Source organism: Cellulosimicrobium sp. NPDC057127 (genome assembly GCF_042670945.1).
GTDB lineage: Bacteria > Actinomycetota > Actinomycetes > Actinomycetales > Cellulomonadaceae > Cellulosimicrobium.
Window position 1 is genome coordinate 1 of the sequence record NZ_JBHUUP010000007.1, and the last position, 114,225, is coordinate 114,225.

The following is a 114,225-nucleotide window of genomic DNA, read 5'->3' on the forward strand; positions in this document are numbered from 1 at the left end:
GCCCGGCACCCTCGCAGGTGCCGGGCCGTCGTGCGGCGGGAGGCGTCAGCCCGCGAAGGGCTTCGCGTCGGTGATCTTCACCGCGATCTCGTTGCCGTTGGGCGCGGTGTAGCTCGTCTCGTCGCCGACCGACTTGCCGTCGATGGCGGAGCCGAGCGGCGAGGTGGGGGAGTAGACGTCGAGGTCCGTGGTGTCCGCGATCTCGCGCGAGCCGAGGAGGAACGTCATCTCGTCGCCGGCGATCAGGGCGGTGACGACCATGCCGGGCTCGACCTTGCCGTCGTCCGGCGGCGTGCCGATCTGCACGTTGCGCAGCTTCTCGGTGAGCTCGCGGATGCGCGCCTCGTTCTTCGCCTGCTCCTCGCGCGCCGCGTGGTAGCCGCCGTTCTCCTTGAGGTCGCCCTCGTCGCGCGCCGCGGCGATGCGCTCGGCGATCTCGGTGCGGCCCTCGCCGGACAGGTGGGCGAGCTCGGTCTGCAGCCTGTCGTACGCCTCCTGGGTCAGCCAGGTGACAGAGGTGTCGGTCACGGTCCGCTCCTTCCTTGCGTGGTCGACGACCGCGTCGGGGCGGCCGTGCAGGTGCGGGCAGCCAGGGCGCGTGCGGTTCGCGGTGCGCCTGCCTGCCCGGGTCGGTGACGCTGCCCGGGTGGCAGCGCGTGGTGGCTGGTCCTGGACGCGGACGGCACCGGGGCGTCGGCCTCGTCGCCACGACGGTGTCGCCGCACGGTTCGGAGCGCGTCCGGGCGCAGTCCTGCGCAGGAATCCCTCAGGATAGCAAAGGGGACGGGACGGCCCATGACGCTGGCTCCGTCGTCCGGCGGGTCAGTCCACGACGGTGCAGGACTCCACGACCCCCGTGGTGGCGAGCTCCGACGTCGCGACGCGCACCGTCCAGCGCGACTCGAGCGTCTCGACCGGGCCCACCGTGACGTCTACCGTGCCCACCTGCGCGTAGCTGGCGGCGAGGGCGTCGACGGTGCAGCGGGCCGTGGTGCCCGGCGCCATCGACACCTCGAACGTCACGTCGATGCGCTCGGAGCTCACGATGTCGAAACCGACCACGTCCTGCCGCACGGGGACGCTCGCGGCGCGGAGCCCGACGAGCGCGACCACCGCCAGGCCGACGACGGCCACGGCGACGATCGCGACGACCGTCAGGCGTCGGCGCGCCGCCGAGGGCTCCGGGCCGTAGCGGCCCGCGGGCGGGCGCGCCGGGACGCCCGGAGCGGGCTGCGGTGCGGTGGTCTCGTTCGTCACGGTGCGCGTCCAGTGTCGGGGTCGCCGGGAGCCGCGCGACCGGTCGCTCGCTTCGGCGGTGGCTGTTGGTCAGCGGTGGGCGGGGTGGGGGATCATGGTCCACGACCATCTTCGCAGAGCCCGGCGGGTGCCGTGGCACGGCCGCGACCGGCCGTGCGCGGGCGCCGGCCCGCGACGAGACGCACGAGGCAACCAGGAGGACCAGTGGCCGAACCCACGGCCGGACCGACGCCCGTCCGCGAGCACGAGGGGCCCGAGCGTCTGCGGCTCCTCGCGGTCCACGCGCACCCCGACGACGAGTCGAGCAAGGGTGCGGCGACGACGGCGCGCTACGCCGCCGAGGGCGTCGACGTCCTCGTCGCGACGTGCACCGGCGGGGAGCGCGGCGACATCCTCAACCCCAGCTTCGGCGAAGGGCCGGGGGACGTCGAGGGCATGCGCGCGCTGCGCCGGGAGGAGATGGCCGCCGCGGCGCGGGCCCTCGGCGTCCGACAGCAGTGGATCGGCTTCGTGGACTCGGGTCTCCCGGAGGGCGACCCGCTGCCGCCGCTGCCCGAGGGCTCGTTCGGCCTCGTCCCGCTCGAGGAGGCGGCGGCGCCCTTCGTCGAGCTCGTGCGCGAGTTCCGGCCCCACGTCATCACGACGTACGACCCGTCCGGCGGGTACCCGCACCCCGACCACGTCATGTGCCACCGCGTGGCGTTCGAGGCGTTCCACGCCGCCGGGGACCCGGAGCGCTACCGGCGCGAGGGCGGCGCGGCACCGTGGTCGCCGCTCAAGCTGTACTACAACCACGACTTCTCGATGAACCGCATCCGCACGCTGCACGAGGCGATGCAGGGCGCGGGGCTCGAGTCGCCCTTCGGCGACTGGGTGGAGTCGCGCTCGGCGCGCGAGATCCCGGAGCGCGAGGTCACCACACGCGTCGAGGTTGCCCGGTACTACCCGCAGCGCGACGCGGCGCTCGTGGCGCACGCCTCGCAGATCGACCCGGACGGCTTCTTCTTCGCGATCCCGCGCGACCTCGAGGCACAGGTGTGGCCGTTCGAGGAGTACGAGCTCGCGGAGTCGCGCGTGCCCACGCAGCTGCCCGAGGACGACCTGTTCGCGGGCGTCCGCGAGCTCGTCAGCGACTCCCGCGGGAGCGCGGCATGAGCCCCGTGCCGACCGTCGCGGACCTCGGCGCGCCGCTCGTGGCGGGCGGTCCGGGCTGGGCCGCGGACGTGGTCACGGAGACGGCGACGCCGGCACCCTCCCCGACGGACGACCCCCTGCGGCCCGAGCTCGAGCCCACCGACGTCTCACCGGGCCTCGCGGGCTTCCTCGCGATCTTCGCCGTCGCGCTGGCCGCCGTCGCGCTGTTCTTCGGGCTGTCGCGCCAGCTGCGCCGCATGCGGCACAACGCCGAGGCGCAGGGCATCCCGGTGGACGACCGCCGCGACGCGCGGCACCCCGGCGCGACGGCGGAAGGTGCCACGTCGGGCGGCACGGCGCCTGGCCATGGCGTGCCGGGCGGCACCGCGTCGGACGGTGACGTGCCGGGGGACCGCCGGGACGACGACGCGCCGACGGGCCGCGAGGGCTGACGTGGCGGCCGGCGTCCGCGTCACGATCGGCCAGCTCGAGGTCTCCGCGGACCGCGCCGCGAACCGGGCCGGCATGGGTACGGCGTTCCAGGAGGCGGCGCGCGTGCGCGCCGACCTGCTCGTGCTGCCGGAGTACGCGTCGGCCTTCGACCCGCGCGGCACGGGGCCGGAGCACGCCGAGCCGCTCGACGGGCCGTTCGTCACGACGCTGCGCTCGCTCGCGCGCGAGCACGGCGTGGCGGCCGTGGCGGGCACGCTGCTGCCGGGCACGGACCCGCACCGTGCCGTCAACGCGGTCGTCGCGGCGGACGCGCGCGGCGAGCTCGTCGGTGTCTACCGCAAGGTCCACCTGTACGACGCGTTCGGCCACCGCGAGTCCGAGCGGCTGGAGCCGGGCGACCCGGCGGCAGTCCCGCTCCTCCTGCGCGTCGGCGACCTGACGTTCGGCGTCCTGACGTGCTACGACCTGCGCTTCCCGGAGAGCGCGCGACGCCTCGTCGACGCCGGTGCCGACGTCCTCGTCGTCCCGGCCGCGTGGGCCGCCGGCCCCCTCAAGGCCGACCACTGGCGCACGCTCGCCCGCGCCCGGGCGATCGAGAACACGTCGGCCGTGCTCGCCGTCGGCCAGGCGGGACGCGGCGTGACGGGCCGTTCGCTCCTCGTGGGCCCGGACGGCCAGGTCGGCCTCGAGCTGGACGAGTCCGCCGAGCTGCGCAGCGCCGACCTCGACCCGGCCGGGCTCGCCGCGGCGCGCGAGCAGAACCCGTCGCTCGCGAACCGCCGCTACGCCGTCGTCCCGCGCGACTGAGCCACGACCACGCCGCGGCGGCTCCCTCGCCGGCCGTGGGGCACGCCCTGCTGCGCCCCCGTCGCGCCGACCCCGGGGTTGTGTGCCGCTCCTCGTGCCGACCCCGGGGTTGTGTGCCGATCTGGCTCTCGGGTGGCGCGCAACCCCGGGCTCGGCGCGCCGGGCCAGGGCCGCCGCGCCTCGGGAGCCGCCGCCCCGGCCGGACCTGACCGCTGCGTCGCGGGACGTCCAGCAGGCGGCTCGGCAGGCCTCAGCGGGCGGCGACCGCCGCGAGGGTGATCGCGGCGAAGTGGCACGCGAAGCCCACGACGGTGAGCACGTGGAAGATCTCGTGGAAGCCGAACCAGCGGGGGCTCGGGTTGGGGCGCTTGATGCCGTAGACGACGGCGCCGAGCGTGTAGGCGAGGCCTCCGACGGCGACGAGCCAGACGATCGCCGGCCCGTTCGTCGTCGTCCAGAACTGCGGCATGTAGCCCACCGCGACCCAGCCGAGCGCGACGTAGACCGGCACGTAGACCCAGCGGGGCGCGTCGAGCCACAGGATGCGGGCGAGCAGCCCGAGCAGGGCGCCGCCCCAGACGATCAGCAGGAGGATCGTCGCCGTGCGCTGCGGCAGGAGGAGGACGGCGAGCGGCGTGTAGGTGCCGGCGATGATGAGGAAGATGTTCGCGTGGTCGGCGCGGCGCAGGACGCCTGCGACGCGGGGCGACCAGGTGCCGCGGTGGTAGACGGCGCTCGTGCCGAACAGCAGGCACGCCGTCAGGCCGAAGACGGCGCACGAGACCTTGCCCGCGACCTGGGGCGCGAGGACGACGAGGACGACGCTTGCGACGAGCACGAAGGGGAACGTCCCGGCGTGGATCCACCCCCGCAGGCGGGGCTTGACCGCCTGGGCGACGTGCGACACCGCGTCGCTCACCGTGTCCCGGACGGTGTCGAGGGGAGTGCTGCCGTCGTCCGGCGGCGCCGCGTCCGGACGGTGCGCGGTGTCGGTCTCGTGCGCGCGGTCGCGCTCGGGCGTCGCTCCTGCCACCGGTCCTCCAAGGTGCTCGCTCGGCTGTCGGTCGGGAGGGCAGGGTGAGCCCCCCGACGAACCTACGCCATCGTAGGTTACGTGCGCGTAGGTTCGTGCGCCACGGTCCGGCGCGCTGTGAAGATCCTGGGCAGAGCGCCGGTGGCGGCGCACGACGGCCCGGGTCCGGTTGCGGCGAGGAGTACGGTGTGGCAGTCCGGTCCGGCCGGGGCGCGTCGTTCGCCCGCGCCCGTCGCCGTCGAACCCGTCGCCGAGCCACCGTCGAGGAACCGTCGTGCGCCTGCCTCACCCCGTCTACCGGCTCTACGAGCGTCGCCTGGCGGCGTCGCTCTCGCGCGAGGGCATCCCTCGGCACGTGGGCGTCATCCTCGACGGGAACCGCCGCTGGGCGCGCTCGTTCGGCGAGACCGCCGCGACCGGGCACCGGCGGGGGGCCGACAAGATCGACGAGTTCCTCGGCTGGAGCGAGGACCTCGGCGTCGAGGTCGTGACGCTGTGGATGCTGTCCACGGACAACCTGTCCCGGTCGCACGAGGAGCTCGCGGCGCTGCTCGACATCATCGAGGACGCCGTGCGCGACCTGGCGGACACCGGTCGGTGGCGGCTGCGCGTCATGGGTCGCCTCGACCTCCTGCCCGAGCGTCTCGGCGGCGCCCTGCGCGACGCCCAGCAGCGCACCGCCGCCGTCGACGGGCTCCAGGTGAACGTCGCGATCGGGTACGGCGGACGGCACGAGATCGCCGACGCCGTGCGTTCGTACCTGCGCGAGCAGGCGGACGCGGGCGCGCAGCTGGACCACCTCGCCGAGAACCTCGACGTGGAGCACATCGAGGAGCACCTGTACACCAAGGGGCAGCCGGACCCGGAGCTCGTCATCCGCACGTCGGGCGAGCAGCGCCTCGGCGGCTTCCTGCTGTGGCAGAGCGCGCACTCGGAGTTCTACTTCTGCGAGGCGTACTGGCCCGACTTTCGGCGCGTCGACTACCTGCGCGCCCTGCGCTCGTACTCCCAGCGCGAGCGGCGCCTCGGGCGCTGACTACAGTCGACGTCGACGCACCGACGGGAGGGCGCATGGCGGACGACGCGGGGACGCACGACGGCGGGACGCCCGGGGCGGGCGCGCCAGGCCGCCACGCCGGCAGCCCGCGCCTCGCCGTCGAGACGTGGGAGTCGCTGTTCCGCACGCAGGTCGCGCTCATGCGCCGCTTCCAGGCGGACCCGATCTGGGACGAGCTGACGATGCGCGAGTACGACGTGCTCTTCTCGCTCACCAAGGGGCCGGCCGACGGCATGCGGCTGCGCGACCTCAACGCCCTGATCCTCCTCAGCCAGCCCTCGTTGAGCCGCATGGTGGACCGTCTCGCGCACCGCGGGCTCGTGGAGCGCACCGTCGCCGCCGACGACGGGCGCGGCGTGCTCGTGCGGCTCACCGACGACGGCGCCCGGATCCAGCGCGAGATCGGCCGTGCCCACGCCCGCACGATCGCCCGGTGCGTCGGGGGAGCGCTCGACGACGACGAGCTCGCGACGCTCGGCGAGCTGTTGGAGCGCCTGCGCGGCGCGCAGGAACGGGTGGCGTCGCGACGTCCGCCCGAGACCCCCGCCTAGAATCGCGCCGTGTCCTCATCGTCGAGCACCACCGCGCCCACGTCCGTCCCGACGGCTCGTCCGGGCGGCGGCCCCCCGCGGGTCGTCGTCGCGCCCGACTCGTTCAAGGGCAGCCTGAGCGCCGCCGAGGTCGCGAGCGCCGTCGCGGACGGCGTCCGCTCCGCCGCCCCAGGTGCCCACGTCAGCGAGCTGCCCATGGCCGACGGCGGGGAGGGCACGCTCGACGCGCTGCTCGCCGTCTGGGGCGTGCCGGCGCGCGAGGTCGCCACGGTCGACGCGATCGGGCGACCGCGCACCGCGCGCTACGGCGTCTCGCGCGACGGCTGGCTCGGCGTCGTCGAGCTCGCCGAGGCGAGCGGGCTGCCGCACGTGGGCGACGTGGTGCTGCAGCCGCTGCGCGCGCACACGCGCGGCACCGGGGAGGCTGCGGCCGCGGTGCTCGACGCCGGGGTCGGCGAGGTGATCGTGTGCCTCGGGGGCTCCGCCTCCACCGACGGCGGGGCGGGCATCCTTACGGGTCTGGGGGTGCGGCTCCTCGACGAGCACGGCCTGCCGGTGCCCGACGGCGGCGAGGGCCTGGCGCGCGTCGCGAGCCTCGACCTGTCGGGGCTGCACCCGCGGGCGCGCGAGGTCTCCTGGCGGCTCGCCGTCGACGTGACGAACCCGCTGCACGGGGAGCGCGGGGCGGCGCACGTGTTCGGGCCGCAGAAGGGTGCCGCCCCGGCCGACGTGGCGTTCCTCGACGACGCGCTGCGCCGGTGGGCGGGGGTGCTCGAGCGCGAGGCCGGCTTCCCCGTGGCGGACGTGCCCGGCACCGGCGCCGCGGGCGGGGTCCCCGCCGGGCTCCTCGCGGTGCTCGGGGCGCAGCTCGAGCCGGGTGCGCGGCTCGTCGCCGACGCGATCGGCCTGCGCGACGAGACCTACCGCGCCGACCTGGTCATCACGGGGGAGGGGTCGTTCGACTCGCAGTCCGTCGAGGGGAAGGTCGCGGACGCCGTCGCGGCGCTCGCGGCCGAGGCGCTGCACCGGCCGCCCGTCGTCGTGCTCGCCGGGCGCGTGCTGCTGCCCGCGGAGCGGGCGCGGGCCGCAGGCATCGCGGCGGCGTTCAGCATCGCGCCCGGCCCGGTCGAGCTGGAGGAGCTCATGGGGCGCACCCGCTCGCGGCTGACGGACCTCGCGGCGACCGTGACGCACCTCGTGCTCGCGGCGCGCGGTCAGGCCCTCCCGGCGGCGGGCGGCCCCTTCGACGACGCCGGCTCCCGCGCGTCGGGCTGAGCCGCCCGTGCGCTCGGGGCGAGGCGGCCGACGATCGCGGGCGCCTCGTGGACGAGGCCGTCGTCGGTGAGCGCCTCGACCATGAAGAGCGCGAAGTCGGTGCGTCGCGTGAGGTTGCTCGCGAGGACGGGGTCGCCGACGTGGCGGCGCCACACGGGCAGCCCCTGGCTCTCGCCCTCCTCCAGGTCGCTCGCGCGCACGACCGTCCACCGCCGGTCGCTCGCGAAGATCCGCCGGCACGCCTCGACCTGGTCGTCGATCTCGACCGCGCGCAGCGCGCGACCGAGCCAGGTGGAGACCCGGACCGCGGCCCGGAACCGCCAGGTGTAGCGGTCCTGGTCGTCGCGCGGGACGTGCCAGCCGCACGAGAACACGAGCCGCGCGCCGGGGTCGGCGTGGTCGAGCACCGCCTGCGCGGTGCCCGACGAGTACTGCTGCACGCCCCAGGGCACCAGGACCGTCAGCACGCCGTCGCACCCGGCGACCGCCCGCCGGATCACCGACGCGTCGTCCGTTGCCCCGGGGACGACCGTGATGCGGTCCGCGAGGGCGGCGAGCTTGGGCACGCTGCGCTCGCGGCACACGCCCACGACCTCGTAGCCGCGCTCCAGCGCGTGCCGCACCATGTGCTGCCCCAGCTTGCCGGAGGCTCCGACCACGCACACGCGCAGGGGGCGGCTCGTGCCGTCGTCCGGCGCGCCGCCAGGTGCTGGTCCCGTGGTCACGTCCATGTCCGGCTCCTGTCTCGAGGGCCGCCCCACGGCGGCAGGCTTACGGTGTAAGGGACGCTAGACTTACGCCGTAAGTCAGTCAAGGCCTCAGGAGGCGTTCGGTGGGTGCGAGCAGGGCAGAGCGTCGAACGAGGGTTCCGCTGAGTCCCGAGCGCGTGGTCGCGGTCGCCGTGGCGCTCGCGGACGAGCGCGGTGCGGACGGCGTCACGATGCGCGCGACCGCCGCCGCCCTGGGGGTCGAGGCGATGTCCCTCTACCACCACGTCGCGAGCCGCGACGCCATGCTCGACGGGATGGTCGACGCGGTGTTCGCGGAGATCGACCTCCCGACCCCGGGCGCGCCGTGGCGACGCGCCATGCACGAGCGCGCCGCGTCGTCGCGCGCGGCGCTCCGGCGTCATCCCTGGGCGGTCGGGCTCATGGACTCACGTCGGCGGCCGGGTGCTGCGACGCTGCGCCACCACGACGCCGTCCTCGGCGCGCTCCGAGCGGGCGGCTTCTCGCTCACGGCGGCGGCACACGGCGTCACCGTCATCGACAGCTACCTCTACGGCTTCGTCCTGCAGGAGCTGAGTCTGCCGTTCGCCTCCCCGGCCGAGCTCGGCGGCGTCGCCGACGGCATGCTGCGCGCGCTGCCGGCGGACGAGTACCCCCACCTGGCAGAGCTCGTCAGCCGGCACGCCCTCCGGCCCGAGCACGACCCCGACGAGGAGTTCGACCGCGGGCTCGCCCTGGTCCTCGGGGCGCTGGAGCCGGACGAGCGTCCCGGATGAGGCCCTGTCGTCCCGTGCCGGGTGCCGGCGGTTGCGGGACGGCGCCGGGCGGAGCAGCGTGGTCGTACGACTCGTGCCGGCGCGGCGTGGCGAGCGGTGCAGCACAAGCGCCGCGACCGGCAGGGCCGCGGAACGCTCGGACCGATCACGAGGAGGCTGACGTGGCGCAGAACGAGGAGACCGGCGAGGTCACCGGCACCAAGGACAAGGACTACGACATCATCTGGTTCGTCGAGCAGTGCCTGAGCAACGTGCTGCGCCTGGGGCAGTACGTCCAGGACGCGGAGCGCGACGGCGACTCCGAGCTCGCGGACTTCTTCCGGCGCGCGCAGCACGAGAGCCAGAAGGGCGCGGAGCAGGGCAAGCGGATCCTCGCGAGCCGGCTCACGGCCTGACGGCGGGTCGACGACCGGTCCGGCGGCCGCGCTCGCGACCGCCGGACCGGCGCCGGGCCAGCCGCCGGGTCAGCCGCGGCCCCGGCCGAGCATCGCCCGGAGCACGACGTCGTGGACGTCGGTGTTGCGCTGGGCGCCGGACAGGTGCTCGGCACCCGGCCCCTGCGCGGTGAGCGGGGTCGCCTCGCCCGTGTGGCCGCCCGTCGTCCAGTCGACCGTGAACTGCAGGTCGGTGCCCGCGAGGTCGAAGGGGCCGTCCTCGGTCGTCGCGCCCTCGCCGGACTCGTCCTCGGCGTCGACGTTCTCGATCGCGAGCCCGCCGGTCGCGTGGTCGCCCACGACGAGCACGAGCGTGCCGCGGTGGCTCGACGCGAAGTCGAGCGCGAGCGCGACGGTCTCGTCGAGCGCCCGGCCGGCCTGGATGGTGCGCGTCGCGTTGCTGCGGTGCGCGAACTCGTCGACCGCCTCCTCCTCGACCACGAGGAAGAACCCGTCGCGGTCGCGCGAGAGCACGTCGAGGGCCTTCGCGGTCATGTCGACGAGCGGCACCTCCGGCTCGTAGAGGTCGCCCTCGCCCTCGTTGCGCTGCTCGAACATCTCCTCGTTGGCGAACAGGCCGAGCAGACGGCGACCGTCGGCGCCCGCGAGAGACTCGGCGTCGGTCACGTACGTGTAGCCGAGCTCCTGGGCGCGCGCCACGAGGTCGCCCTCGGTGCCCCTGCTCTGCTCCGTCGGGTCCTTCGGCGGGTTGTCCGGCCACGCGCCGGGATCGCCCGCGGGCAGCCACCAGTCCTCGCCCCCGCCCAGGATCACGTCGGGCCGCGAGCTGTCGAGGAACTGCCGTGCGATCTCGCTCTGGTCGCCGCGGTCCGGCACGTGCGCGCCGAACGCCCCGGGTGTCGCGTCGGTGACCTGCGCCGTCGTGACGAGACCGGTCGCCTTGCCGGCGTCCCGTGCCCGCTCGAGCAGCGTCGGGACCGGGTCGCCCGCGGCGTCCACCCCGACCGCGCCGTTGTACGTGCGGACCCCGGACGCGAACGCGGTCGCCCCCGCGGCGGAGTCGGTGACCGCCTCCTCGGGGTCGGCGGAGTCGGTGGTCGTCCAGCCGGCGTGCTCGAGCGAGTCCATGGCGAGCTGCCCGTCCTTGCCGACGGTGGCGAGGCGGATCACCTCGCGGTGCGACATCCCGAGGCCGTCGCCCTGGATGAAGATGACGTTCCTGGCCCGCTCACCCCGCCACCGGTCGTCCGGGCGGCCGTGGCCGCCGCGGTCCCGGTCCCCGGGCCCGTCGTCGTCGGCGTACCCGCCGCCGAGCGGCAGCAGCGCGGCGAGCGCCGCGGCGGCGGCGGCACCGGCCACCCCGGACCTCCACATGGTGCGTCGTGCGTCCATGAGTCCTCCTTCGAGACCCGTCGGTGGCTCCGGTGCCGCCGACCTCACCACGCTAGGACGGGCCCTCGCGCACACCAGTCGTCGCGGCGTCGGCGGCGCCCCGGAAGGTGACACGGTGTCCGTTCGATGTCACGTCCGGACCGTCGCGTTCGCGGGTGGTGGGCGCCGGCGGTGGTGACATCATCGGAACCATGCCCCCGTTCTCCCCCCAGGACACCGCTGCCGACGTCGCCGCCACGGCCCCCGACGTCCGCCCGTACGACGCGCTCCTCCTCTACTCGTTCGGCGGCCCGAACAAGCCCGAGGACGTCGTGCCGTTCCTGCGCAACGTCACCGCTGGCAAGGGCATCCCCGACTCGCGCCTCGAGGAGGTCGGCGAGCACTACTACGGCTTCGGCGGCAAGAGCCCGATCAACGAGCAGAACCTCGCGCTCAAGGCCGCGATCGAGGCCGAGCTCGCGCGCCGCGGCGTCGAGCTGCCCGTCGTGTGGGGCAACCGCAACTGGGACCCGTACACCGACGACGCGATCAACGAGCTCGAGGCCCTCGGCGCGCAGCGCGCGGTCGCCCTCGTGACGTCCGCCTACTCGTCGTACTCCGGCTGCCGCCAGTACCGCGAGGACCTCGCGGTCGTGCTCGAGAAGCGCGGCCAGCTCGACGCCACCGGGTCCACGGGCGTCCAGTTCGACAAGATCCGCTCGTACTTCAACCACCCGGGCTTCGCCCAGGCGAACGTCGACGCGGTCCTCGACGGGTACGCGGCGCTCGCGGAGAAGGGCGGCGACGGCGCGGCCGCGCGGCTCGTGTTCGTCACGCACTCCATCCCGGACACGATGGAGGCGGCGTCGCGCATCGCGTTCGCGACGTACTCCGAGCAGCACCTCGACCTCGCACGCGTCATCTCCGCCCAGGTCTCGGAGCGGCTGGGGCACGACGTCGCGTGGGACCTCGCGTACTGCTCGCGCTCCGGCCCGCCGAGCCAGCCGTGGCTCGAGCCCGACGTCAACGACCACCTCGAGGAGCTCGCGAAGGACGGCGTGCGCGACGTCGTGCTGGCCCCGATCGGGTTCGTCTCCGACCACATGGAGGTCGCCTACGACCTCGACACGGAGGCGCTCGAGACGGCCGGGGGGCTCGGCATGACCGCTGTCCGCGCGGGCACGGTGAGCACGCGCGAGCCGTTCGTGCGGGGTCTCGTCGACCTGCTCGTCGAGCGCGCCGCGATGGCGCGCGGCGAGGACGTCGCGCAGGCGACCGTGGGCGAGCTGCCGGCGTTCCGCTCGGTGTGCGCGCCCGGGTGCTGCCTGCGCCGCGACGGCGAGCCCAGCGGGGTCCCCGCGCTGTGCAGCACCGACCTGTACTCCTGACCGCGCGCACGCCTGGGCGCACGGACAGACCCATCTCGGACGAGGAGCCCGGAACCCGATGAGCGACGAGCACCACGAGCACGGACGCGGCGCGGCCCGCGTCCCCGCCGACCACGACCAGATCAACGCGACGATCCGCTACGCGATGTGGTCGGTGTTCGCGACGGCGGCGCCGCTGCCGGCGAACCCCGACGAGCGTGCCGCGCTCGTCACGGAGGCGCTCGACGCCGTCGGCGGCGGTGACGACCCGGCCGCGACGGACGGCGAGCTCGTCGTGCGCGGCTGGTACGACGTCGCGGGCCTGCGCTCGGACGCGGACCTCATGGTGTGGTGGCACGGGCCGACGATCGAGTCCGTCCAGGGCGCGTACCAGCGGCTGCGGCGCAGCGGCCTCGGCGCGCATCTCGAGCCCGTGTGGTCCAACGCGGCGCTGCACCGTCCCGCGGAGTTCAACCGCGGCCACGTGCCCGCGTTCCTCGCGGGGGAGGACCCGCGCGGCTACCTGTGCGTCTACCCGTTCGTGCGGTCCTACGAGTGGTACCTGCTGCCGGACGCCGAGCGCCGCACGATGCTGCGCGACCACGGCCTCGCCGCGAAGGACTACCCCGACGTGCGCGCGAACACGGTCTCGTCGTTCGCCCTCGGCGACTACGAGTGGATCCTCGCGTTCGAGGCCGACGAGCTGCACCGCATCGTCGACCTCATGCGCGAGCTGCGGAACACCGAGGCGCGCCGCCACGTGCGTGAGGAGATCCCGTTCTTCACCGGGCCGCGCACGAGCCTGACCGCCTGGGCGGACCGCCAGCCCGTCGCCTGAGCCGGCGGCCGCCCGGGCTCATCGCGCGGGGACCGCGTCGGGGTCCTCGTCGCGCACGTACGGCGCCACGTGGGCGACGAGCACCTGGTCGCTGTCCTTGGTGAGCCGTTCGGCCGACCACGTCGCGTGGAGCGTCAGGGTCGTCCCGTCGTGCAGCGTGAGCTCGACGCGCGCCGGGCTGACCTTGTGGACCGCCACCGAGGCGATCTGCTCGTACGCGACGAAGCCGTGCGTCCGGGCGAGCTGGTCGATCGGAGCCGACTGCACGAGCCGCGCGAGCCGCGCCTTGCCGCCCTCGGTCTTCTTCGGGCAGGGCGCGAGGACGAGTCCGATGTCGAGCACGACCACGTCGTGGGGCACGCCGTCGACCTTGACGTTCGCGAGTCCGCCGACGACCTCCCCGCCGTGGGCGGACGCCTCCGCGGCGACCTGGGTGGCGGTTGCGACGTCGATGCCCAGGTGGGCGAGGTGTGCTCGGACCTCCGAGACGGTGGTGGGGTCGAGCGCGAGGCGTGCGAGCGGCTCGAGGTCGAGCTCCGTGCCGTCCCGCCCGACGAGCTCGGACGGTCCGGTCCACGACACGCGCCACGTGGCCGCTCCCGACGCCGTCGCGGCAGCGCGCAGCGCCGCCGCGGTGAACCCGACGAGCTCCTCGTGCGCCTCGCCGAGCGAGAGGTTCGGCACGAGATCACGCCGGACGGAGTCCAGACGACCCGACTCGACGAGCTGCAGGACGGTCGCGAGGTCGCCGCGTGCTGTCCCAGCAGCACGACCCGCGGCTCGGTAGAGCGTGTCGGCCACTCGCTGGTCGTGCTGCGGCATCGCCCTCGCGACGAGCGCGTCCCAGCCGAGCTGCGCACGCGTCCCGTAGTCGACCTGTTCCTCCGCCACGCGGGCGGCGTGCGCCGGGAAACCGGGGAGGAGGTCGGTGGCGGGGCGGTCGTCGGTGGAGGACGCGTCCTCGGACATGCCGTCCATCGCGGCGACGCGTGCCGCGATGGACGGGTGGCTGTCCCAGCGCGACTGCTCGGCGGGCGGTGACCCGGCACGGATCTCCGCCAGGTCCTGGGCGCGCCCACGGAGCAGGTGGCCGAAGCCGGCGAAGACGTCCGGGGGTGCGGGGGCGACGCCGTGGTCCCAGCCCAGAGCGACGTACTGGGACGTGTAGAAGCCCCAGGCGGCGTCGAGCGCGGGCAGCTCGCGCAGCGCGGACTGCGCGGTCGCACGCCCGGCGGCTCGGACGGACAGCTCGTCCGCCTCGAGCTCCTGGCGGCGGTTCACAGCCGCGGACACGAGCAGGTAGAGCTTCGCGTACTGCTTGAGCAGCCAGCCCACGACGTTGCCCTGAAGCTGTGCCACGGTGGCGACCATCGCCTCGCGTCCCCGGTAGGTGAGCGGCCCCAGACGGGTGTGCGCCCGCGAATAGTGGCCGAGCTCGTGCGCGAGCACCGACCGGAGCTGGGCGACGGACAGCCCTTGCACGAGCGGGACCCCGAGGAAGAGTCGGCGCGTGCCGCCGACCAGCCCGAGAAGCCGGGTGTCCTCGCTCACGGCCGCGTTCACGTCCGCGACGAGGCGGATCTCGTCGGGGACGCGGGTGTCGGCGACCTGTGCGAGCTCGTGGACCGTCTCCCAGAGCTCGGGGGCGTCCTGCTGGCCGATCAGCACGCCCGACGGCGCGTGATTCTCGGCGCGGGCGACGCGCCACAGGGCGACGACGATGCCGATCGCGACGACGACGGTGAAGAAACCGAACTGTACGGCGCGGCCGCCGCTCTGCTCGGAGAAGGCCCAGACGGTCGCGGCACCGAGACCGACGACGGCACCGAGGGCGAGGACGTAGAAGCCGCCGAGGAGGAGGACCGACAGCGCGGCGCGCAAGGTCGTGGTCACGGGTGTGCCTTTCACGGTGCGCCGCACCTGCGCGGCGGTTCGGCGCCGGAGCATATCGGCGCCGGGAGCGGTGCACCAGCACCGTCCGTGCACCGTCGTCCACGTTCACCCGAGCAGTCTCTCGCCGCAACCATGCTCTCCAGATGCTCAGCCTGCTGAGCGATGTCATCGTGGAGACATGACGACCGCTGCCGCCTCCTCGTCCCTGACCGTCCCGCCGACGTCGGCAGACCGCGTCCGGCAGGTCGTGGTCCTCGTCGGCTCGCTCGTCGCCGCGGGCGCCGCCGCGTACGGCGCGGGCGCGTTCGGCGGCACGTCCGTCGAGCAGACCGCCGGGGGAGCGCTGTCGGCGACGGCGACCCCGGTCGCCCCGGACAACCCGGCGTTCCGCATCTGGTCGGTCATCTACCTCGGGCTGTTCGCGTTCGCGGTGTACCAGGTGCTGCCGCGGCACACCGCGACCCCCCGGCTGCGCCTCACGGCGTGGTGGGTGCTCGCGTCGATGGTGCTCAACGCCGCGTGGATCGGCGTCGTGCAGGCCGGGTGGCTCGTGGCGAGCGTCGTCGTGATCGCGGCCCTGCTCGCCGTGCTCGCGGTCCTGGTCGTGCGCCTCCTGCGCTCGGCACCCGACAGCACGGCCCAGGCGGTCGTGCTCGACGGCACGATCGGGCTGTACACGGGCTGGGTGAGCGTCGCGACGCTCGCCAACGTCGCCGCGGTGCTCGCCGACGCGGGCGTCGGCGGGCTCGGTCTCGGCGCGACCGCCTGGGGCGTCGTCGTCGTGGTGCTGGCCGCCGCGCTGTCCGTCGCGTGGGCCGCGTTCGCGGGCCGGCGCCGCGCCGTCGCCCTCGGCATCGCGCTCGCCATGTCGTGGGGGCTCGCCTGGGTCGCGGTGGGACGCTTTGCCGGCCCGCTCGTGGACACGACGGTCGCGTGGACGGCCGCGGTGGCGTCCGCGGTGGCGCTCGGCGCCGGGCTCGTCGCCGTCCTGCGTCGCCGCGCCTGAGCGTGCGCGGTCGACCCCGAGCCGGGGCCGCCCGCGCGGCTCAGCTCTTCGCGAGCGGGTCGTGGCCCCAGTTCATGAGCGAGTACCGCCACGGGGTGTCGCGCACGTCGCCGTCGGGCCGCTGCGCGGAGTGCCGGGCGACGTAGCCGACGACCTTGCGCATGTGCTCCAGGTCGGCCTCGCCCAGGTCGTCCTTCTTGGTGCGCAGCAGCTCGACGATGCGCCGGCCCGACGCGTGGCCGGTGCTCTCCGACCCGTCCGACGACTTCTGCCCCACCGACCGCGACTCGTCGGTCTCGAGCCACGACTCGAGCTCCGAGGCCGTCATGGTGACGGCCTCGGAGAACTCGTGCCGGATGTCGTCCGCGTCGTCGTGCACGTCCTTCGTCATGCCCCCAGGGTGACCGCGAACGCGGACGCTCGCGCGGCCGGGAACGAGGTCAGGGGTGGAGGTCAGGGATACAGGCCCCGGATCTGGTGGGCCTCGGCGACGCGCTGCACCCCGATGACGAGCGCCGCGTCGCGCAGGCTGAGACCCTCGCGCCGCGCGAGGGTCGACACCTCGTCGTACGCGTGCTGCATGCGGTGCTCGAGCTTCTCGCCGATCTCCTGCGCCGTCCACCAGTACGCCTGGTTCGCCTGCACCCACTCGAAGTAGGACACGACGACGCCGCCGGCGTTGGCGAGCACGTCCGGCACCACGGTGACGCCGCGCTCCGCCAGGACGCGGTCGCCGTCGGCGGTCGTCGGGCCGTTCGCGCCCTCGACGACCCACCGAGCGCGCACCCTCGCGGCCGACTCGCCGTCAAGCACGCCGCCGACCGCCGCGGGGACGAGCACGTCGACGTCGAGCGCGAGGAGGTCGTCGTTCGCCAGCGGCTCGGCCCGTTCGAAGCCGACGACGCTCCCGGTGCGCTCCGCGTGCTCCAGCAGGCCGCGCACGTCGAGCCCGTCGGGGTCGTGAACCCCGCCGAACTGGTCGGAGACGGCGACCACGCGCGCCCCGCGAGCCGCGAAGATCGCCGCCGCGTGCGCGCCGACCTTGCCGAAGCCCTGGATCGCGACGGTGACCTCCGCGAGGTCCGCGCCCGTCTCGGCGAGCGCGGCGCCGGTGACGTGCACGACGCCGGCCGACGTCGCGGTCGTGCGCCCGAGCGAGCCGCCCACGGTGATCGGCTTGCCCGTGACCACCGCCGGGATCGTGTAGCCCTGGTTGACCGAGTAGGTGTCCATGACCCACGCCATGGTGCGCTCGTCGGTGCCCATGTCGGGGGCCATGATGTCCCGCTCCGGCCCGACGACCGGCATGATCTCCGAGGTGTAGCGGCGCGTGACGCGCTCGAGCTCGGAGTCGGTGTGCTCACGCGGGTCGATCGTGACGCCGCCCTTGGCGCCGCCGTACGGCAGGTCGACGACGGCGCACTTCCACGTCATCCACATCGCGAGCGCGCGGACCTCGTCGATGTCGACCGAGGGGGCGTAGCGCAGCCCGCCCTTGCCGGGACCGCGTGAGACGTTGTGCTGCACGCGGTAGCCGTGGAACAGGACGGTGCAGCCGTCGTCGCGGCGCAGCGGGACGGCGACGTGCACCTCGCGCCGCGGTGTCGCGAGCATCCGGTGCAGGCCGTCGTCGTAGCCGAGGAACTGGACCGCGCCCGCGAGCTGGCTGTGCGCGGTGGCGAGCGGCGAGCCGAGCGCGGGCTCGGGCCCGACGGTCATCGTCCCGTGCGCTGTCCGCGGGGTCGTCTGGGGGGTCGTCTGGGGTGCTGACGTCGTCGTCACTGGTCCTCCGGTCCGAGGTGGTCCCGGGCGCGGCGAGGGTGTGCCGCGCCCGGGACTCAACGTACCGCGGCGCGCGGGGCACGCCGTCGCGCCGCCCCGCGGGCCGTCGAGGACCTGTCCGGGTCTCAGCCCGCGAGGCCGTCGACCGCGGTGCGCTCGTCCTCGGTGAGGGAGAAGCCGGTGACGCGGAAGTTCTCCTCGATGCGGGCGGGCGTCACGGACTTCGGGATGACGACGAAGCCGTGGTCGAGGTGCCAGCGCAGCACCACCTGGGTCGGCGTCACGCCGTGCGCGGACGCGACATCGGCGAGCACGGGCGCGTCGAGGTCCGTGCGCTTGAACGGGCTGTACCCCTCGAGCAGCACCCCGCGCTTCGCCAGCTCGGACGCGACCTTCGCGTCGTAGTCCGCGGGGCTCCACGGGATCTGGTCCACCGCGGGCGTCTCGCCGACCTGCTCGGAGAGGATGTCGACCTGCTCGACGGAGTAGTTGCTCACCCCGATGGAGCGCACCTTGCCCTCGTCGCGCAGCTCGACGAACCGCTCCCACACCCACGGGGACGCCTCGCCGGACGGCGGCCAGTGGATGAGCCAGAGGTCGACGTGGTCGGTCCCGAGGTCGCGCAGCGACGCCTCGAGGGTCTCGCGCTCCTTGCCCGCCGCGTCCGGCGGCAGCTTCGTGGTGACGAACACGTCGTCGCGGTCGACGGACGAGTCGGCGAGGGCGCGCCCCACCTGCGTCTCGTTGCCGTAGCCGGTCGCGGTGTCGACGTGGCGGTAGCCGACGTCGAGCGCGTGGCGCACCGCGCGGTAGCAGTCGTCGCCCTCCGACTGCCACGTGCCGATGCCGAGCAGCGGGATCGCCCCGCCGGGGAGAGTGGCCGTGGGGATGGCGGAGGCGCCGGTTCCTGAGGTGTCGGGTCCTGTGGTCATGGGTACCAGTCTTCGTGCCCGACGCCGTCCCTCGCCACCGGTGACCCGTCGCCGCCGGTGGCCGAACCCCGGGTCGTGCGGCAGATTCCGGTCGGCGTGGCGCGCAACCCGGGGTTCGGCGGCGGGCGGCGGCGTGCAACCCGGGGTTCGTCCGACCGGCGGCGGCGGCGCACCGAGGTGGCCGACGGCGACCGGCTCAGCGCGCGGCGCGGCGGCGGTACTGGGCGGGGGTCTCGCCCGTCAGGCGCGCGAACGTGCGCGTGAGCGACGGCTGGTCGTAGAACCCGGACGCCGCCGCCACGTGCGCGAGCGTGCCCTCGCCCGCCGCGAGCAGCCGGGTCGCGCGGTCGACGCGCGTGCGCAGGACGAGCTGGCGTGGCGTGACGCCGTAGACGCGGCGCACGCGGCGGTCGACCGTCGCGGCCGCGCAGCCCGCGACCTGCGCGAGGCGCTCGGTCGTCCACCGCGCCGCGGGGTCCTCCTCGACCGCGGCCACGAGCGCCGCCACCGAGGCCATCGTCGCGTCGTCGGCCTCGCCCGCCCGCAGGTCGTGCGACACGGAGACCAGGCCGAGGAGGCGACCGTCGTCGTCGCGCACGGGCAGCTTCGCGGTGAGGAACCACCCGGCGGTGCCGCCGAGGCGGCGGATTCGCTCGAGCTCCCCGCGCAGCGGCCGGCCCGTGCGCAGCACCTCCGCGTCCTGCTGCTCGTAGCGCTCCGCGAGCTGGGGGACGAACAGGTCGCCCGCGCGCCGCCCGACCACGGCGCGGCGCGACCGCTCGGTGGTGCGGGCGACGAACACCGGGTTGACGGCCACGTACCGGCCGGTGACGTCCTTCGCGCAGAACATCGTGCCGGGCAGCTCGTCCATCAGCGCGACCATCGCGGGGCTCAGCGCCGCGAGCAGCGCCTCACCCTCGGGCCACGAGTTGTCGCGAACGGCTGCCATGTCGTCCCGGATCGTACAAGACACGGAGCGCGCGGCGAGGCACGCTGGAGGGATGAGCGACGACGCCACCGTGCGGCCTCTCCCCACCCCCGGAGCCGCCGCCCCCGAGACGCACCCCGTCCCCTCGGCCCCCCTCGACGCGGCCCCCCTCGACGCGGCCCTCGTCGACGAGGCCGTCGACCTCGCCCGCCGCTGGCTGACGGCGACCGAGGGCGTGGACGGCGCGCGCGCCCGGTCCCGCGAGCGCCGGACCGCCGAGCGTCTGGGCGCCCTCGTCTCCGACCCCGCCGGGCTCGAGCTCGCGGTCCGTTTCGTCGACGACGTCGCGCGCCCCCACGACGTGCACGTCGCCGCGGGCGCGCTCGCGCGGCTCGGCGACCTCGCGGGCAGCGCCGGCTCGTTCCTCGGGCCGGTCGACCGCACCCTCCTGCGCGTCGGCGCGGGCGTGGCGCCGGTGCTGCCGCGCGTCGTCGTCCCGGCCGCGCGGGTGCGGCTGCGCCAGCTCGTCGGCCACCTCGTCGCCGACGCCGGGCCCGGCCTCGGCGCGCACCTCGCGCGCACCCGGGCCGAGGGCTACGCGCTGAACGTCAACCTCCTCGGCGAGGCCGTGCTCGGCGAGGAGGAGGCCCACGCCCGCCTCGAGCGCACGATCGCGCTCGTCCGGCGACCCGACGTCGACTACGTGTCCGTCAAGGTGTCGTCGGTCGCGTCTCAGCTCGTCACGTGGGACCTCGAGGGTTCGCGCGACCGCGTCGTGGAGCGCCTCCTGCCGCTGTACCGGGCCGCGCGCGACCACGGGGTGTTCCTCAACCTCGACATGGAGGAGTACCGCGACCTCGCCCTGACGACCGAGGTGTTCCGGGCCGTCCTCGCGCACGACGAGCTCCGCGACCTCGAGGCCGGCATCGTGCTCCAGGCCTACCTCCCGGACGCGCTCGGCGCGCTCGACGACCTCACCGCGTTCGCGACCGAGCGCGTCGCCGCCGGCGGGGCGCCCGTCAAGGTCCGGCTCGTCAAGGGCGCCAACCTCGCCATGGAGGCCGTCGACGCGGAGCTGCACGGGTGGCAGCAGGCGCCGTACCCGAGCAAGCCCGACGTCGACGCCAACTACGTGCGTCTGCTCGACCACGCCCTGCGCGCCCCCCGCACCGACGCCGTGCGCATCGGCGTCGCGAGCCACAACCTGTTCCACGTGGCGCTCGCCGTGCTCCTCGGCCGCGCCCGCGGGGTGAGCCACGCGCTCGACGTCGAGATGCTCCAGGGCATGGCCCCGGGCGAGGCCCGTGCCGTGCGCGACGAGGTACGCCGCGACCTCGCGACCGACGGCCCGCACGCCGGGCGCGGCGGACGCGTCGTGCTCTACACGCCCGTCGTGCGCGACGAGGACTTCGACGTCGCGATCTCCTACCTCGTGCGCCGTCTCGAGGAGAACGCCGCCGAGCAGAACTTCCTGCACGCCATGTTCGCCGGCGACGGCCGCACCGCGATGCAGCGCCAGGAGGACGCCTTCCGTGACTCTGTGCGCCACGGGACCCGGTACGCCGAGGACGACGTGACGCCGCGGCGTCGGGCACGGGCCGACCTCGCGGCCGACGCCGCCGCACCGGCGGCTGCCGAACCCGGGGTCGCCGGGCAGGACCCGGCCCACGTGGCGCACAGGCCGGGGTTCGCCAACGCCGCCGACACCGACCCGGCGGTCGCCGCGCACCGCGCCTGGGCCCGGCGCGTGACCGGCGGCCCGGACAGCGGGTACGTGCCCGTCCGCACCCCCGAGCTCGCCTCGACCGCGGAGGTCGACGACGTCGTCGCCCGCGCCGGGCGCGCCACCGCCGCCTGGGCGCGGGTCGCGCCGTCCGCGCGCGGCCGGGTGCTGCGGGCCGTCGCCCGCCGGCTCGAGGAGGCCCGCACGGACCTCGTCGCGGCCATGGTGCACGAGCCCGGGAAGACCGTCGCCGAGGCCGACCCCGAGGTCAGCGAGGCGGTCGACTTCGCGCGCTACTACGCCGACCGCGCCGACGAACTCGAGCCCGGTGCCGTCCCGGGCGCCCGGTTCGAGCCCGACGGCGTCACGCTCGTCACGCCCCCGTGGAACTTCCCCGTCGCGATCCCCGTCGGCGGGGTGCTCGCGGCGCTCGCGGCGGGCTCGGCCGTGATCGCCAAGCCCGCGCCCCCGACGCCGCGGTGTCTCGAGGTCGCGGTCGACGCGGTCCACGCCGGGCTGCGCGACGCGGCCGCGGCGGACCCCGAGGGACTGCGGCCGCTCGCGGACGCCGGGGTGGAGGTCACCGACGTCGTGCAGTACGTGCGCGTCCCCGACGACGACCGCGGGCAGCACCTCGTCACGCACGAGGGTGTCGCGCGCGTGGTGCTCACCGGCTCGATCGAGACGGCGCAGCTGTTCGCGCGCTGGCGTCCGGAGCGCCCGGTGCTCGCCGAGACGTCGGGCAAGAACGCGCTCGTGGTGACGCCGTCGGCCGACCTCGACCTGGCGGTCGCGGACGCCGTGCGCTCGGCCTTCGGGCACGCCGGGCAGAAGTGCTCCGCGGCGTCGCTGCTGATCCTCGTCGGCTCGGCGGGCGACCCGCGCACGGAGACCGGGAGGCGCGTGCGGCGCCAGCTCGTCGACGCGGTGCGCTCGCTCGCCGTCGGCCCGGCCACCGACCTGTCGACCACGATGGGGCCGCTCACGGAGCCGGCGGCGGGCAAGCTCCTGCGCGCGCTCACCACGCTCGAGGAGGGCGAGTCGTGGCTCGTCGAGCCGCGCTGCCTCGACGCCGACGCCGAGGCGGGGCCGGGCGGCACCGGACGCCTGTGGACCCCAGGTCTCAAGGAGGGCGTGCGGCCCGGCTCCGCGTTCCACCTCACCGAGTACTTCGGCCCGGTCCTCGGGATCATGACCGCGGCGACGCTCGACGAGGCGATCGCGCTGCAGAACGCCGTGCCGTTCGGCCTCACGGGCGGCATCCACAGCCTCGACGACGACGAGGTCGCGCGCTGGCTCGACGCCGTCCAGGTCGGCAACGCGTACGTCAACCGCCACATCACCGGCGCGATCGTGCAGCGGCAGTCGTTCGGCGGCTGGAAGCAGTCCGTCGTCGGCCCGGGCGCCAAGGCCGGTGGCCCGAACTACGTCGCCCAGCTCGGGCGGTGGCACGACGACGTGGCGACCGGCGCGGACGAGGACGGCGCCGGTGACGGCCCCGGCCTCCCGCCCGCGCGCGACGCCGCGCCCGCCGAGTGGCTCGCCTGGGCGCGCGCCGACGACGCGCGCTGGTGGGAGCGGGAGCTCGTGCGTGAGCACGACCTGTCCGGCCTGCAGGCGGAGTCGAACGTGTTCCGCTACCGGCCGGTGGACCTGCTCACGGTTCGCGCGGGTGTCGACGCGCGGCCCGTCGAGGTGGAGCGCGTCCTGCACGCCGCCCGCACCGCCGGGGTGCCGGTCGTCGTCCTGCCCGCGCCGGGCGCGCCGACCGGGCTGCGCTCGGTCGCCGGTTCCGGCGACGGGGGCCCCGAGGTCGTGGACGACGCCGAGCTGGCCGCGCGCGTGCGCGACGGTCGCGTGCGCGGCAGGGTACGGGTGGTCGGCTCGGCCCCCGGGCTGCGCGAGGCCGCCGCCGAGCGGGTCGGGGACGTCACGGTGCTCGACCACGAGGTCGTCGCGAGCGGGCGCCGCGAGCTGCTCACCGTCCTGCACGAGCAGGCGGTCAGCCGCACGACGCACCGGTACGGCCACGTGCGCCGCTGAGGCGGCGGTTCAGACGGAGGCGCGCTCGACGAGCTCGGGCGCGAGCACGCGGGAGGAGACGTCGCCGCCGCCGTGCGCGACGAGGTCGAGCAGCATGTCGGTCGCGTCGCGCACCATCTCGACCATCGGGTTGCGGACGGTCGTGAGCGGGGGAGACGTGGTCGCGGCGGTCGCGAGGTCGTCGAACCCGACGACGGCCACGTCGCCCGGCACGGTGCGACCGTGCCGGGCGAGGACGCGCATCGCGCCCTCGGCCATGAGGTCGGACGCCGCGAACAACCCGTCCACGTCCGGGTGCTCGGCGAGGATCGTCTCCATGGCCGCGGCACCGCCCGCGACGGCGAAGTCGCCGACGGCGACCGCGTCGTCGGGCAGGCCCGCGTCGCGCAGCACCTCACGCCAGCCGGTGAGCCGGTCGACGCCCGCCGTCATGTCCTGCGGCCCGGCGACCGTCGCGACCCGCCGGCACCCCGCCTCGACGAGCCGGCGCGCGGCGAGGCGCCCGCCCTCGACGTTGTCCACGTCGACGTAGAGCAGGTCCGGCGTCGGGTGGAACGGGCGCCCGACGAACACGGCGGGCAGCCGCGTGGCGAGCAGCGCGTCCTCGAGCTCGTCGTCGCGGTGGTGGGAGGCGACGATGGCCCCGTCGACGTGCCCGCTGCGCAGGTAGCGCACGATGCGCCCGGGCTTTTCGTCCGGGCGCGCGAACAGCAGCACCAGCTGGAGGTCGGTGCCGACGAGCGCCGCGCTGACCCCGCGCATCGTCCCGGCGAGGAACGGGTCCGTGAGGATGCGCTCGTCCGGCTCCGGCACCACGAGGGCGATGGAGTCGGTGCGCCGCGTGACGAGCGAGCGCGCCGCGCGGTTGGGCGTGTAGCCGAGCTGTGCGACGGCCGCGTCCACCGCGGCCTGCGCCTCGGGCGAGACACGCAGGCCCCCGTTGATCGCGCGGGACGCGGTCGAGCGGGACACGCCCGCCGCCTGGGCCACCTCGTCCAGCGTCGGGGCTGTGCTCGCAGGGGTCATCCGACCAGTATCCCGCGCGCCCGCCCCGGCCCGCGTCCCGGCGACCGCGGGCGCGGCGGGGACGGGGGCCGGCGGCGTCGCGGTGCTCATCAGCGCGCGGTGTCGTCCGCCGCGCCGTCGCGGGCGGGCACCGCGTTGTCGCGGACCACCTGCGCGTACCAGCGCCCGCTCGACTTCACGGTGCGCTCCTGCGTCGCGTAGTCCACCCGGACGAGGCCGAACCGCTTCGTGTACCCGAGCGCCCACTCGAAGTTGTCCATGAGCGACCAGGCGAAGTAGCCGCGCACGTCCGCGCCCGCGTCGATCGCGTCGCGCGTCGCACGCAGGTGCGCGTCGAGGAACGCGAGCCGGTCCTGGTCGTCCACCGACCCGTCCGCGGACACCTCGTCGGGGTAGGCGGCTCCGTTCTCCGTGACGTACATCGCCACGCCGCGCGGCCCCGTGTACTCCTCCTGCAGGCGCGTGAGCAATCGCGTCAGCCCCTCGGGCTGGACCTCCCAGCCCATGTCCGTGGTGGGCAGGCCGCGGGAGCGGCCGTGGGCGTCGTCGGCCGCCGGGTACGGGGACGACGTCGCGCGCACGGGGGCCTGCCCGCCGTCGCCGTCGCGCACGCCCTCGGGGCGCGTGCCGCCGTCGGTGCCCTCGGCGCCCGGCTCGAGCGGGCGGCCCGCCACGGCGCCGCCGTTGTAGTAGTTCACGCCGAGCGTGTCGATCGGGGTCGAGACGATCTCGAGGTCGCCGTCGCGCACGTGGTCGAGCAGGCCGTACGGCGCGACGTCCTCGAGCACGTCCTGCGGGTACGCGCCGTGGAACAGCGGACCGAGGAAGATCCGGTTGAACTGGCCGTCGATGCGGCGGGCGGCGTCGACGTCGGCCGGGTCGGCGGGGTCGACCGGGTCGGAGACCGTGAAGTTCAGCGTGATGCCCAGGTTCGCCTCGGGCGCCCGCTCGCGCAGCGCCTGCACGGCGAGGCCGTGCCCGAGCAGCAGGTGGTGCGCGGCCGCGAGGCCGTCCTCGCGCGACTGCCGCCCCGGCGCGTGCACGCCCGCCGTGTAGCCGAGGAACGCCGAGCACCAGGGCTCGTTGAGCGTGGTCCACACGCCCACGCGGTCACCGAGCGCCTCGTGCATCGTCACCGCGTACTCGGCGAACCGGTACGCGGTGTCCCGGTCGGTCCAGCCGCCCCGCTCCTCGATCGCCTGGGGGAGGTCCCAGTGGTAGAGCGTGAGCCACGGGAGGATCTGCGCCTCGAGCAGCTCGTCGACGAGGCGGTCGTAGAACGCGACGCCCGCCGCGTTCACCGCGCCGCCGTCGGGACGCACGCGTGCCCACGAGGTCGAGAAGCGGTACGCGCCGAGACCGAGCTCGCGCATCAGCGCCACGTCCTCGCGGTACCGGTGGTAGTGGTCGCACGCGACCATGCCGTCGTCGCCGTTCACGACCGCGCCCGGGACGCGGCAGAACGTGTCCCAGATGGAGTCCGTACGGCCGTCGGTGTGTCCCGCGCCCTCGATCTGGAACGCCGCGGTGGCGGCGCCCCAGAGGAAGTCCCGCGGCATCTCCACGCGACCGGTGGCGGTCTCGGGGTTGGGCGCGAGCGGCGTGGACGGGACGAAGATGCTCATGGGTCGATTGTCCTTCGGAGGTGGTGCGGAGGCATGGTGGGGCCGGGGCGGCCGCTCGGCGGCGCAGGATCCGGTCGGGGCGCTCAGCCCTTGACGGCGCCCTGCATGATGCCCGCGACGAGCTGGCGGCCTGTGAACAGGAAGATCACGATGAGCGGCAGCGTCACGAGGAAGACCCCGGCCATGACGAGCGAGTAGTCGACGAAGTAGTTCGACTGCAGGGACCGCACGACGAGCGGCAGCGTCGGGTTCGACTGGTTGAGCACGATGGACGGCCAGAAGAAGTTCGTCCACTGCTGCACGAACGTGAACAGCCCCAGCATCGCCGCGGCCGGCCGGGCCGCCGGCAGGGCGATCGACCAGAACGTCCGGAACATCGACGCGCCGTCCACGCGGGCCGCCTCGATGAGCTCGTACGGGAGCGCCTCGCCGAGGTACTGGGTCATCCAGAAGACGCCGAACGCGGTGACGAGCGCGGGCACGATCACCGCCTGCAGCTTGCCGATCCAGCCGATGTCCGACATGAGGATGTACAGCGGGATGACGCCGAGCTGCGTCGGCACGGCCATCGTGGCGATGACGAAGACGAGCAGCGGCCCGCGACCACGGAACCGGAGCTTCGCGAACGAGAACCCGGCGAGCGTCGAGAAGAGCACCACCGACGCGGCGGTCACCACCGAGATGACGACCGAGTTGAACGCGGCCTTCCAGAAGTTGATCGCGTCCGAGCCCATCACATCGGCGAACCGGTCGAACAGGCTCGCGTCCGGCAGGAGCTGGGGGAGCGCGCTGCGGGAGATCTCGTCGGGCGTCGAGGACCCGAGGATCAGCGTGAAGTACAGCGGGAAGACCGAGACCAGCAGGGCGACGCCGAGGATCGTGTACGTGACCCAGCGCGGGCGGCGCTGCGTGCCGCCCACGTTCTTGCCGGCGCTGCGGCGGCGGGCGGCCGCGCGCGCCGCGCCCGGCCCGGCGGTCTGGGCGGTGACGGGGACGGAGCTCATCGCTTCCTCCGATCGGTGGAGCTGGGCATCGGCACGGCCGCGGTCTCGCCCGCGGCGGGCGGCCGGACCGCCATGGCTTTCTGGGCGGACGCGCGTCGCTCGGCGTGCACGCGTCGACTGGCGCGGCGCTGGGCGCCGGGCTGGGTCGACGACGTCGAGATCCGCCGGGTGATCATGAAGTTGACCATGCCGATCGCGAGGATGAGCAGGAACAGCAGCCAGGCGACGGCCGCCGCGCGACCGAAGTTCTTCTGGTTGCCCCACGCGACGTCGTAGAGGTAGAGGACGGTCGTCATCCACTGCCGGTCGGCGCCCCCGAGGCCCTGCGCGTCGAACATGCGCGGCTCGTCGAAGATCTGCAGGCCGCCGATCGTGGACGTGATGACGACGAAGATGATGGTCGCGCGGATCTGGGGGACCGTGACGGAGAAGAACTGCCGCACGCGGCCCGCGCCGTCGATGATCGCGGCCTCGTAGAGCTCGCGCGGCACCGCCTGCATCGCCGCGAGGAAGATGAGGGCGTTGTAGCCCGTCCAGCGGAAGTTCACCATGCTGGCGATCGCGACGTGGCTCGCGAACGTGTCCGCGTGCCAGCGCACCGGCTCGATGCCCACGAGGCCCAGCAGGTCGTTGATCAGGCCGTACTGGTCGGCGAAGAGGCGACCGAAGATCATCGACACCGCGACGGGTGCGACGACGTACGGCAGCAGCACGCCCATGCGCCAGAACGTGGCGGCGCGCAGGTTCTGGTCGAGCAGCGCGGCGATGGCGATCGCGACGACCACCTGCGGCACGGACGACAGCAGGAAGATCGACAGCGTGTTGCGCAGCGACTTCCAGAACGTCGGCTGGGCGAGCACGTCCGCGTAGTTCTGCAGGCCGACGAAGTCGCCCTGGCCCCCGAGCAGGTTCCAGTCGTACACCGACACCAGCGCGGTGTAGACGAGCGGGAACAGGCCGGTGATCGCGAACAGGACGAAGAACGGCGAGATGTACAGGTAGGGGGAGACCTTGACGTCCCAGCGCCCGAGGCGCTGGGTGAGGCCGACGCGGCGCGGCGTGCGCTCGGTCGGCCCGTCGAGCCGCGGCGAGGGCTCGGTGGGCGTGAGGACGGCCATGTGGGTTCCTGGGTCTGGGAGTGCGTCGACGCGTCGAGGTCCGACGGCCCGACGCGGGGCGGTGGACGAGGCCGTGCCGCCGGGGCGGCACGGCGAGGGCCGGGCCGGCGTCGGTGCGCCGGCCCGGCCCCGTCAGGTCACAGACCCAGGTCCTGGTAGGACTGGAGCGTCTTGTCCCAGGAGGACGCGGCGTCGTCGGTCTTCTCGACGTCGACGCGCTTGATGCCGTCCTGCACCGTCTGGTGCACGGCGAAGTAGTTCGCGCCCTTGAACGGGGCGCCGTCGATCGCGAGTGCACGGTTGACGAAGATCTCGCCGACCGGGGCGCCGTTGAAGAACTCGTTCGTGAACGTCTGCACCGCCTCGGACTCCTGCGCCTCGACCTGCGAGGGGAAGGTGCCGGCGTTCTCGAACGCCTCGGTCTGCTGCGCCGGGTCGGTCAGCCACGCGGCGAGCTCCTTGGCGGCCTCGGCGTTCGGGCCGGACGCCGGCACCGTGAGGAACGAGCCGCCCCAGTTCAGACCGCCGCCGGGGAACACGTCGGCCACGTTCCAGCCGGTGACGCCGCCGGAGCGCTCCTCGACCGGACCGGTCATCCAGGCGGGGCAGATCATCGTCGCGAAGCCGTCGTTCTGGAACGCGGCGTCCCAGTCGCCGGACCACTGCTCGAGACCGGCGGACAGGCCGTTGGTCGTCGACTGCTCGAGGACCGTGTCGTAGATGTCCTTGATCTCGGCGTTGGACGCGAGGTCCTTGACCGTGCCGTCGGACTCCTCGTACGCGTTGTCGATCTGGTTCACCATCGCCTGCGAGATGGACATCGCGGAGTCGTACCAGGCCGCGTCGCTCGCCCCGGTGAACGTGGCGCCCGCCGCGAAGTAGTCGTCCCAGGTCGCGTCCTCGCCGCCGAGGAGCTCGGCCACCTCGGCCGGGTCGGTCGGCAGGCCGGCCGCCTCGAAGAGGTCCTGGCGGTAGCAGATCGCGCTCGGGCCGATGTCGGTGCCGTAGCCGATGACCTTGCCGTCGGGCGTCGTCGCCTGCTGGACCTTCCAGTCGACCCAGCGGCCCTCGAGCTCGGCGTCGGTCAGGTCGGTGAAGAGGTCGGGGTACTGCATGAGCTCGGGCAGCCAGTCGACCTCGATCGCCTCGATGTCGGCGAGGCCCTCGCCGCCGGCGGCGAGCTTGGTCGTGAGGTTGGTGCGGGCGTCCTCCGACTTCGCGGCCTTCGTCTGCTTGACCTCGACGTTCGGGTGCTCCTCGGAGTAGCGCGCGAGGAGCTCGTCGGTGTAGCCGAAGTCGTTGAACGTCGCGACGGTGAGGGTGATCTTCTCGTCCCCCGTGGCCGTCTCGTCGTCGGACCCGGACCCGCTCGAGCACGCGGTCAGGGCGAGGGTGATGGCCGCGAGGCCCGCGGCGGCGGACATCGCCTGGCGGGACCGGCGGGTCGTACGGGTGCTGCTCAGCACGGTGACTCCCTTGTCGTGGTGGTGGCAGCGCTCCCACGTCGTAGTGGTAGCGCTCCCATGAAGTGATCAGATGGTGGGGCCCGGCGTCACGAGGTGTCAAGCGACGCGCGACCGTGCGCGGACGTGGTCACGCTCCCACTCGTGCGTCTGTGCAGGTCAGCGGCGTTTGGGAGGGCGGCCGGCGCTCGACGTGCCGAGAAATCGTTACCGGTTCGAGATCGCTGCCGGCCGCCTCAGCGGGCCAGCCACTCGCGGCCGGCGCGCTCCTCCGCGGCGAGCGCGCCGCGCACGGCGTCGGCCGCGGCCTCCTCGATGGCGCCGCCGAACAGGGGCACCGACGCGCGCACCTCGCCCTCGTAGGTCTGGACCGTGCCGGCGCCGTCGCCACCGGCGTCGGGGGCCAGCCGCACGGTGCCCGTCAGGCGCACGGGAGCACCTGCGATCTCGAGCGAGACGGTGCCGCGGCGCTCCTCCTCCTGCTGCGCCTCCCACGCCTCCGCCTGGCGGATCTCCAGGCCGCCTCCCACGAGCGTCCGCACGTGCGCCGGGATCTGGTCGGTCGGCAGGGTGCGCCGCACGGCGACCGTGAAGGCGCCCGCCGCGCCGCCGGTCACGTCGACCTGGACGACCTCGCCGCCGGGGCCGCCCGAGCGCTCGGCGCGCCAGCGGACGAACGACTCGTCCGCGAGCATCGCGCCGACGGCCTCGACGGGCGCGGGGAACCGCAGCTCGACGCTCAGGTGCACGGGACCTCCTCGGGGGCGCGCCCCGGTCGTGGAGCGCTCACGGGGACTCTAACGGGCACGCTCACGAGCAGCATCCCTCTACGCTGGGGGCGTGTCTGCCATGAGTGACCTCATCTCCCGCCACGCCGACCTCAGTGCTGCGGACAACGAGTGGCTCCACCTGCTCGTGGGGGACTGGCAGGTGATCTCCGATCTCGCGTTCGCCGACCTCGTGCTCTGGCTGCCCACCCAGGACGGCAACTTCGTGGCGCTCTCGCAGTGCCGCCCCTCGACCGGTGCCACCGTCCACTACGACGACATCGTGGGCTCGTACGCCCCGGACGGCCAGCGCCCGCAGCTCGAGCGGGCCCTGGCGGAGGTGCGCTCGCAGCGCTCGCGCGAACCGCGGTGGTTCGGCGCGTACGCGGTGCGCGAGGAGGCAATCCCCGTCGTGCACCAGGGGCGCGCGGTGGCGGTCGTCGCCCGGCAGACGAACCTGGGCTCCGGCCGCACGCCCAGCCGCCTGGAGCTCAACTACGTCGAGGCGGCCGACGACCTCGTCGCGATGATCTCCCGCGGGGAGTTCCCCTTCCCGAACGCCGCGACGGGGCCGCGACGGGGCGCACCGCGCGTGGGCGACGGCCTCATCCGCCTCAACTCCGAGGGCGAGGTGCTCTACGCGAGCCCCAACGCGCTGAGCTGCTTCCACCGCCTGGGCGTCATCGGGCCGCTCGTGGGGCGCTCGCTCATCGAGGTGACGGCGGACCTCGTCGAGCACCAGACGCCCGTCGACGAGTCCCTGCCGCTGGTGGTCATGGGCCGGGCGCCGTGGCGCACGGACATCGAGGCGCACCGGGTGGCGCTGTCGCTGCGGGCTCTGCCGCTCACCGAGTCGGGGCAGCGCATCGGTGCGGTGCTGCTGTGCCGAGACGTCTCCGAGCTGCGTCGTCGCGAGCGCGAGCTCATCACCAAGGACGCGACGATCCGCGAGATCCACCACCGCGTAAAGAACAACCTCCAGACGGTCGCCGCGCTCCTGCGGCTGCAGGCCCGGCGCATGGACGTCCCCGAGGCCCGGGCCGCGCTCGAGGAGGCGATGCGGCGCGTCGCGACCATCGCGCTCGTGCACGAGAGCCTGTCGCAGACCCTCGACGAGGAGGTCGAGTTCGACGACATGGTCGGGCGCGCGCTGCGGCTCGCGGCCGACGTCGCGTCGGCCGACACGAGCGTCCGCACGGTGCGCACCGGCACGTTCGGGCTCGTGCCCGCCGAGGACGCGACCCCGCTCGCGCTCGTGCTCACCGAGCTCGTCACGAACGCCGTCGAGCACGGCCTCGCCAAGCGCGAGGCCGGCACCGTCGAGGTCGCGGCCGAGCGCGACGGGTCGGCCGTGCGCATCGTCGTCGCGGACGACGGCGTGGGCATGCCCGACGGCGACGTGGCCAGCGCCGGTCGCGCGGCGAAGAGCGGGCTCGGCACGCAGATCGTGCAGACGCTCGTGACGAACGAGCTCGGCGGGACGATCACGTGGGAGCCGCGGCCCGGCGGCGGCACGCAGGTGGTCCTGCAGCTCGTCCTGCGCGACGGCGCGCGGCACGGCTGACCGACGGCGGCGCCTCGCCGACGCGGACGCCGACGCGGACGCCGACGCGGACGCCGGCGCGGACGGCGGAGGGCCCCCACCCGCGGGTGGAGGCCCTCCGTGATGTCTGGGTACGAGCGGCGGTGCCGCCCGGACGCGGGGATCAGCCGGCGCGGCGTGCGCGCGCGGTGCGGCGCTTGAGCGCCCGGCGCTCGTCCTCGGACAGGCCGCCCCAGACGCCGGCGTCCTGGCCGGACTCGATCGCCCACTTGAGGCACGTGTCGACGACGTCGCAGCGACGGCACACGGCCTTCGCCTCCTCGATCTGCAGGAGGGCCGGGCCCGTGTTCCCGATCGGGAAGAACAGCTCGGGGTCTTCGTCCAGGCAGGCTGCGCGGTGGCGCCAGTCCATGATGTTCTCCTTGGCACGAGGATGGAGCCTGGTGACGGGTCGTGGTGCTGCGCGACGGGCGCGCGGAACCAGGCTCGAACGGGGGAATTGATTGATGCTTGAACCAGCGTCACACCTCGTGAATGCCAGCACAAGTGGTTACGGGAAAGTTTCCCCGGGGTGAATCGTGAGGCCTTCGTCACACTGGTGTGAAGCCCCAGGTCGCGGCGTAGGCTGGTTGATCGTGCCCCCCGCCAGCGCCTCCGTGCCCCCACCCGAGCCCGTCCCGGACGGCCGCCCGGCGGCTTCCGGCACCGGACGCCCTCCCGCGCTGACCGCCCTCGTGGCCGGGGTCGGCCTCGAGGTCGTGGCGCTCCTCGTCGGGGCCGTCGTGCTGCTGGTCGAGCTCTTCTCCGGAGGGTCGGCGTCGCTCGGCGTGAGCCTGTTCCTCGTCGTCTTCGCCCTGGGGGTCGCGGCGCTGCTCACCGCGGCGGTGCGCGCGCTGCTCCACGGACGACGCTGGGGACGCTCGCCGGTCGCGACGTGGCAGATCCTCCAGGGCGTGGTCGCCGTCAGCTCGCTCCAGGCGGGCGTCACGCCGTGGGTCGTGGTCGCGCTCGTCCTGGCCGTCGCGGTGCTCGTGCTGCTCATGCTCGGGCCGGTCGTCGAGGCCACGACGCGCGACGCACGGCCCACGGCCTGACGCGTCCGCACGACGGCCGCCCCGTCACCGCCCCGTCACCGCCCTGGCCCGCCGACCCGCGCGACCTGCACGGGCGTGAGTCGCGCACCGTCCACGACCACGCCCCGGCCCGCGCGCGGGCGCCCCGGGTCGGTGAGCCAGGCCAGGTCGTGCCCGAACACGTCCGCGCTCCCGCGCTCCGACGGTCCCAGCACGAGGCCGCGCCGCAGCGCACGCAGCTCCGCGAGAGGGCCGCGCATCGCCATGACCGCCGCCGCGGTCGTCGCGGACGCCACGAGCGCGACGTCGTCGCGGCACAGCGCCGCGAGCCGGTCCGCCTCGAGCACGCACAGCTGCGCGAGCTGGTCGACGTCGTCGACCACGACCACCGGCCGCCCTGCTGTCGCGGACCTCCGTCCACCCGGACCGGTCGCGCCCACGGCGTCGAGGAACCCTGCCACGTCGGTCGGCGCGAACCGCGACACCACGGGGACGTCGACGCCCGCCACCGCCCGCACGGCGTCGGCCACCGCCGGGTCGCGCGCGAGGACGCCGCGCAGGGTCCCCACCGCCGCCGCGCGGCCGGCCAGCAGGGCGAGCGCGGTGGAGCGCCCGCTCCCGGGCGGCCCCACGACGAGCACGCCGCGCCCGACGTCGAGCGCGACGGGCCGCGCGTCGTCGCCGCCCACGCCGAGCAGGGCCGCGCCACCACCGCCCGGCTCGTCGCCCGGCGGCACGTCGTCCGGGATCGCCACGAGGCGGACCGGCGCGGCGTCCGCGGCACCGGCGGACGCGCCGACCTCCGGCACGTCGTCCGGGAGCACGAGCTGGCACACGACGGGCTCGCCCGGGCCCAGCCACACCGCACGCCCGGCGGGCCCGCCCTGGCCGGCGAGCGCCGTCGGGACGCCGAGCGACACGTCGTCGTGCCGGTCGCGCGACGCGAGGACGGCCCGCACGCCCACGAGCGGGGCCAGGCCCGCGACCGTCGGCCCCGACCCGGCCAGCGCGAACGCGGCCCGCGAGTCCGCGAGCGCGTCGGCGAGCAGGTCCGCCCCCGCGCCGCCGCCCAGCGCCGACAGAGACGTGCGCACGGCCTCCACGTCGTCGACGAGGACGAGCGTGCGCCCGGCCGCGACCGTGGCCGGACCGCCCGGACGCGCCTGGCCGTCGTCGTGCCCGGCGAGCAGCCGCAGGAGACGGGCCGTCCGGCGCGCGTCCGCACGGTCGACGACGGTCCCGACCCCGGGGTGGCCCGCGAGGTCACCGAGGCCCGACCCGATCGCGTGCACGTGCCAGCCTCGCGCGAGGGCGGCGTGCGCGAGGGTGCGCAGCGCCGTCGTGCGCCCTGCCCGCGCCCGGCCGAGCACCGCGAGGTGGCCGTCGGCCGGGTCCCACCGCACGACGGTGCGCTGCTGCCGCGCGGGCACGTCGCCGAGCCCGACCGGTAGCGCGCCGGGCCGGGACCCGCCGGCCGACCACGGTGCGAGGTCGGCCGCGCGCACCTGCTCGGGCAGCGCCGGCAGCCACGGGGGAGGCGGCGTGCGCATCCCCGCACGGGTCGCGACGGCACGGGCGGCGTCGACGAACGCCGTCAGGGCATCCGGACCCTCGCCGCTCCGGTCCGGAGCCCGCCCCGCGGTCCGGCCAGCGCTCCAGGCCGGGGCCGCCGCCACCGCCGCCGTCCCGGCCGGCACGGGCGCCCCGGCGCGCGCGCACTGCACGGCGACGGGCGGCGTGGAGCCGCAGCGCAGGACGAGGCGCCCGGGCGTGCGTGCGGGGACGAGCGCGGCGTGCGGGGACTCGACGACGTCGCGCGAGTCCGCGACGTCGACGACGCGCAGCGCCAGCCGCAGCGTGATGTTGGCCCGCACGTCGGCGCTCACCGCTCCGGCCGGGCGTTGCGTCGCGAGCACGAGGTGCACGCCCAGCGACCGGCCCTGCGCCGCGACGCGCAGCAGGCCCGGGAGGAAGTCGGGCAGGTCGTCCGCGAGGGCACGGAACTCGTCGATCACGACGACCAGGCGCGGCAGCGTCCCGGGCGGCAGCTCGTCGACGCCCGACGCGCCGGCGTCCGCGAGGACGCGTTCACGGCGGTGCAGCTCCGCGCGCAGCCCCGCGAGAGCGCGGCCCGCGAGCCCCGCGTCGAGGTCCGTGACCTGACCGACGACGTGCGGCAGCCGTCCGCACGCCCCGAAGCTCGCGCCACCCTTGAAGTCGACGAGGGCGAACGTCACCTCGGTCGGCGACCGTCCGAGCGCGAGCCCGGCGACGAGCGTCTGCAGCAGCTCCGACTTCCCCGAGCCCGTCGTCCCGGCGACGAGCACGTGCGGCCCGTCGGCGACCAGGTCGACGCTCACGACCGCGCCGTCGGCACCCACGCCGACCGGCGTGCGCAGACCGCGGCCGTCGCGCGCCGCCGCGTCCTCCCAACGCCCGGCCAGCCACGCCTCAAGGGCCGTCGGTGCTGCCGGCGTCTCCAGCGGCTCCGGCGCCTCCAGCGCCGCCGAGGCTGGGGTCACGGGCGCGGCGGGGCCCGCCGGGGGAACGGGGGCGGCGAGGAGCGTCCCGAGCGCGACGTCGTCGGGCAGCGTGCGCGACGCCGGGTCGCACCCGTCGGTCGCCGCCGCGGGCGGGTCCAGCCGGCCGAGGTGGTCCGCCGCGGCGAGGTGGCGCGCGAGGTCCTGCGCCCACGCCTCGCCCACGCCGACGTACGGGCCGGTGGTGCGTGCGCCGTCGGCCCGGACGAGGACCGTCGTCCGGCCGTCGACGTGCAGGACCGTGCGGCACCACGCCGGGACCGAGCGGGCGTCGGGTGCGACGAGCACGAGCCGCGTGCCGGCCGGTCCGAGCCGGTCCCACGCGGCCGCGAGCTCGCCGTCCGCCGTCGCACCGTCGACGAGGAGGACCTGCGCGGCCTCGCGCGCGAGGGACCCGTCGAGCCGCGGCGCCGACGACGCCCGCGGCAGCCAGCGGCACCACGACCAGTCGGCGGCCGCCGCGGGGGAGTGCCGCACCGCGACCGCCGGGCCTGCGGCGAGCAGCTCGGCGAGCACCGCACGCGCGGTCGCGAGCGCCGCGGGCCGGGGACCGACGACCGCGACGCAGCCGTCCGGCAGCGCGGGCAGGGCCGAGCCGTCGGTCACCGGACCGTCCCCGCCGTCGGGCGCGAGGTGCGCCACGACGGCCCACGTGAGCACGTCCGCGGGTCGGGGGAGCAGCGGGTCGGGCGCGCCGGCGTGCGCCGGGCGGTCGCGGTCCTGCTGCGTGTGCGACGCGGCCCGGGGCGTGCCGCGGCCGGCGCGCCGGCGCCGCGCGTCCAGGAGAGCGGGGACGAGGAGCGCGAGCGGGCCGACCAGCGCGAGCAGCGCGTACAGCGGCTGACGGAACGTCACCGCCAGCACGAGCGAGGCGACGGCCGGCGTGAGCGCCGTCGCGAGGTGCGCCGACCAGGGTCGCGCCGGCTCGGGCGCGGCGGCGTCGTCGGGCGCCACGTCGGTCCGGGCGCTGTGCTCGAGCGGCGGCGCCGGCCGCAGCGCGTACGTGGACCCGCCGTGCACGACGACGTCGCGCGAGCGCCACGACGTCCCGCGTCGGCGGCCGAGCGGCCGGCCGCGACGCGCACCCCTGCCGGGACCGCCCGCCGCGCGGACCCGCCGGGACCCGCGCGGGCCGCGCACGCGCACTGCCGTGCCGCGCCGCGTGCGCGCCCAGCGCACCTCCAGCCCGTCCACGGCGACGACGCCGTGCCGCGCGCCCGTGCCCGCGGCGTCCCCGAGCGGGACGAGCCGCCCGGCGTCCGCGCCCGTCAGCACCGCGACGTGCCACGAAGCGGCGAGCACGTCGAGCGCCCGCGGCCGGGGCGCCGTGCCGCGCCGGCGCTGCGCCGTCGAGACCGTCGCGCCCGGCAGGAGCGGCCGCGTGCCGCACCGGTGGTCGTCGTCGACCGGCACGCCGTCGACCAGCAGCGGCGCGGTGAGCAGCTCCGGCCGGCACGCGACGTCCGCCAGACCGGCTCGCAGGTCGCCCAGCCGGGTGCCCGCGTCCAGCAGCACGTCGGTCGCGGGGTGGAGCGTGACGCGCAGCGGCGCGCCGGGGCGGACGGCGGAGGTCGACGGGGGCACGCGGCGATCCTGCCGTGGCGGCGCCGCCCCGCGCAGCACGCACGTGCGCCCCTGTGGACGACCGTCCACAGGGGCGCACGCGGCGCGGCTGGTACCGCCGGCTGCCGCCGACCTCAGTCCACGGCGAGCGCCGCCACGGGAGAGGTGCGCGCCGCCGTCCGGCCCGGGACCACGGACGCCACGAGCCCCGCCACGAGCGCGACGGCGAGCACGAGCACGACGTCGCGCCACGGCACGGTGAGCGACACGTCGCCCATGACGCTCAGGGCGGCGGCCGACCCGGCCCACCCGTACACCAGGCCGAGCACGATGCCGAGCAGCGCGCCCACCCCCGCGATGAGCATGCCCTCGACCGCGAGCATCCACCGCAGCTGCCGACGGCTGAGCCCGATCGCGCGGAGCGTCGCGGACTCCCGTCGCCGCTCGATGACGGACAGGGACAGCGTGTTCGCCACGCCGATCAGGGCGATGACGACGGCCACCGCGAGCAGGCCCACGATGACGCCCAGCACGGTGTCGATGACGTTCTGCATCATCGCGCGCTCGACGGCGGCGCCCGCGACCTCGACGGGGACCTCGGTCTCGACGATCGAGTCCTGCAGCGCCGGCACGACCGTGGTGGCCTGCTGCGGGTCGTCGAGCCCCACCCACAGCCGGGACACGACCGCCTCCGGGTCGAGGGCCTGCACGTCCGCGGTGGTCATGAGCCAGCCACCGCCGACGGCGCCGACACGGGCCGTGAGCTCGAGGGTGTCGCCGTCCGGGCCGGTGAGCGCGATCCGGTCGCCGTCGGACACGCCGTAGAACTCCGTGGCGGACTCCGGGACCATGACGGTGCCCTCGCCGAACGGCTCGAGACCCTCGGGCGACCGCACGACGTCGCGCGCCTGGTCCGGGTGCACGCCGTGCACGTCGACGACGTCGCCGTCCGGCAGCTCGACGACCGTGCCCGACAGCTCGACGATCCGCGCCACGCCGTCGACCCCGGACAGGGCGCGCACCGCCGCGTCCGGCACGGCGTCGCCCGACGCGCCGTAGAGGTCCGTCGCGACGAGCACGTCGACCGGGTACTGGTCGTCGAGCGCCGAGTCGAGGCTCGACCGGGCGCTCGCGGCGCCGGTCGACATCATCGCGACGAGCGTGACCCCGATGAGCAGGGCCGTGCTCGTGGCCGTGGTGCGCCGCGGGTTGCGGAGCGTGTTCGCGGTGGCGAGGCGCGCCGTCGACCCGGTGCCCGCGAGCAGGCGCCCGACGAGGCCGACGACCTTCGGCAGCCAGAACACGGCACCCACGAGGATGCCCACGAAGGACAGCGCGCCGCCCGCGACGCCGACGAGGATGCCCGCCTCCGGGCTGCCCGCGTACCCGAGCGCGACGCCCCCGGCGAGCACCGCGAGACCGCCGAGCGTGAGCAGCGACGAGACGACGAGCCGGAACCGGCCCCCGCCGCGCGCCGTGGTGGGTGCGTCCGTCGGCCGCAGCGCCTCGAGCGGCGCGACACGGGTCGCGGCCCGGGCCGGCGCGAGCGAGGCGACGACCGTCACCGCCGTGCCGACGAGCAGCGGCACGAGCACGACGGCGGGCGTCACCGTGATCGTCGCGGGGACCGGCACCCCGAGGTCGGCGCCGCGGGCGACGAGGAGGGCGACCTGCGTGAGCAGCCCGCCCAGCACGATGCCGCCGACGGACGACACGACGCCGAGGATGGTCGCCTCGGTGAGCACCGACCGGGCGAGCTGGCGCTTGTTCGCGCCGACGGCGCGCAGGAGGGCGAGGGTGCGCGTGCGCTGGGCGACGAGCACCTGGAAGGTGTTGGCGATGACGAGCGCGGCCACGAGGAGCGCGACGGCGGCGAACCCGAGGATGACGAACGTGAACACGTCGCGGTCGCCCGTGAGCTGACGGGCGACGTCCTGCGCGTGCTCGTCGGGGGTCTCGGCCTGGGCGTCGTCCGGGGCCTGGGCGAGCAGCGCGGTCCGCGCGGTCTCCAGGTCGGTGCCGGGGGCGAGCCCGATCATCGCGGCGGAGTAGTAGCGGGCCACGCCGTCCGGGCCGGCCTCGGCCTCCTGCCAGGTGGCGAGGTCCTCGGGCGCGACGACCGCGGCCCCGCCCATCTGCGCGTACGCGCCGAAGGGGTCGTCGGTGGTCCCGACGACCGTCAGCTCGTCGCGGACCTCCTCGTACATCCCGCCATCCGGAGCGTCGGCGTCCCAGACGGGGCGCGAGCTCGTCACCGTGTCGCCGACGGCGACGCCGAGGCGCTCGGCGACGTCCTCGGGGAGTGCGATCTGGCCGGTCGAGCTCGGGAGCGAGCCCTCCACCACGTCGAGCGCCTCGAAGCGCGGGTCCGACGGCGTGGGGATGCCCATCTGGAAGACGCGCCTCGCGCCGTTCTGCAGGTCGAGGTAGGTCAGGTGGACCGGCTCGAGCGCCTCGACGCCGTCGACGCCCGAGAGCGCCTCGACGTCCGCGTCGGTGAGGTCGCCGGGCGCGGAGACGACGAGGTCGGCGTCCGCGTACTGCGCCGCGATCGAGTCGTTGGTGGTCTGCGTGATGACGTTGCCCGCGATGAGCGTCGCCGCGACGAAGGCCGTCCCGATGACGATCGCGACGCCGGCCGCCACGAGACGGCCGATGCTGCGGCGCATCTGCGCCAGGGTGAGGCGGAGCATCAGGCGCGCACCGCCCCGGTGCCCGCACCGGCCGCCGCCGCGCCGTCGGCCACGTCGAGCGTGCGGAGCGCGTCGAGGCCCGCGAGGACGGACTCGGGCGTCGGGTCGGCGATGTCGCCCGCGATGCGCCCGTCGGCGATGAGCACGACGCGGTCCGCGTACGCCGCGGCGCCCGGGTCGTGCGTGACCATGATGATCGTGCGGCCGAGCTCGCGGACGCTGCGGCGCAGGAAGCTCAGCACCTCCGCGCCGGACCGCGAGTCGAGGTTGCCCGTCGGCTCGTCGGCGAAGACGACCTCCGGGGCGGCGATGAGCGCGCGCGCGATCGCGACGCGCTGCTGCTGCCCGCCGGAGAGCTCGCTCGGGCGGTGCGTGAGGCGCTGCTGGAGGCCGAGCGTGGTCACGAGCGTGTCGAGCCACGCCCTGTCGACGGTGCCGCCCGCGAGCTCGACCGGCAGGGTGATGTTCTGCTCCGCCGTGAACATCGGCAGGAGGTTGAACGACTGGAACACGAAGCCGACGCGGTCGCGGCGCAGCTGGGTCAGCGCGTTGTCGTCCAGGCGCGTGACGTCGGTGTCGCCGATGAACGCGTGCCCGCTCGTCGCCGAGTCGAGGCCCGCGAGCAGGTGCATCAGCGTGGACTTGCCCGATCCGGAGGGCCCCATGATCGCGGTGAAGTGACCGCGCGCGAAGTCCACGTCCACGCCGTCCAGCGCGTGCACCGCGGCCTCGCCCGTGCCGTAGGTCTTGCGCAGCGCGCGGGCGCGCACGGCGGGCGGGCCGGCCGTCCCGGTGCCGGGGCCGCCGTCGGGTGCGGGCTCGGTGGGTCGGTACACGCTCGTGTCCACGTCTTCTCCTGGTCGTCGTCGCGGTGTCGGTGCCCCCGGGCGGTGCCCGGGGTGATCGTCCACGACGCTACGGACCACGCCCGGGCGGCCGCGTCCGGCGGCGGTGTGGTCCCCGACGACGTCGGGTCATCCCGTGGTCGTACGCCTGCGGACCGTGGCATCAGACCAGGTGAGGCGCCGTGCCCCGCCGCCGGGTCAGGAGCCCGGTCGCACCAGGCCGGTCTCGTACGCCGTCACGACGGCCTGCACGCGGTCGCGCGCGCCGAGCTTGGCGAGGATCCGCCCGACGTGGGTCTTGACCGTCGCCTCGGCGACGAAGAGCTCCGCCGCGATCTCGGTGTTGGATCGTCCCCGCGCCATGAGCACGAGCACCTCGCGCTCGCGCTCCGTGAGGCCCTCGACGGCGGCGTGCGCGGGCGAGTCCGCGACGTGCTCGACCGGCAGGGCGGTGACGAGGTGCTCCAGGAGCCGCCGGGTGGACGACGGCGCGATGACGGCGTCCCCGCGGTGCACCGTGCGGATCGCGGCCAGCATCTCCTCCGGCGGTGCGTCCTTGAGCAGGAAGCCGCTCGCGCCCGACCGGATGGCCTCGAGCACGTACTCGTCGAGGTCGAACGTCGTCAGGACGATCACCTTGGGCGCGTGCGCGCCGTCCGCGGCCGCGGCCGTGAGGCGTGCGGTGGTCTGCAGGCCGTCGAGGTTCGGCATGCGCACGTCCATGAGCACGACGTCGACCGCGTGGTCCGCCAGCAGCCGGAGCGCCTGCAGGCCGTCACCGGCCTCGACGGCGACCTCGAGGTCCGGCTGGGAGTCGATGACCATCCGGAAACCCGCCCGCACGAGCTGCTGGTCGTCGACGAGGGCGATGCGGACGGGGTCGTCCGGGGCGGCGGTGGCGAGCGGGTGCGAGGGGAGGGCGGCGGCGTCGGTCATGGTGTCCTGTCGGTCGGTGCGAGAGGTCGGGTCGGTGGTGGCGGCGGCGGGGGCGGCACGAGGTGCGACGACGGCGCAGGGGGCGACGCCGCCGGGACGGGGAGAGTCAGGTGCACGCGGAACCCGCCGCCCCGGCGCGGGCCGACGCTCACGGTGCCGCCGAAGAGCGCGGCGCGCTCACGCATGCCGAGCAGGCCGAAGCCGGAGGGCTCGGACTGCGTCGCGCCGGCCGACGCGCCGCGCCCGTCGTCCTCCACCTCGAGGTCGAGCGACGTCGCGCCCCACCGGACCAGGACCGTGACCGTCGGGTCCGGGCCCGCGTGCTTGAGGACGTTCGTCAGCGCTTCCTGGCACACCCGGTACACCGTCAGGCCCGCGCCGGGCGGGAGCGTGCGCTGCTGCCCGACCCGCACGAGCGAGACCCGCAGCCCGCTGTCGCGCACCTGGGCGACGAGCTGCTCGATGTCGGCCGTGTCGGGCTGCGGGGTGCGTTCCAGGGCGGCAGGCACGGTCGACGCGCCGACGACGGGGGCCGCGGCACCCTGTGAGCCGTGCCCGACCGGGCCGGCGGGCAGCGCGGGGGCACCAGGCGTCCCTGCCGGTGGACCGGCCGACGGACCGGCCGGACGGGCGGCGTCCGACCGCAGGACGCCGAGTAGGCGGCGCATGTCCGCCAGCGCGGTACGCCCCGTCTCGGACACGGTCGCGAGCGCGCGCTGCGCCGCCGCCGGGTCCGCCGAGGCCGCGTACCGGCCGCCGTCGGCCTGGGCGATGATCACGGACAGGGAGTGGGCGACGATGTCGTGCATCTCGCGGGCGATGCGTGCCCGCTCGGCGGAGGTCGCGATCCGCGCCTGCTGGTCGCGCTCGACCTCCAGCCGCTGCGCCCGGTCGACGAGCGCGGCGATGGTCTCGCGCCGGGACCGTCGCGCGAGGCCGAACGCCCACACCGCGAGGAAGGTCACGCCGCCGAACGCCGAGGAGAAGGCGACGGTGATCGCGAGGTCGGCGAGACGGCCCGTCTGGAGCCCGAGCGCGACGCCGAAGACGAGCGCGCCGAAGAGCGCGGAGACGATCGCCGTGCGGTGCGCCCAGCGCGGGCCGTGGACGGTGACCGAGTACAGGGCGACGAGCACGGCGAAGTCGGCGGGCATGAGGAGCAGGTACCCGGCGAGGAGGTGGCCGAGCGCGGCGGCGAAGACGGCGACCGCCGACGTCACGGGCAGCGTCCGGCGCCAGGGCAGCGGGGCGAGGACGGCGACCGCCCAGAACGCGCCCCAGCCACCGCTGAGGTTCGCGTCGAGTGCGCCGGCGTTCGGTGCGAACGCGGCCGACGCGGGGACGAACACGAGCGCGACGACGAGCGTGGCGGAGAGGTCGACGCCGAACCGGTGCCTGTCGGACCACTGTCCCAGCCGTGCGTACCACCCCATGCGCCCAAGGGTAGGCAGGGCACGGTCGTGGGGACGTCCGACCAGGGTCGCAGACGGGCCGCGACACGATGGGCCCGAAGTCGTACGGATGCCCTAGCATGAGCGAATGACCCACGTACTGCTAGCGGAGGACGACCCGGCGATTGCCGAACCTTTGGCACGTGCGCTGACTCGTGAGGGTTACGACGTGGTCGTCCAAGGGACTGGTCAAGGGGCCATCGACTCCGCGAACGTCGCGGACATCGTGGTGCTCGATCTCGGGCTGCCGGACATGGACGGGCTCGACGTCGCGCGCGAGATCCGCCACAAGGGTCTCACCACGCCGGTCCTCGTGCTCACCGCGCGCGCGGACGAGGTGGACCTCGTCGTGGGTCTGGACGCCGGCGCGGACGACTACGTGACCAAGCCGTTCCGCCTCGCGGAGCTCCTCGCGCGGGTGCGGGCGCTGCTGCGCCGCAGCCACGGCGAGACGGGCGACGAGGAGGACCTGGGCGCGCAGGACGTCCGCATCGACGTCTCCGCGCACCGCGCGTTCCAGGGCGAGCGCGAGCTGCACCTGACGACGAAGGAGTTCGAGCTCCTCCGGGTGCTCGTGGCGAGCGCCGGGTCGGTCGTCGTGCGCGACGCGCTCATGCGCGACGTGTGGGGGTCCGAGCCCGTCGGCTCGACGAAGACGCTCGACATGCACGTGTCGTGGCTGCGCCGCAAGCTCGGCGACGACGCGAACGCGCCGCGCTACATCTCGACGGTCCGCGGGCTGGGCTTCCGGTTCGAGACCGGCGAGAGCTGACCTGCCCGGGTCGAGAGGGGCGAGAAGCAGCGTGCGCCGGCGGATGCTGCAGGCGACGGTGGCGGCGGTCGCCGTCGCCGTCATCCTGCTGGGGTTCCCGCTCGCCTTCTTCGGGGCGCAGCTCGTCCTGCAGGGCGAGGCCGACGAGGTGCAGGCGCGCGCCGACCGTCTCGCCACGCGCATCGACCGCCGGCTCGCGGCCGACGAGGAGATCCCCGACGTCATCATCGAGGACGCCGTCCAGTCCTCCGGCGCCGACATCGCGGCCTCCGTCTACGTCCAGCTGCCCGACGGGACGGTGCTGCGCTCCGGCGAGGACGTGACCGGCCGCGAGATCCGCAAGGTGGCGACGTCCGAGACGGGCGCGATCGTGGACATGTCGGTCTCTTACTGGGCCGCCTACTGGACCGCCGCGCAGGTCGTCATCCTCGTCGTGGCGGCGTCCGTCGTCGCGTTCGCCGCCGGGATCGGCATGGCCGTGTGGCAGGCGAACCGCCTCTCCGCGCCGCTCGTCTACCTCGCCGCGTCGGCCGAGCAGCTCGGGTCCGGACAGGTGCGGCCACGCGTCGAGCCCTCCGGCGTCGAGGAGATCGACCTCGTGGCGGCCGAGCTCGCGCGCAGCTCCGACCGCCTCGCCGGCCGGCTCGCCGCCGAGCGCCAGTTCGCCGCCGACGCCTCCCACCAGCTCCGCACGCCCCTCACCGCGCTCAGCATGCGCCTGGAGGAGATCTCCCTCGCGTCCGGCGACCCCGCGGTCCAGGAGGAGGCGCGGATCTCGCTCGAGCAGGTGGAGCGGCTCGTCGGGGTCGTCGACGACCTCCTCGCCGCCTCGCGGCGCTCTCAGGGCGGGACGACGGAGGCCGTGGACCTGCTCGACGTCGTGCGCCAGCAGGAGGAGGAGTGGCTGCCGACCTTCGAGAAGGCCGGACGACGGCTCGTCGTCGACATCCCCGCGCACTGCCAGGTGCTTGCGACGCCCGGCGCGCTCGCCCAGGTGCTCGCGACCCTCATCGAGAACTCGCTCAAGCACGGCGGCGGCACGACGACCGTGCGCGCGCGCCCGTCCGGCGCGAGCGGGGCCGTCGTCACGGAGGTCTCGGACGAGGGCCCCGGGGTGCCCGACGACCTCGCGCCGCGGATCTTCGAGCGCGAGGTCACGTCCGGCGCCGGCACCGGGCTCGGTCTCGCGCTCGCGCGCGACCTCGCCGCGTCCGACGGCGGGCGGCTCGAGCTCGCGCAGCGCAGACCCGTGGTGTTCGCGCTGTTCCTCGCGGGCGTGCCGCGCCGGCTCGACCCCCGGGTCGTGCTCCCCATGGGCACGGCCGTGCCCGCGGGACGACGGCGGCGCCGTCGGCGCTGACGCCCGCCCGCAGCGCGCTCAGACGGGAGAGCGGTCGGTCCGCGACAGGCTCTGCGCGTCGTCGGTGCCGTCGTCGGCGTCGGCGTCGGGGGCCGGGCCGGTCTCGTACCGCGGGGGCGTCCCGGTGAACACCAGGCGTCGGTAGGCGACGTACCGGAACGCGGTGCCGAGGGCGAGCCCCACCACGTTCGCCGACACGTTCTTCGCGAGCGGGGACGTGAGGCCCAGCACGTACGTCGAGAACGCGAGGCACGCGACCGCGACGAGCATGCCGCCGACGTTCACCACCACGAACGCCGCGAGCTCGCGCCCCCGCGTCGCGGTGCGGCGCGCGGCGAACGTCCAGTGACGGTTGCCCAACCAGGCGACGAGGGTCGCCACCGCGACCGAGACCACCTTGGCCGTGAGCGGCTTGTGGCCCAGCAGCTCCCCGGGACCGAAGCTCAGCAGGTTGAACAGCCCCAGGTCCACGACGTACGCGACCGCGCCCACCGAGCCGAACTTCGCGAGCTCGCGCACGCGGTCGGCGAGCCGCTGGCGCGGCACGGACGGGACGGGGGCCATCCGACGAGCGTACCGGCCACCTCTCGGCCGTCGCCGAGCGGGCGGGCACCGCGCGGGCCTCGGCCGGGCAGGCACTAGGGTGGGTGCACGTGGCAGCACCAGTGATCGCGGTGGTCGGCGGCGGACAGCTCGCACGGATGATGGCCCCGGCGGCCGGAGAGCTCGGCGTGCACCTGCGCGTGCTCGTCGAGGCGCCCGGGACGTCGGCGGCCCAGGTGGTCGCGGACGCCCCCGTGGGCGCGGCGTCCGACGAGAGCGCGATCCGCTCGCTCATCGCGCCGCCCGACGGGGACGCCGCCGCCGTGCTGACGTTCGAGCACGAGCACGTCCCGAACGGGCTGCTCACCGACCTCCTCGAGCACGGCACCCCGGTCCGGCCCGGCCCCGAGGCGCTCGTGCACGCGCAGGACAAGATCGTCATGCGCCGCCGCCTCACCGACCTCGGCGTGCCGTGCCCCCGCTGGGCCGCGCTGCCCACCGAGCCCGACGCCGCGCGCGCGGCTCTCGAGGACTTCCTCGCCGAGGCCGGGGGCGAGGCCGTCGTGAAGACGTCGCGCGGCGGCTACGACGGCAAGGGCGTGCGCGTCGTGTCCACGGCCGGCGGCGGAGCGGACCAGGTCGCCGAGTGGATCGAGACCGCGGCCGCCGGTGGCCCGGCCCTCCTCGTCGAGGAGAAGGTGCCGTTCACCCGCGAGCTCGCGGTGCTCGTCGCGCGCCGTCCCTCCGGCGGCGTGGACGACCGGGGCGAGGTGCGCACGTGGCCCGTCGTGGAGTCGATCCAGCGCGACGGCGTGTGCGCCGAGGTCGTCGCCCCCGCGCCCGGGCTCTCGGCTGCCGACGCGGAGCGCGCCCGGGACGCCGCGGTCCGCATCGCCGAGGGCCTGGGTGTGACCGGCGTCCTCGCGGTCGAGATGTTCGAGGTCCCCGCCGGCCCCGGCGAGGACGGCACGCGCGTCCTCGTCAACGAGCTCGCCATGCGCCCCCACAACTCCGGGCACTGGACCATCGACGGCGCCGTGACGAGCCAGTTCGAGCAGCACCTGCGCGCGGTCCTCGACCTCCCGCTCGGCGACACGGCGGCGACCGCGCCCTGGACGGTCATGGCGAACGTCCTCGGGTCGAGCCTCGGCGAGCTCACCGAAGCGCTGCCCACCGTGCTCGGGGCCTTCCCGGACGCGAAGGTGAACCTGTACGGCAAGGACGTGCGCCCCGGCCGCAAGCTCGGGCACGTCAACGTCAGCGGCGACGACCTCGACGAGGTACGACGCCGCGCCCTCGCCGCCGCCGCCATCCTGCGCGGCGAGGCCCCCGCCCGACCCCACGACCAGGAGCAGCGACCGTGACCCAGAACCCGATCGTCGGCATCGTCATGGGGTCCGACTCCGACTGGCCCGTCATGCAGGCCGCCGCCGACGCCCTCGCCGAGTTCGACGTGCCCGTCGAGGTCGACGTCGTCTCCGCGCACCGCATGCCCGTCGAGATGATCGACTACGGCCGCACCGCCGCCGACCGCGGGCTCCGCGTCGTCGTCGCCGGCGCCGGGGGAGCAGCCCACCTGCCGGGCATGCTCGCCGCCGTCACCCCGCTGCCCGTCATCGGCGTCCCCGTGCCGCTCAAGCACCTCAACGGCATGGACTCGCTGCTCTCCATCGTCCAGATGCCCGCCGGCGTCCCCGTCGCCACCGTGTCCGTCGGCGGCGCCCGCAACGCCGGCCTGCTCGCCGCGCGCATCCTCGCGTCGGGGACCGACGCCGCCGCCGCGAGCCTGCGCGAGCGGATGGTCGCGTTCCAGCAGGACCTCGGCGACCAGGCGCGCGCCAAGGGCGCGCGGCTGCGGGATTCGCGCTCGGGCGACTGACCGACCGCGCACCCGGGCGACTGCCGAGGGTCAGGGCTGCGGCAGGCCGCCAACCGGTCCGGGAGACAGGTTGCCGTCGCGGACGTCCGACCAGAACTGCGGGGCGAGTTCCGGGTCGAGCTGCACCGTCGACCCGATGTTGCCCGGCCGGTAGTCCGGGTTACCGATCGGTGGCGTGCCCGTGACACCGTCCGGGCCGTTGGCGGCGCGGAACGCCAGCGCGAGTCGACCGAGGTCGATGATCCCCGTGCTCTCGTCGACGGTGAGCGACCCGATCCCCGCGTCGAGGAGGGAGACCTGGTCACCGGGCTGGAGCAGGAGGCCCGGGTCGGCGGCCTTGGCGCTGATCGCGCCGATGACCTGCCGTTGCCGCTCCGCCCGCCCGATGTCGCCCTTCGGGTCGGAGTACCGCATGCGGGAGAACGCGAGAGCCGTATGCCCGTCCGCGACGTGGCACCCGGCGGTCCAGACGAGCTCGCTCTTGGGGTCGTTCACGTCGTAGTCCAAGCACAGCTCCACGCCGCCGATCGCGTCGACGATGCCCTCGACGCCACCGAAGCCGATCTCGACGTAGTGGTCCACCGTCAGCCCGGTCAGTCCTTCGACGGTTCGGACGAGCAGGGGTGCGCCACCCCACGAGTACGCGGTGTTGAGCTTGTGGGGCCCGTTGTCCGGGATCTCGGCGTACGTGTCACGGGGCAGGCTGATGAGCGCGGCCGGACCGCTCGGGGGCGCGTGGAGCAGCATGATCGTGTCCGTGCGGGCGCCCTCCGTCCCGTCCTCGCTGATGCCCTCGCCGCGCGCGTCCGAGCCGGCGAGCAGGTAGGTGGTCCCGGGGGTCCCGGGTGCGCCGGAGAGCGCCTCGACGTGCTCCAGCTTCCCGTTCGCCCAGATGAGCAGACCGATCGGCCACGCGAGCACCGCGGCGAGCACCAGGCCCGCGACGAGCGCGGCGACTCGTCCCTTGCGGACCCGGACGCCACCACGGGTCGGACCTGCGGCGGGACGACCGCCCACGGGTCGCGCGGCGCGCGACCCGGCCCCCGGCACGGCCGCCCTGGCAGGGCCCGCGCCGGAGGTGCGGGGCGACGAGGACGCCCTCGGCGTCCTCTGGTCCGGGGCCGGGACCTGTCGCTGCCGCGAGGGCGGGACGGAGGCTGGAGGAGTACCGGGCGCTCCGTCCCGTCGACGCGACGTGCGGACCGGGGGAGCAGGGGGCGGTGTGCCAGGGCGCGACGGCACGGCGGGGACCTCTCGCGACGACTGACGACGGATCCGAGGTTCGGGCCGCACGGCGTCGGCGTCGTCCGCTCGCGGAGTGCCCGACGGCGACCGTCGGCTGCTGTTGCCGACGGAGATCGCGTCGTCGGGCGACGGGCGCGCACCTCGGCCGCCCTGGGGTGTGAAGCTCGGCGGTAGGGCGTGGGGGTCGCGGCGGGAGTCGGTCATGATCGCGTCACCCGCACCGAGCGGTCTCGTCGGCGGCGGAGAAGGCCTCCTCGCCGGCTGCTTTCGTCTCGACCGGCGCGGGTTCAGCCGTCGCCCCGGCGCCGGTCGTGCCGTCGCCCTCCGGGCTCTCGACGCTCGTTCCGTCGTCGGAACCGGCGCCCGCGTCGTCTCCGGCGGGCTCGGCCTGGTCCTCCACCGGGACGCTCGGTCCGACGATCGGCTCGTCGGCCCGCACCTTCTGCCACATCTCGTCCGCCTCGTCCGTCCACACGACCGTGGCGTCCGGGTCCTGCGGGTCCGGTGCGTTCGGGACGGTCATGAAGGTGATGTTGCCACTCGAGGCACCCCGGAGGCTGAACGCGAGACCGGCCAGGTCGGGGATGGACGCCAGGTTCTCGCTCATCGTCAAGGACCGCGTCCCCGCGTCCACGAAGCCGTAGACCTGTCCGAGGTCGGACAGGAGGTTCTTCGACAGCACCTGGTTGACCGTAGCGGCGAGGAGCTGCTGCTGGCGACCGATGCGGCTGAGGTCGGACCCGTCCCCCACCCCGTAGCGTGCGCGCGCGAAACCGAGGGCCTGGGCCCCGTCGAGCGTCTGCCATCCTGCGTCGAGCCGGAGGTCGGCCTTGGGGGAGTCGATGGCCTGCGGGATGCAGATCGGCACGCCGTCGACGGCGTCGACCATGGTCCGAAATCCGGCGAAGTCGACGACGACGAAACCGTCCACGTACACGTCGGTGAGGTACTCGACGGTCCTCATCGTGCAGGCTGCGGCCGAGGCGACGTCGCCGCCGGCCACCGCGCCGTTGGCGAACGCGGTGTTGAACCGCGTGTTCGCGGGCGCGGTCGTCGCTCCTCCCGTGACCGTGCACCCCGGGACGTCCACCCGCGAGTCGCGCGGGATCGAGATCATCTCGACGCGCGACCGGTCCGCTGAGACGTGCACGAGGATCGTCGTGTCCGAGCGCATGCCCTCGACGCCGGCGACCTCGTGCCCGTTGTCGCCACCACGCGCGTCCGACCCCATGACCAGGACGTTGAGCGGCTTGCCGGCGTTCGGGTCGTCGGGGTCGGGCGTCGGCTGCGCGGGGCGGTGCCCGAGCAGTCCGTCCACGTTCGCGCTCGCGATGTTGCCCTGGATGTCGGTGAGCGCCGAGGCCCCGCCGACGGTGCCGAAAGCGAGGACGGCCGTGGCGACGAGGCCGACGGAGCGGCTCACGCGGCGCGTGCTCGGGTTCCGGGCGTGCGCAGGACCGCGCGCGGGCCGGGCGGCGGCCGCGCTACGAGCCTGGGCGCGGGAACGGAACGTCACGGAGAACGAGCATAGGTGGCGCGTGGGCGGCGACTGGGCGCGGGCTCGTCCGGTGGGGTGGAGGTGTTGTGTGGACCTCAGCGGTCCTCGGCGGCAGCCGGATGTCCGCCTGCCGCCGGCGAGGGTGCCGCCGCCGCATCGCCGTCCGCTCGCTCGAGCTGGACGACCGAGTCGTCGACTCGCTCGAGCCTCGCTTCCGCGAGGCTGAGCTCGCGCGTGAGGACCGTGATCTTCCGGGCGAGCTGGTTCGCGCGGCGATGGCTCGTCGCGATGTAGCTGACGAATGCGATGACGAGCGCGTACAGCAGCAGGTCGGTGCCGCGCCCGACCCCGACGGCGTTCGCCACCACCGAGAGGATCTCGGGGAACAGGATCGCCAGTACGGCCGCCACGACGAAAGCCACCAGCAGGAGGCGGCGGATCGCCTGGTGCCGCGCGTTCGCGGTCGACCGGGTGAGCAGGACCGTCACGACGACCACCGCAGTGACAAGGATGATTTGGATCAGCATGGTGGTCCTGCCTACTTGAAGATCAGGTCGACGAGGATGTTGACGGAGTTCCAGAGCGACTGCCCCTTGCTCTTGGAGTAGTCCGTGTAGAGCACGTGAACGGGGTGCTCCCGCCAGGGAAGTCGGGTGCGCCCGAGCTGGAGCACGATCTCGCTCGCATGGGCCATCCGGTCCTGAGTCAGCTCGAGCTCTCGCGCGGCGTCGACCCTGATCACGCGCAACCCGTTGTGCGCGTCCGTGAGCCGGAGTCCGGTGCTCAAGTTGGTGAACGTCACCGCAGCGCGCAGGACGAGCCTCTTGAGCAGCCCGGGTTTGGTGCGGTCGTCGAGGAAGCGTGAACCGAACACGATGGCGAGGTCCTCGCGGCGGGCGAGCTCGACCATGGAGACCGCGTCCTCCACCTGGTGCTGGCCGTCCGCGTCGAACGTCACGACGTACCGGGCTCCGGGTTGTTCCCGAGCGAAAGCGATGCCGGTCTGGAGGGCCGCGCCCTGGCCGAGGTTGACGGCGTGGCGGACCACGGTCGCCCCGGCCTCGTGAGCGCGTTCCGCCGAGTCGTCCGTGCTCCCGTCGTCCACGCAGACGATGTGTGGGAACAACGGCAGGGCTTCCTCGATCACGTCACCCACGACCGCGCCCTCGTTGTAGAGCGGGACGACGAGCCAGGCGTCCTCGATCATGGGGAGCGGGATGGGCGCGCGACCTTCCGTCGCGACGTCCGATGAGTGCATGCGGCCATTCTTGCAGCACCGGGACACTGTCCAGGTCCGCGGCGGAGATGGCTCCTGATCTTGACCGGTAACCTTGCGGGTGCCGGCGCGCGCGAGCGAGCCGCTGACCTGCCGCCGACAGCGAGGAGACCTGTCCGCATGAGTGTGCGCATCGCGCCGAGCGCCGACGTCGCCGAGGACGCGACGATCGGCGAGGACAGTCAGATCTGGCACCTCGCGCAGGTGCGCGAGGGCGTGAGCATGGGACCGGGCTGTGTCGTCGGGCGCGGTGCGTACATCGGGACCGGCGTGCAGATGGGACGTCACTGCAAGGTCCAGAACTACGCGCTCGTCTACGAGCCCGCGGAGCTCGCCGACGGGGTGTTCATCGGTCCCGCCGCAGTGCTGACCAATGACACCTATCCTCGGGCCGTCAATCCCGACGGGAGCCTGAAGAGCGCCGACGACTGGCACGCTGTCGGGGTGACGATCGGTGAGGGCGCGGCGATCGGAGCTCGTGCCGTGTGCGTGGCGCCGGTCACCATCGGCGCGTGGGCGACGGTCGCAGCGGGCGCCGTGGTGACCAAGGACGTGCCCGATCATGCGATCGTCGTCGGCGTCCCGGCGCGTCGGGTCGGATGGGTCGGCCGCGCGGGACAGCCGCTTCGCCAGGACGGCGCACACTGGGTGTGCCCGGTCACCGGCGCCCGGTACGAAGAGCACGACGAGACCATCAGAGAGGTTGCGGCGGAATGAGCCAGACACTGATCCCGGCGGCGAAGCCCATCGTCGGGGACGACGAGCGGGCGGCGGTCGACCGTGTCCTGCGCAGCGGGATGATCGCACAGGGCCCTGAGGTCGCGACGTTCGAGCAGGAGTTCGCCGACGTGCTCGTCGGAGGTCGTACCTGTGTCGCCGTCAACTCCGGCACCTCCGGACTGCATCTCGGTCTCCTCGCTGCCGGCATCGGTCCGGGTGACGAGGTCATCGTCCCGTCCTTCACCTTCGCCGCGACCGCGAACTCCGTCGCCCTCACCGGGGCGACGCCTGTCTTCGCCGACATCGAGCCCGACTACTTCTGCCTCTCGCCCGACGCGGTGCGCGCCTCGATCACGGAGCGCACGAAGGCGATCATGCCGGTGCACCTCTACGGGCACCCTGCCGACATGACGGCGCTGGGGCAGATCGCCGAGGAGCACGGTCTGCTCCTGTTCGAGGACGCCGCGCAGGCGCACGGCGCGTCGCTCGGCGGTCGGCCGGTCGGTGCGTTCGGCACCTTCGCGATGTTCAGCCTCTACCCCACGAAGAACATGACCTCGGGCGAGGGCGGCATGGTGGCGTGCGCGACGGACGAGATCGCGCGCAACGTCCGGCTCTTGCGGAACCAGGGCATGGAGCGCCAGTACGCCAACGAGGTGGTCGGGTTCAACGCCCGCATGACCGACGTCCATGCCGCCATCGGCCGCGTGCAGCTCACGAAGGTGAACGGCTGGACCGAGGACCGCCAGCGCAACGCCGCGTTCCTTTCGCAGCACCTCGAGGGCGTCGTCACGCCTCCCGTGGCCGACGACGCGGTCCACGTCTACCACCAGTACACGATCCGCGTCGCCGAGGACCGCGACCGCGTCGTGACCGCGCTCCGCGACGAGCACGGGGTCGGGTCGGGCGTCTACTACCCGATCCCCAACCACCGGCTGGAGAGTCTCGCCCGGTTCGCCCCGGGGCTCGATCTGCCGGAGACCGAGAAGGCCGCGCGCGAGGTGATCTCGCTGCCCGTGCACCCGTCGCTGAGCCAGGAGGACCTGGACCGCATCGTCTCCGCGGTCAACACGGTCGTGAAGGCGGGTGCGTGATGGCGGACCTGCGTGCGGGACTCATCGGACTCGGCGCCATGGGGCGCCACCACGCCCGGGTGCTGCGCGAGACTCCGGGAGTGGAGCTCGTCGCCGTAGCCGACCCCGGTGGTGACCCGTTCGGCGTATCGGGGGGCCTCGAGGTCCTGCCTGACGTCGACGCGCTGATCGGGGCCGGCATCGACATGGCCGTCGTCGCGGTCCCGACGATCTATCACGAGCAGGTCGGCCTCGCGCTCGCCGCCGCTGGCGTGCACACGCTCGTCGAGAAGCCGATCGCGGCGACGAGCGAGGCGGGACGGAAGGTCGCGGAGGCGTTCGAGAGTGCCGGGCTCGTCGGCTGCGTGGGGCACATCGAGCGCTTCAACCCTGCGCTGCAGGAGCTGCGCCGCCGGATGGAGTCCGGCGAGCTGGGCGAGGTCTACCAGATCGCCACCCGTCGCCAGGGGCCTTTCCCCTCCCGCATCGCGGACGTGGGCGTCGTCAAGGACCTCGGCACTCACGACATCGATCTCACGGCGTGGGTGGCGCAGAGCACGTACACATCCGTCGCGGCGCAGACGGCACACCGCAGCGGCCGTCCGCACGAGGACATGGTGATCGCCACCGGTCGGCTCGCGAACGGGGTGATCGTCAACCACGTCGTCAACTGGCTGTCGCCCATGAAGGAGCGCGTGACGATCGTCACCGGCGAGCGCGGCGCCTTCGTCGCCGACACGGGCAGCGCGGACCTCACCTTCTACGCCAACGGTGACATCGCCACCGAGTGGGAGGCGATCAGCACGTTTCGCGGGGTGTCCGAGGGCGACGTCGTCCGGTACGCATTCCCGAAGCGCGAGCCCCTGCGCGTCGAGCACGAGGCGTTCCGGGACGCGGTCCTCGGTGTGCGGCACGATGTCGTCACCATGCGCGAGGGGCTGCGGACGCTCGAGGTCGCGGAGGCCGCGCTCGAGTCGGCGGCCCGCGGCGTGACGGTGGAGGTCTAGCTCGCGGCTCACAGCGGTCTTCACCAGCGCGACACGCCCCTCACCGTTCCGGCGGTGGGGGGCGTGTCGCGTTTCCCTGGTGCGGCGCCGTGCCCATACTGGCTGAGGCGCGTGGTGCATAGGAGTCGTCGCTCGGGTGCGCACCACGGACCGCTCGGGTGCACATCACAAGGGGGCCGCAACCATGTCCAAGATCCGCATGCCGTCCGCGCCCGCGCCGCGGCGCTGGCTGCCGGCGGCCGTCGTGCTGAGCATGGCCGTCGTCGGCCTGCCCGCGACCGTTGCGACCGCGGCGCCGAGCGAGCCCGAACCGGTGGAGGCGGACGTCCAGGAGGTGGCGCTCGAGACCACGCCTGCGAGCGAGCTCAGCACCGACGCCGGTGAAGCTCCTTTCCCGGCGGACGAGCCCGCTCTCGGCGGGAGCACGTCGAACCGGTTCTTCGAGACCGAGGTCGTGCTCTCGGGGAGTGCGACGAGTTCTGGCCTCGCGCTCGTCGGCGTGACGTGGGCTGCAGGCACCGACTCCGACGACACGGAGGTCTCGGTCCGGACTCGCTCCGACGAGACGTGGAGCGACTGGGAGTCGATCGAAGTCGAGCGACTCCGGGAGGAGGATTCCGCAGAGGCTGGCGGTGGTCCGGCAGGGGCCGCGGCGCGGGGAGGGACAGAGCCCGTCGTGGTCGGCGAGGTCGACGAGATCGAGGTCGCCCTCCGCGGGAGCTCGACGCCCGAGGACCCGCTGCTCGTGGTCATCGACCCCGGCTCCGCGCCCAGCGACGCGGCACCTGCGGCACCTGTCGAGGTGCCTGTCCCCGGGACCGACGAGCCGACCGAAGATCCGGCGGACGATATAGCGGGTGGGGAAGCCGCCACGGCCGGCCTCCCGGCCGACCTCGACCTCGGCGATGTCGTCCTCACGTCGCGCGACGTAACGACGGCGACGACCACGGTCGACACCGAGACGCCCGCGGCCGCAGCGGTCGCGAGCGCCCTGACAGCTGCCAAGCCGGCGATCTACAGCCGAGCGCAGTGGGGCGCCGACGAGTCGATCATGATCTGGAAGCCGCAGGTCGGGCGGGTGAACGGGGCCGTCGTGCACCACACCGCCGGCTCCAACAGCTACACCTCCGCGCAGGTGCCGGCCGTCATCCGTGGCATCTACACGTACCACGCGCAGTCCCGCGGCTGGGGCGACATCGGCTACAACTTCCTCATCGACAAGTTCGGCAGGATCTGGGAGGGGCGAGCGGGCGGGATCGACCGGGCGATCGTCGGGGCGCACGCCGCCGGTGTGAACTCCCAGGCGTTCGGGCTGTCCCTGATGGGCAACTACGACCAGGCGACGGTGCCTGCTGCCGCGATGGACGCGATGTCGCGCCTCATCGCATGGAAGCTCTCCCTACACGGAGTCCGCGCCAACGGAACCGCTTCGATCGGTGGTCGCACCATGGCGGCGGTCGTGGGTCACCGTGACGTCGGGCAGACGTCGTGCCCCGGCGCGAACTTCTACCCGCGGCTCGGTGAGCTGCGTGCGTCAGCAAGCAGGCTCCAGTCCGTCCACCGGTCAGCTCAGTACTCGCGGGACCTCACCGGCGACTCGATGTCGGACCTGGTCCTCTCACGTGGCGGTGTGACGTCTGTGCTCACACGGGTCGGCTGGCAGTGGAGTGCCCGGGTGCTCGAAGGAAGTGGATGGAACACCGGCCAACCACTCGAGGCGGGCGATTGGGATGGGGACGGTAGAGGCGACCTGATGTTGCTCGACGATGACGGGGGCTTGTGGTTCTACAAGCGTTCGTCCACGGGGGGGTTCGAGCGTAAGCAGAAGATCGGGTGGGGCTGGAACTCCATGGATGTCGTCATCGGCGGACACGACTGGGACGGCGACCGCCATCCGGATCTCCTCGCACGGTCCGCCGCGGACGGTTCGCTGTGGCTGTACCCGAACGACGGCGCCCGGGGCTTCGGCCGTGCACGGCAGATCGGCGTCGGATGGGCGGGCATGTCCGCCATCACCATGATCGGCGATGTGGGCGCTGGACGACCGGCGCTCATCGCTCGTTCAGGCGATGGACGTCTGCACACCTACATCGGCGACGGTCGAGGCGGCTTCTCGTCGACGATTTCGCACGGCCGCGGATGGGATGCCATGACCGATCTGCTCGGCGTCGGAGACGTCACGAGCGACCGCTCGGCAGACCTGATGGCTCGCGACGGTTCCGGTAGACTTTGGGTGTATCCGGGCGACGGCACGGGAAGGTTCACCTCGCGTTACCAGGTCGGGCACGGGTGGCAGTCGTTCGCGGGGTTGATCTCAGGCAAGGCTGCCGGTGGGAGCGTTGCTGTCTACGGATGGACGCCCGATGGGGCTCTGTACCACTATCCGTACGTGCCCAACGAGAACCTGGAGAAGGTCGTCTTGACGGGTATCGCGGCCGATAGTGCGCAGACCAGCGCGATCGCGGCCGGAGACTGGGACGGCGATGGGATCGACGACCTCATGTCGACCAGGTCGAACGGTTCGCTCCTGCTGCACCGCGGTGGACGCAATGGCACCTTCGCGGCTGGTGGCACGCAGATCGGAAACGGCTGGGGCGTCATGAGTCAGATCATCGGTGTCCCGGACTGGTCAGGTGACGGCAGGCCCGCGTTGGTGGCTCTCGAACGGGGGCAAGGGAGGATCTGGCTGTACCCGGGCGACGGTCGCGGAGGGTTCGGGACGCGCGTCCTGCTCACTTCCGATGCGCGTGGTGTTGACCTGATCGTGAATGCGGGCACATCGACGGGCCGTGGCCTGAATCTCCTTACCCGAGAGTCCGGCACTCTCTACCTGCGAGAGGGGCAGGGAGCCCGCGGACTCGGAGCGCCGCGCCGTATCGGGCCCGGTTGGGGTGCCGCACGAGCCATCGTAGGAATGGGCGACATAACGGCCGACGGGAGGCCCGACATCATCCTCGTTGACCCGGACGGTGATCTGCTCCTCTACCTCGGGGATGGATCTGGCGGCTACCAATCGCCGCGTCCTGCTGGACGTGCACCGGCGGGAAGCACCGTCTCCTGAGCGGACCGACCGGCTCTCGTGAGCGATCGCGGGTGCCCTGTCGCTTCCTTGTGACACGGACGGCGAAATGCCGATAACGCACTCCCGAGATCCAAGCTCGGGCGCGGTGCGGACGGTGTGCGCACGTCGCGGACCACGGGTCGGTGGCCGGCGTCGGCCGCGGTCAGCTCCCCGTCGGGGTCGCGCGCTGGTCGCTGCGCCACTCGGTCTCGCGGGCCGATTTCGACGACGGCGCCCGGCCCGGGCTGACGGCGGAGTCGGAGGAGATCTGCCGACGAGAGGCGGAGAACAAGGGTCCTGGGACTGCGAACGCTAAACTGCGAGCGAGCTCGACCTTCTTCCCGGCAGAGCCCGGCTCCCGCGGCCGCTGATCATGGGGTGCATCGACCAGACGAAGCGCCGCGCCTTCGCGGCCTGATCGTCCGGTCCACCGTGCAGTGCGCCATGTCCGAGCCTGGCGGCGCAGCACCTGTTGCGTGAGCACGTACGTGGGTTCGGTTCGTCGCGGTGAAGCGCGTCGTCGACGTCTCGCCGCAGCGCATCGTCGGGTGCCATACGAGAGCACCCGCCCGCCCGAGCTTGTCCTGGACCCGTTGCGCGGGGGGCTCGAGACCAACAGTAGCTCAGGGTCACGACGGAGCAGGACACGGCGCACTCGAACGCTGAGCCGCCGTACGTTCCGTGCGCTGCGCCGAGCACCTCGCGGCAGGGCATCGCCGCGTCGACCGCCAGCGGTGAGGCCAACGACGACCGCCAGGTGGAGGTCGGTCTTCGGGCGTTCAAGTTCGAGTGCCTCGAACCGGCCCGTTCACGACCGATCCCTCGGGCGCCTGACCGACACCGCGATTGGGAGATCATCGCCTGGGTCGCCTGGGTCGCCTGGGTCGCCTGGGTCGCCTGGGTCGCCTGGGTCGCCTGGGTCGCCTGGGTCGCCTGGGTCGCCTGGGTCGCCTGGTGCGACCACCGCCGACTGCACTCAACCCTGGCGATCCTCACACTGGCCGAGACTCGTGCCGTCGGTCACGCTGCGAGCTCTGCTCCCGAGCCGATCCGAGCCGAGCAGTGCCGCAGCCGGCACGAGGACGGTACGAGGACCCGTGACGGTTCAACGTCGCTGGAGCCCGGAACGTGCCAGGACTTCCAACACGGGCCAACCGACGAGGTGGATCACGCGAGGTCGCGAACGATTCCCCAACCGCTGCCGACCCCTGAGCGGGTGACGAAGCGGGTGCCGGTCCACCGATAGAGGTTCAGTACGCCGGACGGGCCTGCTGCCAGGATGTCCGGACCTCCGTCGCCGTCCCAGTCCCGCAGGACGCTCATGACACGCATCGTGGACCAGCCGTTCCCGATCTGGGTCGGCGAGAACCTGTGCCCTCCAAGATTCCGGTAGAGCCAGAGACCACCTGCGGAGTCGACCGCGAGGAAGTCGGCCCTTCCGTCGCCGGTCCAGTCTCCACCGCCGTAGATCGCGTTGAACCCCGCCCAACCCGATCCGACTCGCTGACGAACGGCGAAAGCCCCGTTCCCGCGACCGTCGTAGCGCCACATCACCCCGCTCGTGTCGACCGCCAGGAGATCAGCCGTGCCGTTGCCGTCGAGATCCCCAGGCGCGGCGAGGAGTCGCATCGCGTCCCAGCCGGACCCCATGCGAATGGCCGGCAGGAGCCGACCGGAACCGTCCGCGGGGTACCGACGCATCACCCCGGCAGAGTCGACGGCGAGGAGATCCGCCCTTCCGTCTCCGGTCAAGTCGTTCGCACGTGTGAGCAGACGAGTCGAGGACCAACCATGGCCGATCTGCCAGGAGCCGGCGAACCCACCTGCTCCGTCGGACTCGTATGTTCGAAGGGTCCCGTCGTTCATCAGCGCGGTCATGTCCACGCGCCCGTCGGTGGTCGTGTCCGAGTCAAGCGCTGTGCTCCCAGTGATCCTCCACCAGTCGCTTCGGAGCCCGAACCTGGACCTGAACGCCGAGCCGCTCGTCGTGACCGAGCTACGACTACCTCGCAGGACGACTTCGTCTACACGGCCACCCCACTCACCGTGCCCGTTCCTGCTTCGAACCTCGATCGAGCCGGGGACGCCGATCTGTGGGAACGCGTCGGCGATCCTGCTCACTGCGAGCCGCGTAGACCACGCGTGCGAGGGATTCCCTACCGGGTCCCAGGGGTCGCGCTTCGCGACCTGGTACGGAAGGTTCCCCGGGGCGGTCCAGCCTCCGTTGGACGCGCTGAACTGAGTGAACGCGAGGCCCGCCCCGTAGTGCCGTACCTGGTTCGCACTCGCGGTGATCGCCGCGTTCGTCGAGCTGGCCTCATGCGTCGCGGTGACCCGGCCGTTCGCATCGAACGTCCGCACTCCTGGGTACACCTGGCACTGCGTCGTGTCGCACGTGTGCCACTGGTCGCCCCCGCTGGTGGCGCGGTCGTAGGACGCGTAGGTACGGGCTGCGACGGCTTGAGCGCGAAGCGCGTCCGACGGCCAGCTCGAAGGTGACTCTGCTGGCACGACGGCGCGAAGGTAGTCTTCCATGCCGACGACGTTCACGCTGCGCAGGTCGGGCGCCGTCCCGTCGGGGACCGCGCGAATCGAACCCCGATACTCCTTCTGTACGCCACCGGGCAGCACGACCCGCACCGTGGTTCCCGGCGCACGCAAGGAGAGGAAACCCGGGGACGGTGACTGAGACCAGGCCCTCCATGAGCCGTTCACCAAGCCCTGGAGATAAAACCCGTCGGGCTGTCGAAGGACCCGCCAGTGTGAGACCGTGGCTCCGGGGAATCCGATGGGCGTGTCGGTGTTTCGTGCGTCGGAGGCGGTCATCTGTCCCGTCGCCACGACACGCAACTCATCATCGTTGTCCGCGGAAAGAAGGACGTGAAGCGGAGTGTTCGTCTGTGTGAAGCTCCGGGTTCCAGGATAGTAGAAGTCCAGGATCGACTGATAGCCCACACCCTGAGCGGCTGCGGCTCGCGCCCCCCATTGGGACAGTCCGCGGCCGTGTCCATAGCCCCGGCCGGCGATCGTGACTGCGCCGCTCGGCGGAAGATTGACGACCTCGCTCGTGGCAGGCATGGAAATTGCCCTCGGCGCGATGCCGAGGCATGCACAAAGCACTAGTGCCAGGACCAGTGCCGCACGGCGATTCCAATGCGGCGAATCCGTCCAGAAATTCATGTTCTCCCCGACCTCGATAAGCTACGGAGCACACTAACGCCGGGCGGGTCGCGGGCGCGGTACCGGCACGCCGCGCGCGTGGTCCGCGTCCGTGAGGGTCGGGGAATCGTGGGGCGGTGGACCGGGACCCGTACCATTTCGGGGGGCTCGCGCGAGAGGCAGCGCGCGCCCAACTCGGAGAAGGGAGCGGCCACGTGCGCGTCATCGTGGCGAGTCGGATCTACTGGCCCGAGCCCGCGGCAGCGGCGTTCCGACTCAAGGCCCTGGTGGCGGAGCTCGCGGCTCGAGGAGCCAGCGTGCGCGTCCTCACGACACGGCCCGCACCAGGGTCGTCGCCGACCACGTCGGCGGGCGAGGAGGGTGGCACGTCCGGCGGGCCGGGCACGGTTCGAGTGGCTCGCTGGCCGGTGCTGCGAGACCGGAGCGGCTACGTGCGCGGGTACGTCCAGTACATGAGTTTCGACCTGCCTCTGATCCTGCGGCTGAGCTTCGCTTCCCGCCCCGACGTCGTCGTGGCCGAGCCCCCGCCGACGACTGGCCTGATGGTCCGGATCGTCTGCTCCCTGCGACGCATCCCGTACGTGTACTACGCGGCCGACGTCTGGTCCGATGCTGCGGCCGCGACGGGTGCTCCCACGGTGGTCTCTCGTGCCCTTCGTCGTGTTGAGAGCTGGGCGATTCGTGGCGCGGAGCGAGTGATCGCCATCAACGAAGGAGTGGAGGAGCGAGTCCGGTCACTGGGAGCTCACCGTGTGGAGGTCGTTCGCAACGGTGTCGATACCGATGCCTTCCACCCTGACGGTGCGCTGGCCGAAACGGCCCCGTCCGGTCCGTACGCGATCTACGCAGGGACGGTCTCCGAGTGGCAAGGGGCGGATGTCTTCGTCCGGGCCTTGTCGCAGGTCCTCGAGCGCGTCCCTGACGCGAAGCTGGTCTTCCTCGGCCAGGGGAGCTCCTGGGCGGAGCTGCGACAGCTCGCCACGGGGCTCCCGGACGGCGGTACTGCCGTGCATTTCGTCTCCTCCGTCCCGCAGGCGGACGCCGCGCGTTGGGTGAGAGGGGCCTCGGTCGCTCTCGCGAGCCTGTCCCCGGATGCGGGTTACGACTTCGCATTCCCGACGAAGATCCTTGCTGGCGTGGCATCTGGCGTTCCGGTCCTGTTCGCCGGGGTTGGTCCGGCCGCCGAGACGATCGCGGAGGAGCGTCTGGGCGAAGCGGTGCCGCACGACGTCGAGGCGGTCGCAGACGCGCTCACGCGGCTTCTCACGGTGCCGGCCAGCAGCAGTGAACGAGAGCGTCTTGCGCGCTGGGCGGTGGACAACGCGTCGGTGCGTGCGACGGGAGGCCGTGCGGCCGCCGTTGTGCACGCCGCCGCGCTCGGCTCCTCTTCGGAGTGACGTCCGTCAGGACGTGAGATCGCGATAGTGCTCGTCCAGGAGGCGAGCGCTGCTCCTCACGCTGCGCTGTGCCACGACGAAGTCACGCGCCGCCCGGCGCATGAGCTCGCGCTCGGTGCTGTCCAACGCCAGCACCGAGGCGATCGCGTCGGCGAGCCCGTGCCGGTCGCGCTCGTCGACGAGGAGGCCGGTGCGGCCGTCGTCCAGCATCTCGGGGGTGCCGCCCGAGCGATAGGCGACGACGGGCGTGCCGCAGGCCTGGGCCTCGAGAAGGACGAGGCCTGCAGCCTCGCGCCGTCCCTCGTGCTCTTGCGTCGGGAGCACGAGGAGGTCTGCCACCCGCAACGAATCACGAATCTCGTCTCTGCTGAGACGACCGCGTACACGCACCCGTGGGTTGCGGTCTGCTTCCGCCGCGATCTCGCCCATGAGCGGTCCGGTCCCCACGACCTCGACCTCGTGCTCGATCCGCGTGGAGAGCGCCTCGCTGGCCTCGAGGAGATCGCGGACGCCCTTCGCTTCGTTGAGCTGCCCGACGAACACGATGCGCGGGGGCCTGGAGGCAGGGCGCAGCTCGAGCGGGGTGAAGAAGTCGGTGTCGATACCTTGGTAGTGGACCTCGAGACGGTCCGTCGGGAAACCCGCTCTGCGGGCGGCATCGGCGAGGTAGTGGCTCACGGCGAGGAACCGCGTGGAGCTTGCGCGAGCACGCTCGATGTTCGCCTGGTGCCAGCGCAGCATCGGAACTCGCGACGACTGGTTGACCGCGGTGAAGACGTCGATCCCGTGCAGAGTCGTGACGAGCGGCGCCCCGGTTCTTCGCGCGGCCGACACCGCGGGCCACGACCAGGTCGCGAAGTGCTGGTGGATGACCTGCGGGTCGAACCGGTGCAGGGCTTGCACCATCGCCGGTATCGCCGCGGGGATGAGCATCTCTCGGCGGCGGAACGTCGCGGACCGGAACGGGACGAGATCCCGCACAAGCGCGGCGAGGGCGGGATCGCGGACGTCTGCGGCCAGCGCGAAGACCTGGAAGCGCCAGACCTCGGCGAGCTCGACGGCGTGCTGCAGCGCGAAGTAGGTCGGCGGCACGCGGAGCGTCCCGATCGTGACGGCGACGCGACGCGTGCTTCCTGCGCGTCCGGTGGGCGTGCTGGCGGGCTGAACGGACGTTGGATCGGTGCGGTCTCGCATGGCTAAGATCATCCCAGCCGAAAGGGGTGACCATGGCGGACGCGGCTGCATCGTCGTCTATTCGGGCGTTGCACCTCTACGACTGTGCCGACGTCGGGCGAACGATCGTCGGGGCCGCTCGAAGCAGCGGCCACCCCTGGCGGCACCTCCCGCTCCGGGAGACGCGCACTGGGCGAAGTGGCGTCGTCGGGGGTGGGCTCGACAAGGTGCGTGCGGCGAACTGGTTGATGCGCCGCCGGGCGGAGTTCGCGCTGGCCGAGGTGGTGCACGTCCACTACGGCGCCCGAGTCGGTGTCATGAGGACGCGGCCCCGTCGGCCGTACGCTGTGCACCTGCACGGGACCGACATCCGGGTGCAGTATCCGGACCCGCGCTTTCACGATGAGATGCAGCGAGGGCTGGACCGCGCAGGCGCGGTGATCTTCGCCACGCCAGACCTCGCGCCTCTGGCGGAGCGCGCACGGCACGACGCCGTCTACGTGCCCAACCCGGTCGATGTGGCCGGCCTCCCGCCATGGCGCCCGGACGCGCGCCCGACCGTCGTGTTCGCCTCGCGGTGGAGCGCGTCGAAGGGCGGGCAGGCTCAACTGGATCTCGCTCGGTCGTTGGTGCGCGCCGCACCGGGTGCGCGCTTCCAGGGTCTGGACTGGGGCGAACGCGCGCAGGACGCCCGCGAGTTCGGCGTTCAGCTCCAACCGCGCATGCCGCGTGATCAGTACCTCGCCTGGTTGGCCTCCGCCTCCGCGGTCATCGGTCAGAGCACAGGACTGCTCGGCATGAGCGAGCTTCAAGCAGTCGCGCTCGGTGTGCCGGTAGTGATGCCCCTCGATGCGTCGGTCGACCAGGGCGACCCTCCGGTCATGTCGGGCAACGAGGCGGACCTCGTCGATGCCACGAGAGAGACCTTGGCGCACCCGCAGCGCACCTCGGAACGCCTCGCTGGGCGCGACTGGGCACTTCGGGAACGGTCTCCTGACCGCGCTGTCGAACAGCTCGCGGGGATCTACCGCAACTTCCGCTAGCTCTCTCGACGCTGCGTGGACGCCGTCGGCGACACGTCGGAGCGTGACGTGTCCAGGAGTCGGAGAGCGGGGGAGCGCCAGCGCAGCTCGACGTCCGGTCGCTCTCGCCCGCCGTGTCAGCCGCGTCGCGTCGAGTCAGCCACGCCGGTCCGTGAGTCCGGCCAACGCCGCCTGCTCCGCGAAGTCCGGCATCGCGGACACGACTTCCTCGAACGTGCCGGACGCGGCGAGCACGCCGTCACGCAGGAAGAAGACGATGTCCGAGTCGCGGATCGTCGCGAGCCGGTGCGCGACCGTGATCACGGTGACCTCACCGTGCAAGGACCTGATGGCGCGGGTGACCGACGCTTCCGTCGCGGTGTCGAGCGCACTGGTGGCCTCGTCCATCACGAGCACTCGCGGAGAGTTGTACAGCGCGCGAGCGATCCCGAGTCGCTGGCGCTGACCACCCGACATCGCCAAACCGCGTTCGCCGACTCGTGCGTCGAGGCCTCCGTCGCGCGACTCGATGACGTTCCACAGCTGAGCACGTCCGAGTGCTTCACGTGCCTGCTCAGGGTCGACGTGCGCAGGGTCCCACGTCAGCGCGACATTCTCGCCGACGGTAGCGTCGAAGAGAGAGACGTCCTGAGGCACGTAGCCGATCCGGGACCGCCAGGAGTCCAGGACGAGCCGCATGTCCTCGCCTCCGACGTAGATGCTGCCGCCAGTGGGTTCGAGCAGACCGAGCAGCAGGTCGACCATGGTCGACTTGCCGGCCCCGGACGAGCCGACAAAGGCCACATGGCTGCCCGCCGGGATCTGAAGCGTGACCCGGTCGATCGCCGGGGAAGCGGCACCGGGGTAGGAGAACGACACGTCTCGGAGCTCGATCATCGGCCGGTCGTCGGTCAGTGCGTGCTGCGGGCGCTCGGCGCCGCGAGCGGCCAGCTGGCTCTCGCCGGACACGATGTCCTCCACGACGTTGTGCGCGAAGGAGGCGCTGCTGTTGATCTGCGACTGCACCGCTTGGAACCGCGTCAGCGAGGGGACGAGCCGGAAGCCCGCGATCGCGAACATCCCGACGGCCGCCACCCCGCCCTCGGCGCCGCCGGTGAGGTAGCCGACTCCTCCGATGAGGACGAACCCCACGACCAGGGCAGCTTCGAGGACGTACCTCGGTACCTGGCTGAAGAACGAGGCCTGAGCGCGTGCGCGCGAGCTGTGCGTGCGAGTCCGATGGACCTGCGCGCGGACGTCAGCGACGCGCCCGGCAAGGGTGACTTCCTTGAGCGCCCCCAGAGCTTCGCTCAGGAGACGCACGGTGCGCTGCGACCACAGCCGGTTCTCCCGGCCGGATCGCACCGCCAGCGGAGAGATGACCCGAGCGAGGAGCAGGGCGACGAGACCGAGGTAGACGATTGTGGCGCCGGCGATCACCGGGTCGTAGACGAAGAGCGCGACGACGATCGCCAGGAGCGTACCGATCTCCCCGAAGAGGCTCATGCTCGGGATCAGCACCCCCGCCACGGTGGTCCCCACGCCGATGTCGACCGTGCGCACGAGCTCAGCGCTGTTCTTCGAGAGGCGGTCCTGCCATGGCGACGACATGTAGGCGTCGAAGAGCCGGTCACCTATCGCTACCTCGTGCCGAGCGAAGCGCCGGGTCGCAACCCGAAGCAGTGCTACGGCGAAGACACCCTTGAGGATGATGACGACGCAGACGATGGCCAGGGCGACGATACGGCTCCGGTTCGTCGACAGGTCACCCACCAACGGTAGGGACACGGTCTCCTGGGAGACGACCGACTGGAGGAGCGCCCCCACGATCGTCAGCGCGGCGAGGTCGAGCAGGGCGAGCAGGGCGCTCAACGTCCCGTAGCCGAGGAGGAAGCGCCGACTTCCTGCCGGGAGGACGGCCAGGAGCGGGCGGACCGTCGCGAGGACGTTCTTCATGCGGCGCCTCGGGCAAGCGCGGTCGCGTCAGCCGCTGCGGAGAGTTCCCGGACGACCGCGCCGGCAGCATCACCGGTTCCGTACGGGTGTGCGTCGGTCGGTGCAGGCGTCGGACGTGTGGCGAGCTCAGCCACGGCAGACAGATCGCCGTCCAGCACGTTCCATCCCAGCTCCACGGTCTCGACCCACTCGGTCTCGGTCCGCAGCGTGGTGCACGGGACGCGCAGGAGGAACGCCTCCTTCTGGAGCCCACCAGAGTCGGTCAGCACGCCGCGAGCGTCCTGCACGAGTGCGACCAGGGTGGGATAGGGCTGCGGAGGCGCGACCACGATCGAACCCTGCTCGAGAGGGATGCCGAAGCGAGCTGCCGTCGCCACGAGCCGCGGGTGCGCCAGCAGCAGAACCGGTGCCGGGAGCGCAGCGAGACCGTCGACGATCGCTTGGAGCCGATCTGGGTCGTCGGTGTTCTCGGCACGGTGGACCGTGGCGACGAAGTACTCGTCCGCGACAGCGTCCGCCGAGATGCCTACCGGGACGGGCGGGTCGGCGCGCACCGCATCTCGCACGCGCAACAGGACGTCGGCCATCACGTCCCCGACGACCCGGGACCTGCTGGCGAGCCCTTCGTCGGTCAGGTGCGCCATGGCGGTGGGCGTGGGCGCGAGAAGTAGGTCGGCTGCGTGGTCCGTCAGCACGCGGTTGTGCTCCTCGGGCATCCGTCGGTTGAACGAACGCAGCCCTGCCTCGAGATGTGCCACAGGCTGATGGATCTTCACCGCGGCGAGTGTGGCCGCGAGCGTGGAGTTCGTGTCGCCGTAGACGAGTACCCAGGTCGGCCGGTGGCGCTCGATGGCGTCTTCGAGACCCGGGAGCATCCGTGCCGTCTGTGTGGCATGCGATCCCGAACCGACCTCGAGGTTGAGGTCGGGCGCCGCGATCCCCAGGTCGTCGAAGAACACCTGGGACAGCGCAGGGTCGTAGTGCTGGCCGGTGTGCACGATCACGTGCTCGTGCCCTGCGTCCCGAAGCGCACGGTCGATAGGTGCGAGCTTGACGAACTGCGGGCGGGCGCCGACGACACTGAGGATCTTCACGGCGCCGATTCTACGGGTGAGGAGCGGGCGGTTCTGCCGTCACCGTCCGAGGAGCTCGCGAAGAATGGAGTGCGCGACTCGGGACTCGTGCTCGAAGCTGAGCTCGGCCGCCGCGGTGTGCGAGTTCCTCTTGTAGCCCTCGATCGTCTCGGCGTCGAGGGCCTTGAGCGACTCGACGATGCTGGCTGCGTCGAAGCCGCTCGAGACCGGACCGAGGCCATACTCGTGCACGACGTCGGCCATCTCGAGGCTGGGGCCGATGGCGACTGCCAAGCGTGCCTGGACGTAGTCGAAGAGCTTGTTGGGCAGTGTGAGTCGAGCGTTGGTGTTGAAGGGCGGGATCCAGAAGACACCGACGTCGTACGCGTTCAACGTCGTCGGGAGGTCAGCAGGCGGTACCGGGGGGTGCAGAGTGACGTGCGCATGGTCCCGGGCGCGCGCCTTCAGCGAGTTCAGGTACTTGCCACCATCGTTGGCGGGAACCAGGTACAGATCGAGCGGGAAGGTCGGTCCGAGCTCCGCCGCCACGTCGATCATTGTCTCCAAGGACCGCCCAGGCACCGCGCCGCCGGAGTGGACCAGCCGGACGATGCCCTCCTCCGTGGGAGTGGGGGCGAGCGCCGTCTGGCGTGGTGCGTTGCGCATGACTCGTGTCCGGACGCCGTACCTCTGTTCGTAGAGCCTCGCGATCGCTGGTCCGACGGTCGTGACCGCCTCGACCTTCGGAAGGTACGTACGGCAGAGGTGGTCCATGAGCGGACTGACGAGCAGACGCCACGAGAGCACGTGCGTGCGCTCCTCGGGAGCCCACTCGTGCATGTCGGCCCAGACGGGTGCACCTCCAGCGAGTCGGTGGGCGAGGGCGAGCGATCGCGCGTCGTTCGCGACGACGACGTCGAAGGTGCGGCCCGCGGCGAGCTCGAGCGCCTTCTGCGCACCGGGCGCGGCGAGCTCGGACGCCGTGAGCCGACGAAGGGCTAGATTCGCGACCCCCGCGGGGGTCTGCGGGAGAGAGACCGCGCCGGCGGGGAGCTCGAGATGCTCGACAGCGGAGGAAGGCTGGGGTCCGTAGCTCAACGTCGTGACGGCAGCGTGCTCTGCTACGGCCGACACCTGCCGCAGCACGCGGGAGTCGCGAGAGATGTCGGAGAACGAGACGACGAGCGCTCGGGGCGAAGGCATGCGGAGCATCGTAGTGAGTAGGGGCCGACATCGGTGCGCCTACCCTAGGGGCCATGCAATCAGGCACGGCTCAGCCGCATCTTCTCTACATCGCCTGGGGATACCCTCCGGCCCGCGGCAGCGGCGTCTATCGCGCGCTGGCGACACCCAACGCGTTCGCGCGTGAAGGGTGGCAGGTGACGGTCCTGACCGCGGACGAGGAGTCGTTCGGGAACTACACCGGTGCGGACCGCTCCCTGCTCGAGTACATCGATCCCGCGATCGAGGTCGTCCGTATTCCTTTCGTCCGCGAGACGACGGATCCGCGGATCCACAGGTGGTCCCGCGCACGCATCGAAGCGCCGAACCTCTGGATGGGTTTGCAGAACACCAAGGCGATGCTGCAGTTCCCCGAGCCGAAGTACGGCCAATGGCGCCCTGCCCTCGAGCGGGCGGTCCGGGACATCCATCGGCGGAAGCCCGTCGACCTCAGCATCGCGACCGCCAACCCCCACGTGGACTTCGTCGCTGCCTACGCGCTCGGGCAGGTGGGCGTGCCATACGTCATGGACTACCGGGACGCCTGGCAGCTCGACGTGTTCAGCGGGAACCGCCTGACGCGGCCTCACAGCCGAGTGGCTCGCTGGGAACGGCGGATGGTCGGTGACGCGCACGAGGTCTGGTTCGTGAACGAGCCGATCGCCGCGTGGCACCGTGATCTCTACCCTGATGCGGCGAACAGGATGTTCGTCGTCCCGAACGGCCATGACGGGAGCGTCCGACCGAGCGGGGCGGTGCCTCCCGGGGACGGTGAGCCGCTCCGCTTCGGATACATCGGAACCGTGAGCTCCCGCGTTCCCGTCACCGAGTTCATCGCAGGGTGGCGTCGCGCCAGGACCCGCCAGAACGTCCTCGCCGGTGCAACCGCAGACGTCTACGGATATGTCGGCTTCGACGACGCGCCGTCGCAGCAGCGCACGCTCCTTGCGGAGGCGGAGGCAGAAGGGGAGCAGCTCGGCGTTCGCTTCCGGGGACCCGTCCGCAAGTCCGACGTGTCCGCGACCTACGCGTCGTTCGACGCGCTGCTGCTGATCCTGGGGACCGGTAGGTACGTGACCAGCGGGAAGGTCTTCGAGTACCTGGCGACGGGCCTGCCGATCGTGTCGGTCCACGACCCGACGAACGCCGCGAGCGAGGTCCTGCAGGACTACCCGCTGTGGTTCCCGGCCGCGAGCCTGAGCGCGGACGACATCGCCGACGCGCTCGCGCGCGCTGCGCAGGAGATCCGGACGCCCGATGAGCGTCGGTGGGAGGACGCCGCGACGTGGCACCATCGAACCGCTCGGGAAGCGGTTCTCGCTCCGAGGATCGAAGCACTACGGAAGGCGGTCGCACGGTGAACGGATCCACGCGCGGCCGAACGCTCTCCGTCTGCACGCTCTCCTTCGCGGTGCCGCCGCCTCAGACGGACGCACAGTGGGCGAGCGCGGTCGAAGGCTGCTCCTGGACCGCGGTGACCGCAGGCGTGCACGAGGTGCCCGAAGCGATGGCCACTGTGGTTCTCGACGGCTGGAGCGGTACCGGACCGGTGCCCGCCAACCCTGCGATACCCGTGGTCGGCCCCGTGCTCGGCGTCTTCCGAAGGCTGCTCGCGGCCAATCGTGTCTCACGTCGCGCGGCGAGGGCCGTGAGAGGCTCGAAGGACGCAGTCCGAGCTCTGGAGTCCGCGGACGTCATCGTCTGCCTCGATCCTGTCGGGGAGCGGGTGGCGTGGACGCACGCTCGCCGCAACGGGTCGTCGGCGTACGCCGGTGCCCCCGCGGGCGCGCGGGCGATATCCTCGCTGCTGGCCGCGCGGGCGCGTTGACGCCGCGGGTCCCGCTACCCCGACAGAAGGAACTTCATGCGCATCGCAGTCGTCGCCCTCGGCAAGATCGGTCTCCCGCTCGCCGTCCAGTTCGCCGACCAGGGCCACGAGGTCGTCGGCGTCGACGTGAACCCGGCGGTCGTCGACAAGGTCAACGCCGGTGAGGAGCCGTTCCCCGGCGAGGCACAGCTCGCCGAGAAGCTCGCCGACCTCGTTCCCGCCGGTCGTCTGCGTGCCACGACCGACTACGCCGACGCCATCCCGGGTGCGGACGCCGTCGTGCTCGTGGTCCCGCTCTTCGTCGACGAGGAGACCGCGCAGCCGGACTTCGGCTGGATGGACGCGGCGACGCATTCGCTCGCGGAGAACCTCACGGCGGGGACGCTCGTCTCCTACGAGACCACCCTTCCCGTCGGCACCACGCGCAACCGGTGGAAACCCCTCCTCGAGCGAGTCTCCGGCCTCACCGAGGGCAAGGACTTCCACCTGGTGTTCTCTCCCGAGCGAGTCCTCACGGGTCGGGTCTTCGCCGACCTGCGCAAGTACCCCAAGCTCGTCGGCGCGCTCTCGCCGGAGGGCGCCCGCGTCGCCACGGCGTTCTACGAGTCGGTCCTCACCTTCGACGAGCGTGACGACCTGCCGCGCCCGAACGGTGTCTGGGACCTCGGCTCCGCCGAGGCCGCCGAGCTGGCCAAGCTCGCGGAGACGACGTACCGGGACGTGAACATCGGCCTGGCCAACCAGTTCGCCCTGTTCGCAGACACCCAGGGCATCGACGTCTACGCCGTCATCGAGGCCTGCAACTCGCAGCCGTACAGCCACATCCACCGCCCCGGCATCGCCGTGGGCGGGCACTGCATCCCGGTCTACCCCCGCCTGTACCTGTCGGTCGACCCGGAGGCCTCGATCGTCCGGGAGGCGCGGTCGGTGAACGCTGCGATGCCCTCGCGCGTCGTGGACCGCGCACGCGATCTGCTGGGCGACCTCGACGGCAGCCGGGTCGTGGTGCTCGGCGCCGCCTACCGCGGCGGCGTCAAGGAGACGGCGTTCTCCGGAGTGTTCCCGACCGTGGAGGCGCTGCGTGCCCAGGGTGCGACCGTCTCCGTCCACGACCCGCTGTACGACGACGACGAGCTGCGCCGGCTCGGCCTGGAGCCGTACGCCTACGGCACGCCGGTCGACGTCGCGATCGTCCAGACCGACCACGCGGAGTACCGGGATCTCGGGCCCGACCGTCTGCCTGGCGTCCGGCTCCTCGTCGACGGGCGTCGTGTGACCGACGCCACGCGCTGGGCGGGCACCCCCCGGGTTGTGCTCGGTCTCGGCAGTGACCGCTGACCGCGTCGGACACCCGCAGGGCAACGGGAAGGAGCCGGTGACACCGCCTCCGCGAGTCGTCGCCGTCGTCGTCGCGTACGCGCGGCGCGACCTGCTGCGCGAGGCGCTCGACGCGCTCGCCGCACAGTCTCGTCCGGTTGACGTCGTCCTCGTGGTCGACAACGCGTCTCCGGACGACTCGGCGGAGGTCGCGCAGACGCACGACGTCGGTCCGATCGTGGTGACGCTCTCCCGGAACACGGGCGGCGCCGGCGGTTTCGCGGCCGGCTTGGCGCACGCCGTCGAGTCGCTCTCCGCCGACCTGGTGTGGCTCATGGACGACGACACCATCCCGACGCCGTCCGCGCTGGCCGAGCTGCTCCGTGCCCGGGACGCCTACCCGGGCCCGGTCGCGCTGCTCGGGAGCCGCGTGGTGTGGCACGACGGCCGCGAGCACCCGATGAACACGCCTCGACGGCGCCCCGGTGCCACGGCCGCCGCCGTCGACGCGGCCGAGGCGGTCGACGCCGTGCCGGTCCGCTCGTCGTCGTTCGTCTCGATGCTCGCGGACGTGCGAGCCGTCCGCCGGTACGGGCTCCCCGTCGCCGACTACTTCATCTGGAACGACGACTTCGAGTACTCCGCGCGCCTGCTGCGAGAGGGCACCGGTCTGCTCGTCCGGTCGAGCGTGGTCGAGCACCGCACCAAGGCATTCGGCGCCACGGACGCGGATCCCGGCGAACGGTTCTACTACGAGGTGCGCAACAAGCTGTGGCTGCTCACGCGGTCCGCAGCGCTGACCCCCGCGGAACGGGTCCTGTACTCCGGGGCGTCCGTGCGCCGCTGGGTCCGCACGGTGGCCCGTTCACGGCAGCGCCCCGTGCTGGTGCGGGCGGGTGCTCGTGGGCTGCGGGACGGCGTGCTCCGCACGCCCCGGCCCACAGGGCGTGTGCTCGCCGGGCTCGGGGACGTGTCGCGGGACGTCGCGGCTGTGGAAGAGGGCTCCGGGACGGCCCGGGCATGACGAACGCCGCCACGAGCGAGCAGTTCTCCGTCCTGCTCCCGGTCTACCACCGCGACGACCCGGACCATCTCGAGCGGTCCTTCCGCTCCGTCACGCAGGAGCAGAGCCTGCGCCCGTCCGAGGTCGTGATCGTGCAGGACGGCCCGGTCGGGCCGTCGCTCGCGACCGCGCTGGAACGGTGCTCCAGGTCGTCCCCCGTGCCCGTCCGCACCGTCGTGCTCGACCAGAACGTCGGCCTCGCACGTGCACTCGAGGCGGGCCTCGCACGCTGCCGGTTCGAGATCGTCGCGCGGCAGGACGCCGACGACGTCAGCAGGGCCGACCGCTTCGCAGTGCAGGTGCCCCTCGTCGCCGGCGGGGTCGACATCGTGGGAAGCGCCATCGAGGAGTTCGAGGAGGACGACTCGCAGCACGGAATGGTGCGGGTCCCGCCTCTCTCGTCGGAAGCCATTGCGCGTCGCGCGCGATTCGCCTCGCCGTTCAACCACCCGTCTGTCGTCTACCGGCGCAGTGCGGTGCTCGCGGCCGGCGGGTACGAGGACCTCCATCTCATGGAGGACTACTGGCTCTTCGTCCGGATGCTCGCCGCCGGGGTCCGCGGCCGCAATGTCGCCGAGCCGCTCGTCCGGTACCGGGTGGGTGCCGGCGCGTACGCCCGGCGAGGGGGGCGTGCCCTGTTGGCGTCCGAGCTGAGGATCCAGCGCAGGATGCGGGCCGCAGGCTTCACGTCGCGGGTGCAGTACGTCCGTAACGTCCTCGTGCGCGGCGGCTACCGTGTACTGGGCGAACCTGTGCGGCGAGCCCTGTACCGCGCCTGGTCCAGGGTGTCCCGCCGTTCCTAGGGCCACGACTTTCGGCGAGAACGCTCGTCCACGGTAGGGTGCTGCGGGCTTCGCCCCGGAATGGCCGGGGCCTCTAGGGGGACGTTTCATGAGCTGGTGGTCGGTCGGGGACGAGCTCGCGCTGGCGGTCGTCGTCCTCTTCGGCCCGGGACTGCTCGTCGGATGGGCGCTCGGTCTCCGTCGGGTGTGGGTCGTGGCCACGGCACCTGCGCTGAGCCTCGCGACGCTCGGCGCTGGCGCGGTGCTGCTCGAGCTGCTCGGCATCGGGTGGTCCCGGCTGAGCGCCGCGCTGTGCACGGTGCTCGTCGCCGCGCTCGCCACGGCGCTGCGCCTCGTGCTGCGCCGGTGGTGGGCCCCGGACCGCGTGGGGACCCCCGGTGCGCTCGCGACGGCTGTCGGCCTGGTGGTATCGGCCCCGCTGGCGGCGCTGCCGATCAAGCGGGGCATGATCGACCCCGGGATGCCCGCGCAGACCTGGGACACACCGTTCCATGTGAACGCGCTGCGGTGGATCCTCGAGACCGGTGACGGGTCGACCCTCCATCTCGGTGCCGTGTCCACGAACCCCGAGACGTTCCGGTTCTACCCGGCCGGATGGCACGACGTCGTGTCGTTGGTGGTGACCGACTCGATCCCGGCGGCGATCAACGTCACGGCGATCGTGATCGCTGCTCTCGTGTGGCCGCTCGGACTCGCGTGCCTCGTCGCGGTGATCGTCCCCAGCAGCCGCACCGCGCCGATCGTCGCCATGTGCGTCGGGGCGGGCTTCGTCGCGTTCCCGGCCAGGATGCAGTCCGTCGGCACGCTCTGGCCGAACGCTCTCGCCTTCGCCCTGCTGCCGGTCGCGCTGGCCCTGACCGTCCGGCTGACAGGGATGCGCGCCTCCGTTCGCAGCGACGCGGACGCCGGCAGCCGCTGGCCCGTGGTGACCGGCCTCGTCGCGGCACTCGGCGGGATCGCGGTCTGCCATCCCAACGGAGTTCTCGCCTACCTCGTGCTCTCCGCGGCGCTGTGGCTCGCCACCTGGTGGCGGGCCGCACGCCGGTTCCGTGAAGCGTCGTCGGCGGTGCGGTCCGTGGTCGTCGCGTTGCCCGTGCTCGCGGTCGTCGGAGGCGTGGTGCTGGCCTTGTCCCCGCTCGTGCGGTCCGTCTCCAGCTACGAGCGCGACCGGCTCGAGGGACGGTCGGAAGGGGCACTCAGCGTCATCACGGACTCCCAGCTCTCGACCGTCCTGTACGGCAACGGCGACCAGGCGTGGTGGATCGCGGCGCTGCTCGGCGTCGGCGCAGTGACCGCCTTCGCTCTGCGTCGAGGTCGCTGGCTGGTGACGAGCGTCGTCCTGGTCACCGCGCTCTACACCCTCACCGTGGACCCTTCGGCGCGTCTCGGATGGCTCGTCGGCCCGTGGTACTCCGATCCCCTGCGTCTCGGGGGGATGGCCGTCGTCGCGATGGCGCCGCTCGCGGCAACGGGCGTCGTCGGCTTCGGGGTGCTCGTGGGACGGCTGCTCGCACGACGACGGCCTGCCGCCGAGCGCGCGGTGACCGTGGTCCCGGAGGCGGTGACCGTCGGGGTGCTCGCGCTGCTCATGGTGCTCAGCGGCTGGATGCGCGCGGACACCCGGCAGTGGATGTACGACCTCTACTACGCAGCTCCGGATGTCCGGTTCGGGCTGGTCACGGCCGACGAGCTGGCCATGCTGCAGAGGCTCGACGACGAGCTCCCCGAGGACGCGGTGGTACTCGGCACCCCGTTCTCCGGTGCGCCGTTCGTCTACGGCATCGGCGAGCGTGACGTCGTGTTCCCGCACCTCACGGGCAGCTGGGGCCCGGACCTCCAGGTACTCGCAGAAGACCTGGACCGCGCGGGAGCTGATCCCGAAGTCTGTGCAGCACTTGAGCGAGTGGGGGTGACCCACCTGTACGTCGACTCGGCACCCTACTGGCCGGAGAACGAGAACCAGGCGCGCTATGAGGCTCTCCTCGAACGGCCCGAGGACCTGGGACTCGGGCTCCGCCCAGTGGACCAGGGGGGTACGGCGCAGGTCTTCGAGATCACATCCTGCGGCTGATCCCACGGAGGTGTAGCACCAGGAGGCCGCGCGCGGCTGGTGAACGTTCCGTGTCGACTGGCAGCGCGGGGCTTTCGCGGTCGGGTGCCGGACACCGGTCGCGCTAGGCTGTCCCGGCTGTCTTTCCCGACCAAGGAGTGTGTGTGGACGCGGATCTTGTCGTCGTGGGTTCGGGCTTCTTCGGCCTGACCGTCGCTGAGCGGATTGCCGAGGAGTACGGCCGGAAGGTCCTCGTGATCGACCGCCGCTCCCACATCGGTGGCAACGCCTACAGCGAGGCGGAGCAGACGACCGGCATCGAGGTGCACCGCTATGGTGCCCACCTCTTCCACACCTCGAACGAGCGAGTGTGGGAGTACGTCAACCGGTTCACGGCCTTCACGAGCTACGTCCACCGCGTGTACACCACGCACCAGGGCGAGGTCTTCCCGATGCCGATCAACCTCGGCACCATCAACCAGTTCTTCCGCTCGGCGCACGGCCCCGACGCCGCGCGCGCCCTCGTGCGCGAGCTCGCCGCGGAGCTGGGGGACAAGAAGCCCGAGAACCTCGACGAGCAGGGCGTCTCCCTCATCGGGCGTCCCCTGTACGAGGCGTTCATCCGGGAGTACACCGCGAAGCAGTGGCAGACGGACCCGCGCGAGCTGCCGGCGTCGATCATCTCTCGGCTCCCCGTGCGGTACACGTACGACAACCGTTACTTCAACGACACGTACGAAGGCCTGCCCGTCGACGGCTACACGGCCTGGATCGAGCGCATGGCCGACCACCGGAACATCGAGGTGCGGCTCGGCGTCGACTTCTTCGACGACAGCCAGCCGGTGAGCAAGGGCAACGTCGTCGGCAACGTCCCCGTCGTCTACACCGGTCCCGTCGACCGCTACTTCGACTACGCCGAGGGCGACCTCTCGTGGCGCACGCTCGACTTCGAGGAGGAGGTGCTCCCGGTCGGCGACTTCCAGGGCACCCCGGTCATGAACTACGCGGACGCCGACGTGCCCTACACGCGCATCCACGAGTTCCGCCACTTCCACCCCGAACGTGACTACCCGACGGACAAGACCGTCATCATGCGCGAGTTCTCCCGCTTCGCGGAGAAGTCCGACGAGCCGTACTACCCGGTGAACACCGCGGCAGACCGCGCGCGACTGCTCACGTACCGCGACCTCGCGGCGGCGGAGAAGGACGTCCTCTTCGGTGGACGTCTCGGCACCTACAAGTACCTGGACATGCACATGGCCATCGGAGCCGCCCTCTCGATGGTCGACAACAAGCTCGCCCCCCACTTCGGGCGCGGAGCGGGCATCGAGAGCGGGGGAGTGGACGCATGAGCAGCCTGGCAGGCGCCGTGGCGGCGCAGGACACCGAGGGCACGGCGACACCATTCCGTGTCGTCCAGCGGGTCATCCTGCCGGGGGACCCGAACTCCGACGCGTTGCCGCTGTACGTCGAGGCCGGCGAGCTGCGCGCGCAGCAGGCCCGCACCGATCTCGAGGCCATGTGGGCAGCGAAGGTGCGGCCCGAGCTCAACACCTCTCCGGCCGAGGCGGTGCGGTCTCAGGACATCTCCGGCCGGTACTCCATGTCGGTGAGGCCGGGCCGCCGCCTCTCGTTCGCCACCTATTTCAACGCCTTCCCGGCGAGCTACTGGCGACGTTGGACCGTCGTCGAGTCCGTGCGGCTGACCGTGCGCACGAAGGGCACGGGGTCCGTCACGGTGTACCGCTCGAACGCGCGCGGCGTCCAGCAGCGCGTCGACTCTTACGTCGTTGACGGCGAGTCGACGACCACCGTCGATCTGTCGCTGGCGCAGTTCGGAGACGGAGGCTGGTACTGGTTCGACCTCATCGGCGGTGTCGACGCGCTCGAGCTCGTCGAGGCGGCGTGGTCCGTCCCCGAGTCCGGGCGTTCGCAGGGGCGCACGAGCATCGGTATTACGACGTTCAACCGTGCGGACTACTGCCTCGAGACGATCCGTACCGTCGCGGAGAGCGCGGAGGTCCGCGAGGTGCTCGACGAGCTCATCGTCGTGGACCAGGGGACGAAGCGCGTCCGGGACGAGGACGGCTTCGACGCGGTCGCGGCAGAGCTGGGCGATCAGCTGCGAGTCGTCGAACAGGGCAACATCGGCGGTTCCGGCGGGTTCTCGCGCAGCATGTACGAGACCGTGCAGGCCGGCCGGAGCGACTACGTCATCCTGCTGGACGACGACATCGTGCTCGAGCCGGAGTCGATCGTGCGCCTGGCGACCTTCGCCGACTTCACGCGCGTGCCGACGCTCGTCGGCGGCCACATGTTCGACATGTACAACCGGTCGACGCTGCACACGTTCGGCGAGATCGTCGAGCCGTGGCGGATCCAGCCGGGGGTGCCGCACCCGGACATGGAGAACGGACACGACTTCCGCGGCGCCGGGCTGCGCGCCACCCGCTGGCTCCACCGGCGTGTGGACGTCGACTACAACGGCTGGTGGATGTGCCTCATCCCGACGTCGGTGGTCCGGGAGATCGGGCTGTCGATGCCGGTCTTCATCAAGTGGGACGACACCGAGTACGGCCTGCGGGCGCGAGCACACGGGTTCCCCACCGTCTCGCTCCCCGGCGCCGCGGTCTGGCACGTCTCCTGGTCGGACAAGGACGACCTCGTGGGCTGGCAGGCCTATTTCCACGAGCGGAACCGACTCATCACCGCGCTGCTCTACTCGCAGTACGAGCGGGGCGGGCGGGTGCTGCGCGAGTCGACCTACATGGACGTCAAGCACCTCGTCTCGATGCAGTACTACTCAGAACGGGGTCGGCTCCTCGGGATGCGGGACGTGCTCGAGGGACCGGCGCTCCTGCATGAGCTGATCGGCAGGAAGCTCCCGGAGATCCGGAGGATGACGCAGGAGTTCAGCGACGCCCGCTATGAGCAGGACGTCGACGCCTTCCCCTCCCCGGCGCCGAGCAAGCCGCGCAACAAGGGACGTGGCGTGCAGATGCCCAGCCGTGTCGGTCTCGTGCCCTGGGCGGCGAAGACCCTCGTCCGGCAAGTCGCGCTCCCTGCCAAGCCGCAGTACGACGCACGGCCCCAGGCGCTCATCCCGCATCAGGACGCGCGGTGGTGGCGGCTGTCCCAGTACGACTCGGCGATCGTCTCGAACGCCGAGGGGACCGGCGCCTCGTGGCACAAGCGCGACCCCAAGATGCTGCGCGAGATGCTCGTCGAGGGCGTCCAGCTCCACGCCCGCCTGTTCGCGCAGTGGGGCGAGCTGCGTGACCAGTACCGCGACGCCCTTCCGCGCATCACCTCCTTCGAGGCGTGGGAGAAGACGTTCGCGGACAACCCGCCGACATGAGCGTGGACGCTCCGCTCGTCACACCGGGCCAGGGACGTGGCCTGCTCGACGTCCTCGAGCGGCGGTTCCTCCTGCGGCTGATCGTCCGCAAGGAGCTGCGCGTCCGCTACCGCGGCTCGGTGCTGGGCATGGCGTGGTCGTACGTCAAGCCCGCGACGCAGTTCGTCGTGTTCTTCGTGGCGATGGGCCTGTTCCTCCGGCTTGGGGAGCGGATCGAGGACTACGCGGTCTACCTGTTCTCCGGCATCGTCGTCATCAACTTCTTCGGCGAGGGGTTCAGCAACGCGACGCGGTCGATCGTCTGGAACGCGCCGCTGGTCCGCAAGATCTACCTGCCGCGCGAGCTGTTCCCGGTGGCGTCGCTCTACGTGTCCGCGGTGCACTTCTTCCCGCAGCTCGTGGTGCTCCTCGTGGGGACGCTCATCGCGGGGTGGCGGCCGAACTTCGCGGAGCTGGGGGCGGGCGTCCTGGGGCTCGTCGTCATCGCCACGCTCGCCCTCGGGCTCGGCCTGCTCGCCGGGGCGGTGAACGTCTTCTACCGTGACGCGGAGAACTTCGTCGACCTCATCGTGATGGTGGCGACGTGGGCCTCGCCGATCCTCTACACGTGGGAGATGGTCCGGGACCAGCTGCCTGCCTGGGCGTTCACCATCTACCAGCTCAACCCGATCACCGCGGCCGTCGAGCTCTTCCACTACTGCTTCTGGTTCCCCGCGACCGGTCGCACCGCGGAGATGCCGCCGGACCTGTGGATGTGGGGCTTCGTGGGCCTCGGGATATCGGCGCTCGTGGTGGTGCTGGGCCAGTCCGTCTTCCGGCGCCTCGAGGGGCGCTTCGCGCAGGAGCTGTGATGACGTCGTCCATCGAGATCTCCCACGTCCAGAAGCGTTTCACGCTCCGGCACAACCGCTCGCTCAAGGAGCTCGCGGTCGCGATGGTGCGTGGCAAGGACCTGTCCGACACGTTCCTCGCCGTCGACGACGTGTCGTTGACCGTCGAGGAGGGCGAGACCGTCGCCCTCCTGGGGTTCAACGGCTCCGGCAAGTCCACCCTGCTGAAGCTCATCTCCGGCGTCCTCCAGCCCGACGACGGCACGGTCGGCACACGGGGACGGGTCGCCGGGCTCATCGAGGTCGGTGCAGGCTTCCACCCGGACCTCACGGGGCGCGAGAACGTCATGCTGAACGGTGCGATCCTCGGCATGTCCGAGAAGCAGGTCCTGGACCGCTTCGACGAGATCGTCGCGTTCAGCGAGATCGAGAAGTTCATCGACACCGAGGTGAAGTTCTACTCGTCGGGCATGTTCCTGCGGCTCGCGTTCGCGGTCGCGGTGCACTCCGACCCCGAGGTGTTCCTCATCGACGAGATCCTCGCCGTCGGCGACGAGCCCTTCCAGCGCAAGTGCCTCGACCGCGTGCGTCAGCTCCGTGACGAGGGGCGGACCCTCGTCATCGTGAGCCACGACCTCGACATGGTCGCGAACCTCTGCGACCGCGGCGTGCTGCTGGAGAAGGGCGTCGTCGTCGCCGACGGCGAGACGCACGCCGTCGTCGAGAAGATGCGCGCCGGGTAACGCCACCTCCTATCGGAGGGCGTCCGTGACGCGCTCCGTCTCCGTGATCCGGCGGAGCGCCGTGTCGTCGGCGTCCAGCTCGGCGGTACGCCGGGCCGAGAGCAGGACGACGGAGCCGTCCGCGGCGAGCACGCCGAGGACCGTGAGCAGCACCTCGGCGCTGCTCGCGGTCCCACGGACGAGAGCACGCGCACCCGCGAGGGCAGCGGTGTCGAGGTAGGCGGTCCGCACGAGGTCGCCGTGGAGGAGCGCGCCGTCGGCACGGTCGCCCTGGACGGCGGCGACGCCCGGCTCCGGCGTCGGAGCCCAGCTGAGCTGGTCGCCGTAGGTCATCACACCCGACGCCGCGTCCACGGCCCCGGGCGGGAGCTCGCCGTCGAACCGTCGGGCGAGCGCCGGGAGCGCCACCGCGACGATCTCGCTCGCCGCGCCCGACCAGGAGGCGGGGCGCGCCGTGACCACCACGTCCGCTTTGCCCGTCCCGTGTTCTTTCACGATATCTGCACCGTCCGCGGCGTCTGTGCTGATAAGAATGGCGGTCGCTCCCGTCCGCCATACGGCGAGAGCCCAGACGACGGTGCGCCAATGAGGCGGGAGATCGAGGGTCACGTGCGTTCCCGGGCCGGTGTCGAATTCCTCGACGAGGAGATTGGTGACCTTGTTCACCCAGTTCTCCAGCACGGCACCGGAGAGCTCGACGCGCTCACCGTCGTCGCCGTACCAGGTCAGGCGCGGGCGACCGGGGTCGCGCGTGACGAGGCGCAGCAGGCCCTCCACGTCGGTCACGACGGGCGTGGAAGGGTTTCCATGAGAGTTTTTGGCGTCCTGGCTATTCGACATGCGCACGAGTCTATGCAGTGCGACAATCCGTCAGCCTGCGCGAATAACTTTCACCCTCAACCATGTCCGGGCTATCACAATCCGGCTTGACTCTGCGGGACGACACGCGTGTAATTTCCCCATTGCAGTTTCTCGCGAACGGCATAAAGGGGCGCACGATGTGGAACATGCTTGACGGGGTGGGCAGGGACTTCCCCACGGATGCAGGACGAGAGGTGGAGCGGGTGGCACCGGTGCTCCCGCTCTTCGGCGAGCCGCTGGAGGACTCGCTCATGGGGTGGCAGGAGCGCGCGCTGTGCGCTCAGACCGACCCCGAGGCGTTCTTCCCGGAGAAGGGCGGCTCGACCCGCGAGGCCAAGAAGGTCTGCACGGGCTGCGACGTCCGCGCGGAGTGCCTGGAGTACGCGCTGGAGAACGACGAGCGCTTCGGCATCTGGGGCGGCCTGTCCGAGCGTGAGCGGCGCAAGCTCAAGCGCCAGGTCGTCTGACGGAGCGCGCCACACCGGTGGAGCTCAAATCCCGGGTCGGGCGAGATCTGGGGCGCATCATCGACAGGCCATGACTTCTTCGGACCTCAGCATCACGCGCGCGACCTCCGCCTGGACGGCGCAGGTCCCTGCGCGCACCGGCGCGGCGACGGCGGGACTCGCGCCGCGACCGGCCGTGGGCCCTTCGACGACGCCCGACGTGGTCTCCTCCGTCACGGGTGCGCTCCCCGTGGTCGTGAGCGTGACGGCGGTCGTCGTCACCCGGGGCGCGTCCCCCTACCTGCGTCGGACGCTCGCCGCGCTCCGCGAGCAGACGTCCGCTCCCGACGCCGTCGTCGTCGTCGACGCGGACAGCGGCGTGACGACGGGGCAGTACCCGGACCTGCAGCTCGGTGACGCCCGGTTCCTCGCCGCCCCCCGGGCGCGCTCGTTCGGCGACGCGGTGGACGCCGTCCTCTCGCAGGTCGAGGCCGGGACGTGGCTGTGGCTCCTGCACGACGACTCCGCTCCCGCCCCGGACGCGCTGGCGGAGCTGCTCCGCTCCGTCGAGCACTCGAGCGCCGTCGCGGTGGCCGGCCCCAAGCAGGAGCGCTGGGAGGTCGGTGCCGAGGACGAGCCGCGCGACCCCTTCGAGCCGGGGACCGCGGGCCGGCTCGTCGAGGTCGGCGTGACGACCACGCCGCTCGGCCGGCGGATGACCGGCATCGACGACGACGAGATCGACCAGGGGCAGCACGACGCGCGCGACGACGTGCTCGCCGTGGGCCTCGCCGGAGCGCTCGTGCGCCGCGCGGTGTGGCAGGAGCTCGGCGGGACCGACCCGGAGTACGGGCCGTTCGGCGACGGCCTCGACCTGTGCCGCAGGGCCCGGCTCGCCGGCCACCGCGTGATCGTCGTCCCGACGGCCGTCGTCCGCCACGTCCAGGCGTCGCTCCTCGGGCTCCGTGAGGGGCCGGGGCGCAGGGGGAGCGGTGCGCAGCCGGACGTCGAGACGTCGTACGTCGCACGCCGGCACGCGCAGCTGCACGCGCGGCTCACCGGCGTGGCGGGGCCGTGGGTCCCGTTCGTCGCAGTCGCGATGCTCGTCGGCGCCCCGTTCCACGCGATGTACCGCCTGCTGGTCAAGCAGCCGCGGCTTGCGCGCGACGAGCTCGTCGCCCCGCTGTGGTCTCTCGTGCGGGTCGGTCCGGTGCTCCGCGCCCGGCGTGCCGCACGCCGCACCCGTCGGCTGCCCCGACGCGCGCTGCGCCCGCTGCGGGGGACGTGGCGGCAGGTGCTCGCGGAGCGGCGCGACCGCCGCCTCGCGCGCGCGGAGCTGCGTCGGACGGCGTGGGCCCCGACCGACATCGAGCGCCGCGAGCTGCGGGCGATCGCGCTGCGTCGTCGCGCCGGTCTCGCCGCCACGGCGCTGACGCTGCTGGCGTTCACCGCGGTCGTCTTCGGCCCGCTCGTCGGCGTGCTGCTCGGGGGCGGTCGCCTCGTGGGCGGCGGCCTCCTCCCGGCAGGGAGCACCGTCGGCGACGTGTGGCGCGCCGCCACCACGGGGTGGGTCACGTCGGGTCTCGGCTCGCCCGCTCCCGCCGACCCCTTCGTCTCCGTGCTGCTCCCCGGCGCCCTGCTCGTGGGCGGTTCCGCGCAGACGGCGGTCAACGTCCTGGTGCCCGCGTGCTTCCTCGCCGCCGGGCTGGGCGCGTGGTTCGCGGCGGGGGCGATCACGCGTTCGGTCGTGCTGCGCGCGTGGGCGACGCTCGTCTGGGCCGGCGCCCCGGTGCTCCTCGCGGCGGTCGGCTCGGGTCGCGTGGGCGCGGTCCTCGCGCACGCGGCGCTGCCGTGGACCGCGCTCGCGGTGGCGCGCGCGCTCGGGCTCCAGCGGGTCGACGCCGTCGCCCCCGCGACGGCAGAGCCGCCCGCGGCGGACCCGGCGGCCCCGCAGCGCCTGACCGGCACGCCTCGGCCGGTGCGGACCGAGAGCGGGTCTCTCGTCGCCGCGGCGACCGCCGGGCTCCTGTTCGCCGTCGTGGTGGCCGGGGCGCCGGTCCTCCTGCCGGCCGGAGCCGTCGTCCTCCTCGTGGTCGCGGTCTCGGTCCGCCGGCACCGGCGCTACCTCGCCCTGGTGCCGCTGCCCGCGGTCGCCGTCTTCGCCCCCTTCCTGGTGCACGTCGCACGGACCTGGGGCGACGGCGGGTGGCGGCTGCTGCTGGCCGACCCGGGCGCCCCCGTGGCGTCCTCGCCGGCCGAGCCCTGGCAGCTGCTGCTCGGCGCGCCGGTCGCGCCGGCGGCGTGGTTCGGGCTCGACGGCGGTGGGGCGCTCGACCTGGTCGCACGGTGGGCGCCGCTGCTGACCGGCTGCCTGCTCGGCGTCCTCGCGGTCGTCGGCGTGCTGCGGGGCCGCCGGCTCGCGGCCGGCGCGTGGTTCGTCGCCGCGGCCGGGCTGGCCGCTGCCGTCCTCGCCGGCGCGACGACGATCGCCGTCGCCGCGGAGCCTGTCACCGGGTGGCCCGGGGCCGGCGTCTCCCTGGTCCTGCTCGCCCTCCTCGGTGGCGCGCTCGCAGGCGTCCCCGCGGTGCCGCGCGGTGGTGCCGCCCCCTGGCGCACCGGGTGCGTGATCGCGCTCGCGGTCGTCGTCACGCTCGGGCCGGTCGGTGCCGTGGCGTCGTGGACGGCCGGCGTGCTGGACCGGCAGGACGCCCGGGTGGGCGCGCTCGCGGCGACCGCCGAGCCCGTGGTGCCGCCGGTCGGACGGCAGATGCAGACCTCGCCCGCGCAGTCGCGTGTCCTCAGCCTCGAGCCGACGGACGGCGGCGCCGTGGAGTACGCGGCGCTGCGCTCCGACGGGCCGCAGGCGGTCGACTCGTCCGTCGTCGTGCACCGGTCGCAGGCGGACGACCCGGCGGCCGGCCAGGGCGGGCTGCCGCAGGTCGTCGCCGACCTGACCGCAGGGACGTCCGACGACGTCGCGGCACGCCTGGCGCGCCTCGGCGTCGGCGCGGTGCTGCTCCCGGCATCGGTCCCGGACGACCGGGTCCGGGCGGAGCTGGTCGCGCGGCTCGACATGGTGCCCGGCCTCGAGCGGATGACCGAGGGCAAGGCCGGCCTGACGTGGCGCGTCGCGGGCGACGGCGTGGAGCCGGCGTACGCGCGGATCGAGACGCCGGACGGGCAGGCCCGGACGCTCGACGCCGACCGAGGTGCTCTGCGCCCTGTCGACGTCCGCGTCGACGACGGGACCCAGGGGCGCGTCGTCGTGCTCGCGGAGAACGCGGCCCCGGGGTGGCGCGCGACGCTGGACGGCCGCGCGCTCGAGCCCGTCGCCCCCGAGGCGACCGGCGGCCTGCAGGCCTTCGAGCTGGGCGCCGAGGGCGGACACCTGGCGGTCTACCACGCCGCCGACCACCGGTCGGTGTGGATGACGGTCGCCGGTGCGGTCCTGCTCGTGTTCGTGCTGCTCGCGGTGCCGGTCCGGCGCCGGCGCCCGGTGGCGAGGTGACGGAGAGGGTGGACGACGTGACGGGCGAGGCTCGACGTGAGGCGCGGCGACGAGCGGCGGCGGCAGGACGGTCGCGACGTGGCTCCGGCGACGGGCGCCGGGTCCTGCGACGTGTCGCGGTGACGAGCGCCGGCGTGGTGGGCGTCGTGGCGGTCGGCGCGGTGGCCGCGTTCGGCGGCGACGCGGTCGGCCGCCTGCCGCAGCAGCAGGTCGTGGACCCGGTCCAGCAGGTCACCGTCACGCCGGCGCAGGACGTCGTCGTCTGCCCGGGCCCTGCCCGGCTGACCGACCCGGAGGCGGTGGGCGACGCGCAGTTCGGCCCCGCCCCCGTCGGCACCACGAGCACGCTGCGTGTCGCGGTCGGGAGCGCCGGAGCGGCGTCGCTCGGCGCGCTGGACGGCAGCGGGGCGCGGGACCTGACGCCGGCGCCCGCACCGGACGGCCTGGCGACGATCGACGTGGAGGGTCCGACGGCCGGTTCCGTCGTGACGGTGCGCCCGGGCGAGGGCGACCCTCCCCGCGTCGCCGCCGCCGTCGGCTCGGTGACGACCGCCGGTGACCTGCGCGGCCTCGCCGCGGCGAGCTGTGACCGGCCTGGCGTGAGCCAGTGGCTCGTCGGCGGGAGCACGGAGATCGGCAGCAGCGCGCAGCTCGTGCTCCAGAACCCGGGCGACACGCCCGCCACGGTCCAGGTCACCGTGTGGGGTCCCGACGGCAGGGCGGTGCTCGCGGGCGGCGGCCAGCAGCTCGTCGGCCCGGGTACGGAGGTCGTGCGGCTCGTCGAGGCGTCGGCGCCCGAGCAGCGTCGCATGGTGGTCCGCGTCGAGTCGTCGGGCGGCCTGGTCTCCGCGTACCTCCAGCAGAACACGCTCGACGGGCTCGTCCCCCTCGGGGTCGACTACGTCGTGCCCGGCGCCGAGCCCGCGCACGACCTCGTCGTCGCGGGGGTACCGAGCGCCGGCGAGGCGGTCGACGACCCGCACGCACCCCGGCTGCGGCTCCTCGCGCCGGGCGACGAGCCCGGGTCCGCACGCGTGGCGGTGTACGGTCCCGACGGGCCCGTGACGCTGCGCGGGCTCGAGGACGTCACGCTGCGGCCGGGCGTCGTCACCGACGTCCCGCTCGGCGGCCTGCCGGCCGGGAGCTACGGCGTCGCCGTCCACGCGGACGTCCCGGTCGTGGCCGGGGCGTCGACGGACCGGCGCGGGGAGCCGGACCCCGACCTGCTCCACGAGGAGCGCCAGTACGACCGGGCGTGGATCGCGGCGACGCCGCTGCGCCCGGCGGAGAGCGCACGCGCCGGCCAGGTGGCGCTGGTCCCGGGGACGACGGCGAGCCTCTCGCTGGCCGCGGTCCCCGTCACGGCGGACGAGGAGGACCCGACGGGGACGCTCGTGCTGGCCGTGTCGGCCTACGCCGGCGACGGTTCGCTCCTCGGGGAGAGCCCCGTGACGGTCGAGGCGGGGACCGCGACGACCCTCGACCCCGCGTCGCTCGTCCCCGACGGCGCGGACCAGGCGCCCGCCGTCGTCACGGTTGACGTGGAGGAGGCCGACGACGGTCTCGCCGCCTCCTGGACGGTGCTCCTGGCGGCCGGCCCCACGAGCGGCGACGAGGGCGACACGGCACCGAGCCTCGTCTCCGTGCTGCTCCCCGTCACCGACGGCTCGGTCGCGCGCGAGGTCGGGGTGCGCGCCTCGGACACCGCCGGGCTCGGCGGCCGCTGAGCCGCCTCCGTCAGCGCTCGTCGCCGTAGCGCGGGTCGATCTCCTCGGGCGACCGCGCGAGCAGGTGGGCGACCTGCTCCACGACGACGTCGTGCACGAGGTCCTCGAGGTCCTCGCGGTCCACGGCGCGCGCCTCGACCGGTCGCCGGTACACCACGACACGCGCGGGCCCGCCCGAGTCGGCGGGGAAGGTACGCCCGAGCGGCACGCCCCCGTCCTCCCACGGTGCCGGGTCCGACGGCGGCACGTCCTCGACCGCGAACTCCGTGCCCCGCAGCTGCTTGGCCCACCGCCGCTCCACGTGCTCGACGGCGTCCAGGACCACCTCGTCGAACCTCTCGGCCCGCGTCCGGTTGGCCGGTGCGGACGGCGGCAGGAGAGGGCCTCGGATACCCCGGCCGCGGCGGTCGCGACGACGCGGCGCGGGCTCGCCCTCGCTGCCCGGACCCGGCGCCCTCGGCGGGATCACCGGCACGTCGAGCGGCGACACCGGTTCGACGGCGCGCTGCGCCCTGCGGCCGGCCGGACGGTCACGAGGTCGCCGGCCACGGCCGGGCTCGGGCCGGGACCCGGGGAAGGAGAAGCCACGCACACGACGACTCTAGACTCCCGCCGCGGGAGCGCGCTGCGCATCGGCGTGTGCCGCCGTGGCGGGGCCGGCGGAGGGCGTAGGGTCACCCCGTGAGATCCGTCAGGCAGTGCTCGCGCACGGCGTGCGTCCGTGCGGCCGTCGCGACCCTCACCTACGTGTACGCGGACTCGACCGCGGTCCTGGGCCCTCTCGCGCACCTCGCGGAGCCCCACAGCTACGACCTGTGCGCCGAGCACGCCGAGCGGCTGACCGCACCGCGTGGGTGGGAGGTGGTCCGTCTCTCGCCGCACTTCGTCGAGACCGGGCCGAGCGACGACGACCTCTCCGCGCTCGCGGACGCGGTGCGTCAGGCCGGCAGGCCCCGCGCGCTCCCCGAGCCGGCCGACGTCACCGAGGTGGGGCGCCGCGGACACCTGCGCGTGCTGCGCGCCGAGGGAGAGTCCTGAGCCGTCAGGACCTGAGCGTCGCGAGGTAGGCGGCCACCGCGTCGGCCCGCGGCAGCGACCCGGCCGCGCACGCCTCGGACAGCGACGGCGCCGCCGCGTCCCTGGGCGAGAAGAGCGGGGTCAACGGTTCCCCGCCCGGCCCGTGCGCGGGCCAGGCGACCCCGATCTCGGGGTCGGTCGGGTCGACCGCGTGCTCCCGCTCGGGGGCGTAGCCGGCGGAGCACAGGTAGACGACCGTCGAGCCGTCCTCGAGGGACATGAAGGCGTGCCCCAGGCCCTCGGAGAGGAAGACAGCGCGCCGGTCGTGGGCGTCGAGGAGGACGGAGTCCCAGGTGCCGAAGGTCGGGGAGCCGACGCGCAGGTCGACGACCACGTCGAGGACGGAGCCGGTGGTGCACGTCACGTACTTCGCCTGGCCCGGCGGGACGTCGGCGTAGTGGATGCCGCGCACGACTCCCGCCCGGGACACCGAAGCGTTCGCCTGGGCGAGGACGAGGTCGCGCCCGGTCGCGTCCCGGAGCGCTTCCGCCGTGAACCACTCGAGGAACGTCCCCCGGTCGTCCGGGTGCAGGCGAGGGGTGAGCTCCCACGCGCCGTCGATCCTCAGTGCGCGGACGTCCATGCTGCTCCTTCGGCACGGGTGGCGAGCGACCTCGCGGCGGGCTCGGGTGGAAGGATGTCGCCATCGTCCAGGACCGGGCGCGGCGGAGGAAGGAGCGGGCGGTGGCACGCTGGGTGGTGACCGGAGCCGAGGGGATGCTCGGCGTCGACCTCGTGGCGAGGCTGCGCGCCGACGGGCACGAGGTCGCCGCGCTCGGGCGCTCCCGGCTGGACGTGACCGACGCGGACGCCGTCGACGCGGCGCTCGAGGCCGCCGACGTCGTGGTCAACGCGGCGGCGTACACGGCCGTGGACGCCGCGGAGGACGACGAGGCGACGGCCTTCGCGGTCAACGCCGTCGGGGCCCAGCACGTCGCCCAGGCCGCCGCCCGGCGAGGCGCCCGGCTCGTGCACGTCTCGACGGACTACGTGATGGACGACGGCGGGGCGGGTGCGCTCGCTCCCCACGCCGAGGGGACGCTGCTCGCACCCCGCTCGGCCTACGGCCGGACGAAGGCGGCGGGGGAGTGGGCGACCCGGTCGGAGCATCCCGGGGCGCTCGTCGTGCGGACGGCGTGGCTCTACGGGGCCCACGGCTCGTGCTTCCCGCGAACCATCGCTACGTACGCGGCGCAGCGCGACGTGCTCGACGTCGTCGACGACCAGACGGGGCAGCCCACGTGGACCGTCGACCTCGCGGACCTCGTGGTGCGGCTCGTCGAGGCCGAGGTCGCTCCCGGGGTCTACCACGGGACGTCCGAGGGCGCCGCGACGTGGTACGAGCTGGCGCAGGAGGTGGTCGCCTCCGCCGGACGGGACCCCGCGATGGTGCGCCCCACGACGAGCGGCGCCCTCGCTCGCCCGGCTCCGCGTCCGTCGTGGTCCGTGCTCGGCCACGACGCCACCCGTGCGGCAGGCGTCGCGCCGATCGGCGACTGGCGCACCCGGTGGCGTGCGGCGGCCCCGCGCGTCCTGAGCGGGCTCCCGTCGGTGCGTCATCCGTCGAGCAGCGACAGCAGGTAGGCGCCGTACCCGGACGGCACCAGCGCCTCGGCGCGGTCGCGCAGCTCGTCGTCGGAGAGCAGGCCTCGGCGCCACGCCACCTCCTCCGGCGCCCCGATCTTCAACCCCTGCCGGTGCTCGATCGTGCGCACGTAGTCGCTCGCGTCCAGCAGCGATCCCACGGTCCCGGTGTCGAGCCACGCGGTGCCGCGCGGCAGCACCTCGACGTGCAGCCGGCCCTCGTCCATGTAGTGCCGGTTCACGTCGGAGATCTCGTACTCGCCCCGCGCGGACGGGCGCAGGCTCCGGGCGACGTCGACGACGTCCGCCGAGTAGAAGTACAGCCCCGGGATCGCGTAGCGGCTCCGAGGAGCGGCCGGCTTCTCCTCGATGCTCAGCGCACGGCCCGAGTCGTCGATCTCGACGACGCCGTACGCGGTGGGGTCGGCGACGCGGTAGGCGAACACCGCGCCGCCGTCGACGTCCGCGAACCGCTGGAGCCGGTCCCCGAGACCGGGGCCGTAGAAGATGTTGTCGCCGAGGACGAGCGCGGCAGCGTCGCCGTCGAGGAAGTCGGCGCCGAGGACGAACGCCTGCGCGAGGCCGTTGGGCTCGTCCTGCACGGCGTACGTGAGGGAGATGCCGAACTGCGACCCGTCGCCGAGCAGCCGGTGGAACGCGTCGGCGTCGTGCGGCGTCGTGATCACGAGCACGTCCCGCATGCCGGCGAGCAGCAGGGTCGACAGCGGGTAGTAGATCATCGGCTTGTCGTAGACGGGCAGGAGCTGCTTGCTCACGCCGATCGTGATCGGGTGCAGCCGCGTGCCTGCGCCACCGGCGAGGATGATCCCTTTCACACCGGTCAGGCTCTCACGGCCGACTGCGCCCACGACGGGTGAAATCGGGCCGACGGGCACCGGCGCGCGGCTTCGCCGGACCTAGACTCGCGGCGACGGAACGGTGTTTCGACGAGGCCCCGAGGAGGTCGACGTGCGGGTCCTGGTGACGGGCGGCGCGGGTTTCATCGGGTCGGCCTTCGTCCGCTCGACCGTGGCCGAGCGCCCGGACGTGGAGGTCGTCGTGCTCGACGCGCTCACGTACGCCGCCTCCACGTCCTCCCTCGACCCGGTGCGCGACCAGGTGGAGCTGCACGTCGGAGACGTCGCGGACGCCGCGCTCGTGGACCGTCTCGTCGGCGCGTGCGACCTGGTCGTCCACTTCGCCGCCGAGTCGCACAACGACAACTCGCTCGCCGACCCGTCCCCGTTCGTCCGGACCAACGTGCTCGGGACGTTCACCCTCCTCGAGGCCGTCCGCCGGCACGGCGTCCGCCTCCACCACGTGTCGACGGACGAGGTCTACGGAGACCTCGACCTCGACGACCCCGAGCGGTTCACCGAGGCGACGCCCTACAACCCGTCGTCGCCGTACTCCTCGACCAAGGCCTCGAGCGACCTGCTCGTACGGGCCTGGGTGCGCTCGTTCGGGGTCTCGGCGACGATCTCGAACTGCTCGAACAACTACGGGCCGTACCAGCACGTCGAGAAGTTCATCCCGCGACAGGTCACCACCCTGATCGACGGCGGCCGGCCGAAGCTCTACGGCACCGGCGCCAACGTGCGCGACTGGATCCACGTCGACGACCACAACGCGGCCGTGTGGACCATCGTCGAGCGCGGTGTCCCCGGCGAGGTGTACCTCGTCGGTGCGGACGGCGAGCGGTCGAACCGCGACGTCGTGCGGGAGCTCCTCGCGATCTTCGGCCGTGACGAGGACGACTACGACCTCGTCACGGACCGCGCCGGGCACGACCTGCGGTATGCGATCGACGCGAGGCGTCTGCGCACGGAGCTCGGCTGGACGCCGAGGTACGCGGGGTTCCGCGCAGGGCTGGAGCAGACCGTCGAGTGGTACCGGGCGAACGAGCAGTGGTGGCGGCCGGCGAAGGCCACGACGGAGGCCCGCTACGCCGCCGCCGGCCAGTAGCGCGCGGCGTCGGCACAGCCGTCGGCGTGCGACGTCGGGCGATACGCTGCCTCGGTGAGCAGCGACCTGTCCCACCTCATCAAGGCCTACGACGTCCGCGGCACGGTCCCGGACCAGCTGAACCCGGAGGTGGCGCGGGCCATCGGCGCGGCGTTCGCCAGCGCGGTCGTGCTGCCGGAGGCACCGGGCGCGACGGGTGACGTGCCGGCGCGGCCGCGCGCCGTCGTCGGGCACGACATGCGCGACTCGGGGCCGGCGCTGGTCGACGCGTTCGCCGAGGGCCTCACGGACGCGGGCGTGGACGTCACGCGCATCGGGCTGTGCTCGACGGACGGGCTCTACCACGCGTCGGGGGTGCTCGGGGTGCCCGGGGCGATGTTCACGGCGAGCCACAACCCGGCCGCGTACAACGGCATCAAGCTGTGCCGTGCGGGCGCGCGCCCGGTCGGGCAGGACTCGGGACTGGCCGACGTCCGGCGCACGGCCGAGGCGTACCTCGACGACGGTCTCCCGGCCCCGGCGGAGCCCGCGGGGACGACGAGCGACCACGACATGCTCGCCGACTACGCCGCGTTCCTGCGCAGCCTGGTGGACCTCGCGGGCATCCGTCCGCTCAAGGTCGTGGTCGACGCGGGGAACGGCATGGGCGGGCACACGGTGCCGGCGGTGCTGGGCACGGGCGCGGGGCTGCCGGCGCTCCCGCTCGACGTCGTGCCGCTCTACTTCGAGCTCGACGGCACGTTTCCGAACCACGAGGCGAACCCGCTCGACCCGGAGAACCTGCGCGACCTGCAGGCGGCCGTGGTCGAGCACGACGCCGACCTGGGGCTCGCGTTCGACGGCGACGCGGACCGCTGCTTCGTCGTGGACGAGCACGGCGACCCGGTGTCGCCGTCGGCGATCACGGCGCTCGTGGGGCTGCGCGAGGTCGGCAAGGAGCTCGAGAAGGACGGCGGCTCACCGCCTGTCGTCATCCACAACCTCATCACGTCGCGCGCGGTCTCCGACTTCCTGGGCGCCGCCGGGGCGCGCACCGTGCGCACCCGCGTGGGGCACTCGTTCATCAAGGCGCAGATGGCCCAGCACGACGCCGTGTTCGGGGGCGAGCACAGCGCCCACTACTACTTCCGCGACTTCTTCTTCGCGGACACGGGCATGCTCGCGGCGATGCACGTGCTCGCGGCGCTCGGCTCGCAGCCGCACCCGCTGTCGGCGGTCGCGGAGATGTACGAGCCGTACGTGGCGTCCGGCGAGATCAACTCGACCGTCGCCGACGTCCCCGCGGCCCGCGCCCGCGTCGTCGAGGCGTACGTGACGCAGGAGGGCGCGGGCCCCGTCGAGGTGGACGAGCTGGACGGGCTGACCGTCTCGCACTGGGACTCCCACCCGCAGTGGTGGTTCAACCTGCGCGCGTCGAACACCGAGCCGCTGCTGCGGCTGAACGTGGAGGCGGCGGACCAGGACATCATGGAGAAGGTGCGCGACGACGTGCTGTCGCTCGTGCGCGCGACGGGCCCGGCGCCCGGCACGGCCACCCCCGGTACCCCGACCGACGAGGAGCGAGCATGACCCTGCAGATCGACCCCTGGGTGCGCGAGGCGCTGCGCTGCCCCGTCACGGGCGCGACGCTCGTCGACGGCACGGGCCCGGGCGGCGAGCCGGAGCTGCGCTCGACCGACCCCGACCGCCCGCTCGCGTACCCCGTGCGCGACGGCATCCCCGTGCTGCTCGAGGACGACGCGCGGCCGCTCTGACGGGTCCGGCGCCCTCGCGTCGACCACCCGCCCGTCCCGGCACGCACGAAGGCCGGCTCCCCGCAGGGAGCCGGCCTTCGCCGTCGGGCACCGTGCGGTGCCCTGGTGGCTGCGGCGAACCGATGGACCGCAGCCGCACGAGCGGCGCGCCGGACCGGGCGCCGCCGCTCGCGGGTCAGACGCCCGCGGCCTCCTTGAGGTCCTCGACGAACGTCGGGTTCTCCTCGAGCCAGGCGTCCACGGCGGCCTGCTCGTCCGCGTACTCGTCGGAGTTGAACATCATGTTCTCGAGCGAGAACAGCTGCTCGTCGTCCAGCTCGAACGCGCCGATGAGCTTGGTCAGCGTCGGGTAGCGCTCCTCGAAGTCGGAGGTGCCCCAGACGTGGATCTCCTCGGCGTCGCCGAGCGCGCCCTCGGGGTCCTCGAGGTCACGGATGGGGAACTCGTCGTAGGCCCAGTGCGGGCGCCACAGCGTCACGGCGACGTTCTCGCCGGCGTCGGTCGCGCCCTTGAGCTCGGCGAGCATCGCCGGCGTCGACGAGATGGAGTAGTCCATGCCCTCCAGGCCGTAGGTCGGGATGACCTCCTCCTGGGTGATCTTCGTGAGACCGGCACCGGCCTCGATGCCGACGAGCTTGTTGCCGTACTCGTCGGCCATCTCGGCGAGGTCCTCGAGCGACTGGGCGGGGGAGTCCTCGTTGACGGCGATGGTGAGCTTGGCGTCGTCGTACCAGTAGCCGAGATCGGTGACCTCCTCGCCGTACTCCTCGAGGTAGGAGGCGTGGGTGTAGGGCAGCCAGACGTCGAAGGTGACGTCGAAGTCGCCGCCGGCGAGGCCGGTGTAGATGACGCCGACGTCGGCGGTCTGCGAGTCGACGGTGTAGCCCTCGTCCTCCAGGATCGCGGTCCACAGGTGGGAGACGGCGATGCCCTCGTCCCAGCCGGACGGGATGCCGATCGAGATCTCGGTCTCGTCCTCGGTCGCGGCGGCCGACTCGTCGCCGGTCTCGCCGGTGTCGGTGTCGGAGGCGCAGGCGCTCAGGCCGAGGCCGAGGGCCAGCGTGGCCGCGACGACGGCGCCGCGGCGCGTGCGGGCGGTGCGGGTGGTGGTGCGTGCGGGGATCATGGGTTCCTTCCTGGGGCCCGGGGGCAGGCCCGGTGGGTGGTGCCCGGCGGCGGTGCGCCGGGCGGGGTGTCGGGCGCGGTGGCCCGTCCGTTCAGTGGTGCGTCGGGCTCAGTCGCGCGTCGCGGCGAGGGCCCGGGAGACGGGGGCGCGCTCGCCGAGGGCCGAGGTGACGCGGTCGAGGAACATCGCGAGGATGACGACGGCGATCCCTGCCTCGAAGCCGAGCGCGACGTCCACGCGCTGGAGGGCGGCGACGACGTCCTCGCCCAGCCCGCCGGAGCCGACGAGGCCCGCGAGGACGACCATCGACAGGGCGAGCATGATGACCTGATTGACGCCGGCCATGATCGTCGGCAGGGCGAGGGGGAGCTGGATCTGGCGCAGGATGCGCCCAGGGGTCGAGCCGAAGGCCTTGCCGGCCTCGACCACCTCCTTGTCGACCTGGCGGATGCCGAGCTCGGTGAACCGCACGCCGGGGGCGAGGGCGAACACGATGGTCGCGATGATCCCGGGCACGGGGCCGGTGAGGAAGATGACGACCGTCGGGATGAGGTAGACGAACGCCGGCATGGTCTGCATGAAGTCGAGGACCGGGCGCACGACCCGCGAGACGTTGTCGTTCCGGGCCGCCCAGATGCCGAGCGGGATCGCGATCACGAGGGCGATGAGGGTGGCGACGAGCACCAGCGCGAGGGTCTCCATCGCGGCGCCCCACATGTTGACGCCGGCGATGACGACGAACCCGGCGAGCGACCCGACGGCGAGCTTCCAGCCCTTGGCCAGGAGAGCGAGCGCGGCGAGCACGATCGCGACGACCCAGAAGGGCGGGCTGGTGAGGATCGTCTCGAGGAGCTCGTAGACGCCGCCGAGGACGTCCTTGATGAGGTCGAACACGATCCGGAAGGTCGCGGTGATCCAGTCGATGAACGCCTCGACCCAGTGGCCGAGGGGGATACGGGGGACGAGGGTGTCGGTCATGCCGCACCTCCCTCGGTCGAGGTCCCGTCGTGGTCGGTGGCGACCCCGTCCGTGGTGCCGTCCGAGGTGCCGGCCGACGTGCCGGTCGCCGACAGGTCGATCTCGCCGGTGCGGGGCTGGTCGCCGGGCACCATGGCCTCGAGCAGCGTGACGCGGGGCACGACACCGACGAGACGACCCGCCTCGTCGGTGACCGCCACGGGCAGGGGAGACTCCGCGGCGGGCGCGAAGATCTCGGCGAGGGGCGTCTCGGGCGAGACGGGCGTGACGCCGTCGCGCACGATCCCCTCGAGCGACTCCTTGCCCGCCTTGATCGCCGCGACGGCGTCGTCGTCGCGCACGACGCCCTGGAGGCGGCGCTGGCGGTCGACGACGTACGCGGCCGACACCTGCGCCTCGCGCATGGTGCGGCTGGCCTGGCGCGGCCCGCCGCCCATCGGCACGACGACGGCGGGGCGGACCATGACCGACGAGGCGGTCAGGACGCGCGTCCGGTCGACGTCGGCGACGAACTGGGCCACGTAGTCGTTCGCGGGGTCGGACAGGATCTGCTCGGCGGTGCCGATCTGGACGATGCGGCCGTCGCGCATCACGGCGATGCGGTCGCCGAGGTGCATGGCCTCGTTGAGGTCGTGCGTGATGAACACGATCGTCTTGCCGAGCGTCTGCTGGAGCTCGAGGAGCTGCTCCTGCATCTCGCGGCGGATCAGCGGGTCGAGCGCGCTGAACGCCTCGTCCATGAGCAGCACGTCGGTGTCGGCGGCGAGCGCGCGGGCGAGGCCCACGCGCTGGCGCATGCCGCCGGACAGCTGCGACGGCAGGGAGTCCTCCCAGCCGCCGAGCCCGACCAGCTCGAGGGCGCGCTGTGCCTTCTCGCGGCGCTCGGCCTTGCCGACGCCCTGGATCTCCAGCGGGTACGCGGCGTTGTCGCGCACCGTGCGGTGCGGCAGGAGCGCGAAGTGCTGGAACACCATGCTCACGCGCTGGCGCCGGAGCTCGCGCATCTCCTTCGCGTCGACGGCCGCGAGGTCGGCGTCGCCGAGGAGGACGTGCCCGGACGTGGGCTTCCACAGGCCGTTGAGCATGCGGATGAGCGTCGACTTGCCGGAGCCCGACAGGCCCATGACGACGAAGATCTCGCCCTGCTTCACGTCGAAGCTCGCGTCGATCACCGCGGCGGTGCCGAGCGTCTTCACGTCGTCGCGGGAGGCGCCCTGCTCGAGGCGCCGGACGGCGTCGAGCGGCTTGCGGCCGAAGACCTTGTAGACGTCGCGGACCGAGAGCGCGGTCCCGCGCTCGGTCTGCCCGGCGCCGTCGGCGCCGTCGGGGCCGGCGGTGTCCGCCGGCCGGGATGTGCTGAGTGCAGTCATGCGGTGGGTGTCGCCACCTTCCGTCCGTGGACCAGCGGCGCACCGCCGTGCGGGCAGACGCCACCCCGGTCCGGGGGCCGTCGACGGCGGTGAGACCGAGGTCCCGCGGCGCGGGGACGGCGGCCAGGGGGCTGCACGTCCAGCGGGCACCCGGGACGGGTACCGGGCGGGACCTCACACTGATCCGATCTCCATCGGTTCGCCCAGCACCTTGCAGCAAGCGAGGGGAAATTTCTACCGAGGACCCCGCACGGAGGGCCGATTCCAGGACGATTCTTGACCCAAAATCGTTGAAACCGCAAGCGTCGGGACGGATCGGCGATCGTTACGGCTTCGTGACATTGAAAGGGTCAAGAGATCGTGTTATCGCGCGCGCACGCGCGTTCCTCTCCTTCACCCGTTCCCGTCCCTCGGCTGCTCACGTCCGCCACCCGGTCCTGGCCGGTGGCGGGTGATCCCCGCGTGCGGCCGGCGGGGCCGTCCACCGTGCTCGGTAGGCTGGGGTGGTGGCCGGTACGCCGGCCCGACGGCGCGGACGGGAGCCCCCAGCGCGACAACCGTGAGCACCCACAGCACAGGAGGACCCATGTCCACGACGGCGCCAGCCCCCACTCTCGGGACCCCCGGGTTCGACGAGGTCCCCGGCCGCTACAAGGTCCGCGACCTCTCCCTCGCCCCTGCCGGACGCCACCAGATCCGTCTCGCCGAGCACGAGATGCCGGGGCTCATGGCGCTGCGCGCCGAGTACGGCGCGTCCCAGCCGCTCGCCGGCGCGCGCATCGCCGGTTCCCTGCACATGACGGTCCAGACGGCGGTGCTCATCGAGACGCTCGTCGCGCTGGGCGCGCAGGTGCGCTGGGCGAGCTGCAACATCTTCTCGACGCAGGACGAGGCCGCGGCGGCGATCGTCGTCGGCCCCGACGGCACGCCCGACGACCCCCGCGGCGTCCCGGTGTTCGCCTGGAAGGGCGAGAGCCTCGAGGAGTACTGGGACTGCACGGAGCAGATCCTCGTCTGGCCGGGCGCGGACGGGACGGACGACGACCGGCCGGCCGGTCCGAACCTGATCCTCGACGACGGCGGCGACGCGACGATGCTCGTCCACCTCGGACTGCAGTACGAGCGCGCGGGCGTCGTGCCGCCGGACACGCTGCCTGGCGAGCCCGACCACACGCACGAGATGAACGTCGTCCGCGCCGTGCTGCGCCGCGCCCTCGAGGCCGACCCGCTGCGCTGGACCACGGTCGCGCAGGGCATCCGCGGCGTCACCGAGGAGACGACGACGGGTGTGCACCGGCTCTACCAGCTCGCGGAGAACGGCGAGCTGCTCTTCCCGGCGATCAACGTCAACGACTCGGTCACCAAGAGCAAGTTCGACAACAAGTACGGCATCCGCCACTCCCTGCCCGACGGCATCAACCGCGCGACCGACGTGCTCATCGGCGGCAAGGTCGCGTTCGTCGCGGGCTACGGCGACGTCGGCAAGGGCGCGGCCGAGGCCTTCCGCGGCCAGGGCGCGCGCGTCATCGTGTCCGAGGTCGACCCGATCTGCGCGCTGCAGGCGGCGATGGACGGCTACCAGGTCGCGCGCCTCGAGGACGTCGTGGGGGAGGCCGACTTCTTCATCACGACCACCGGCAACAAGGACGTCGTCCGCGCCGAGCACATGGCCGCGATGAAGGACAAGGCCGTCGTCGGGAACATCGGCCACTTCGACAACGAGATCGACATGGCCGGCCTCGCGGACCTGCCGGGGGTCGTGCGCACCGAGATCAAGCCCCAGGTCCACGAGTGGACCTTCCCGGCCGGCGCCGGACCGGACGGCGTCGAGCGCGGCGAGCGGTCGATCATCGTGCTGTCCGAGGGGCGCCTGCTCAACCTCGGCAACGCGACGGGGCACCCGTCGTTCGTCATGAGCAACTCGTTCTCCAACCAGGTGATCGGCCAGATCGAGCTGCACACGGACGCGACGACCGCGGTGGCCGAGAACCGCGACCGCGCGTACGGCCAGCAGGTGTACCGCCTGCCGAAGGTGCTCGACGAGAAGGTCGCGCGCCTGCACCTCGACGCCCTCGGCGTGCGGCTCACGGAGCTGTCCCCGTCGCAGGCGGACTACCTCGGCGTGCCCGTCGAAGGACCGTTCAAGCCCGAGCACTACCGGTACTGACGACCAGGCGCCGCACCGTACGGGGGAGGCCCCCCGTACGGTGCGGCGGACCGCACCCTGGCGGGGCCCGTCGGGCCGCCCGGAGACTGGCACCATGACTGCCGTGACCCCTGACCAGCCGAGCCTCGCCGGCCCGGGCGGCGCCGCGCCGTCGGGCACGAGCACCGCGGAGGGCGCACCCGCCCGCCCGGTGCCCGACGTCGCGTCGTCCGGCGTCCCCGGCTCGCGGCCCGACCCGCGGTCCGTCGCGCACCGCACGCCGGTCTCGTTCGCGCGCGCGCCGTTCGCGGGCGCCACGTGGCGCGAGTACGGGTACCTGTGGCTCGCGCTCCTCCTCGCGCCGTTCGGGTTCACGTACGCGGTGTTCACCGTCTCGTTCACGGGCGGGATCCTCGCGACCGTCGTCGGCCTCGTGGTCTCGAGCGCGCTCGTCCTCGGTGGCCGCGGCTGGGGCGCGATGTACCGGTCGATGGCGCGGTCGATGCTCGCGACGGACGTGCTCGCCCCGGCGCCGTACGTCCGGCCGCGCGGGTTCTGGCGCACGCTGTGGTCCGGCCTCGGGGACGGGACCGGCTGGCGCGCCCTGGCGTTCCTCGTCGTCACCTTCCCGCTCGCGCTCGTGTCCTTCGTCGTCAGCACGGTCTTCCTCGCGGTGGGCCTCGGCGGCACGACGCACTGGGTCTGGTCGCGCTGGCTGCCGCTGCAGCAGGCGGGCGACGGCACGTGGCACCGCGGCGCCTCGTTCGGCACCGACTGGTACGTCGACACCCCGGTGCGCCAGCTCGGCCTCGTGCTCGTCGGTGCGCTGTTCCTGTGGGTGTGGCCGCACGTGACGCACGGCTTCGCGGTCCTGTTCCGGGCACTCACCGTGGCGCTGCTCGCCCCGACGCTCGCCAGCCTGCGCGTCGCCGACCTCGAGGAGTCGCGCGGGCGCACCGTCGAGGACGCCGACGCGAAGCTCCGCCGCATCGAGCGCGACCTGCACGACGGGACGCAGGCGCGGCTCGTCGCCGTGGCGATGCAGCTCGGCGAGGCGAAGGAGATGCTCGCGACCGACGGCGCCCGGGGCGCGGCGGGGGAGGAGCGGGCCGACGCCCTCGCCCTGGTGGACCAGGCGCACGCGTCGACGAAGGAGGCGCTCGTGGAGCTGCGCGAGCTCGCGCGCGGCATCCACCCGCCCGCGCTCGACAACGGCCTCGCCCTCGCGCTCGAGACGCTCGCCGCACGGTCGCCCCTGCCCGTCACCGTCGACGTCGACCCCGCCGTGGAGTCCTCGGGCCGCCTCGCTCCCGCGGTGGAGACCATCGCGTACTTCTGCGTCGCCGAGCTCGTGACCAACGCGGTCAAGCACGCCCGGGCGACGGGCGTCTACGTGCTCGTCGAGCGGCAGGGCGCCGGGACGGGCCGCGGCGGGCGCGGCGACCGGGTGCGCGTGCGCGTGCGCGACGACGGCCAGGGCGGCGCGCGCGTCGTCGAGCCAGGCCCGGACGGTCACCGCACCGGGCTCGCCGGGCTCGCCGAGCGCGTCCGGTCGGTCGACGGGACGTTCGAGCTGTCGAGCCCCGTCGGCGGCCCGACGGTCGTCACCGTGCTGCTGCCCACCCGCGTGTGACGCCCGTGCGAGGATGACGCCGACCACCCCCGGAGCACCGCCACGACCAGCAGCCCCTGAAGGAGACCGCGTGCGGCTCGTCATCGCCGAGGACTCGGCCATCCTGCGCGACGGGCTGGTCGCGCTCGTCACGCGCCGCGGCCACGAGGTCGTCGCCGCGACGGGCGACGGCGACGCGCTCGTCACCGAGGTCGGCCGGCTCGCCGCCGCCGACGCGCTGCCCGACGTCGCGGTCGTCGACATCCGCATGCCCCCCACCTTCACCGACGAGGGCCTGCGCGCCGCGCTCGCGCTGCGGGCCGCGCACCCGGACCTCGGGGTGCTGCTCTTCTCCCAGTACGTCGAGACGAGGTTCGCGAGCGAGCTGCTCACGGGCGGTGCGCGCGGCGTCGGCTACCTGCTCAAGGACCGGGTCGCCGACGTGGCCGAGTTCGTGGACGCGCTGACCCGCATCGCCGCGGGGCAGACGGTGCTCGACCCGGAGGTCGTGAGCCAGCTCATGGGCGCCTCGCGCGCCGACGACGGTCTCGCGCGCCTCACGCCGCGCGAGACCGAGGTGCTCGAGCTCATGGCGCAGGGCAGGTCGAACTCGGCGATCGCCGAGACGCTCTTCCTGTCCTACGGCGCGGTGGAGAAGAACGTCACGTCCATCTTCGGCAAGCTCGGGCTCCCGCCCGACTCCGGCGACCACCGGCGCGTGCTCGCCGTGCTGCGCTACCTCAAGGCCTGACGCCGGCGCGCCCGCCGGGACGGGGGAGAACCCCCGTGACGTCGGGCGGCGAGCCACGCCCCGCTCGGGGGACGCTCCCGTACCGGGGCGAAAGGGATGTTTCGAGACTGGTGGAGCCGGGTCGCCTCCCGGCGCCCGCCGACCGAGGAGCGTCCCGTGACCGCCCTGCTCGCCCCATCGCGCCCGACGGCGCCCGTCCCGCCGCGTCCCACGGTGCCGCGTCCCACGGTGCCCGGCCCGCGTGCCCGGCCGCCGCGGGACGTGTTCGTCGACGCCGTGCGCGCCGTCGCGACGCTGTGCGTCGTCGCGGCCCACTGGCTCATGGCCGACGCGTCGTGGGACGGTCGCGACCTCGAGATCGGCAACGCGCTCGCGCACGGGTACGGCTGGACCGCGACGTGGGTGCTGCAGGTGCTCGCGCTGCTGTTCCTCACCGCCGGCGCCTCGGCCGCGTACGGTCTCCAGCGCGAGGCCGGCACCGCGCCGGTGCCCGGGCCGAGCGGGTGGCGGCTCGTCGCGCGGCGCCTGCCCCGTCTCCTGCGGCCGGTGGCCGTGCTCGTCGCGGTCTGGGCGGGGATCGTCGGCGCGCTGCTCGCGTCGCCCCTGCCCGACGACGTCGCGTGGACCCTCGCACGGCTCGCCCCGCAGCCGCTGTGGTTCCTCGCCGTCTACGTCGCCCTCGTCGCGCTCACGCCCCTGCTGCGGCGGACGCTGCACGCGTGCGGCTGGTGGGGCGTCGCCGCGCTCGCGGCGCTACCGCTGGCCGTCGAGGCGCTGCGCTTCGGCGCGGGGCTCGAGACGCTCGCGCTCGTCGACGTCGTGCTCGTCTGGGCGGTGCCGTACGCGGTCGGCGTGCTGTACGCCGACGCGCGATCCGGGCTGCGGGTCGTGCGACGCGGGCGCGTCGTGCCCGTCGCGGTGCTGCCGTCGGGCGCCGTGCTCGTCGCGTCGGGCCTCGGCGCGCTCGCGCTCGCGGCGCTCCTCGTCGCCGTCGGGCCGTACCCCGTCTCCCTCATCGGCATGCCCGGCGACGCGATCTCCAACCTCGGCCCGCCCACGGCACCGGTCCTGCTGCACGCGGTCGCGCTCGTCGCCCTCGCGCTCGCCGCGCGCGAGCACCTCGTCCGGTGGGCGCAGGGCGCCGGCCGGCGCGTCGTGACGGCGCTCGCCGCGCGGTCGATGACGGTCTACCTGTGGCACGTCACCGCGATGATCGCGGTCGTGGCGTTCGTGCTCGTCGGCCTCGGGTCGCGCCTGCCCGAGCCGGGCAGCGCCGACTGGTGGGCGAGCCGGCCGCTGTGGTTCGGGGCGTTCGCCCTGGTGCTCGTCGGCGTCGTCCGCCTCGTCGGGCGGTTCGAGGGGCCTCCCGCGCACCGCGACCGTCCTGGGGACGGAGCGCTCAGCGCGACGGGTCGGGCACCGAGTACGGCAGCCGGTGCAGCAGCGCGGCCTGCTCGTCGGCGAGCGCCCGGGCGCGCTGCGCGGTGACGCGGTCGCGGTCGCGGCGCTCGGTGAGCACCGCCATGAGGAAGGCCTCGGGGTGGGTGCCGGGCGGCGGCCCCGGCGCGACGTACCGCTCCACCTGCGCCGCGAGCTCCCGGCCCAGGCGCGCGCGCGAGGCCGGGTTGAGCCGGTCGACGCGCGCGAGGAGCTGCCGCGCGGCGAGCGCGAGACCGTCCGGCAGGCGGCGCATGTCGGCGTGCGCGGCCCAGCCGGCGAGATGCGGGGGCATGGCGAGCGGGGCGAACGTCGGCCGGCCGCCCCGCACGCGGATCGCGTACGTCCCCGCCGCCATGTCCCCGAGCCGCTTGCCGCGGTCGTTCGTCAGGGACGCGATGAGCGCGACCGACCCGAGCGTGAGCCACAGCTCGCCCACGCCGACGAGCGCCCGCAGGAAGGCGTGCCGGAAGCGCACCGGGCCGCCGTCGTCGCGCACCACCCGGATGCCGAGCGCGAGCTTGCCGAGCGAGCGACCGCGCGAGAGCGTCTCCACGGTCGTCGGCACGACCACCGTGACGAGCACGAGCACGGCGACGACGATCGCCGGCGCGAGGTCCGGGTCCACGAACGACAGGGACTGCGACGTGACGACGAGCAGCGCGACGAGGCACGCGACGACCGTGGCGACGTCGATCGCGGCACCGAGCGCACGGGACAGGAACGACGCGGGGCGCGCGTCGAGCACCACGCCCTCACCGATCAGGATGCCGTCGCGCACGTCGCTCCTCGTCTCCTCGCTCCACCGGGGCGGTCCCCGGCAGCTCCCGGCACGGTCGTCCGGCGTCGCCGGCGGCGACCCGGTGCCCCGTCCGTGTGGCAGGGTATCGGTCGTGGACCTCGACGCCTTCACCGACGTGCACCGCGCGCAGTGGAACCGCCTGGAGACCCTGACGAGGCGGCGCACGCTCGACGGCGCCGAGGCGGACGAGCTGGTGCGCCTCTACCAGGCCGTCGCGACGCATCTGTCGACGGTCCGGTCGGTCGCCCCCGACCCCGTGGTCATCACGCGGCTGTCCGACCTGCTCGGCCGGGCGCGCACGCGCATCGCCGGCGCGCACGAGCCGGCGTGGCGCGACGTCGTGCGCTTCCTGGGCGTGACGCTGCCCGCGGCGCTGTACCGCATCCGCTGGTGGTCGATCGGCGTGACGACGGCCTTCCTCGTCGTCGCGGTCGTGGCCGGAGTGTGGGTCGCGACCACGCCCGAGGGGCTCGCCTCCATGGGGCCGCCCAGCGTGCGCGAGAACTACGTCGAGAACGCGTTCGCGTCGTACTACGACCCGGGGCTCGACTTCGCCACCGTCGTGTGGACCAACAACGCGTGGATCGCCGCGCAGTGCGTCGGTCTGGGCATCACCGGCGTGTTCCCCGCGTACGTGCTGTTCAGCAACGCCGTCGCGGTCGGGTCGACGGGCGGCATGATGGCCGCGTACGGCGAGCTCGACCTGTTCCTCACGCTCATCGCGCCGCACGGCCTGCTCGAGCTCATGGCGATCTTCGTCGCGGGGGCCGCGGGCCTGCGCATCTTCTGGGCGTGGGTCGACCCGGGCCCGCTGCCGCGCGGTCGCTCCCTCGCCCAGGAGGGACGTGCCCTGGTCACCGTCGCGATCGGGCTCGCGATCGCGCTCGGCATCTCCGGCGTCATCGAGGGCTTCGTGACGGGGTCCACGATGCCCTGGTGGCTGAAGATCCTCATCGGCGTGGCCGCGCTCGCGGGCTTCTGGGTCTACACGATCGTCCTCGGCCGCCGTGCCGTGCGGGCGGGGGAGACCGGCGACCTGGGCGCGGACCACGCGGGAGACGCCGCGCCCGTCGCCGCCTGACCGCTCAGTCGTGCACGACGACGCGACGTCGTGCGTCGGGTGCGGCGACGCGGAGCCAGTCCTCGGCGCGGGCGACGACCTCGTCGCGCACGTCGGGGTCGCCGAGCCGGTCCGCGGGCGGTCGGCCGGTGCCGTCCGCCACGGGCGGTGCCGGGGGAGCGGTGGCCGGCCGGAGCGGGCGGACGTCGACCCGGGCGACGGCGTCGTCGCCCTCGCGCCCGACGCGCCACGTCCACGTCCCGGCCACCCGGCCGTCCACGAGCACCGTGGCCGCGACCTGCCCGTTGACGCTCACGACCTGCTTCACGGCGACCGTGCCGAGCACGCGCGTGCGGTCGTCGTGCGCGAGCACGAGGTTGTCGAAGTCGGCGACGAGGACCACCGGGACCGGCACGTCCCCGGTGGGACGGGGCGCGCCGGGCAGGTCGAGCAGCTCGCGCCCCGCGTCGTCCGTCGCGGTGACCAGCTCGGGGCGGAGCACGTCGACCGCGGCGCGCAGCCGCGTGAGCCCCGACCAGCGCTGCACGTCGGCGACGGTCGCCGGGCCGAACGCGGCGAGGTAGCGGCGCACGAGGCGCACGCGCGCGGCGAGCACGGCCTCGGGGTCGCTCGCCGACGCCACGGCCTCGATCTCGTCCCCGGACCGGTGGTGGGGCTCGCCGAGCCACGCGTGCGCCGTCGTCCAGGTGGTCGTGGTGCCCGGCCCGGAGGCGCCCCACAGGCCCCGCGGCGGCACCTGGACGAGCGGCAGCAGGCAGCGCGCACCGTACGCGAGGTGCTTCGGGTCGACGGCGGGCCAGCGCGCGGCGAGCCGGCGCCCGAGCTCGACCGACGTGAGCGGCTCCGTGAGCAGGTCGCGCGCCGTCTCGGCCAGGTCGTCGAGGTCCACGTCGGCGAGGGCGGCGCCGTGCTCGTTGCGCGCCCGCAGGTGCGCCGCGAGGGTCGGGCGCGCGAGCGCGGACAGCTCGAACGCGTCGTCCGCCGTGACGAGGTGGACGGTGCCGCGCAGCGTCGCGACGCGCACCAGGGAGCGGTCGAGCAGGCGGTCGCCGAGGTGGCCCGTCGCGAAGCCCGGCAGCCGCGACCACAGCCCGGCATAGGGCGAGGTGGGCACCTGGGACTGGAGGCCGACGAGGTGGCGCACCTCGGCGACGACACGCTCACCACCGTCCGCACCGCCCGCACCGTCCGCACCGCCCGGCGGAAGGGCGTCCGGGCCGCCCTCGCGCGGGTCGCCGGGCGCGAGGAGGTGCTGGCGCGCGAGCAGGGCGCGCCCGAGCTCGGCGGCGGTCAGCCGGGGCCCGGAGGCGTCCTGGCCCGTGCGGCCCGCGGGGACCACGGGTCAGGACAGGACGAGCGCGAGCGCGGGGACGACGAACGTCGCGAGCAGCGCCGCGACGACGACGATCGCGACGCGGCGGTTGCGGCGCGCACGCTCGCGGGGATCGGTCGGCTGCCAGGCCACGCGGGTCCTCCCGGGACGGTCGGGACGCACGGGGCGCGCGCGTCGGCGAGCCACCGACACTACCTGCTCCCGCCGACGCGGTCGGCTCAGAGCCGGCCGGCCGCCTTGAGCGCGAGATAGGTGTCCGCGAGGCGGGGCGCCAGCTCGTCGGGCAGCGCGTCGACCACCTCGACGCCCCGCTGCCGCAGGACGGTCGTGACGGCGGCGCGCTCGATCTCCCCGCGCGACGCGGCCGCGGCGTCGTACACCTCGCTCGTCCCGCTGCGGTCCGCGCGCAGCGCCGCGACCTCGGGGTCGGCGGCGGCCGCGAGCACCACCTGGTGCGTCGCGGTGAGCTGCGCGACGACGGGCAGGAGTCCGCTCTCCACGGCCGCCGCGTCGAGCGTCGACAGCAGGACGACCAGAGCGCGCTGGGAGAGGCGTTCCTGCACCGCGCCGACGAGCCCGGGCCAGTCGGTCTCCAGCAGCGCCGGCTCGAGAGGGGCCATCGCGTCCGCCATCGCGGGCATGAGCCGCGGCCCGGCGGCGCCCGCGACCCGCGCGCGGACCGTCCGGTCGTACGCGATGAGCTCGACGCGGTCCCCGGCCCGCCCGGCAAGGGCGGCGAGGAGCAGCGCGGCGTCGATGCTCGCGTCGAGCCGCGGCTCGTCGCCCAGGCGCGCGGCCGACGTCCGGGCCGTGTCGACGACGATGAGCACGCGCCGGTCGCGCTCCGGCCGCCAGGTCCGCACGACCATGTCGTGGCGCCGCGCCGAGGCGCGCCAGTCGATGGACCGCACGTCGTCGCCGATGACGTACTCGCGCAGGGAGTCGAACTCCGTGCCCTCGCCGCGCACCTGCACCGCGGCCCGTCCGTCCATCTCCCGCAGGCGTGCGAGCCGGCTGGGCAGGTGGCGGCGCGACGCGAACTCGGGGAGCACGCGCAGCCGCCCGGGGACGGGCAACGACGCCTGGCGCGCGGCGAGGCGCATCGGCCCGTACGCGCGGACGGTCACGCGGTCGGCGACGCGCTCCCCGCGCCGGGTGGGGACGAGCACGGTCACCACCCGGGCCGCCTCGCCGGGCGGCAGGTCGACGGCGTGCCGGTTGACCTGCGTGCCCGCCGACGGCGGCCACGCGTCACGCACGAGCGCCCGCAGGCGGCGCGGCGCGAGGTTGGTCAGCGTGAGCGTCGAGGTCGTGCGGTCGGTCAGCCGGACCGACCCGGGGACGCGCCGCTCGATCGCGACGCGCCGCGGGGAGGCGGCGAGCGCGACGTCGACCGTGCAGGCCGCGACGACCAGCACCGTCCACACGAGCACCGTCCCGGGCACGGGGAACAGCAGCACCGGCACGATCCCGAGCGCCACGAGCACGACGGCGCGCCAGGTCAGGGCCACGTCGAGCGCCTCAGCGGGGGACGGGCACGGACGCGAGGACCGTGTCCAGGACGCTCTCGGCCGTCACGCCCTCGAGCTCGGCCTCGGGCCGCAGCTGCACGCGGTGGCGCAGCGTCGGGTGCGCGAGGGCCTTGACGTCGTCGGGCGTGACGTACGAGCGACCCGACAGCCACGCCCAGGCGCGTGCGGTCGCGAGGAGCGCGGTCGCGCCGCGGGGCGAGACGCCGAGCGACAGCGAGGGCGACTGGCGCGTGGCGCGGCACACGTCGACCGCGTAGCCGAGCACCTCGCGCGCCACCTGCACGCGCGCGACCTCGGCGCGCGCCCGGTCGAGCACGTCACGACCCGCGACGGGTCGCACGCCCGCGCTCGCGAGGTCGCGCGGGTTGAAGCCCGCCGCGTGGCGCGCGAGCACCTCGACCTCCTGCTCGCGCTCCGGCAGGGGCAGCACGAGCTTGAGGAGGAAGCGGTCGAGCTGCGCCTCGGGCAGCGGGTACGTGCCCTCGTACTCGACGGGGTTCTGCGTCGCGATGACGAGGAACGGGTCGGGCAGCGGCCGCGGCGTGCCGTCGACCGAGACCTGGCGCTCCTCCATGGCCTCGAGCAGCGACGCCTGCGTCTTGGGGGGCGTGCGGTTGATCTCGTCGGCGAGCAGCAGGTTGGTGAAGACGGGGCCCTCGCGGAACGAGAACTCGGCGGTGCGCGCGTCGTAGACGAGCGAACCGGTGACGTCGCCCGGCATGAGGTCCGGCGTGAACTGCACGCGCTTGGTGTCGAGGTCCAGGGACGCGGCGAGCGTGCGCACGAGCAGCGTCTTGGCGACGCCGGGCACGCCCTCGAGCAGCACGTGCCCCTTGCACAGCAGCGCGATGAGCAGGCTCGTCACGGCGCCGTCCTGGCCGACGACGGCCTTGCCGACCTCGGTGCGCACGGCGGCGAGCGCCTGGCGCAGGTCGAGCGACGGCGCGGGCGGTGCGTCGTGGGGTACGGAGGCGTCCTGCGGGCCGGGTGCCGGCTGCCCGGTCCCGGTCTGGTCCTGCGGCGGCGGCGGGGGAGCGTAGCGGTCGGGCTGGGGGGCGGTGCTTCCGGGGGCCCCGGGGTGGTGCGTCACGAGTGGTAGACCTCGCTCTCGATCTGGTCAAGGTGTCGCGCGAGCTCGAGCAGCGCCGCGTCGTCGGAGGGTGGTGGTCCGTACAGCAGGTGCGCGACGTGGTCGGTCGGGCGGTCGGTGGCGCGGGCCACGGCGTCGACGAGCGACGCCGCGTCGGCCGAGCGCGGCAGGCCGAGCCGTGCCGCGAGGCGGTCGGCCGTGCTCGCCCGCAGCCCGGCGGCGGCGTGCCCGCGCGAGCCGGCGCGGCGGTACAGGCGTCCGCGTCCCCGGGTGGTCTCGGACGCGCGGACGACGACCGGCAGGTCCTCGGTGACGAGCGGTCCGAGCCGGCGCCCCCGCCAGAGGGCGACGGCGAGCACGACGACGAGGAGCTGGAGCCCCACGACGCCCGTCCACGGGGGCAGCGCGAGCGCCGGGTCCTCCTCGCCCTCGCCCGACACGGACACGTCGAACGGGTCCTGCACGAGCCACACGAGGCGCTCGTCGGCGCCGAGGCTCCACAGCGCGAGGGCGGCGTTGCCGTCCTCGGTCACGGAGTCGTTGCGCAGCACGGCCTCCGTGTCGAGCGCGCGCACCGTCCGGCCGTCGGTCTCGTGCACGAGGTACGCGCCCACCTGCGGGCTGCCGGGCGAGGGGAAGCACAGCGTCGCGTCGGCCGTTCCCGCGAGGCGGAACCCCACGCCGTCCGAGCGCAGCGCCCCGGCGGTCTGCGCCGCGGGGTCGTCGCACCGCGCGGACCGTGTCGTGGTGCCGTCCGACCAGTCGTAGGCGAGCTCGGCCGCTCCGCCCGTCGCCGTGGACAGCATGAGCTCCGTGGGGGACACGAGCACGAGGTCGGCCGGTGTCGCGACGAGCGCGTCGACCTGCTCGTCGAGCAGGTAGATGCTCTCCGTCACGAGGAGCGTGGAGCCGCCGTCCGCCGCGGCGACGGCGTCGGCCACGGTGCGCACGTACGTGACGTCCACGCCGCGGGCGCCGAGGACCTCGGCCACGGCACGCGCCCCGCCTGGGCCGGGGTTGTCGGGGGCGAGGGGGGTGCTCGACGTCGCGGGGCGCGCGATCGCGGACAGTCCCGCGAGCGCCAGCAGCGCCGCGAGCACGGCCACGGGCCACCGGGCCCGCCGCCACCTGGTGCGCGCGCGGCTCGCGCCCGTGGTCCCGTCGCCGACGACGGGGACGTACGCGGTCGTCGGGGTGCGGGAGCCGCTGCCGGCGGTGGGGCCCGCCGTCGTGGGGGGAGCGGGTGTCGTCGTGCTCACGGGGCGTCACCGCCGCGCGCCGCGCCCGCGCCCGCGAGCTCGCCGCGCACCGCGGGCCGGGCCGTGCCGGCGCGCGCGTCGAGCCCGCGCAGGAGCTGGTCGGCGTCGGCGCCGACCCGGGCCTTGCCGTAGCAGACGTCGTCGAAGAGGTGGGCGCCGCGCACCAGGTCGTCCGCGACGTCGGGCACGCGCTCGCCGGCCGCCTGCGCCGCCTCCCACGCCGTGCGGCCCGGGCGCGGCTCGAGCAGCGCCCGCTCCTCGAGCGAGCGGACGACGGCGCGGAACCGCTCGAGGACCGCGGTCGCCCAGTCACCGGCCGCTGCGGCGGCGTCCGCCGCGTCCCGGAGCTCGGCCGCGCTGCGCGTGTCGTCGTCGAGCACGACGGCCGACGCGGCAGTGCGCCGCGAGAGCCGGACGGGGCCGGCGACGCGGAACGCGATCGCGGCCACGACGAGCACGACGAGCACGACCACGAGCGCCGCCCACCGGCCGCTCACGTCGAGCGACGGCGCGCCGTCGAACAGCTCGGCGAGCCAGTCGAGGAAGCGCGAGAGCAGCGAGGGGTCGGTGCTGTACTCCGGCTTGGTGAGCTCCTCCACGACCCACCGCCGGGCCTCGTCGGCGTCGGGCCGGACCGGCACGTCGGTCGCGAGCGCGGGGAGGGTCATGCCGGGGGCTGCTCGCTCGCTGCCGCGGCGAGCTCGACGTCGAGTCCTTCGCGCCGCATCCGCACGTCGACGTAGAGCAGGGCGACGACGCTGCCCAGGAAGAGCGTCGACGCGATCGTCGAGATCGCGACGCCGAGCGTGGAGACGAGGTTGCCGACGAACTCCTGCCCGGCCCCGAGCGCGATGCCCCCGACGAGGCTGAACGGCGTGACGATGATCTGCGTGACGACGTAGATCGCGACGTACGCGAGCAGGTAGATGCCGAAGAGCCGCCAGAACGACCCGCGCGTGAGCCGCCAGACGCGGCGGACCGTGGCCCAGAACGGCTGGCGCTCGAGCGCCAGAGCGGGCGGAACGAGGCCCGTGCGCACGCCGACCCACACGAGCAGGACGACGTACACGGGGATCGCGACGAGCACCGTCACCCCGCCGAGCGCGGGGTCGACCGAGAACGCGAGGACGGCGAGGAGCACCAGCAGGGCGGCCAGCAGGCCGGACGCGAGGCTCAGGAGCAGCGAGAACCCGACCAGGAACCACGCACGGCGCCCGACCTGGGACCACACCTCGCCCACCGTGACGCGGCGCCCGACGACGGACTGCCCGATGGACACGGTGAGGAGACCGCTGACGATCGGCGTCGCGAGCGCCGTCGTGATCCCCGTCCCCGCGAGCGTCGAGTACATCGTGGCGAACTGCGACTCCATCCCGCCGAAACCCGCCTCGGACGGCAGGGCGAGGAAGGCGTCGGCGACGTAGCCGGAGAACGCGTACCCGAGCAGGGCGCCGACGATCGTCGCCACCACGACGACGAGCGTGCTCATCCCGAGCATGACGCGAGGGTTGTGGCGGATCGCGCCGAAGGAGCCGTCGAAGATCTCGCCCAGGGTGAGCGGACGCAGGGGGACGATCCCCGGCTTCGACGCGGGGGGCACGTACGGAGCGTTGCCGAAGCCGGCAGGTGGTCCGTACCCGGGCTGGCCCTGACCCTGCTGCCCGTACTGCGGCTGCCCGTACTGCGGCTGCCCGTACTGGCCGGCGCCGTACTGGCCCTGCCCGTAACCCGGCTGGCCGGGCGCGGGCCGGCCCTGCTGTCCCTGGCCGTACGGAGCGGGCGGGGTCGGCGTGCCCTGCGGCGCGTACTGCCCGTACCGCGGCTGCGGCGGTCCCGGCGGCTGCACCGCCGGTGGTGCCGGGACGTCGGCCGCGGGACCGTAGCCCGGCCGCGCGTACGTCGGCGTGCCCCACCCGCCGGGCTGCTGGGGGCTCTGCTCGCCGGTCGTCCCCGCGCCGCGGGGGTCCGGGCTGTCCGGGGCGGCGCCGTCCGGCGTCCCGGAGGCGTCAGGTGTGCTCATGGGTGAGGTGGTCCTCGTTCGTGGGCTCGTCGGCTCGGTGCCAGGCCACCCTAGTACGCGCGGACGACGCGCGGCGGGCGCCGGGCCAGCGGGTTCGCACGTCGGACGATGGCAGTATGGGCGCATGAAGGTTCGCGTGCTCGTGGTCGACGACGACACCGCCCTGGCCGAGATGATCGGCATCGTGCTGCGCTCGGAGGGGTTCGAGCCCGTCTTCTGCGCGGACGGCGACCTGGCCCTCGAGACCTTCCGCAGCACGCAGCCGGACCTCGTCCTGCTCGACCTCATGCTGCCCGGCAAGGACGGGACGGAGGTGTGCCGCCTCATCCGCGCGGAGTCGGGCGTGCCCGTCATCATGCTCACCGCGAAGAGCGACACCGTCGACGTCGTGCTCGGTCTCGAGTCCGGCGCCGACGACTACATCTCCAAGCCCTTCAAGCCGAAGGAGCTCGTCGCCCGCATCCGCGCGCGGCTGCGCCGCTCGGACGAGCCCGCGCCCGAGCACCTGGCGATCGGCGACGTCGAGATCGACGTCACGGGCCACCGGGTGACGCGCGGCGGCGAGCAGATCGCCCTCACGCCGCTCGAGTTCGACCTCCTCGTCGCGCTCGCGCGCAAGCCGTGGCAGGTGTTCACGCGCGAGGTGCTGCTCGAGAAGGTCTGGGGGTACCGTCACGCCGCGGACACCCGTCTCGTCAACGTCCACGTCCAGCGCCTGCGCTCGAAGATCGAGCACGACCCGGAGAGCCCCGAGATCGTGCTCACCGTGCGCGGCGTCGGCTACAAGGCGGGCGCGGCACGGACGTGACCGCGCGCACCGGCAGCTCGCCCGGCGGTCCGGCGCGGACGGCCGGGCGCTGGTCGACGGCGTGGGGCCGGCTGCGTCGTCGCACGCGCGCCCTGGTGCGCCGCGCCGTGTGGCGCTGGCGCTCGTCGATGCAGCTGCGCGTCGTGACGTCGACGCTCGTCGTCGGGATCGTGGCGCTCGCGGCGCTCGGCGCGTACCTGTCGGACACCGTGCGCGACGGCCTGTTCGAGCGCCGGGTCGCGGAGATCGACCTGGAGAGCGCGCAGTCGACCGAGCGCGCGCGCGAGACGCTCGACGCCTCGCCGGCGACGACGGTGTCCGAGATCCAGTCGCTGCTGTACGACCTGCACAGCATGCTGCGGTCGAGCGGCTCGGCGTCGCGCGACGTGTTCCTGTGGCGGCCCGAGGACGAGCCGTCCATCGGGCTGCTCGACGTCTCGTCCAACAACCAGCTCGAGCAGCTCGTCTCGCCCGAGCTGCGCGAGGCGACGGTCGAGGCCGAGGGCAAGCAGGTGCTCCAGCCGGTCGCGGTCCCGCGCACGCCGTCGGACCCGGACTCGCCCGTGGTCCCGGGCATCGTCGTCGGCACCACCGTCGAGGTCCCCGTCGCCGGCACGTACGAGCTCTACTACCTGTACGAGCTCGAGTCGGACCAGGAGACGCTCACGTTCCTGCAGTCCGTCCTGCTCGTCGGCGCGCTCGTCCTGCTCGCGCTCCTGGGGGCCATGACCACGCTCGTCACCCGGCAGGCGGTCATGCCGGTCCGACAGGCGGCGAGCGTGGCCGAGCGGCTCGCCGACGGCCGGCTGGACGAGCGGCTGCCCGTCAAGGGACACGACGAGATGGCCTCGCTCGCCCGCACGCTCAACGAGATGGCGCAGAGCCTGCAGGAGCAGATCGGGCGCATGGAGGAGCTGTCGATGCTCCAGCGGCGGTTCGTCTCGGACGTCTCGCACGAGCTGCGCACCCCTCTCACGACGATCCGCATGGCGTCCGAGGTGCTGCACTCGGCGCGCGAGGACTTCGACCCGGTCTCGCGCCGCTCGACCGAGCTCCTCCAGGCCCAGCTCGACCGGTTCGAGGACCTCCTCGCCGACCTGCTGGAGATCAGCCGCTTCGACGCCGGGGCGGCGGTGCTCGACGCGGAGCGCCGCGACGTGCGCGACGTCGTCGTGGCGGCGGTCGAGCACGCCGCCCCGCTCGCCGAGCGCAAGGGCGTGTGGCTGTCCGTGCACCTCGGGCCCGAGCCGCTCACGGCCGACGTCGACCCGCGGCGCGTCGAGCGCATCGTGCGCAACCTCGTCGCCAACGCGATCGAGCACGCGGAGGACAAGCCGGTCGAGGTGACGCTCGCCGGGGACGGGCACGCGGTCGCGGTGGTCGTGCGCGACCACGGCGTCGGCATGACGGTCGACGAGGTGCAGCACGTGTTCGACCGCTTCTGGCGCGCCGACCCCGCGCGCGCCCGCACCTCCGGCGGCACCGGGCTGGGCCTGGCCATCTCGCTCGAGGAC

General features: G+C 73.6%; 96 protein-coding genes (1 of these 96 only partly in view). 49 read left to right on the plus strand and 47 right to left on the minus strand.

What is annotated here, in order from left to right; translation table 11 throughout:
- Window positions 1–45: 45 nt before the first annotated feature.
- Both greA and ACFTZA_RS08600 read right to left on the minus strand, forming a co-directional pair.
- Window positions 46–528, minus strand: coding sequence for a transcription elongation factor GreA (greA, locus tag ACFTZA_RS08595; protein ID WP_378192859.1), 483 nt, complete (start codon window positions 526–528; stop codon window positions 46–48).
- A 294-nt stretch (window positions 529–822) separates the two neighbouring features.
- The gene (locus ACFTZA_RS08600; RefSeq protein WP_378192861.1) at window positions 823–1,257 is read right to left on the minus strand and encodes a DUF4307 domain-containing protein; all 435 of its coding nucleotides are present in this window, start codon (window positions 1,255–1,257) and stop codon (window positions 823–825) included.
- A gap of 204 nt (window positions 1,258–1,461) precedes the next feature.
- Here ACFTZA_RS08600 and mca point away from each other — a divergent pair, with 204 nt between their 5' ends.
- Genes mca through ACFTZA_RS08615 form a run of 3 tightly spaced genes read left to right on the plus strand, consistent with a single transcriptional unit; the run spans window position 1,462 to window position 3,651 of the window.
- Complete coding sequence (mca, locus tag ACFTZA_RS08605) at window positions 1,462–2,412, plus strand: mycothiol conjugate amidase Mca (protein WP_378192863.1); 951 nt, start codon at window positions 1,462–1,464, stop codon at window positions 2,410–2,412.
- Window positions 2,409–2,843 carry a hypothetical protein gene (locus ACFTZA_RS08610; protein WP_378192865.1) on the plus strand — a complete coding sequence of 145 codons (435 nt, stop codon included), beginning with the start codon at window positions 2,409–2,411 and terminating at the stop codon, window positions 2,841–2,843. Before mca ends, ACFTZA_RS08610 begins: the two co-directional genes overlap by 4 nt.
- A gap of 1 nt (window position 2,844) precedes the next feature.
- On the plus strand, window positions 2,845–3,651 hold the full coding sequence (locus tag ACFTZA_RS08615; protein ID WP_378192867.1) for a carbon-nitrogen hydrolase family protein: 807 nt from the start codon (window positions 2,845–2,847) through the stop codon (window positions 3,649–3,651).
- A 250-nt stretch (window positions 3,652–3,901) separates the two neighbouring features.
- Here the strand turns inward: ACFTZA_RS08615 and ACFTZA_RS08620 are convergent, their stop codons facing one another.
- Entirely contained in the window at window positions 3,902–4,684 is a 783-nt protein-coding gene (locus tag ACFTZA_RS08620; RefSeq protein ID WP_378192869.1) for a hemolysin III family protein, read from the minus strand.
- A 274-nt stretch (window positions 4,685–4,958) separates the two neighbouring features.
- On the opposite strand from ACFTZA_RS08620, the gene ACFTZA_RS08625 reads away from it, so the two are divergent.
- Genes ACFTZA_RS08625 through ACFTZA_RS08635 form a run of 3 tightly spaced genes read left to right on the plus strand, consistent with a single transcriptional unit; the run spans window position 4,959 to window position 7,567 of the window.
- Window positions 4,959–5,720: an isoprenyl transferase gene (locus tag ACFTZA_RS08625; RefSeq protein WP_378192871.1), complete on the plus strand. Its 762-nt coding sequence runs from the start codon at window positions 4,959–4,961 to the stop codon at window positions 5,718–5,720.
- Between the two features lie 35 nt (window positions 5,721–5,755).
- On the plus strand, window positions 5,756–6,292 hold the full coding sequence (locus ACFTZA_RS08630) for a MarR family winged helix-turn-helix transcriptional regulator (RefSeq protein WP_378192873.1): 537 nt from the start codon (window positions 5,756–5,758) through the stop codon (window positions 6,290–6,292).
- A gap of 9 nt (window positions 6,293–6,301) precedes the next feature.
- A complete protein-coding gene (locus tag ACFTZA_RS08635) occupies window positions 6,302–7,567 on the plus strand; it encodes a glycerate kinase (RefSeq protein ID WP_378192875.1) in 1,266 nt (421 codons plus the stop codon).
- On the opposite strand, the gene ACFTZA_RS08640 is transcribed toward ACFTZA_RS08635, so the two are convergent.
- Entirely contained in the window at window positions 7,507–8,298 is a 792-nt protein-coding gene (locus ACFTZA_RS08640; RefSeq protein WP_378192877.1) for an NAD(P)-dependent oxidoreductase, read from the minus strand. The two genes, ACFTZA_RS08635 and ACFTZA_RS08640, sit on opposite strands and share 61 nt — an antisense overlap.
- 155 nt (window positions 8,299–8,453) lie before the next feature.
- Between ACFTZA_RS08640 and ACFTZA_RS08645 the strand changes: the two genes are divergently transcribed.
- Complete coding sequence (locus ACFTZA_RS08645; RefSeq protein WP_378192878.1) at window positions 8,454–9,071, plus strand: TetR/AcrR family transcriptional regulator; 618 nt, start codon at window positions 8,454–8,456, stop codon at window positions 9,069–9,071.
- A 161-nt stretch (window positions 9,072–9,232) separates the two neighbouring features.
- Window positions 9,233–9,466 carry a hypothetical protein gene (locus ACFTZA_RS08650; protein WP_378192880.1) on the plus strand — a complete coding sequence of 78 codons (234 nt, stop codon included), beginning with the start codon at window positions 9,233–9,235 and terminating at the stop codon, window positions 9,464–9,466.
- A 69-nt stretch (window positions 9,467–9,535) separates the two neighbouring features.
- Here ACFTZA_RS08650 and ACFTZA_RS08655 read toward each other — a convergent pair whose 3' ends face one another.
- The gene (locus tag ACFTZA_RS08655; RefSeq protein ID WP_378192882.1) at window positions 9,536–10,858 is read right to left on the minus strand and encodes an alkaline phosphatase; all 1,323 of its coding nucleotides are present in this window, start codon (window positions 10,856–10,858) and stop codon (window positions 9,536–9,538) included.
- A gap of 191 nt (window positions 10,859–11,049) precedes the next feature.
- On the opposite strand from ACFTZA_RS08655, the gene ACFTZA_RS08660 reads away from it, so the two are divergent.
- Window positions 11,050–12,225 (plus strand): ferrochelatase, encoded by a 1,176-nt coding sequence (locus ACFTZA_RS08660; RefSeq protein WP_378192884.1) that lies wholly within the window; start codon window positions 11,050–11,052, stop codon window positions 12,223–12,225.
- A 58-nt stretch (window positions 12,226–12,283) separates the two neighbouring features.
- Window positions 12,284–13,042 carry a hydrogen peroxide-dependent heme synthase gene (gene hemQ / locus ACFTZA_RS08665; protein ID WP_378192885.1) on the plus strand — a complete coding sequence of 253 codons (759 nt, stop codon included), beginning with the start codon at window positions 12,284–12,286 and terminating at the stop codon, window positions 13,040–13,042.
- 18 nt (window positions 13,043–13,060) lie between these two features.
- Here the strand turns inward: hemQ and ACFTZA_RS08670 are convergent, their stop codons facing one another.
- Complete coding sequence (locus ACFTZA_RS08670; protein WP_378192887.1) at window positions 13,061–14,935, minus strand: M48 family metallopeptidase; 1,875 nt, start codon at window positions 14,933–14,935, stop codon at window positions 13,061–13,063.
- Window positions 14,936–15,113: 178 nt separating this feature from the next.
- Between ACFTZA_RS08670 and ACFTZA_RS08675 the strand changes: the two genes are divergently transcribed.
- Window positions 15,114–15,941: a tryptophan-rich sensory protein gene (locus ACFTZA_RS08675; protein WP_378192889.1), complete on the plus strand. Its 828-nt coding sequence runs from the start codon at window positions 15,114–15,116 to the stop codon at window positions 15,939–15,941.
- A gap of 40 nt (window positions 15,942–15,981) precedes the next feature.
- On the opposite strand, the gene ACFTZA_RS08680 is transcribed toward ACFTZA_RS08675, so the two are convergent.
- From ACFTZA_RS08680 to ACFTZA_RS08695, 4 genes are all read right to left on the minus strand, one after another.
- On the minus strand, window positions 15,982–16,332 hold the full coding sequence (locus ACFTZA_RS08680; RefSeq protein ID WP_378192891.1) for a DUF3140 domain-containing protein: 351 nt from the start codon (window positions 16,330–16,332) through the stop codon (window positions 15,982–15,984).
- A 62-nt stretch (window positions 16,333–16,394) separates the two neighbouring features.
- Window positions 16,395–17,660: a Glu/Leu/Phe/Val dehydrogenase gene (locus ACFTZA_RS08685; protein WP_378192893.1), complete on the minus strand. Its 1,266-nt coding sequence runs from the start codon at window positions 17,658–17,660 to the stop codon at window positions 16,395–16,397.
- Window positions 17,661–17,848: 188 nt separating this feature from the next.
- A complete protein-coding gene (locus ACFTZA_RS08690; RefSeq protein ID WP_378192895.1) occupies window positions 17,849–18,655 on the minus strand; it encodes an aldo/keto reductase in 807 nt (268 codons plus the stop codon).
- Between the two features lie 196 nt (window positions 18,656–18,851).
- Complete coding sequence (locus tag ACFTZA_RS08695; protein ID WP_378192897.1) at window positions 18,852–19,604, minus strand: helix-turn-helix domain-containing protein; 753 nt, start codon at window positions 19,602–19,604, stop codon at window positions 18,852–18,854.
- Window positions 19,605–19,656: 52 nt separating this feature from the next.
- On the opposite strand from ACFTZA_RS08695, the gene ACFTZA_RS08700 reads away from it, so the two are divergent.
- Window positions 19,657–23,349: a proline dehydrogenase family protein gene (locus tag ACFTZA_RS08700; protein ID WP_378192899.1), complete on the plus strand. Its 3,693-nt coding sequence runs from the start codon at window positions 19,657–19,659 to the stop codon at window positions 23,347–23,349.
- A 9-nt stretch (window positions 23,350–23,358) separates the two neighbouring features.
- Here ACFTZA_RS08700 and ACFTZA_RS08705 read toward each other — a convergent pair whose 3' ends face one another.
- The 6 genes from ACFTZA_RS08705 to ACFTZA_RS08730 form a co-directional block, all read right to left on the minus strand.
- On the minus strand, window positions 23,359–24,375 hold the full coding sequence (locus tag ACFTZA_RS08705; RefSeq protein ID WP_378192901.1) for a LacI family DNA-binding transcriptional regulator: 1,017 nt from the start codon (window positions 24,373–24,375) through the stop codon (window positions 23,359–23,361).
- An 89-nt stretch (window positions 24,376–24,464) separates the two neighbouring features.
- Window positions 24,465–25,934, minus strand: a complete 1,470-nt coding sequence (locus ACFTZA_RS08710) for a glycoside hydrolase family 1 protein (RefSeq protein WP_378193268.1) — start codon at window positions 25,932–25,934, stop codon at window positions 24,465–24,467.
- Between the two features lie 149 nt (window positions 25,935–26,083).
- Entirely contained in the window at window positions 26,084–27,004 is a 921-nt protein-coding gene (locus tag ACFTZA_RS08715) for a carbohydrate ABC transporter permease (RefSeq protein WP_378192903.1), read from the minus strand.
- Window positions 27,001–28,122: a carbohydrate ABC transporter permease gene (locus tag ACFTZA_RS08720; protein ID WP_378192905.1), complete on the minus strand. Its 1,122-nt coding sequence runs from the start codon at window positions 28,120–28,122 to the stop codon at window positions 27,001–27,003. Before ACFTZA_RS08720 ends, ACFTZA_RS08715 begins: the two co-directional genes overlap by 4 nt.
- 137 nt (window positions 28,123–28,259) lie before the next feature.
- On the minus strand, window positions 28,260–29,588 hold the full coding sequence (locus tag ACFTZA_RS08725) for an ABC transporter substrate-binding protein (protein ID WP_378192907.1): 1,329 nt from the start codon (window positions 29,586–29,588) through the stop codon (window positions 28,260–28,262).
- 233 nt (window positions 29,589–29,821) lie between these two features.
- Window positions 29,822–30,334 (minus strand): DUF2505 domain-containing protein, encoded by a 513-nt coding sequence (locus ACFTZA_RS08730; RefSeq protein WP_378192909.1) that lies wholly within the window; start codon window positions 30,332–30,334, stop codon window positions 29,822–29,824.
- 100 nt (window positions 30,335–30,434) lie between these two features.
- Between ACFTZA_RS08730 and ACFTZA_RS08735 the strand changes: the two genes are divergently transcribed.
- Window positions 30,435–31,916 (plus strand): sensor histidine kinase, encoded by a 1,482-nt coding sequence (locus ACFTZA_RS08735; RefSeq protein WP_378193271.1) that lies wholly within the window; start codon window positions 30,435–30,437, stop codon window positions 31,914–31,916.
- Between the two features lie 142 nt (window positions 31,917–32,058).
- Here ACFTZA_RS08735 and ACFTZA_RS08740 read toward each other — a convergent pair whose 3' ends face one another.
- Window positions 32,059–32,307 (minus strand): WhiB family transcriptional regulator, encoded by a 249-nt coding sequence (locus ACFTZA_RS08740; protein ID WP_021481972.1) that lies wholly within the window; start codon window positions 32,305–32,307, stop codon window positions 32,059–32,061.
- 223 nt (window positions 32,308–32,530) lie between these two features.
- On the opposite strand from ACFTZA_RS08740, the gene ACFTZA_RS08745 reads away from it, so the two are divergent.
- On the plus strand, window positions 32,531–32,989 hold the full coding sequence (locus tag ACFTZA_RS08745; protein WP_378192912.1) for a hypothetical protein: 459 nt from the start codon (window positions 32,531–32,533) through the stop codon (window positions 32,987–32,989).
- 35 nt (window positions 32,990–33,024) lie between these two features.
- On the opposite strand, the gene ACFTZA_RS08750 is transcribed toward ACFTZA_RS08745, so the two are convergent.
- The 5 genes from ACFTZA_RS08750 to ACFTZA_RS08770 form a co-directional block, all read right to left on the minus strand.
- Window positions 33,025–37,092, minus strand: coding sequence for an FtsK/SpoIIIE domain-containing protein (locus tag ACFTZA_RS08750; protein ID WP_378192914.1), 4,068 nt, complete (start codon window positions 37,090–37,092; stop codon window positions 33,025–33,027).
- Between the two features lie 113 nt (window positions 37,093–37,205).
- Complete coding sequence (locus ACFTZA_RS08755) at window positions 37,206–39,764, minus strand: ABC transporter permease (RefSeq protein ID WP_378192916.1); 2,559 nt, start codon at window positions 39,762–39,764, stop codon at window positions 37,206–37,208.
- Window positions 39,764–40,612, minus strand: a complete 849-nt coding sequence (locus ACFTZA_RS08760) for an ABC transporter ATP-binding protein (protein ID WP_378192918.1) — start codon at window positions 40,610–40,612, stop codon at window positions 39,764–39,766. Before ACFTZA_RS08760 ends, ACFTZA_RS08755 begins: the two co-directional genes overlap by 1 nt.
- Window positions 40,613–40,807: 195 nt before the next feature.
- The gene (locus tag ACFTZA_RS08765; protein WP_378192920.1) at window positions 40,808–41,545 is read right to left on the minus strand and encodes a response regulator; all 738 of its coding nucleotides are present in this window, start codon (window positions 41,543–41,545) and stop codon (window positions 40,808–40,810) included.
- Window positions 41,542–42,978 carry a sensor histidine kinase gene (locus ACFTZA_RS08770; RefSeq protein WP_378192922.1) on the minus strand — a complete coding sequence of 479 codons (1,437 nt, stop codon included), beginning with the start codon at window positions 42,976–42,978 and terminating at the stop codon, window positions 41,542–41,544. Before ACFTZA_RS08770 ends, ACFTZA_RS08765 begins: the two co-directional genes overlap by 4 nt.
- Window positions 42,979–43,084: 106 nt before the next feature.
- Here ACFTZA_RS08770 and ACFTZA_RS08775 point away from each other — a divergent pair, with 106 nt between their 5' ends.
- A complete protein-coding gene (locus tag ACFTZA_RS08775; protein ID WP_378192925.1) occupies window positions 43,085–43,768 on the plus strand; it encodes a response regulator transcription factor in 684 nt (227 codons plus the stop codon).
- A 31-nt stretch (window positions 43,769–43,799) separates the two neighbouring features.
- Window positions 43,800–45,128: an ATP-binding protein gene (locus ACFTZA_RS08780; RefSeq protein WP_378192927.1), complete on the plus strand. Its 1,329-nt coding sequence runs from the start codon at window positions 43,800–43,802 to the stop codon at window positions 45,126–45,128.
- 18 nt (window positions 45,129–45,146) lie between these two features.
- On the opposite strand, the gene ACFTZA_RS08785 is transcribed toward ACFTZA_RS08780, so the two are convergent.
- Window positions 45,147–45,692 carry a GtrA family protein gene (locus ACFTZA_RS08785; protein ID WP_378192929.1) on the minus strand — a complete coding sequence of 182 codons (546 nt, stop codon included), beginning with the start codon at window positions 45,690–45,692 and terminating at the stop codon, window positions 45,147–45,149.
- A gap of 89 nt (window positions 45,693–45,781) precedes the next feature.
- On the opposite strand from ACFTZA_RS08785, the gene ACFTZA_RS08790 reads away from it, so the two are divergent.
- Together ACFTZA_RS08790 and purE are read left to right on the plus strand one after the other, a co-directional pair.
- Window positions 45,782–47,035 carry a 5-(carboxyamino)imidazole ribonucleotide synthase gene (locus tag ACFTZA_RS08790; RefSeq protein ID WP_378192931.1) on the plus strand — a complete coding sequence of 418 codons (1,254 nt, stop codon included), beginning with the start codon at window positions 45,782–45,784 and terminating at the stop codon, window positions 47,033–47,035.
- 26 nt (window positions 47,036–47,061) lie between these two features.
- Window positions 47,062–47,550, plus strand: a complete 489-nt coding sequence (purE, locus tag ACFTZA_RS08795) for a 5-(carboxyamino)imidazole ribonucleotide mutase (protein ID WP_378193273.1) — start codon at window positions 47,062–47,064, stop codon at window positions 47,548–47,550.
- Window positions 47,551–47,580: 30 nt separating this feature from the next.
- Here purE and ACFTZA_RS08800 read toward each other — a convergent pair whose 3' ends face one another.
- From ACFTZA_RS08800 to ACFTZA_RS08815, 4 genes are all read right to left on the minus strand, one after another.
- Window positions 47,581–48,567: an LCP family protein gene (locus tag ACFTZA_RS08800; protein WP_378192933.1), complete on the minus strand. Its 987-nt coding sequence runs from the start codon at window positions 48,565–48,567 to the stop codon at window positions 47,581–47,583.
- 439 nt (window positions 48,568–49,006) lie between these two features.
- Window positions 49,007–50,218 carry an LCP family protein gene (locus ACFTZA_RS08805; protein ID WP_378192935.1) on the minus strand — a complete coding sequence of 404 codons (1,212 nt, stop codon included), beginning with the start codon at window positions 50,216–50,218 and terminating at the stop codon, window positions 49,007–49,009.
- Window positions 50,219–50,388: 170 nt separating this feature from the next.
- Complete coding sequence (locus ACFTZA_RS08810; protein ID WP_378192937.1) at window positions 50,389–50,781, minus strand: DUF2304 domain-containing protein; 393 nt, start codon at window positions 50,779–50,781, stop codon at window positions 50,389–50,391.
- A gap of 50 nt (window positions 50,782–50,831) precedes the next feature.
- The gene (locus tag ACFTZA_RS08815; RefSeq protein ID WP_378192940.1) at window positions 50,832–51,551 is read right to left on the minus strand and encodes a glycosyltransferase family 2 protein; all 720 of its coding nucleotides are present in this window, start codon (window positions 51,549–51,551) and stop codon (window positions 50,832–50,834) included.
- 138 nt (window positions 51,552–51,689) lie between these two features.
- Here ACFTZA_RS08815 and ACFTZA_RS08820 point away from each other — a divergent pair, with 138 nt between their 5' ends.
- From ACFTZA_RS08820 to ACFTZA_RS08835, 4 genes are all read left to right on the plus strand, one after another.
- Complete coding sequence (locus ACFTZA_RS08820; protein WP_378192942.1) at window positions 51,690–52,286, plus strand: acyltransferase; 597 nt, start codon at window positions 51,690–51,692, stop codon at window positions 52,284–52,286.
- On the plus strand, window positions 52,283–53,383 hold the full coding sequence (locus tag ACFTZA_RS08825) for a DegT/DnrJ/EryC1/StrS family aminotransferase (protein WP_378192944.1): 1,101 nt from the start codon (window positions 52,283–52,285) through the stop codon (window positions 53,381–53,383). Before ACFTZA_RS08820 ends, ACFTZA_RS08825 begins: the two co-directional genes overlap by 4 nt.
- Window positions 53,383–54,369: a Gfo/Idh/MocA family oxidoreductase gene (locus ACFTZA_RS08830; RefSeq protein ID WP_378193276.1), complete on the plus strand. Its 987-nt coding sequence runs from the start codon at window positions 53,383–53,385 to the stop codon at window positions 54,367–54,369. The genes ACFTZA_RS08825 and ACFTZA_RS08830 overlap by 1 nt, the downstream gene beginning before the upstream one ends.
- 184 nt (window positions 54,370–54,553) lie before the next feature.
- Window positions 54,554–57,430 carry an FG-GAP-like repeat-containing protein gene (locus tag ACFTZA_RS08835; RefSeq protein ID WP_378192946.1) on the plus strand — a complete coding sequence of 959 codons (2,877 nt, stop codon included), beginning with the start codon at window positions 54,554–54,556 and terminating at the stop codon, window positions 57,428–57,430.
- A 1,167-nt stretch (window positions 57,431–58,597) separates the two neighbouring features.
- On the opposite strand, the gene ACFTZA_RS08840 is transcribed toward ACFTZA_RS08835, so the two are convergent.
- On the minus strand, window positions 58,598–60,385 hold the full coding sequence (locus ACFTZA_RS08840; RefSeq protein ID WP_378192948.1) for a SpoIID/LytB domain-containing protein: 1,788 nt from the start codon (window positions 60,383–60,385) through the stop codon (window positions 58,598–58,600).
- A gap of 419 nt (window positions 60,386–60,804) precedes the next feature.
- Between ACFTZA_RS08840 and ACFTZA_RS08845 the strand changes: the two genes are divergently transcribed.
- Window positions 60,805–62,007: a glycosyltransferase family 4 protein gene (locus tag ACFTZA_RS08845; RefSeq protein WP_378192950.1), complete on the plus strand. Its 1,203-nt coding sequence runs from the start codon at window positions 60,805–60,807 to the stop codon at window positions 62,005–62,007.
- A gap of 6 nt (window positions 62,008–62,013) precedes the next feature.
- On the opposite strand, the gene ACFTZA_RS08850 is transcribed toward ACFTZA_RS08845, so the two are convergent.
- The gene (locus ACFTZA_RS08850) at window positions 62,014–63,201 is read right to left on the minus strand and encodes a glycosyltransferase (RefSeq protein ID WP_378192953.1); all 1,188 of its coding nucleotides are present in this window, start codon (window positions 63,199–63,201) and stop codon (window positions 62,014–62,016) included.
- Window positions 63,202–63,233: 32 nt separating this feature from the next.
- Here ACFTZA_RS08850 and ACFTZA_RS08855 point away from each other — a divergent pair, with 32 nt between their 5' ends.
- Window positions 63,234–64,223 carry a hypothetical protein gene (locus ACFTZA_RS08855; protein ID WP_378192955.1) on the plus strand — a complete coding sequence of 330 codons (990 nt, stop codon included), beginning with the start codon at window positions 63,234–63,236 and terminating at the stop codon, window positions 64,221–64,223.
- 135 nt (window positions 64,224–64,358) lie between these two features.
- On the opposite strand, the gene ACFTZA_RS08860 is transcribed toward ACFTZA_RS08855, so the two are convergent.
- From ACFTZA_RS08860 to ACFTZA_RS08870, 3 genes are read right to left on the minus strand one after another with little or no spacing between them, the layout of a single operon-like run.
- Window positions 64,359–66,158, minus strand: a complete 1,800-nt coding sequence (locus tag ACFTZA_RS08860) for an ABC transporter ATP-binding protein (protein WP_378192957.1) — start codon at window positions 66,156–66,158, stop codon at window positions 64,359–64,361.
- Window positions 66,155–67,252, minus strand: coding sequence for a non-hydrolyzing UDP-N-acetylglucosamine 2-epimerase (gene wecB, locus ACFTZA_RS08865; RefSeq protein WP_378192958.1), 1,098 nt, complete (start codon window positions 67,250–67,252; stop codon window positions 66,155–66,157). Before wecB ends, ACFTZA_RS08860 begins: the two co-directional genes overlap by 4 nt.
- A 39-nt stretch (window positions 67,253–67,291) precedes the next feature.
- Window positions 67,292–68,443 carry a glycosyltransferase gene (locus ACFTZA_RS08870; RefSeq protein ID WP_378192960.1) on the minus strand — a complete coding sequence of 384 codons (1,152 nt, stop codon included), beginning with the start codon at window positions 68,441–68,443 and terminating at the stop codon, window positions 67,292–67,294.
- A gap of 44 nt (window positions 68,444–68,487) precedes the next feature.
- On the opposite strand from ACFTZA_RS08870, the gene ACFTZA_RS08875 reads away from it, so the two are divergent.
- From ACFTZA_RS08875 to ACFTZA_RS08920, 10 genes are all read left to right on the plus strand, one after another.
- Window positions 68,488–69,813 (plus strand): glycosyltransferase, encoded by a 1,326-nt coding sequence (locus tag ACFTZA_RS08875; RefSeq protein ID WP_378192961.1) that lies wholly within the window; start codon window positions 68,488–68,490, stop codon window positions 69,811–69,813.
- The gene (locus ACFTZA_RS08880) at window positions 69,810–70,280 is read left to right on the plus strand and encodes a hypothetical protein (protein WP_378192963.1); all 471 of its coding nucleotides are present in this window, start codon (window positions 69,810–69,812) and stop codon (window positions 70,278–70,280) included. The genes ACFTZA_RS08875 and ACFTZA_RS08880 overlap by 4 nt, the downstream gene beginning before the upstream one ends.
- A gap of 36 nt (window positions 70,281–70,316) precedes the next feature.
- On the plus strand, window positions 70,317–71,618 hold the full coding sequence (locus ACFTZA_RS08885; RefSeq protein WP_378192965.1) for a nucleotide sugar dehydrogenase: 1,302 nt from the start codon (window positions 70,317–70,319) through the stop codon (window positions 71,616–71,618).
- Window positions 71,619–71,655: 37 nt separating this feature from the next.
- On the plus strand, window positions 71,656–72,621 hold the full coding sequence (locus ACFTZA_RS08890; protein WP_378192967.1) for a glycosyltransferase: 966 nt from the start codon (window positions 71,656–71,658) through the stop codon (window positions 72,619–72,621).
- Window positions 72,618–73,463, plus strand: coding sequence for a glycosyltransferase (locus ACFTZA_RS08895; protein WP_378192969.1), 846 nt, complete (start codon window positions 72,618–72,620; stop codon window positions 73,461–73,463). Before ACFTZA_RS08890 ends, ACFTZA_RS08895 begins: the two co-directional genes overlap by 4 nt.
- A gap of 88 nt (window positions 73,464–73,551) precedes the next feature.
- Window positions 73,552–75,534, plus strand: coding sequence for a DUF6541 family protein (locus ACFTZA_RS08900; protein WP_378192971.1), 1,983 nt, complete (start codon window positions 73,552–73,554; stop codon window positions 75,532–75,534).
- 143 nt (window positions 75,535–75,677) lie between these two features.
- On the plus strand, window positions 75,678–76,865 hold the full coding sequence (gene glf, locus ACFTZA_RS08905; RefSeq protein WP_378192973.1) for a UDP-galactopyranose mutase: 1,188 nt from the start codon (window positions 75,678–75,680) through the stop codon (window positions 76,863–76,865).
- The gene (locus tag ACFTZA_RS08910) at window positions 76,862–78,871 is read left to right on the plus strand and encodes a glycosyltransferase (RefSeq protein WP_378192975.1); all 2,010 of its coding nucleotides are present in this window, start codon (window positions 76,862–76,864) and stop codon (window positions 78,869–78,871) included. The genes glf and ACFTZA_RS08910 overlap by 4 nt, the downstream gene beginning before the upstream one ends.
- Complete coding sequence (locus ACFTZA_RS08915; RefSeq protein ID WP_378192977.1) at window positions 78,868–79,722, plus strand: ABC transporter permease; 855 nt, start codon at window positions 78,868–78,870, stop codon at window positions 79,720–79,722. Before ACFTZA_RS08910 ends, ACFTZA_RS08915 begins: the two co-directional genes overlap by 4 nt.
- Window positions 79,722–80,444, plus strand: a complete 723-nt coding sequence (locus ACFTZA_RS08920; protein WP_378192979.1) for an ABC transporter ATP-binding protein — start codon at window positions 79,722–79,724, stop codon at window positions 80,442–80,444. Before ACFTZA_RS08915 ends, ACFTZA_RS08920 begins: the two co-directional genes overlap by 1 nt.
- Before the next feature lie 9 nt (window positions 80,445–80,453).
- On the opposite strand, the gene ACFTZA_RS08925 is transcribed toward ACFTZA_RS08920, so the two are convergent.
- Window positions 80,454–81,284 (minus strand): TIGR03089 family protein, encoded by an 831-nt coding sequence (locus ACFTZA_RS08925; RefSeq protein WP_378192981.1) that lies wholly within the window; start codon window positions 81,282–81,284, stop codon window positions 80,454–80,456.
- Window positions 81,285–81,442: 158 nt separating this feature from the next.
- Between ACFTZA_RS08925 and ACFTZA_RS08930 the strand changes: the two genes are divergently transcribed.
- The 3 genes from ACFTZA_RS08930 (at window position 81,443) to ACFTZA_RS08940 (ending at window position 86,986) form a co-directional block, all read left to right on the plus strand.
- On the plus strand, window positions 81,443–81,772 hold the full coding sequence (locus ACFTZA_RS08930; RefSeq protein WP_378192983.1) for a WhiB family transcriptional regulator: 330 nt from the start codon (window positions 81,443–81,445) through the stop codon (window positions 81,770–81,772).
- A gap of 70 nt (window positions 81,773–81,842) precedes the next feature.
- Window positions 81,843–85,259, plus strand: a complete 3,417-nt coding sequence (locus ACFTZA_RS08935) for a glycosyltransferase (RefSeq protein WP_378192985.1) — start codon at window positions 81,843–81,845, stop codon at window positions 85,257–85,259.
- 119 nt (window positions 85,260–85,378) lie between these two features.
- Window positions 85,379–86,986, plus strand: coding sequence for a DUF5719 family protein (locus tag ACFTZA_RS08940; protein ID WP_378192987.1), 1,608 nt, complete (start codon window positions 85,379–85,381; stop codon window positions 86,984–86,986).
- A gap of 10 nt (window positions 86,987–86,996) precedes the next feature.
- On the opposite strand, the gene ACFTZA_RS08945 is transcribed toward ACFTZA_RS08940, so the two are convergent.
- On the minus strand, window positions 86,997–87,311 hold the full coding sequence (locus ACFTZA_RS08945) for a metallopeptidase family protein (protein ID WP_378192989.1): 315 nt from the start codon (window positions 87,309–87,311) through the stop codon (window positions 86,997–86,999).
- Between the two features lie 356 nt (window positions 87,312–87,667).
- Between ACFTZA_RS08945 and ACFTZA_RS08950 the strand changes: the two genes are divergently transcribed.
- On the plus strand, window positions 87,668–88,024 hold the full coding sequence (locus tag ACFTZA_RS08950) for a DUF3499 domain-containing protein (protein WP_378192991.1): 357 nt from the start codon (window positions 87,668–87,670) through the stop codon (window positions 88,022–88,024).
- 4 nt (window positions 88,025–88,028) lie between these two features.
- Here ACFTZA_RS08950 and ACFTZA_RS08955 read toward each other — a convergent pair whose 3' ends face one another.
- Window positions 88,029–88,646, minus strand: coding sequence for a dTDP-4-dehydrorhamnose 3,5-epimerase family protein (locus ACFTZA_RS08955; RefSeq protein WP_378192993.1), 618 nt, complete (start codon window positions 88,644–88,646; stop codon window positions 88,029–88,031).
- 101 nt (window positions 88,647–88,747) lie between these two features.
- Here ACFTZA_RS08955 and rfbD point away from each other — a divergent pair, with 101 nt between their 5' ends.
- On the plus strand, window positions 88,748–89,647 hold the full coding sequence (gene rfbD, locus ACFTZA_RS08960) for a dTDP-4-dehydrorhamnose reductase (RefSeq protein ID WP_378192995.1): 900 nt from the start codon (window positions 88,748–88,750) through the stop codon (window positions 89,645–89,647).
- Here the strand turns inward: rfbD and rfbA are convergent.
- Entirely contained in the window at window positions 89,620–90,483 is an 864-nt protein-coding gene (gene rfbA, locus ACFTZA_RS08965) for a glucose-1-phosphate thymidylyltransferase RfbA (RefSeq protein WP_378192997.1), read from the minus strand. The two genes, rfbD and rfbA, sit on opposite strands and share 28 nt — an antisense overlap.
- Window positions 90,484–90,616: 133 nt before the next feature.
- Here rfbA and rfbB point away from each other — a divergent pair, with 133 nt between their 5' ends.
- The 3 genes from rfbB to ACFTZA_RS08980 are packed head-to-tail and all read left to right on the plus strand — an operon-like array spanning window position 90,617 to window position 93,366.
- Window positions 90,617–91,612, plus strand: a complete 996-nt coding sequence (gene rfbB, locus ACFTZA_RS08970; RefSeq protein WP_378192999.1) for a dTDP-glucose 4,6-dehydratase — start codon at window positions 90,617–90,619, stop codon at window positions 91,610–91,612.
- A 54-nt stretch (window positions 91,613–91,666) separates the two neighbouring features.
- Window positions 91,667–93,181, plus strand: a complete 1,515-nt coding sequence (locus ACFTZA_RS08975; RefSeq protein WP_378193001.1) for a phosphomannomutase/phosphoglucomutase — start codon at window positions 91,667–91,669, stop codon at window positions 93,179–93,181.
- Window positions 93,178–93,366, plus strand: a complete 189-nt coding sequence (locus tag ACFTZA_RS08980) for a Trm112 family protein (protein WP_378193003.1) — start codon at window positions 93,178–93,180, stop codon at window positions 93,364–93,366. Before ACFTZA_RS08975 ends, ACFTZA_RS08980 begins: the two co-directional genes overlap by 4 nt.
- A 175-nt stretch (window positions 93,367–93,541) precedes the next feature.
- Here the strand turns inward: ACFTZA_RS08980 and ACFTZA_RS08985 are convergent, their stop codons facing one another.
- The 3 genes from ACFTZA_RS08985 to ACFTZA_RS08995 all read right to left on the minus strand — a co-directional run bounded on the left by ACFTZA_RS08985 (window position 93,542) and on the right by ACFTZA_RS08995 (window position 96,840).
- Window positions 93,542–94,492 carry a glycine betaine ABC transporter substrate-binding protein gene (locus ACFTZA_RS08985; protein ID WP_378193005.1) on the minus strand — a complete coding sequence of 317 codons (951 nt, stop codon included), beginning with the start codon at window positions 94,490–94,492 and terminating at the stop codon, window positions 93,542–93,544.
- A 108-nt stretch (window positions 94,493–94,600) separates the two neighbouring features.
- Window positions 94,601–95,470, minus strand: a complete 870-nt coding sequence (locus ACFTZA_RS08990; RefSeq protein ID WP_378193007.1) for an ABC transporter permease — start codon at window positions 95,468–95,470, stop codon at window positions 94,601–94,603.
- Window positions 95,467–96,840, minus strand: a complete 1,374-nt coding sequence (locus ACFTZA_RS08995; RefSeq protein ID WP_378193009.1) for a glycine betaine/L-proline ABC transporter ATP-binding protein — start codon at window positions 96,838–96,840, stop codon at window positions 95,467–95,469. Before ACFTZA_RS08995 ends, ACFTZA_RS08990 begins: the two co-directional genes overlap by 4 nt.
- Window positions 96,841–97,426: 586 nt before the next feature.
- Between ACFTZA_RS08995 and ahcY the strand changes: the two genes are divergently transcribed.
- The 4 genes from ahcY (at window position 97,427) to ACFTZA_RS09015 (ending at window position 102,837) form a co-directional block, all read left to right on the plus strand.
- Window positions 97,427–99,007, plus strand: a complete 1,581-nt coding sequence (gene ahcY, locus ACFTZA_RS09000; protein ID WP_378193011.1) for an adenosylhomocysteinase — start codon at window positions 97,427–97,429, stop codon at window positions 99,005–99,007.
- Window positions 99,008–99,101: 94 nt separating this feature from the next.
- Window positions 99,102–100,619: a sensor histidine kinase gene (locus tag ACFTZA_RS09005; RefSeq protein ID WP_378193013.1), complete on the plus strand. Its 1,518-nt coding sequence runs from the start codon at window positions 99,102–99,104 to the stop codon at window positions 100,617–100,619.
- Window positions 100,620–100,689: 70 nt separating this feature from the next.
- On the plus strand, window positions 100,690–101,349 hold the full coding sequence (locus ACFTZA_RS09010; protein WP_378193015.1) for a response regulator transcription factor: 660 nt from the start codon (window positions 100,690–100,692) through the stop codon (window positions 101,347–101,349).
- A gap of 156 nt (window positions 101,350–101,505) precedes the next feature.
- Entirely contained in the window at window positions 101,506–102,837 is a 1,332-nt protein-coding gene (locus tag ACFTZA_RS09015) for an acyltransferase (RefSeq protein ID WP_378193017.1), read from the plus strand.
- On the opposite strand, the gene ACFTZA_RS09020 is transcribed toward ACFTZA_RS09015, so the two are convergent.
- Complete coding sequence (locus ACFTZA_RS09020; protein WP_378193019.1) at window positions 102,749–103,567, minus strand: RDD family protein; 819 nt, start codon at window positions 103,565–103,567, stop codon at window positions 102,749–102,751. The two genes, ACFTZA_RS09015 and ACFTZA_RS09020, sit on opposite strands and share 89 nt — an antisense overlap.
- A 112-nt stretch (window positions 103,568–103,679) precedes the next feature.
- On the opposite strand from ACFTZA_RS09020, the gene ACFTZA_RS09025 reads away from it, so the two are divergent.
- A complete protein-coding gene (locus tag ACFTZA_RS09025) occupies window positions 103,680–104,669 on the plus strand; it encodes a stage II sporulation protein M (protein ID WP_378193021.1) in 990 nt (329 codons plus the stop codon).
- A gap of 4 nt (window positions 104,670–104,673) precedes the next feature.
- On the opposite strand, the gene ACFTZA_RS09030 is transcribed toward ACFTZA_RS09025, so the two are convergent.
- From ACFTZA_RS09030 to ACFTZA_RS09060, 7 genes are all read right to left on the minus strand, one after another.
- A complete protein-coding gene (locus ACFTZA_RS09030; RefSeq protein WP_378193023.1) occupies window positions 104,674–106,008 on the minus strand; it encodes a winged helix DNA-binding domain-containing protein in 1,335 nt (444 codons plus the stop codon).
- Window positions 106,009–106,011: 3 nt separating this feature from the next.
- The gene (locus ACFTZA_RS09035) at window positions 106,012–106,134 is read right to left on the minus strand and encodes a hypothetical protein (protein ID WP_378193026.1); all 123 of its coding nucleotides are present in this window, start codon (window positions 106,132–106,134) and stop codon (window positions 106,012–106,014) included.
- Between the two features lie 86 nt (window positions 106,135–106,220).
- Window positions 106,221–107,513: a DUF58 domain-containing protein gene (locus tag ACFTZA_RS09040; protein WP_378193029.1), complete on the minus strand. Its 1,293-nt coding sequence runs from the start codon at window positions 107,511–107,513 to the stop codon at window positions 106,221–106,223.
- A 10-nt stretch (window positions 107,514–107,523) separates the two neighbouring features.
- A complete protein-coding gene (locus tag ACFTZA_RS09045; RefSeq protein WP_378193279.1) occupies window positions 107,524–108,465 on the minus strand; it encodes an AAA family ATPase in 942 nt (313 codons plus the stop codon).
- Window positions 108,466–108,620: 155 nt separating this feature from the next.
- The gene (locus tag ACFTZA_RS09050) at window positions 108,621–109,883 is read right to left on the minus strand and encodes a DUF4350 domain-containing protein (RefSeq protein WP_378193032.1); all 1,263 of its coding nucleotides are present in this window, start codon (window positions 109,881–109,883) and stop codon (window positions 108,621–108,623) included.
- The gene (locus tag ACFTZA_RS09055) at window positions 109,880–110,551 is read right to left on the minus strand and encodes a DUF4129 domain-containing protein (protein ID WP_378193035.1); all 672 of its coding nucleotides are present in this window, start codon (window positions 110,549–110,551) and stop codon (window positions 109,880–109,882) included. The genes ACFTZA_RS09050 and ACFTZA_RS09055 overlap by 4 nt, the downstream gene beginning before the upstream one ends.
- Window positions 110,548–111,903 carry a hypothetical protein gene (locus ACFTZA_RS09060; protein ID WP_378193038.1) on the minus strand — a complete coding sequence of 452 codons (1,356 nt, stop codon included), beginning with the start codon at window positions 111,901–111,903 and terminating at the stop codon, window positions 110,548–110,550. Before ACFTZA_RS09060 ends, ACFTZA_RS09055 begins: the two co-directional genes overlap by 4 nt.
- A gap of 124 nt (window positions 111,904–112,027) precedes the next feature.
- Here ACFTZA_RS09060 and mtrA point away from each other — a divergent pair, with 124 nt between their 5' ends.
- Together mtrA and mtrB are read left to right on the plus strand one after the other, a co-directional pair.
- Window positions 112,028–112,711 carry an MtrAB system response regulator MtrA gene (mtrA, locus tag ACFTZA_RS09065; RefSeq protein WP_378193041.1) on the plus strand — a complete coding sequence of 228 codons (684 nt, stop codon included), beginning with the start codon at window positions 112,028–112,030 and terminating at the stop codon, window positions 112,709–112,711.
- Window positions 112,708–114,225 carry the 5' portion of an MtrAB system histidine kinase MtrB gene (gene mtrB, locus ACFTZA_RS09070; RefSeq protein WP_378193044.1) on the plus strand. Its footprint extends 339 nt past the window's final position, so only the first 1,518 of its 1,857 coding nucleotides appear in the window; the start codon lies at window positions 112,708–112,710; its stop codon lies beyond the right edge, outside the window. The genes mtrA and mtrB overlap by 4 nt, the downstream gene beginning before the upstream one ends.

What these genes read in the sequence shown, in the direction of transcription:
- ACFTZA_RS08860 (WP_378192957.1), bottom strand. Translation starts at nt 66,158, where the DNA reads ATGAAGAACGTCCTCGCGACGGTCCGCCCGCTCCTGGCCGTCCTCCCG.
- ACFTZA_RS08955 (WP_378192993.1), bottom strand. Translation starts at nt 88,646, where the DNA reads ATGGACGTCCGCGCACTGAGGATCGACGGCGCGTGGGAGCTCACCCCT.
- ACFTZA_RS08920 (WP_378192979.1), top strand. Translation starts at nt 79,722, where the DNA reads ATGACGTCGTCCATCGAGATCTCCCACGTCCAGAAGCGTTTCACGCTC.
- ACFTZA_RS08655 (WP_378192882.1), bottom strand. Translation starts at nt 10,858, where the DNA reads ATGGACGCACGACGCACCATGTGGAGGTCCGGGGTGGCCGGTGCCGCC.
- ACFTZA_RS08680 (WP_378192891.1), bottom strand. Translation starts at nt 16,332, where the DNA reads ATGACGAAGGACGTGCACGACGACGCGGACGACATCCGGCACGAGTTC.
- ACFTZA_RS08825 (WP_378192944.1), top strand. Translation starts at nt 52,283, where the DNA reads ATGAGCCAGACACTGATCCCGGCGGCGAAGCCCATCGTCGGGGACGAC.
- ACFTZA_RS08700 (WP_378192899.1), top strand. Translation starts at nt 19,657, where the DNA reads ATGAGCGACGACGCCACCGTGCGGCCTCTCCCCACCCCCGGAGCCGCC.
- mtrA (WP_378193041.1), top strand. Translation starts at nt 112,028, where the DNA reads ATGAAGGTTCGCGTGCTCGTGGTCGACGACGACACCGCCCTGGCCGAG.
- ACFTZA_RS08855 (WP_378192955.1), top strand. Translation starts at nt 63,234, where the DNA reads ATGGCGGACGCGGCTGCATCGTCGTCTATTCGGGCGTTGCACCTCTAC.
- ACFTZA_RS08990 (WP_378193007.1), bottom strand. Translation starts at nt 95,470, where the DNA reads ATGACCGACACCCTCGTCCCCCGTATCCCCCTCGGCCACTGGGTCGAG.
- ACFTZA_RS09005 (WP_378193013.1), top strand. Translation starts at nt 99,102, where the DNA reads ATGACTGCCGTGACCCCTGACCAGCCGAGCCTCGCCGGCCCGGGCGGC.
- ACFTZA_RS08815 (WP_378192940.1), bottom strand. Translation starts at nt 51,551, where the DNA reads ATGCACTCATCGGACGTCGCGACGGAAGGTCGCGCGCCCATCCCGCTC.
- ACFTZA_RS08885 (WP_378192965.1), top strand. Translation starts at nt 70,317, where the DNA reads ATGCGCATCGCAGTCGTCGCCCTCGGCAAGATCGGTCTCCCGCTCGCC.
- ACFTZA_RS08900 (WP_378192971.1), top strand. Translation starts at nt 73,552, where the DNA reads ATGAGCTGGTGGTCGGTCGGGGACGAGCTCGCGCTGGCGGTCGTCGTC.
- ACFTZA_RS08755 (WP_378192916.1), bottom strand. Translation starts at nt 39,764, where the DNA reads ATGCTCCGCCTCACCCTGGCGCAGATGCGCCGCAGCATCGGCCGTCTC.
- ACFTZA_RS08685 (WP_378192893.1), bottom strand. Translation starts at nt 17,660, where the DNA reads ATGACCGTCGGGCCCGAGCCCGCGCTCGGCTCGCCGCTCGCCACCGCG.
- ACFTZA_RS08995 (WP_378193009.1), bottom strand. Translation starts at nt 96,840, where the DNA reads ATGACTGCACTCAGCACATCCCGGCCGGCGGACACCGCCGGCCCCGAC.
- ACFTZA_RS08695 (WP_378192897.1), bottom strand. Translation starts at nt 19,604, where the DNA reads ATGGCAGCCGTTCGCGACAACTCGTGGCCCGAGGGTGAGGCGCTGCTC.
- ACFTZA_RS08640 (WP_378192877.1), bottom strand. Translation starts at nt 8,298, where the DNA reads ATGGACGTGACCACGGGACCAGCACCTGGCGGCGCGCCGGACGACGGC.
- purE (WP_378193273.1), top strand. Translation starts at nt 47,062, where the DNA reads ATGGGGTCCGACTCCGACTGGCCCGTCATGCAGGCCGCCGCCGACGCC.
- ACFTZA_RS08930 (WP_378192983.1), top strand. Translation starts at nt 81,443, where the DNA reads ATGTGGAACATGCTTGACGGGGTGGGCAGGGACTTCCCCACGGATGCA.
- ACFTZA_RS08660 (WP_378192884.1), top strand. Translation starts at nt 11,050, where the DNA reads ATGCCCCCGTTCTCCCCCCAGGACACCGCTGCCGACGTCGCCGCCACG.
- ACFTZA_RS08985 (WP_378193005.1), bottom strand. Translation starts at nt 94,492, where the DNA reads ATGATCCCCGCACGCACCACCACCCGCACCGCCCGCACGCGCCGCGGC.
- ACFTZA_RS08770 (WP_378192922.1), bottom strand. Translation starts at nt 42,978, where the DNA reads ATGGGGTGGTACGCACGGCTGGGACAGTGGTCCGACAGGCACCGGTTC.
- ACFTZA_RS08925 (WP_378192981.1), bottom strand. Translation starts at nt 81,284, where the DNA reads ATGTCGAATAGCCAGGACGCCAAAAACTCTCATGGAAACCCTTCCACG.
- ACFTZA_RS08895 (WP_378192969.1), top strand. Translation starts at nt 72,618, where the DNA reads ATGACGAACGCCGCCACGAGCGAGCAGTTCTCCGTCCTGCTCCCGGTC.
- ACFTZA_RS08710 (WP_378193268.1), bottom strand. Translation starts at nt 25,934, where the DNA reads ATGCCGCGGGACTTCCTCTGGGGCGCCGCCACCGCGGCGTTCCAGATC.
- ACFTZA_RS08735 (WP_378193271.1), top strand. Translation starts at nt 30,435, where the DNA reads ATGAGTGACCTCATCTCCCGCCACGCCGACCTCAGTGCTGCGGACAAC.
- ACFTZA_RS08630 (WP_378192873.1), top strand. Translation starts at nt 5,756, where the DNA reads ATGGCGGACGACGCGGGGACGCACGACGGCGGGACGCCCGGGGCGGGC.
- ACFTZA_RS08820 (WP_378192942.1), top strand. Translation starts at nt 51,690, where the DNA reads ATGAGTGTGCGCATCGCGCCGAGCGCCGACGTCGCCGAGGACGCGACG.
- ahcY (WP_378193011.1), top strand. Translation starts at nt 97,427, where the DNA reads ATGTCCACGACGGCGCCAGCCCCCACTCTCGGGACCCCCGGGTTCGAC.
- hemQ (WP_378192885.1), top strand. Translation starts at nt 12,284, where the DNA reads ATGAGCGACGAGCACCACGAGCACGGACGCGGCGCGGCCCGCGTCCCC.
- ACFTZA_RS08910 (WP_378192975.1), top strand. Translation starts at nt 76,862, where the DNA reads ATGAGCAGCCTGGCAGGCGCCGTGGCGGCGCAGGACACCGAGGGCACG.
- ACFTZA_RS08870 (WP_378192960.1), bottom strand. Translation starts at nt 68,443, where the DNA reads ATGCTCCGCATGCCTTCGCCCCGAGCGCTCGTCGTCTCGTTCTCCGAC.
- ACFTZA_RS09060 (WP_378193038.1), bottom strand. Translation starts at nt 111,903, where the DNA reads ATGAGCACACCTGACGCCTCCGGGACGCCGGACGGCGCCGCCCCGGAC.
- ACFTZA_RS08765 (WP_378192920.1), bottom strand. Translation starts at nt 41,545, where the DNA reads ATGACCGACGCCGCCGCCCTCCCCTCGCACCCGCTCGCCACCGCCGCC.
- ACFTZA_RS08935 (WP_378192985.1), top strand. Translation starts at nt 81,843, where the DNA reads ATGACTTCTTCGGACCTCAGCATCACGCGCGCGACCTCCGCCTGGACG.
- ACFTZA_RS08715 (WP_378192903.1), bottom strand. Translation starts at nt 27,004, where the DNA reads ATGAGCTCCGTCCCCGTCACCGCCCAGACCGCCGGGCCGGGCGCGGCG.
- ACFTZA_RS08775 (WP_378192925.1), top strand. Translation starts at nt 43,085, where the DNA reads ATGACCCACGTACTGCTAGCGGAGGACGACCCGGCGATTGCCGAACCT.
- ACFTZA_RS08705 (WP_378192901.1), bottom strand. Translation starts at nt 24,375, where the DNA reads ATGACCCCTGCGAGCACAGCCCCGACGCTGGACGAGGTGGCCCAGGCG.
- ACFTZA_RS08850 (WP_378192953.1), bottom strand. Translation starts at nt 63,201, where the DNA reads ATGCGAGACCGCACCGATCCAACGTCCGTTCAGCCCGCCAGCACGCCC.
- ACFTZA_RS08610 (WP_378192865.1), top strand. Translation starts at nt 2,409, where the DNA reads ATGAGCCCCGTGCCGACCGTCGCGGACCTCGGCGCGCCGCTCGTGGCG.
- ACFTZA_RS08675 (WP_378192889.1), top strand. Translation starts at nt 15,114, where the DNA reads ATGACGACCGCTGCCGCCTCCTCGTCCCTGACCGTCCCGCCGACGTCG.
- ACFTZA_RS08830 (WP_378193276.1), top strand. Translation starts at nt 53,383, where the DNA reads ATGGCGGACCTGCGTGCGGGACTCATCGGACTCGGCGCCATGGGGCGC.
- ACFTZA_RS08720 (WP_378192905.1), bottom strand. Translation starts at nt 28,122, where the DNA reads ATGGCCGTCCTCACGCCCACCGAGCCCTCGCCGCGGCTCGACGGGCCG.
- ACFTZA_RS08915 (WP_378192977.1), top strand. Translation starts at nt 78,868, where the DNA reads ATGAGCGTGGACGCTCCGCTCGTCACACCGGGCCAGGGACGTGGCCTG.
- ACFTZA_RS08740 (WP_021481972.1), bottom strand. Translation starts at nt 32,307, where the DNA reads ATGGACTGGCGCCACCGCGCAGCCTGCCTGGACGAAGACCCCGAGCTG.
- ACFTZA_RS08835 (WP_378192946.1), top strand. Translation starts at nt 54,554, where the DNA reads ATGTCCAAGATCCGCATGCCGTCCGCGCCCGCGCCGCGGCGCTGGCTG.
- ACFTZA_RS08875 (WP_378192961.1), top strand. Translation starts at nt 68,488, where the DNA reads ATGCAATCAGGCACGGCTCAGCCGCATCTTCTCTACATCGCCTGGGGA.
- ACFTZA_RS09055 (WP_378193035.1), bottom strand. Translation starts at nt 110,551, where the DNA reads ATGACCCTCCCCGCGCTCGCGACCGACGTGCCGGTCCGGCCCGACGCC.
- ACFTZA_RS08690 (WP_378192895.1), bottom strand. Translation starts at nt 18,655, where the DNA reads ATGACCACAGGACCCGACACCTCAGGAACCGGCGCCTCCGCCATCCCC.
- ACFTZA_RS08785 (WP_378192929.1), bottom strand. Translation starts at nt 45,692, where the DNA reads ATGGCCCCCGTCCCGTCCGTGCCGCGCCAGCGGCTCGCCGACCGCGTG.
- ACFTZA_RS08980 (WP_378193003.1), top strand. Translation starts at nt 93,178, where the DNA reads ATGACCCTGCAGATCGACCCCTGGGTGCGCGAGGCGCTGCGCTGCCCC.